The organism is Stenotrophomonas sp. AS1 (assembly GCF_048957655.1).
Classification (GTDB): Bacteria; Pseudomonadota; Gammaproteobacteria; order Xanthomonadales; family Xanthomonadaceae; genus Stenotrophomonas; species Stenotrophomonas bentonitica_A.
In genome coordinates this window covers 573,967-687,278 of sequence record NZ_JARVXM010000003.1, presented here as the reverse complement: position 1 = coordinate 687,278, position 113,312 = coordinate 573,967, and the positions used below count along the sequence as shown (strand labels likewise).

101 protein-coding genes, 1 tRNA gene and 1 other RNA gene (1 of these 103 running past the window's edge) are annotated in these 113,312 nt (G+C 67.4%); 60 read left to right on the top strand and 43 right to left on the bottom strand.

All coding sequences use genetic code 11. From position 1 onward, the window contains the following. From PV764_RS07270 to PV764_RS07235, 8 genes are all read right to left on the bottom strand, one after another. A protein-coding gene (locus PV764_RS07270; RefSeq protein ID WP_019183851.1) for a SirB1 family protein crosses the window boundary here: on the bottom strand, positions 1–530 show its 5' portion. It extends 316 nt beyond the left edge of the window; only the first 530 of its 846 coding nucleotides appear in the window; the start codon lies at positions 528–530; the stop codon falls past the left edge of the window. Between the two features lie 62 nt (positions 531–592). After that, on the bottom strand, positions 593–1,045 hold the full coding sequence (locus tag PV764_RS07265; RefSeq protein WP_019183852.1) for a DUF192 domain-containing protein: 453 nt from the start codon (positions 1,043–1,045) through the stop codon (positions 593–595). A 47-nt stretch (positions 1,046–1,092) separates the two neighbouring features. Beyond that, complete coding sequence (rpiA, locus tag PV764_RS07260; RefSeq protein ID WP_019183853.1) at positions 1,093–1,740, bottom strand: ribose-5-phosphate isomerase RpiA; 648 nt, start codon at positions 1,738–1,740, stop codon at positions 1,093–1,095. A 27-nt stretch (positions 1,741–1,767) separates the two neighbouring features. Continuing rightward, positions 1,768–2,244, bottom strand: coding sequence for an EVE domain-containing protein (locus PV764_RS07255; protein WP_019183854.1), 477 nt, complete (start codon positions 2,242–2,244; stop codon positions 1,768–1,770). A 13-nt stretch (positions 2,245–2,257) separates the two neighbouring features. Continuing rightward, on the bottom strand, positions 2,258–2,857 hold the full coding sequence (locus PV764_RS07250) for a 5-formyltetrahydrofolate cyclo-ligase (RefSeq protein ID WP_421116368.1): 600 nt from the start codon (positions 2,855–2,857) through the stop codon (positions 2,258–2,260). A gap of 79 nt (positions 2,858–2,936) precedes the next feature. Further along, positions 2,937–3,121: non-coding RNA, 6S RNA (ssrS, locus tag PV764_RS07245), on the bottom strand. Between the two features lie 130 nt (positions 3,122–3,251). Further along, positions 3,252–3,551, bottom strand: a complete 300-nt coding sequence (locus PV764_RS07240) for a cell division protein ZapA (RefSeq protein WP_019183856.1) — start codon at positions 3,549–3,551, stop codon at positions 3,252–3,254. Further along, positions 3,548–3,769: a TIGR02449 family protein gene (locus PV764_RS07235; protein WP_019183857.1), complete on the bottom strand. Its 222-nt coding sequence runs from the start codon at positions 3,767–3,769 to the stop codon at positions 3,548–3,550. Before PV764_RS07235 ends, PV764_RS07240 begins: the two co-directional genes overlap by 4 nt. A gap of 165 nt (positions 3,770–3,934) precedes the next feature. On the opposite strand from PV764_RS07235, the gene PV764_RS07230 reads away from it, so the two are divergent. Beyond that, positions 3,935–4,483, top strand: coding sequence for a UPF0149 family protein (locus PV764_RS07230; RefSeq protein WP_019183858.1), 549 nt, complete (start codon positions 3,935–3,937; stop codon positions 4,481–4,483). A 7-nt stretch (positions 4,484–4,490) separates the two neighbouring features. After that, positions 4,491–5,816: an aminopeptidase P N-terminal domain-containing protein gene (locus PV764_RS07225; protein WP_046274327.1), complete on the top strand. Its 1,326-nt coding sequence runs from the start codon at positions 4,491–4,493 to the stop codon at positions 5,814–5,816. A 217-nt stretch (positions 5,817–6,033) separates the two neighbouring features. Here the strand turns inward: PV764_RS07225 and pepQ are convergent, their stop codons facing one another. From pepQ to rph, 7 genes are all read right to left on the bottom strand, one after another. Continuing rightward, on the bottom strand, positions 6,034–7,362 hold the full coding sequence (gene pepQ, locus PV764_RS07220) for a Xaa-Pro dipeptidase (RefSeq protein ID WP_046274309.1): 1,329 nt from the start codon (positions 7,360–7,362) through the stop codon (positions 6,034–6,036). Between the two features lie 82 nt (positions 7,363–7,444). After that, positions 7,445–7,795: a PilZ domain-containing protein gene (locus PV764_RS07215; protein ID WP_046274308.1), complete on the bottom strand. Its 351-nt coding sequence runs from the start codon at positions 7,793–7,795 to the stop codon at positions 7,445–7,447. Further along, positions 7,792–10,263, bottom strand: coding sequence for a DUF1631 domain-containing protein (locus PV764_RS07210; RefSeq protein WP_421116367.1), 2,472 nt, complete (start codon positions 10,261–10,263; stop codon positions 7,792–7,794). Before PV764_RS07210 ends, PV764_RS07215 begins: the two co-directional genes overlap by 4 nt. A 252-nt stretch (positions 10,264–10,515) precedes the next feature. After that, positions 10,516–11,733 (bottom strand): radical SAM family heme chaperone HemW, encoded by a 1,218-nt coding sequence (hemW, locus tag PV764_RS07205; RefSeq protein WP_421116366.1) that lies wholly within the window; start codon positions 11,731–11,733, stop codon positions 10,516–10,518. Then, positions 11,733–12,326 (bottom strand): RdgB/HAM1 family non-canonical purine NTP pyrophosphatase, encoded by a 594-nt coding sequence (rdgB, locus tag PV764_RS07200; RefSeq protein ID WP_167390315.1) that lies wholly within the window; start codon positions 12,324–12,326, stop codon positions 11,733–11,735. Before rdgB ends, hemW begins: the two co-directional genes overlap by 1 nt. Beyond that, the gene (locus PV764_RS07195; RefSeq protein WP_019183865.1) at positions 12,323–12,712 is read right to left on the bottom strand and encodes a VOC family protein; all 390 of its coding nucleotides are present in this window, start codon (positions 12,710–12,712) and stop codon (positions 12,323–12,325) included. The genes rdgB and PV764_RS07195 overlap by 4 nt, the downstream gene beginning before the upstream one ends. After that, complete coding sequence (gene rph, locus PV764_RS07190) at positions 12,709–13,437, bottom strand: ribonuclease PH (protein WP_019183866.1); 729 nt, start codon at positions 13,435–13,437, stop codon at positions 12,709–12,711. The genes PV764_RS07195 and rph overlap by 4 nt, the downstream gene beginning before the upstream one ends. A 120-nt stretch (positions 13,438–13,557) precedes the next feature. On the opposite strand from rph, the gene PV764_RS07185 reads away from it, so the two are divergent. From PV764_RS07185 to PV764_RS07140, 10 genes are all read left to right on the top strand, one after another. Next, the gene (locus PV764_RS07185; protein ID WP_019183867.1) at positions 13,558–14,418 is read left to right on the top strand and encodes a YicC/YloC family endoribonuclease; all 861 of its coding nucleotides are present in this window, start codon (positions 13,558–13,560) and stop codon (positions 14,416–14,418) included. After that, on the top strand, positions 14,415–15,080 hold the full coding sequence (gmk, locus tag PV764_RS07180) for a guanylate kinase (RefSeq protein WP_421116365.1): 666 nt from the start codon (positions 14,415–14,417) through the stop codon (positions 15,078–15,080). The genes PV764_RS07185 and gmk overlap by 4 nt, the downstream gene beginning before the upstream one ends. A 112-nt stretch (positions 15,081–15,192) precedes the next feature. Further along, the gene (gene rpoZ / locus PV764_RS07175) at positions 15,193–15,492 is read left to right on the top strand and encodes a DNA-directed RNA polymerase subunit omega (RefSeq protein WP_005410877.1); all 300 of its coding nucleotides are present in this window, start codon (positions 15,193–15,195) and stop codon (positions 15,490–15,492) included. Between the two features lie 157 nt (positions 15,493–15,649). Beyond that, complete coding sequence (locus PV764_RS07170; RefSeq protein WP_019183869.1) at positions 15,650–17,809, top strand: RelA/SpoT family protein; 2,160 nt, start codon at positions 15,650–15,652, stop codon at positions 17,807–17,809. Between the two features lie 197 nt (positions 17,810–18,006). After that, positions 18,007–18,399, top strand: coding sequence for a RidA family protein (locus PV764_RS07165; protein WP_019183870.1), 393 nt, complete (start codon positions 18,007–18,009; stop codon positions 18,397–18,399). Position 18,400: 1 nt separating this feature from the next. Continuing rightward, positions 18,401–20,512: an ATP-dependent DNA helicase RecG gene (gene recG / locus PV764_RS07160; protein ID WP_399617145.1), complete on the top strand. Its 2,112-nt coding sequence runs from the start codon at positions 18,401–18,403 to the stop codon at positions 20,510–20,512. An 87-nt stretch (positions 20,513–20,599) separates the two neighbouring features. After that, positions 20,600–21,535 (top strand): nucleoside hydrolase, encoded by a 936-nt coding sequence (locus PV764_RS07155; protein WP_019183872.1) that lies wholly within the window; start codon positions 20,600–20,602, stop codon positions 21,533–21,535. 112 nt (positions 21,536–21,647) lie between these two features. Next, positions 21,648–21,908 carry a type B 50S ribosomal protein L31 gene (locus PV764_RS07150; RefSeq protein ID WP_019183873.1) on the top strand — a complete coding sequence of 87 codons (261 nt, stop codon included), beginning with the start codon at positions 21,648–21,650 and terminating at the stop codon, positions 21,906–21,908. Positions 21,909–22,133: 225 nt separating this feature from the next. Further along, positions 22,134–23,501 carry a citrate synthase gene (locus tag PV764_RS07145; RefSeq protein WP_399617150.1) on the top strand — a complete coding sequence of 456 codons (1,368 nt, stop codon included), beginning with the start codon at positions 22,134–22,136 and terminating at the stop codon, positions 23,499–23,501. A gap of 67 nt (positions 23,502–23,568) precedes the next feature. Then, positions 23,569–23,934: a NirD/YgiW/YdeI family stress tolerance protein gene (locus PV764_RS07140; RefSeq protein ID WP_019183875.1), complete on the top strand. Its 366-nt coding sequence runs from the start codon at positions 23,569–23,571 to the stop codon at positions 23,932–23,934. A gap of 65 nt (positions 23,935–23,999) precedes the next feature. Here PV764_RS07140 and PV764_RS07135 read toward each other — a convergent pair whose 3' ends face one another. After that, complete coding sequence (locus PV764_RS07135) at positions 24,000–24,776, bottom strand: AraC family transcriptional regulator (protein ID WP_421116364.1); 777 nt, start codon at positions 24,774–24,776, stop codon at positions 24,000–24,002. Between the two features lie 94 nt (positions 24,777–24,870). On the opposite strand from PV764_RS07135, the gene PV764_RS07130 reads away from it, so the two are divergent. Beyond that, the gene (locus PV764_RS07130) at positions 24,871–25,635 is read left to right on the top strand and encodes an alpha/beta fold hydrolase (RefSeq protein WP_046274010.1); all 765 of its coding nucleotides are present in this window, start codon (positions 24,871–24,873) and stop codon (positions 25,633–25,635) included. Between the two features lie 23 nt (positions 25,636–25,658). Here PV764_RS07130 and PV764_RS07125 read toward each other — a convergent pair whose 3' ends face one another. Continuing rightward, positions 25,659–26,306: a hypothetical protein gene (locus tag PV764_RS07125; RefSeq protein ID WP_019183878.1), complete on the bottom strand. Its 648-nt coding sequence runs from the start codon at positions 26,304–26,306 to the stop codon at positions 25,659–25,661. A gap of 186 nt (positions 26,307–26,492) precedes the next feature. Then, positions 26,493–28,922 (bottom strand): penicillin-binding protein 1A, encoded by a 2,430-nt coding sequence (locus tag PV764_RS07120; RefSeq protein WP_421116363.1) that lies wholly within the window; start codon positions 28,920–28,922, stop codon positions 26,493–26,495. 223 nt (positions 28,923–29,145) lie between these two features. On the opposite strand from PV764_RS07120, the gene PV764_RS07115 reads away from it, so the two are divergent. From PV764_RS07115 to tkt, 13 genes are all read left to right on the top strand, one after another. Further along, entirely contained in the window at positions 29,146–30,204 is a 1,059-nt protein-coding gene (locus PV764_RS07115) for a pilus assembly protein PilM (RefSeq protein ID WP_019183880.1), read from the top strand. After that, complete coding sequence (locus PV764_RS07110) at positions 30,204–31,031, top strand: PilN domain-containing protein (protein ID WP_046274007.1); 828 nt, start codon at positions 30,204–30,206, stop codon at positions 31,029–31,031. Before PV764_RS07115 ends, PV764_RS07110 begins: the two co-directional genes overlap by 1 nt. After that, positions 31,028–31,702: a type 4a pilus biogenesis protein PilO gene (locus PV764_RS07105; protein WP_019183882.1), complete on the top strand. Its 675-nt coding sequence runs from the start codon at positions 31,028–31,030 to the stop codon at positions 31,700–31,702. Before PV764_RS07110 ends, PV764_RS07105 begins: the two co-directional genes overlap by 4 nt. Further along, positions 31,699–32,235 carry a pilus assembly protein PilP gene (locus PV764_RS07100; RefSeq protein WP_019183883.1) on the top strand — a complete coding sequence of 179 codons (537 nt, stop codon included), beginning with the start codon at positions 31,699–31,701 and terminating at the stop codon, positions 32,233–32,235. The genes PV764_RS07105 and PV764_RS07100 overlap by 4 nt, the downstream gene beginning before the upstream one ends. Before the next feature lie 20 nt (positions 32,236–32,255). After that, entirely contained in the window at positions 32,256–34,244 is a 1,989-nt protein-coding gene (locus tag PV764_RS07095; RefSeq protein WP_026069885.1) for a type IV pilus secretin PilQ, read from the top strand. Between the two features lie 138 nt (positions 34,245–34,382). After that, positions 34,383–35,405, top strand: coding sequence for an AAA family ATPase (locus tag PV764_RS07090; RefSeq protein WP_070471396.1), 1,023 nt, complete (start codon positions 34,383–34,385; stop codon positions 35,403–35,405). Positions 35,406–35,410: 5 nt separating this feature from the next. Continuing rightward, on the top strand, positions 35,411–36,334 hold the full coding sequence (locus PV764_RS07085) for a DUF58 domain-containing protein (RefSeq protein WP_046274006.1): 924 nt from the start codon (positions 35,411–35,413) through the stop codon (positions 36,332–36,334). Continuing rightward, positions 36,331–36,792, top strand: coding sequence for a DUF4381 domain-containing protein (locus tag PV764_RS07080; RefSeq protein ID WP_019183887.1), 462 nt, complete (start codon positions 36,331–36,333; stop codon positions 36,790–36,792). Before PV764_RS07085 ends, PV764_RS07080 begins: the two co-directional genes overlap by 4 nt. Then, positions 36,789–37,796 carry a vWA domain-containing protein gene (locus PV764_RS07075; protein ID WP_019183888.1) on the top strand — a complete coding sequence of 336 codons (1,008 nt, stop codon included), beginning with the start codon at positions 36,789–36,791 and terminating at the stop codon, positions 37,794–37,796. The genes PV764_RS07080 and PV764_RS07075 overlap by 4 nt, the downstream gene beginning before the upstream one ends. Beyond that, positions 37,793–39,544, top strand: coding sequence for a VWA domain-containing protein (locus PV764_RS07070; RefSeq protein WP_421116362.1), 1,752 nt, complete (start codon positions 37,793–37,795; stop codon positions 39,542–39,544). Before PV764_RS07075 ends, PV764_RS07070 begins: the two co-directional genes overlap by 4 nt. Beyond that, positions 39,541–41,244: a BatD family protein gene (locus PV764_RS07065; protein WP_421116361.1), complete on the top strand. Its 1,704-nt coding sequence runs from the start codon at positions 39,541–39,543 to the stop codon at positions 41,242–41,244. The genes PV764_RS07070 and PV764_RS07065 overlap by 4 nt, the downstream gene beginning before the upstream one ends. Positions 41,245–41,311: 67 nt before the next feature. Further along, positions 41,312–42,655 carry a dicarboxylate/amino acid:cation symporter gene (locus PV764_RS07060; protein WP_019183891.1) on the top strand — a complete coding sequence of 448 codons (1,344 nt, stop codon included), beginning with the start codon at positions 41,312–41,314 and terminating at the stop codon, positions 42,653–42,655. Between the two features lie 151 nt (positions 42,656–42,806). Then, positions 42,807–44,816, top strand: coding sequence for a transketolase (tkt, locus tag PV764_RS07055; RefSeq protein ID WP_261997226.1), 2,010 nt, complete (start codon positions 42,807–42,809; stop codon positions 44,814–44,816). Between the two features lie 198 nt (positions 44,817–45,014). On the opposite strand, the gene PV764_RS07050 is transcribed toward tkt, so the two are convergent. Both PV764_RS07050 and PV764_RS07045 read right to left on the bottom strand, forming a co-directional pair. Next, positions 45,015–46,967 carry an acetyl-CoA hydrolase/transferase C-terminal domain-containing protein gene (locus PV764_RS07050; RefSeq protein WP_421116360.1) on the bottom strand — a complete coding sequence of 651 codons (1,953 nt, stop codon included), beginning with the start codon at positions 46,965–46,967 and terminating at the stop codon, positions 45,015–45,017. A gap of 31 nt (positions 46,968–46,998) precedes the next feature. Beyond that, positions 46,999–47,556, bottom strand: a complete 558-nt coding sequence (locus PV764_RS07045) for a flavin reductase family protein (RefSeq protein ID WP_046274000.1) — start codon at positions 47,554–47,556, stop codon at positions 46,999–47,001. A 117-nt stretch (positions 47,557–47,673) separates the two neighbouring features. On the opposite strand from PV764_RS07045, the gene PV764_RS07040 reads away from it, so the two are divergent. Genes PV764_RS07040 through PV764_RS07030 form a run of 3 tightly spaced genes read left to right on the top strand, consistent with a single transcriptional unit; the run spans position 47,674 to position 49,779 of the window. Beyond that, complete coding sequence (locus tag PV764_RS07040) at positions 47,674–48,039, top strand: BlaI/MecI/CopY family transcriptional regulator (RefSeq protein WP_026069888.1); 366 nt, start codon at positions 47,674–47,676, stop codon at positions 48,037–48,039. Beyond that, complete coding sequence (locus PV764_RS07035; RefSeq protein ID WP_046273999.1) at positions 48,032–49,210, top strand: TonB family protein; 1,179 nt, start codon at positions 48,032–48,034, stop codon at positions 49,208–49,210. The genes PV764_RS07040 and PV764_RS07035 overlap by 8 nt, the downstream gene beginning before the upstream one ends. Beyond that, positions 49,207–49,779, top strand: a complete 573-nt coding sequence (locus PV764_RS07030) for a hypothetical protein (RefSeq protein WP_046273998.1) — start codon at positions 49,207–49,209, stop codon at positions 49,777–49,779. The genes PV764_RS07035 and PV764_RS07030 overlap by 4 nt, the downstream gene beginning before the upstream one ends. A gap of 32 nt (positions 49,780–49,811) precedes the next feature. On the opposite strand, the gene PV764_RS07025 is transcribed toward PV764_RS07030, so the two are convergent. Both PV764_RS07025 and PV764_RS07020 read right to left on the bottom strand, forming a co-directional pair. Next, entirely contained in the window at positions 49,812–50,624 is an 813-nt protein-coding gene (locus PV764_RS07025; RefSeq protein ID WP_046273997.1) for an MBL fold metallo-hydrolase, read from the bottom strand. A gap of 10 nt (positions 50,625–50,634) precedes the next feature. Beyond that, a complete protein-coding gene (locus tag PV764_RS07020) occupies positions 50,635–51,459 on the bottom strand; it encodes a S1/P1 nuclease (protein WP_421116359.1) in 825 nt (274 codons plus the stop codon). A 112-nt stretch (positions 51,460–51,571) separates the two neighbouring features. On the opposite strand from PV764_RS07020, the gene PV764_RS07015 reads away from it, so the two are divergent. After that, positions 51,572–52,273, top strand: a complete 702-nt coding sequence (locus tag PV764_RS07015) for an aspartate/glutamate racemase family protein (protein ID WP_284128828.1) — start codon at positions 51,572–51,574, stop codon at positions 52,271–52,273. Between the two features lie 125 nt (positions 52,274–52,398). On the opposite strand, the gene PV764_RS07010 is transcribed toward PV764_RS07015, so the two are convergent. Beyond that, positions 52,399–53,028 (bottom strand): OmpW/AlkL family protein, encoded by a 630-nt coding sequence (locus tag PV764_RS07010; RefSeq protein WP_046273182.1) that lies wholly within the window; start codon positions 53,026–53,028, stop codon positions 52,399–52,401. A gap of 200 nt (positions 53,029–53,228) precedes the next feature. Here PV764_RS07010 and gap point away from each other — a divergent pair, with 200 nt between their 5' ends. From gap to PV764_RS06970, 8 genes are all read left to right on the top strand, one after another. Further along, positions 53,229–54,230 (top strand): type I glyceraldehyde-3-phosphate dehydrogenase, encoded by a 1,002-nt coding sequence (gene gap / locus PV764_RS07005; protein WP_421116358.1) that lies wholly within the window; start codon positions 53,229–53,231, stop codon positions 54,228–54,230. Positions 54,231–54,409: 179 nt separating this feature from the next. After that, positions 54,410–57,085, top strand: coding sequence for a DUF2339 domain-containing protein (locus PV764_RS07000; RefSeq protein ID WP_421116357.1), 2,676 nt, complete (start codon positions 54,410–54,412; stop codon positions 57,083–57,085). Continuing rightward, complete coding sequence (locus tag PV764_RS06995; RefSeq protein ID WP_046273179.1) at positions 57,082–58,437, top strand: DUF3999 domain-containing protein; 1,356 nt, start codon at positions 57,082–57,084, stop codon at positions 58,435–58,437. Before PV764_RS07000 ends, PV764_RS06995 begins: the two co-directional genes overlap by 4 nt. A 155-nt stretch (positions 58,438–58,592) precedes the next feature. After that, positions 58,593–59,768 carry a phosphoglycerate kinase gene (locus tag PV764_RS06990; RefSeq protein WP_019183905.1) on the top strand — a complete coding sequence of 392 codons (1,176 nt, stop codon included), beginning with the start codon at positions 58,593–58,595 and terminating at the stop codon, positions 59,766–59,768. Next, positions 59,765–60,406 carry an HAD-IA family hydrolase gene (locus PV764_RS06985; protein ID WP_019183906.1) on the top strand — a complete coding sequence of 214 codons (642 nt, stop codon included), beginning with the start codon at positions 59,765–59,767 and terminating at the stop codon, positions 60,404–60,406. The genes PV764_RS06990 and PV764_RS06985 overlap by 4 nt, the downstream gene beginning before the upstream one ends. 213 nt (positions 60,407–60,619) lie before the next feature. Then, positions 60,620–62,086, top strand: coding sequence for a pyruvate kinase (gene pyk / locus PV764_RS06980; RefSeq protein WP_019183907.1), 1,467 nt, complete (start codon positions 60,620–60,622; stop codon positions 62,084–62,086). A 152-nt stretch (positions 62,087–62,238) separates the two neighbouring features. Next, complete coding sequence (locus tag PV764_RS06975) at positions 62,239–63,243, top strand: class I fructose-bisphosphate aldolase (protein ID WP_019183908.1); 1,005 nt, start codon at positions 62,239–62,241, stop codon at positions 63,241–63,243. Positions 63,244–63,370: 127 nt separating this feature from the next. Beyond that, on the top strand, positions 63,371–64,801 hold the full coding sequence (locus PV764_RS06970) for a M1 family metallopeptidase (protein ID WP_421116356.1): 1,431 nt from the start codon (positions 63,371–63,373) through the stop codon (positions 64,799–64,801). Here PV764_RS06970 and PV764_RS06965 read toward each other — a convergent pair. Beyond that, complete coding sequence (locus PV764_RS06965) at positions 64,692–65,291, bottom strand: O-acetyl-ADP-ribose deacetylase (protein WP_019183910.1); 600 nt, start codon at positions 65,289–65,291, stop codon at positions 64,692–64,694. The two genes, PV764_RS06970 and PV764_RS06965, sit on opposite strands and share 110 nt — an antisense overlap. A gap of 238 nt (positions 65,292–65,529) precedes the next feature. Then, complete coding sequence (gene cysK / locus PV764_RS06960; protein ID WP_019183911.1) at positions 65,530–66,489, bottom strand: cysteine synthase A; 960 nt, start codon at positions 66,487–66,489, stop codon at positions 65,530–65,532. A gap of 239 nt (positions 66,490–66,728) precedes the next feature. Here cysK and PV764_RS06955 point away from each other — a divergent pair, with 239 nt between their 5' ends. From PV764_RS06955 to PV764_RS06925, 7 genes are all read left to right on the top strand, one after another. After that, the gene (locus PV764_RS06955) at positions 66,729–67,712 is read left to right on the top strand and encodes a LysR family transcriptional regulator (RefSeq protein ID WP_019183912.1); all 984 of its coding nucleotides are present in this window, start codon (positions 66,729–66,731) and stop codon (positions 67,710–67,712) included. Between the two features lie 248 nt (positions 67,713–67,960). After that, a complete protein-coding gene (locus PV764_RS06950) occupies positions 67,961–68,437 on the top strand; it encodes a hypothetical protein (RefSeq protein ID WP_421116377.1) in 477 nt (158 codons plus the stop codon). Between the two features lie 70 nt (positions 68,438–68,507). Continuing rightward, positions 68,508–70,565 (top strand): TonB-dependent copper receptor, encoded by a 2,058-nt coding sequence (locus PV764_RS06945; RefSeq protein ID WP_421116355.1) that lies wholly within the window; start codon positions 68,508–68,510, stop codon positions 70,563–70,565. Between the two features lie 248 nt (positions 70,566–70,813). Next, a complete protein-coding gene (locus tag PV764_RS06940) occupies positions 70,814–71,902 on the top strand; it encodes an efflux RND transporter periplasmic adaptor subunit (protein WP_421116354.1) in 1,089 nt (362 codons plus the stop codon). Continuing rightward, positions 71,899–75,024 (top strand): efflux RND transporter permease subunit, encoded by a 3,126-nt coding sequence (locus tag PV764_RS06935; protein WP_019183917.1) that lies wholly within the window; start codon positions 71,899–71,901, stop codon positions 75,022–75,024. The genes PV764_RS06940 and PV764_RS06935 overlap by 4 nt, the downstream gene beginning before the upstream one ends. A 129-nt stretch (positions 75,025–75,153) precedes the next feature. Next, a complete protein-coding gene (locus PV764_RS06930; protein WP_019183918.1) occupies positions 75,154–76,671 on the top strand; it encodes an alanine/glycine:cation symporter family protein in 1,518 nt (505 codons plus the stop codon). Continuing rightward, complete coding sequence (locus tag PV764_RS06925) at positions 76,664–77,503, top strand: TrmH family RNA methyltransferase (protein ID WP_421116353.1); 840 nt, start codon at positions 76,664–76,666, stop codon at positions 77,501–77,503. The genes PV764_RS06930 and PV764_RS06925 overlap by 8 nt, the downstream gene beginning before the upstream one ends. A 308-nt stretch (positions 77,504–77,811) precedes the next feature. Here PV764_RS06925 and PV764_RS06920 read toward each other — a convergent pair whose 3' ends face one another. The 4 genes from PV764_RS06920 to PV764_RS06905 all read right to left on the bottom strand — a co-directional run bounded on the left by PV764_RS06920 (position 77,812) and on the right by PV764_RS06905 (position 81,013). Next, positions 77,812–79,233, bottom strand: a complete 1,422-nt coding sequence (locus PV764_RS06920; RefSeq protein WP_399617208.1) for a M28 family peptidase — start codon at positions 79,231–79,233, stop codon at positions 77,812–77,814. A gap of 216 nt (positions 79,234–79,449) precedes the next feature. Continuing rightward, positions 79,450–79,863 (bottom strand): large-conductance mechanosensitive channel protein MscL, encoded by a 414-nt coding sequence (gene mscL / locus PV764_RS06915; protein WP_341986531.1) that lies wholly within the window; start codon positions 79,861–79,863, stop codon positions 79,450–79,452. A 58-nt stretch (positions 79,864–79,921) separates the two neighbouring features. After that, complete coding sequence (locus PV764_RS06910; protein WP_019183922.1) at positions 79,922–80,629, bottom strand: fumarylacetoacetate hydrolase family protein; 708 nt, start codon at positions 80,627–80,629, stop codon at positions 79,922–79,924. Positions 80,630–80,737: 108 nt separating this feature from the next. Beyond that, positions 80,738–81,013 (bottom strand): hypothetical protein, encoded by a 276-nt coding sequence (locus tag PV764_RS06905; RefSeq protein WP_019183923.1) that lies wholly within the window; start codon positions 81,011–81,013, stop codon positions 80,738–80,740. A 180-nt stretch (positions 81,014–81,193) separates the two neighbouring features. Between PV764_RS06905 and PV764_RS06900 the strand changes: the two genes are divergently transcribed. Further along, positions 81,194–81,541 (top strand): Rieske (2Fe-2S) protein, encoded by a 348-nt coding sequence (locus PV764_RS06900; protein WP_026069892.1) that lies wholly within the window; start codon positions 81,194–81,196, stop codon positions 81,539–81,541. 42 nt (positions 81,542–81,583) lie between these two features. On the opposite strand, the gene PV764_RS06895 is transcribed toward PV764_RS06900, so the two are convergent. The 4 genes from PV764_RS06895 to thiS are packed head-to-tail and all read right to left on the bottom strand — an operon-like array spanning position 81,584 to position 85,223. Beyond that, a complete protein-coding gene (locus tag PV764_RS06895) occupies positions 81,584–83,431 on the bottom strand; it encodes an SLC13 family permease (RefSeq protein ID WP_019183925.1) in 1,848 nt (615 codons plus the stop codon). 24 nt (positions 83,432–83,455) lie between these two features. Continuing rightward, positions 83,456–84,190, bottom strand: a complete 735-nt coding sequence (gene trmB, locus PV764_RS06890; RefSeq protein WP_019183926.1) for a tRNA (guanosine(46)-N7)-methyltransferase TrmB — start codon at positions 84,188–84,190, stop codon at positions 83,456–83,458. After that, positions 84,190–84,984: a thiazole synthase gene (locus PV764_RS06885; RefSeq protein ID WP_019183927.1), complete on the bottom strand. Its 795-nt coding sequence runs from the start codon at positions 84,982–84,984 to the stop codon at positions 84,190–84,192. Before PV764_RS06885 ends, trmB begins: the two co-directional genes overlap by 1 nt. A 38-nt stretch (positions 84,985–85,022) precedes the next feature. Further along, a complete protein-coding gene (thiS, locus tag PV764_RS06880; RefSeq protein ID WP_019183928.1) occupies positions 85,023–85,223 on the bottom strand; it encodes a sulfur carrier protein ThiS in 201 nt (66 codons plus the stop codon). Positions 85,224–85,429: 206 nt separating this feature from the next. Here thiS and PV764_RS06875 point away from each other — a divergent pair, with 206 nt between their 5' ends. The 7 genes from PV764_RS06875 (at position 85,430) to PV764_RS06845 (ending at position 92,053) form a co-directional block, all read left to right on the top strand. Further along, positions 85,430–87,259, top strand: coding sequence for an autotransporter domain-containing esterase (locus PV764_RS06875; protein WP_019183929.1), 1,830 nt, complete (start codon positions 85,430–85,432; stop codon positions 87,257–87,259). A gap of 124 nt (positions 87,260–87,383) precedes the next feature. Next, positions 87,384–87,457 (top strand) — tRNA-Gly (locus PV764_RS06870). A gap of 292 nt (positions 87,458–87,749) precedes the next feature. After that, positions 87,750–88,145 carry a YybH family protein gene (locus tag PV764_RS06865; RefSeq protein ID WP_284128836.1) on the top strand — a complete coding sequence of 132 codons (396 nt, stop codon included), beginning with the start codon at positions 87,750–87,752 and terminating at the stop codon, positions 88,143–88,145. A 146-nt stretch (positions 88,146–88,291) separates the two neighbouring features. After that, a complete protein-coding gene (gene rimK / locus PV764_RS06860) occupies positions 88,292–89,185 on the top strand; it encodes a 30S ribosomal protein S6--L-glutamate ligase (protein WP_019183931.1) in 894 nt (297 codons plus the stop codon). Between the two features lie 252 nt (positions 89,186–89,437). Beyond that, positions 89,438–89,905, top strand: coding sequence for a hypothetical protein (locus tag PV764_RS06855; RefSeq protein ID WP_026069893.1), 468 nt, complete (start codon positions 89,438–89,440; stop codon positions 89,903–89,905). A 143-nt stretch (positions 89,906–90,048) separates the two neighbouring features. After that, entirely contained in the window at positions 90,049–90,726 is a 678-nt protein-coding gene (locus tag PV764_RS06850) for a response regulator transcription factor (RefSeq protein ID WP_019183933.1), read from the top strand. Further along, complete coding sequence (locus tag PV764_RS06845) at positions 90,689–92,053, top strand: sensor histidine kinase (protein ID WP_070425794.1); 1,365 nt, start codon at positions 90,689–90,691, stop codon at positions 92,051–92,053. The genes PV764_RS06850 and PV764_RS06845 overlap by 38 nt, the downstream gene beginning before the upstream one ends. Positions 92,054–92,112: 59 nt before the next feature. Here the strand turns inward: PV764_RS06845 and coaE are convergent, their stop codons facing one another. From coaE to PV764_RS06830, 3 genes are read right to left on the bottom strand one after another with little or no spacing between them, the layout of a single operon-like run. Continuing rightward, positions 92,113–92,724, bottom strand: a complete 612-nt coding sequence (coaE, locus tag PV764_RS06840) for a dephospho-CoA kinase (RefSeq protein ID WP_421116352.1) — start codon at positions 92,722–92,724, stop codon at positions 92,113–92,115. Between the two features lie 10 nt (positions 92,725–92,734). Then, entirely contained in the window at positions 92,735–93,598 is an 864-nt protein-coding gene (locus PV764_RS06835) for a prepilin peptidase (RefSeq protein ID WP_046273837.1), read from the bottom strand. Positions 93,599–93,605: 7 nt separating this feature from the next. Further along, positions 93,606–94,865: a type II secretion system F family protein gene (locus tag PV764_RS06830; protein WP_421116351.1), complete on the bottom strand. Its 1,260-nt coding sequence runs from the start codon at positions 94,863–94,865 to the stop codon at positions 93,606–93,608. 360 nt (positions 94,866–95,225) lie between these two features. On the opposite strand from PV764_RS06830, the gene PV764_RS06825 reads away from it, so the two are divergent. Together PV764_RS06825 and pilB are read left to right on the top strand one after the other, a co-directional pair. Continuing rightward, the gene (locus tag PV764_RS06825) at positions 95,226–95,615 is read left to right on the top strand and encodes a pilin (protein WP_421116350.1); all 390 of its coding nucleotides are present in this window, start codon (positions 95,226–95,228) and stop codon (positions 95,613–95,615) included. Between the two features lie 131 nt (positions 95,616–95,746). Beyond that, a complete protein-coding gene (pilB, locus tag PV764_RS06820) occupies positions 95,747–97,477 on the top strand; it encodes a type IV-A pilus assembly ATPase PilB (protein WP_421116349.1) in 1,731 nt (576 codons plus the stop codon). A 92-nt stretch (positions 97,478–97,569) separates the two neighbouring features. On the opposite strand, the gene PV764_RS06815 is transcribed toward pilB, so the two are convergent. Further along, a complete protein-coding gene (locus PV764_RS06815) occupies positions 97,570–98,955 on the bottom strand; it encodes a sigma-54-dependent transcriptional regulator (RefSeq protein WP_046273839.1) in 1,386 nt (461 codons plus the stop codon). Between the two features lie 70 nt (positions 98,956–99,025). Continuing rightward, complete coding sequence (locus tag PV764_RS06810) at positions 99,026–100,639, bottom strand: sensor histidine kinase (protein WP_284128840.1); 1,614 nt, start codon at positions 100,637–100,639, stop codon at positions 99,026–99,028. A 333-nt stretch (positions 100,640–100,972) separates the two neighbouring features. On the opposite strand from PV764_RS06810, the gene sucC reads away from it, so the two are divergent. The 3 genes from sucC (at position 100,973) to PV764_RS06795 (ending at position 105,065) form a co-directional block, all read left to right on the top strand. Beyond that, positions 100,973–102,142, top strand: coding sequence for an ADP-forming succinate--CoA ligase subunit beta (gene sucC / locus PV764_RS06805; RefSeq protein ID WP_019183942.1), 1,170 nt, complete (start codon positions 100,973–100,975; stop codon positions 102,140–102,142). 21 nt (positions 102,143–102,163) lie between these two features. Then, positions 102,164–103,039 carry a succinate--CoA ligase subunit alpha gene (sucD, locus tag PV764_RS06800; RefSeq protein ID WP_019183943.1) on the top strand — a complete coding sequence of 292 codons (876 nt, stop codon included), beginning with the start codon at positions 102,164–102,166 and terminating at the stop codon, positions 103,037–103,039. 391 nt (positions 103,040–103,430) lie between these two features. Beyond that, positions 103,431–105,065, top strand: coding sequence for an NAD+ synthase (locus PV764_RS06795; RefSeq protein WP_019183944.1), 1,635 nt, complete (start codon positions 103,431–103,433; stop codon positions 105,063–105,065). A gap of 26 nt (positions 105,066–105,091) precedes the next feature. Here the strand turns inward: PV764_RS06795 and PV764_RS06790 are convergent, their stop codons facing one another. Beyond that, positions 105,092–106,303: a lipase family protein gene (locus PV764_RS06790; protein WP_421116348.1), complete on the bottom strand. Its 1,212-nt coding sequence runs from the start codon at positions 106,301–106,303 to the stop codon at positions 105,092–105,094. Positions 106,304–106,443: 140 nt separating this feature from the next. Then, positions 106,444–107,328, bottom strand: coding sequence for an outer membrane protein assembly factor BamD (locus PV764_RS06785; RefSeq protein ID WP_421116347.1), 885 nt, complete (start codon positions 107,326–107,328; stop codon positions 106,444–106,446). A gap of 116 nt (positions 107,329–107,444) precedes the next feature. Between PV764_RS06785 and rluD the strand changes: the two genes are divergently transcribed. Together rluD and pgeF are read left to right on the top strand one after the other, a co-directional pair. Then, positions 107,445–108,440, top strand: a complete 996-nt coding sequence (rluD, locus tag PV764_RS06780) for a 23S rRNA pseudouridine(1911/1915/1917) synthase RluD (protein WP_019183947.1) — start codon at positions 107,445–107,447, stop codon at positions 108,438–108,440. Beyond that, a complete protein-coding gene (pgeF, locus tag PV764_RS06775; protein ID WP_019183948.1) occupies positions 108,440–109,219 on the top strand; it encodes a peptidoglycan editing factor PgeF in 780 nt (259 codons plus the stop codon). Before rluD ends, pgeF begins: the two co-directional genes overlap by 1 nt. A 71-nt stretch (positions 109,220–109,290) precedes the next feature. Here pgeF and otsA read toward each other — a convergent pair whose 3' ends face one another. From otsA to otsB, 3 genes are all read right to left on the bottom strand, one after another. Further along, positions 109,291–110,655 (bottom strand): alpha,alpha-trehalose-phosphate synthase (UDP-forming), encoded by a 1,365-nt coding sequence (otsA, locus tag PV764_RS06770; RefSeq protein WP_019183949.1) that lies wholly within the window; start codon positions 110,653–110,655, stop codon positions 109,291–109,293. After that, on the bottom strand, positions 110,652–112,433 hold the full coding sequence (locus PV764_RS06765) for a glycoside hydrolase family 15 protein (RefSeq protein ID WP_019183950.1): 1,782 nt from the start codon (positions 112,431–112,433) through the stop codon (positions 110,652–110,654). The genes otsA and PV764_RS06765 overlap by 4 nt, the downstream gene beginning before the upstream one ends. A gap of 86 nt (positions 112,434–112,519) precedes the next feature. Beyond that, positions 112,520–113,278, bottom strand: a complete 759-nt coding sequence (gene otsB, locus PV764_RS06760) for a trehalose-phosphatase (protein ID WP_026069897.1) — start codon at positions 113,276–113,278, stop codon at positions 112,520–112,522. Positions 113,279–113,312 lie beyond the last annotated feature (34 nt).

The window sequence follows — 113,312 nt, the reverse complement described above, 5'->3', positions numbered from 1 at the left end:
TCGTCGTCGGGCACTTCACCGCCCAGGTGCGAGCGGGCGCGTTCGCGCAGTTCTTCCACGCCGAGCGGGCGGCCGCCGTTGAACGGGTCCATCACCAGCACGCCGTCGTTGAGCGGCAGGCGCACCAGGAAATGGCCGGGGAAGGAGACCCCGTCCAGCGGGATGCCGAGCCGGCGCGAGACTTCCATCTGCACCAGCGCCAGTGAAATCGGGTTGCCCAGGCGGCGCTCGAAGACCTGGTTCAGATAGCTGTTGCGCGGGTCGTAGTATTCGCCATGGTCGCCGCTGTAGCCCAGCTCGTCGAACAGATGGCGGTTGACCGCGGCGATCTTCAGCGGCCACATGTCGATCGTGGCGATCTCGGTGCGCAGGTGGTCGGCGTGGCTCTGCAGGACCGCGTCGTAGACGGCAGGGTCCAGGTCCGGGTATTCGTCCCGGGCGATCAGCAGCGCGGTCGGCAACAAAGGCAGCGCCTCGTCATCCAGCTCGGCCAGCGATTCCCACGTCGGCAATGTGATCTGCCCCTGCATGGGACAAGACTGGCGACAAACGCGCCGCGATTCAAGGGCGCGGCGCGTTTATCGGGTCCCTTTTATTTACCGTCGGCGATGCCGGGGCCGAACTTCAGTTCGGTGCCGTCCTTGAGCGCCATCTTTTCGGCCTGCCCGGCATTGAGTTCCAGCACGTAACGGGCCGGCTCGCTGCTGGGGTAGGGCGGGCAACGGTCACCGGCCGAGCACGGTGGCACGTCACGCTGCTGGCTGACCAGGCGGCGCTGTGCATCGAAGTACAGGATGTCCAAGGCGATCTTGGTGTTCTTCATCCAGTACGCCTGCAGCTCTTCGCGTTCATGGATGAACAGCATGCCGTGGTCCTCCGGCATCTGGTCGCGGAACATCAGCCCGCGGGCGCGGGTGTCGTCATTGGTGGCCAGTTCAACGTGGTAGCGGTTGCCGTCCAGCTCCACCCAGTGACGGGCATTGGTGCTGGCACAGCCGGCCAGGGTGAGCAGCAGAAGCAGGGGCAGCAGGCGCGACAGGGACATGGGATTGCCTCGTTGGGGGCAGCCGGCGCGGGCGCCGGCCACGGGGGTCAGATCACGACCGGCGGCTCGCCGCCGATGATCACCACATCGGCCGGGCGGCGCGCGAACAGGCCGACGCTGACCACGCCGGGCAGCTGGTTGAGCTCGCTCTCCAGCTTGACCGGATCGGTGATCTCCAGGTGGTGGATGTCCAGGATCACGTTGCCGTTGTCGGTGACCACGCCCTCACGCCAGGCCGGCTGGCCGCCGGTCATGTCCATGATGCGGCGGGCGACCAGGCTGCGCGCCATCGGGATCACTTCCACCGGCAGCGGGAACCTGCCCAGCACCTTGACCTGCTTGCTCGGGTCGATGATGCACACGAAGCGTTCGCTGGCCTCGGCGATGATCTTCTCGCGCGTCAGCGCGGCGCCGCCGCCCTTGATCAGGTTCTTGTTGCCATCGCATTCGTCGGCACCATCCACATACAGCGAGAGGTTGCCGGTGTGGTTGAGCTCGAGCACCTCGATGCCGTGCTGCTTCAGGCGCGCGGTGCTCTGGTCCGAGCTGGAGACAGCGCCCTTGATGCGGTGCTGGATCCTGGCCAGGGCGTCGATGAAGTAGGCAACGGTGGAGCCGGTGCCGACGCCGACGATCATGCCGTCTTCGACGTATTCGATGGCTTTTTCAGCGGCGAGGCGTTTGGCTTCGGACATGGCGGGCAACTCTTGGAGGAAAGGGAATCAGTGCGTTTCCAGCGACAGCAGCAGCTTCCACTGCGCGGCGGTCACCGGGAGGATGGAGAGGCGGTTGCCGCGCGCGGTCAGCGGGAAACCTTCGCCCAGCGCATCGGCGTGCAGCTTGATCTCGTCCAGCGAAATGGTGTCGCGCAGCTTGCGCTCGAACGCCACGTCCACCAGCATCCAGCGCGGTTCTTCGCGGGTCGCCTTGGGGTCGTAGTAATCGGATCCGGGATCGAACTGGGTGTCGTCCGGGTAGGCCTCGCTGGCTACCGTGGCCAGCCCGACAATGCCCGGCACCTTGGTGTTGGAGTGGTAGAACATCACCCCGTCGCCGACCTTCATGCCATCGCGCATGAAATTGCGCGCCTGGTAGTTGCGGACGCCGTTCCAGGGCTCGCGGCCCACGCGCTGCAGATCATCGATGGAAAAGGCGTCCGGTTCGGACTTCATCAGCCAGTAGCGCTTGCGTGCGGTCATGCGGAGTCTTTGATTACGGTAGGTGCCGACCGTTGGTCGGTACGCAGACAAGGGTGGAGACGTCGGTGCAGATCGCATCCACCGCGACGTCCCACGGTTGTACCGGCAGGTCATCGACCTGCTGGACCGAGAAGCCGACCCCGACCAGCCACGGCGGCGCCGGGCGCTGGTGGCGGAATGCGAAGCTGCGATCATACCAGCCGCCTCCCATCCCCAGCCGGCGGCCCTGCGCGTCGAAACCGACCAGCGGCGCGACGACCAGCGCCATCTGTTCCGGCGCGAGCGTGTCGTCCAGCGAAAGGTCGGGTTCGGGAATGCCGAAGCGGTTGGCGGTCAGCGCCTGCCCCGGGCGCCATGGCGCGAAGCGCAGCGTCTGCTCGTGCAGCACCGGCAGGCAGTAGGTCAGGCCGGCGGGCAACTGCATCTGCCAGCGGTGCAGTGCGATCTCGCCATCCATCGCCCAGTACCCGGCAACATGCCCCTGGGCAGGCGCAAACGGCAGGGCGAGCAGGGCATCGGCCAACTGTTCGGCGGCGGCCAGGCGCACGGCGGCGGGGAGATCACGGCGGCGTTGGCGCAGCTGCTGGCGCAGTGCGGAGCGCGGGTCGGTCATGCCTGGGTCCGGAGCGTGCGGGGGAAGCGGATAAAACAAGAGCGACGTCCCAGGGGAACGCCGCTCTTGCTGGAATATTGCATTCTCCGCCGTGACGATGCATGCGAAACGACCTTGAACCCGGGGTTCAAGTGGGTACGCTGGGGTTCCATCGGGCTTCCCGCTACAAGGCGGACTTGCACTCCCGGCGCCGTCGCGCACCCGTGGTCGTAATTAAGGGACAAGGCGAATGTTTGCACACGCCGTCGTTCACAGCAGAGAACGCGACGAGGATTATAGCCTTCTTGGGCAATTCGACCAGTCCGTTCGTCGGTCGAATTGCACATCAATTCAGATCGATGAAGGCCACGCGATGTACGTGTGCAATCGAATGGCGTGGAACCACGCCCGTGGATCACCCGGCGCTGTCGAACGCCCGGTCCAGGCGGCGGTTGAGATCGCTCAGCGTCTGCTGCAGCGCAATCGCCTGGCGGGCGTGCTCATCGCGCAGCTGCTGCAGCTCATGGGCCAGGTTCAGCGCGGCCAGCACCGCGACGCGGTCCACCGCGGCCATCCGGTTGCTGCCCCGGATCTCGCGCATCTTGGCGTCCAGCAGCCGGGCGGCGGCGGTCAGGCTCTCCCGTTCCTCCGCGCCCACGCCCACCGTGTATTCACGGTCCAGGATGCGGACACTGACCGGTTCGGTCTGGCTCATGTGTGCTGCTCCAGGGATTTGAGGCGGGTGATCATCGCTTCGACCCGGGAGCGGGCCTGCTCGTTCTTGGCCAGCAGCTGGGAGCGCTCGGCCACCAGTTGTTCCTGCTGATGGCGCAGGCTGCGGTTCTCGTCGGCCAGGCGCTGGTTGCGCTCAAGCAACGCCTCCACGCGGGCAGCGAAGGCCTGCAACTGGGCGATGGCGTCGGCGGGTTCCATGACCGGCACGATAGGCAAGGGCGGACGGGGCGGTCAAGCGAATAATGACGGGGCCTGGGGGCGGTCGCCCCCGGGGTGCCGGGGCCGGCCGCGGGGACGGCCATCGCAACCCGGCGGACACGGGTGGATTGGTACACTGTGGCGCTCACAAACCGTAGCCCCAAGATGACCGAACTCCCGAGTGTCGACGACGTAAACCAGGCCAGCCAGGCCCTGGGCCTGGGCGCCAGCGCCGCTGAACTGCACGGTGGCCTGTGCGGCTGGCTGTCTGCCGGCGGTGCGCCGGTGCGTGAATGGCCCGCCCGCGTGCTGGCCGATGACAACCTGCCGACCCCGGCCGAGGGCGATGCCTTGGCACGCCTGCTCGATGCCAGCGTGGCGCAGCTGGAAGACCGCGATTTCGCGTTCGAACTGCTGCTCAGCGATGCCAGCGACACCGCCACCCAGGCCGATGCCCTGTTCACCTGGGCACGTGCGTTCCTGGGCGGCTTCGGGTTGGGCTCGGGCCAGAACCGCCCGGCGTTGTCCGAAGAAGGGGATGAGGCCCTGACCGATCTGGCCAAACTGGCGCAGGCCTCCAGCGAAGACTTCGAAAGCGGCAACGACGATGACGAAGACGCGCTGGCCGAGATCGAGGAGTTCATCCGCGTGGCGGTGCTGCTCCTGCACGGCGACTGCGTCATGGCCGCGCGCCATCGGCAGCGCCTGAACTGAGATGGATATCCGGCAGCTGACCGGCATCTCCGCCGCCGAATACTCCCGTCGCCGCCAGCAGTTGATGGAGATGGCCGGCGACGACGCGATCCTGGTGCTGCCGGCCGCCGCCGAGCGGGTGCGCAGCCTGGATACGCATTACCCGTTCCGGCAGGACTCCGATTTCTGGTACCTGAGCGGCTTCCCGGAACCGGAGGCCGTGCTGGTGCTGATCCCGGGCCGTCGCCATGGCGAGGTGATCCTGTTCTGCCGCGAGCGCGACGCCGACCGTGAAGCCTGGGATGGCGCGCGCGCCGGCCAGGAAGGGGCGGTCTCGCAGTACGGCATGGACGATGCGTATCCGATCGACGATCTGGACGACATCCTGCCCGGCCTGCTGGAAGGGCGCTCGCGGGTGTACTACCACTTCGGCCGCGATGCCGAGTTCGATCTCAAGCTGATCGGCTGGGTCAACCGCGTGCGTTCGCAGGTGCGGCATGGCGCGCAGCCGCCGCATGAATTCCTGGAACTGGGCCACCTGCTGCACGAACAGCGGCTGTTCAAATCCACGGCGGAAATCGCCGTGATGCAGCGCGCTGCCGATATCAGCGTGCAGGCGCATCGCGCCGCGATGCACGCGGCGCGGCCGGGCATCCACGAGTACGAGCTGCAGGCCGACCTGGAGCGGGTGTTCCGTGCCAATGATGCGTGTGCGGCGTACAGCAGCATCGTCGGTGCCGGTGCCAACGGCTGCATCCTGCATTACCGCGACAACAACGCGCGCTCGCAGGACGGCGAGCTGGTCCTGATCGATGCCGGTGCCGAGTACCGTGGGTACGCCAGTGACATCACCCGCACCTTCCCGGTCAACGGCCGTTTCAGTGCCGAGCAGCGCGCGCTGCATGACCTGGTCGGCGCCGCGCAGGCCGCGGCACTGGCGCAGGCGCGCCCGGGCAATGCCTATGAGGCCGGTCATCTGGCTGCGGTGGAAACCCTGACCGAGGGGCTGCTGCGGCTGGGCCTGCTCAAGGGCACGCTGGAAGAGAACATCGCCGAAGCGCATTACCAGCGTTTCTATCGGCACAAGACCGGGCACTGGCTCGGCCTGGATGTGCATGACGTCGGCGATTACCGGTTGGCGGGCGATTCGCGGATGTTGGAGCCGGGCATGGTGTTCACCATCGAGCCGGGCCTGTATGTCTCACCGGACGACCGCAGCGTGGAAGCGCGCTGGCGCGGTATCGGCATTCGTACCGAAGATGATGTGCTGATCACCGAGGACGGCCATCAGGTGCTCACCGCTGCGTTGGCGCGCAGTGCCGATGAGATTGAAGACGAGATGGCCAAGCGCTGATCCGCGTCAGGGTGCGGCCACCGCATGGGTGGCTGCGCGGTGCAGCCCCCCGGTAGTGCCGGCCGCTGGCCGGCTCCTCATGAAATTCAGGCATCGTGTAGTGCCGGCCGCTGGCCGGCTCCTAATGAAATCCCGGCATCGTGGGGAGCCGGCCAGCGGCCGGCACTACCGCGATGTCGCGCAGGTGCCGACCGTGGGTCGGGACCTGCATGTCGGATCAGCTGGCGGCCGCGAACACCGGGCGGGTCAGGTTGTCGGCATCGCCTTCGGTGCACAGCACTTCATCCTCGATGCGCACGCCGCCATACGGGCGGAAGAAGTCCACGCGGTCCCAGTTGATGCTGGCCCCGTGGCCGGCCTGCTTCACTTCGTCCAGCAGCATGTCGATGAAGTACACGCCCGGTTCGATGGTGACCACCATGCCCGGCTCCAGCACGCGGGTCATGCGCAGGTACGGGTGACCCTGCGGGCGCTCGATGCGGCCACCGCGGTCGCTGGCCGCGAAACCCGCCACGTCGTGCACCTGCAGGCCGATCAGATGGCCCAGGCCGTGCGGGAAGAAGGCCGCGCTCACGCCGGTGGCCAACGCTGCTTCCGGCGAGACGTTGAGCACCCCGAAGTCCTTGAGGATGCCCATCAGCGACAGGTGCGCATCGATGTGCAGCTGCTTGTAATCCACCCCGGCACGCACGCCCGCGCCCATCGTCTGCTGGGCCGCGTCCACCGCGTCGATGAGGGCCTGGAATTCGTCGTGGCCGCTGGCCGCATAGGTGCGGGTGATGTCACTGGCGTACCCGTAGGCACTGGCGCCGGCGTCGATAAGGAAGCTGCGCAGCGGAGTCGGCGCGCTGCGGCCCAGGTCGGTGTAGTGCAGCACGGCGGCATGTTCGTTGAGGCCGATGATGTTGCCGTACGGCAGCTCATTGGCGTCCTGGCCGACCGCCCGGCAGTAGGCCATGTGGATCTCGAATTCGCTGGCGCCGGCGCGGAAGGCCGCCTCGGCGGCACGATGACCGCGCACGCCCAGTCGCTGCGCTTCGCGCATCAAGGCGATTTCATAGGGGGTCTTGTAGCCGCGCTGCCAGTCCAGGTAATCGATGACCGGCGTCGGGTTGTTCGGCACGAACGCGCCCAGCGCGCTCTGCGGCTCGCCGAGAATCGCGCAGCGGGCCGCGTCCTTGGGCAGCAGTGCCAGCGCATCGTCGGGTTTGCGGATGATCTCGATATCGACATGCTCGACCCACCAGCCGTTCGGCGCATCCGGCACTACGTGCCAGTAGTCGAACGGCTGGTAGAAGATCACTTTCGGGCGCTGGCCCGGGGTGTACACCAGCCAGCTGTTGGGCAGCTTGGTCAGCGGCAGCCACGCCTTGAAGTTCGGATTCACCGCGTACGGGTAGTCGCGATCATCGAAGGCCTGGTAATGCTGGGTGCCGCTGGGAATCACCAGATGATCGAAGCCGCCACGCGCGAGCGCTTCGTCGGCGCGCTGGCGCATGACGCTGGCGTGGTGGGAATACAGGGCGCCGAGGTCTGGCTGGTTCATGGCATGAAGCTCGCTGGCAGTGCGGAATGCAGCCTTGGATTCTGCCGCAATCCGCCCGCGGGCGCTGTGCCGGAACCGGCGCTCAGACTGCCGAAGTTTCCTCGGCGATCCATTGGCGCAGCTGTTCGCGTGCGTCGCGTGCCAGGGTCAGGAAGCGGAAACCCACCCAGGCCTGGCCCGGCGCATGGGTCTGCTCGCTCCACAGCAGGTGCACGCCCACGTCGATCCGCAGTGGCTCCCCCTGCGGGCCGGGAATGGCGAAGTGCAACTGGTACAGCGCGTCTTCGTGCATCGGCACCGAGGCCAGCATCAACATCCCGGTTTCGGAGACATTGCCGAGCCGGCCGATCACGGTCTCGGCCATCAGGTCGGTGACGGGCACCAGCTCGGTCACCTGGCGGCGCGGTGCGCGGCGGGTATCGGGCGTGGTCATCCAGCGTTCTCCACGGGGCTGCCGGCCAGCGAGCGCAACGTGCGCAGGGTGGCCTGCCAGGCGCGGTCGATCAGCCGGCCCTTGTCTTCGGTGACGATCCGCACCTGGCCGTGCGCCATCAGCCGGGCCAGTGCGTCCAGCGAATGCTCGCCAACCTTCTGCCCGCGCTGATTGACGAACAGGGCGTTGTCGGTGATCAGGCTGTACCACGAGAGCCGCTGGCGGCGGACGTCGCCCTGCTGGTTGGTGGTGAACTCGAACCAGGTACCGAACGGCAGTGTGCGCAACTGGCGGTAACAGTCGTCTTCCGCGGTGCTGCGCGCGAGCGGGGCGACCTTGCGCGGGTCGCTGGCGTCGGCCTGTTCGCCCAGCCGGGTGCGCGCGCGCAGGCGCGCGGTGAGTTCGGTGCGCGAGCTGCTGTCGTCCTCGCCGCCCGGCGTGGACAGGCGACGCGCGATCGCGGCTGCTTCATCCTGGTGATAGCCGACCTGCAGCAGGGCAGCCTCGACCTCGTTGCCCAGCGCGTCATCGCGCGCGCCTGCGCCCGGGGCCAGGCACGTGACCTCGGCGATCCGGGTGGTTTCCTGCTGGCGCTGCTGCCACTGCGGCGAGGTTTCGCCGTTGCGCAGCAGGGTCAAGGTCAGCACATCCGACCACGCCTGCTTGAGCAGCGCCTGCACGAAGCGCGGGGGCGCGGCCTGCGTGCACAGCTGCTCGATGCTGGCACTGGCCTGCTGTTTGGCCGCCTCCAGTCGCTCCTTGCCGCGGGCGGCCTCCACGTGCCGGCGCTCGGCGAGCTCGGCCTTGTGGGCCAGCGCGCGAAAGTGCTGCTGGATCTCTTCGTTGGCGGTGTCGAACACCGCCACATCGCCGTCGTAGTCGTTCACGACCTGGCCGACCGCGTGGCCGAGCTTCTGCACCAGCAGCGGGTCCACATCCTCCTCGCCCAGCCAGTTGGCACCGGCCTCGGCGACGGCGTTGAGCAGTTCCCGCGCCGGGTGCTGGTCGCGCACGAAGAAGGCCGGATCGGTCAGGGCAGCGCGGGCGACCGGTACCTGCAGGCGGGTCAGCAGGTCGGCGGCCACGGCCTCGGGCCGCACCTCGCGCTGGATCTGCCCGTACAGCATGTCGAGCAGGTCGAAGGTGTCGCTGTCCTTGACGGTCAGGGCCGCGTGCGCGCCATGGTCGGCGCGGACCTGGGCGAGCAGGGCGTTGTGCAGGTCGGCCATGCTGCGGCGGGCGCCGCCGGGGGGAATGGCCTGGCTCTGCAGGCGCGCCAGCGTGGCATGCACCGCTTCGGCGGGAACCGCCAATGCCGGGGGGGCGTCCGGGGCGAGAAACGCGTTGTCGGCGGCGGGCGTGGGCGCGCCGGTCGTCGCGGCGACAGCCTGTGCGGCCATGGCATCGCCGCCCGGCACGGTGCCGGCGGCGTGCGCCTGGCGGGCGGCACCGAGCATCTGGTGCAGGGCCGACATCGCCGGTGCACCGAGATCGGTTGCCGCAGGCGGGGCGCTGGTGGCTGGCGCCGATGCAGACGTGGCGGCGGCTGGACCTGGCACTGCTGCGTCGCCGTTGGACATGCCATGGGCCGGCCCAGCGGCCGGCGGCGCCATTGCCGCCTGGGTCATCGCGGCCCAGCCCGCGCTGGGGGCGCTGCCGTTCCAGGCGGTCAAAGGCCGCGCGGCGGCGCCGCCGCGCGCGCCGGGCAGGCCGCGCTCGGGCCCGGTGATGATCCGGCGGGTGGTGGCCGAGCGCGCCAGGTACGGGGTGTAGACCAGCCCGGGCAGCACGCCTTCGTGCGCGAGCAGGATGTTGGCGCGCTCCAGCAGTTCGCCCAGCCGCTCCAGCAGTTGGCGGTCGAATACGCGGTACAGCGCCAGCTGTGTTTCCAGCCCGAGCGCGAACTGCTCGCCCAGCTCGCGCACGATCCGGCACAACGCCTGCGGGCCGAACGGCAGGTCATCGACATCGAAGGCCGGGCCGGCGGCAAGCACGCCGAAGCGCTGGCCGAGCAGCTGCAGGGCGGTGGCCGAGCGCTGGGCCTCGCGGCGGATGATGTCCACCAGCACGATGTCGCGGTCCATGTCGGTGTCGTTGACCAGGGTCAGCGCGGTCGCCGACACGGCCACCTCGGTTGGCACGATGCGCTGGGTATGGCGCGGGCCGCGCAGGGTGGCCAGGCGGTCACCGAGGTCGTCCAGGAAGCGCGGGCCGAACTGCGCGTTGACCTCGTGCAGCTGGCGGGCCTGGGCGAAGATGTCGGCCTGGATCTGGCTGTTGCGCGCACGCTCGGCGTCGCGGAACAGCTCGCGCTCCAGTTCCACGATGGTCAGTCTGAGCGGCGTGGTGAGGGTCTGTACCGCCAGCCCGTGCAACGCGGCCAGCAGGCGGCGCACGCGCGATGGTGCGGCCACGTCCGTAAAGCGCGTCATGTCGGGCTGGGACGACGAAAGTGCGGGCGCAGACATCCGATGTGCTTCCAGCTCCCCTGAGAACACGGAATCTAACGGTTTCGCCGGATGCCTGCCATAACGGCCCGTCGGGAGCTCTGGCGCCGGCCAGCGGCCGGCACTACAGGGGTGTGTGGGGAGCCGGCCAGCGGCCGGCAGTAGCGGGGTGTGGGGGAGCCGGCCAGCGGCCGGCACTACCGGGGCGTGCGGGAGCCGGCCAGCGTGTGGGGAGCCGGCCAGCGGCCGGCACTACAGGGGGGCGTCGTGCCTTCAGGGCAGGAACAGCTCGACGACATCGTTGGTGAAGCGCCGGCCCAGTTCGGTCGGGGTGGCGCGATCGCCGCTGACGGTCATCCAGCCGTTGGCCACGGCCTCGCCCAGCGGCGCGGCGATCTGCGCGCGGTCCAGGCCGGTGCGCGATTCGAAATCCTTCAGCCCGAAACCCTCGTGCAGGCGCAGCAGGTTGAGCATGTACTCGAACGGCAGGCGTTCGGCGCTGATCACATCGTCGCCACCGATCGAGGTCAGGGTGCCGGCAGTGTCCATGAAGGTCTGCGGATGCTTGTGCTTCCAGCGGCGCAGTACGTGCTGTTCGGCACCGCTGCTGATCTTGCCGTGCGCACCGGCGCCGATGCCCAGGTAATCGCCGAAGCGCCAGTAATTGAGGTTGTGCTGGCTCTGCCGGCCCGGCTTGGCGTAGGCGCTGACTTCGTACTGTGCGTAGCCGGCCTCGGCCAGCAGGCGCTGGCAGTGCTCCTGGATGTCCCACGCTGAATCTTCGTCGGGAATCCCCTGCGGCGGCCGCGCGAAGAACACGGTGTTCGGCTCCAGCGTGAGCTGGTAATGCGACAGGTGCGTGGGCTGCAGCGCGAAGGCGCGCTCCAGATCATGCTCGGCCTGGGCCAGCGTCTGCTGCGGCAGCGCGTACATCAGGTCGATGTTGAAGTTGTCGTAGCCGGCGTCCTGCGCCAGTTTCACTGCGCGCTCGGCCTCGCCACTGTCGTGGATGCGGCCCAGGCGCTTGAGCGCCTCATCGTTGAACGTCTGGATCCCGAAGCTGATCCGGTTCACCCCGGCGGCGCGGTAACGATCGAAACGGCCATGCTCGGCGGTGCCCGGGTTGGTCTCCAGGGTCACTTCCAGGTTCGGCGCGAAGCGCAGCCGGGCCGAGGCTGCCTGCAGGAAGCGGTCGATCGCTTCGGGCGGGAACAGGCTCGGCGTCCCGCCACCGAAGAACACGCTGCTCACCACGCGTCCCCAGACCAGCGGCAGATCCTGGTCCAGGTCGCGGATCAGTGCGTCGATGTAGGCATCGAACGGCAGTTCGCCCTTGGCCGCGTGCGAGTTGAAATCGCAGTACGGGCATTTGCGCACGCACCACGGCAGATGCACGTACAGCGCCAGCGGCGGCGTCACCAGCCGCGGGGCGTGATCGTGATCGCCGGCGCAGGCTTCGCCGGGCAGGTGGGAGCAGTGGTCGTGTGACATCAGAGCAGGGCGGGCAGTTTCTGCTTGAGCAGCTGCAGGGCTTTGGCGCGGTGGCTCATCGCGTTCTTCAGGTCCGGCGCCATTTCGGCCGCGGTCTGGGCCAGCACCGGGTCCAGGAACAGCGGGTTGTAGCCGAAGCCGTGGCTGCCACGCAGTTCGTCGAGGATCACGCCTTCCCAGCTGCCTTCGCAGATCAGCGGCTGCGGATCATCGGCATGGCGCAGCAGCACGATCACCGCGTAGAAGCGGGCCGTGCGGCGTTCGGCCGGCACCTCGCGCATCGCCTCAAGCAGTTTGGCGTTGTTGGCCGCATCGTTGGTCGGGCTGCCGGCATAGCGCGCGCTGTACAGGCCGGGCGCGCCGTCGAGCGCGTCCACGATCAGGCCGGAGTCATCGGCCAGCGCCGGCAGGCCGGTGCTCTGGCAGGCGTGGCGTGCCTTGATCAGCGCGTTCTCGACGAACGTCAGGCCGGTTTCCGGCACGTCGCTGACGCCCAGCGCGCCCTGTGCCACGATCTCCAGCGGCAGGCCGCCGAGCATGGCCTGCAGTTCCTTCAGTTTGCCGGCGTTGCCGCTGGCCAGTACCAGTTTCATTGCTTGGGCTCCAGCAGGTCCCACGTGTTGCCGTACAGATCGCGGAACACCGCGACCGTCGCGTAGACCTCTTCGCGTGGGGTTTCGAGGAAGACCACGCCACGCGCGGTCATCGCCGCGTGGTCGCGCCAGAAATCATCGGTGTTCAGGAAGAAACCGACCCGGCCGCCGGTCTGGTTGCCGATCCGCGCGCGCTGTTCGTCGTTGCTGGCGCGTGCCAGCAGCAGGGCTGCTGCGTTGCCGTCGGCCGGCCCGACCACCACCCAGCGCTTGTCGCCCTGGTCGATGTCCTGGAGCAGGCTGAAGCCCAGCGCGCCGGTGTACCAGGCGATCGCCTCGTCGTAGTCGGCCACCACCAGGGTGGTCAGGGCGATGCGACGGTTCATGCCTGGGCCAGGGCCGCCTGCTGGGCGGCGAACAGATCCTTGATGCCCTTTTCGGCCAATGCCAGCAGCGCATCCAGTTCATCGCGGCGGAAGGCATGGCCTTCGGCGGTGCCCTGCAGTTCGATGAAGCCGCCGCCGTCGTTCATCACCACGTTCATGTCGGTATCGCAATCGCTGTCTTCGGCGTAGTCCAGGTCCAGCACCGGGGTGCCGCGGTACACGCCCACCGACACCGCCGCCACTGCGCCGAAGATCGGGTTGCGTTTGATGTCGCCGCGCTTGATCAGGAAGTTCACCGCATCCACCAGGGCCACGTAGGCACCGGTGATGGCCGCGGTGCGGGTGCCGCCATCGGCCTGCAGCACGTCGCAATCGAGCGTGATGGTGCGCTCGCCGAGCGCGCCGCGGTCGATGCAGGCACGCAGGGTGCGGCCGATCAGGCGCTGGATCTCCAGCGTGCGGCCGCCCTGCTTGCCGCGGGCGGCTTCGCGGTCGTTACGGGTGTGGGTCGAACGCGGCAGCATGCCGTACTCGGCGGTCACCCAGCCTTCGCCCTTGCCACGCAGGAAGCCCGGCACGCGGTTTTCCACGCTGGCCGTGCACAGCACGCGGGTCTCGCCGAAGCTGACCAGGACCGAGCCCTCGGCGTGACGGGTGAAGGCGCGCTCGATGCGCACTTCGCGCAGCTGGTCGGCCTGGCGGCCGCTGGGACGGGAATCAGTCATGCTCAAGTTCCGGTAAGACGGGGGATGCGGGGCCACGCCCGGGCCGGAGACCGGCGGGCGAGGAGGCTCTAAGGAGACCGCTAGGGTACCATTTGCACTTTGAGAGCACCGGAAACCCGCATGATTCGAAGCATGACCGCCTACGCCAACGGCGAGCGCGCCACCCGCTGGGGGACGCTGGCCTGTGAGCTGCGCTCGGTCAACCACCGGTTCCTGGAGGTCGGCGTGCGCCTGCCTGAAGAACTGCGTGCGTTGGAGCCGCAACTGCGCGAGCGCGTCGCTTCGCGCTGCAGCCGCGGCAAGATCGATCTGGTCATGCGCCTGCGTGCGCCGGACGTCACCGGTGCCCTGGTGGTCAACGATGCGCTGCTGGGCCAGCTCGGTGAGCTGGCCACCCGGTTGTCCTCCGGCTTCCCCAGCCTGCAGGTGAGCTTCACCGAACTGCTGCAGATGCCGGGCGTGATGCAGGGCGAGGCAGTGGATGCCGCCGCTCTGCATGCCGAGGCCCTGGCCCTGCTGGATACCGCGCTGGATGGCTTCGTGGCCGCGCGCGAGCGTGAAGGCGACAAGCTGGCCACCGCGATCCAGGAGCGCGTGGACAGCATCGAGCGCATCGCCGCGGAGGTCACCACCCTGATTCCGCTGATCCGTGAAGGCCAGCGCACCAAGCTGTCGGCCCGCCTGGCCGATCTGCCGCACCCGGTCGATCCCGGCCGTGCCGAGCAGGAGCTGGTGATGTGGCTGCAGAAGCTGGACGTGGATGAGGAACTGGACCGCCTGGGCAGCCACATCGCCGAGATCCGCCGGGTCTTCAAGCAGCGCGAGCCGGTCGGCCGCCGCCTGGATTTCCTGCTGCAGGAATTCAACCGCGAGGCCAACACGCTGGGCTCCAAATCGGTGGACAGCCGTACCTCCAATGCCGCCGTCGAGCTGAAGGTGCTGATCGACCAGATCCGCGAACAGGTGCAGAACATCGAATGAGCAGCCAGACCCCTCCGGCCGCCGAGCCCGCGCGCGGCACCCTGTACATCGTGGCCGCGCCCTCCGGGGCCGGCAAGAGCAGCATCGTCAACGCCACCCTGGCCCGTGACCCGCAGATCGCGCTGTCGATCTCGTTCACCTCGCGCGCCACCCGCCCGGGTGAGATCAACGGCGAGCACTACCACTTCGTCAGCGCCGCCGAGTTCGAAAAGATGATCGCCGCCGGTGACTTCTTCGAGCATGCCTGGGTACATGGCGACTGGAAGGGCACCGCGCGGCAGTCGGTCGAGCCGCAGCTGTCGGCCGGCCAGGACGTGCTGCTGGAGATCGACTGGCAGGGCGCCCAGCAGGTCCGCCAGCTGGTGCCGGGCACGGTCACCGTGTTCATCCTGCCGCCCTCCAGGCAGGCGCTGCAGGACCGGATGCGCAAGCGCGGGCAGGACAGCGAGGCGGTGATCGCCCAGCGCCTGGCCGCCGCACGTGAAGAGATGCTGCACTTCAACGACTTCGATTACGTGATCGTCAACGAGGTCTTTGAGACCGCGGTCGACGAGCTGTGCGCGATCTTCACGGCCAGCCGCCTGCGCCGGGAGGCCCAGAAGGTCCGCCACGCGGGCCTCATCCAGGCCCTGCTGACCCAGGACCCGGCCACAACTGACTGATTCTCAACGGGGTGCTAGCCGGTTGGCTTGATTTTGTCCAGCCCCGGCCGGTACAATCCGTCCCCTTTCCCTCATTCGATTGAGCAGCCCTCACCGGCTGCCGGGAGCCCGCATGGCCCGCATCACCGTAGAAGATTGTCTGGAAGTCGTGAACAACCGTTTCGAATTGGTCATGATGGCGTCCAAGCGCGCCCGTCAGCTGGCCAATGGCGTCCAGGCCACCCTGGACAACAGCGAAACCGAAGACAAGCCGACCGTGCTGGCGCTGCGCGAAATTGCCGCCCGCAAGATCGACAACGCCCTGATCGACGAAGTCGAGAAGGCCGAGCGCGAGCGTGCCGAGCGTGAAGCACTGGAATGGGCCGCTGCCGAAGTCGTCGCCGACGAAGACATGTCCAAGAACGACGACTGATCGCCCCGCGCGTTCGTTGTTGTTGCTGCGAACAGCCCGCCGTTTGGCGGGTTGTTTCGTTTGGGCCGCCGGTCGATCCGGTGCAGGCGTGTTGTTGCAGGTGAAACTCCCTGTTCAGGGGTTTGCCGATATCACGCCGCTGGCATAGTCTTTGAGCATGAACCCAGGCCCCACTGCCAAGGTCGCCACGCCCGCCGGCGCGGCCGTACCCGATTATGTCCTCCAGCTTGAGCGCGCAGCGCACTATCTGCCGCCCGACCAACTGCCGCTGCTGCGCCGCGCCTGGGAAGTAGGCGCCGCCGCGCATGCCGGCCAGACCCGCAAGTCGGGCGAGCCCTACATCACCCATCCGGTCGCCGTGGCCCAGGTCCTGGCCGAGCTCGGCCTGGACGTGGAGGCGCTGATCGCGGCGATCCTGCACGACACCATCGAAGACACCCCGCTGACCCGCGAAGAGCTGGCCGCCGAGTTCGGCGAGGCCGTGGCCGAGCTGGTCGACGGCGTCACCAAGCTGGACAAGCTGAAGTTCCGCGACCGGCAGGAAGCGGCGGCCGAGAGCTTCCGCAAGATGCTGCTGGCGATGTCGCGCGACCTGCGCGTGATCATGATCAAGCTCGCCGACCGCCTGCACAACATGCGTACCCTCGGCGCGCAGAGCCGCGAGGCGCGTGGCCGGATCGCGCGCGAGACGCTGGAAATCTACGCGCCCATCGCGCAGCGGCTGGGCATGAGCCTGGTCAAGAGCGAGCTGCAGAACCTGGGCTTCAAAGCGCTGTATCCGTGGCGCCACGCCATCCTGGAAAAGCACATCCGCAGCCAGCCGGTGGTCCGCCGCGAGGCGATGGCGCAGGTGGAGGTGCAGTTGAGCCAGCGCCTGGCCAAGGAAGGGCTGGAGCACCGCCTGGTCAGCCGCATCAAGACGCCGTGGAGCATCTACAACAAGATGCGCGACGAGAACAAATCCTTCGATCAGGTGATGGATGTGTTCGGGTTCCGGTTGGTGGTGCGCAACGTGCCCAACTGTTATCACGCGCTGGGCTCGGTGCATGCCACCTTCAAGCCGCTGGACGGTCGCTTCCGCGATTTCATCGCCATCCCCAAGGCCAACGGCTACCAGTCATTGCACACGGTGTTGTTCGGGCCGTATGGTTCGCCGATCGAGGTGCAGATCCGCACCGAAGAGATGGACCTGATCGCCGAGCGCGGTGTGGCGGCGCACTGGACGTACAAGTTCGGTGGCGATTCGCCCAACAGTGCGCAGAGCCGTGCGCATGCCTGGATCGTGGAACTGATCGATTCCCAGCGCGCCGCCGGTTCGTCGCTGGAGTTCCTGGACAACGTCAAGGTGGACCTGTTCCCGGACGAGGTCTACCTGTTCACCCCGAAGGGCAAGATCCTGGCCCTGCCGCGCAACTCCACCGCGCTCGATTTCGCCTATGCGGTGCACACCGATGTGGGCAACATGGCCGTGGCCTCGCGCGTGGACAAGAAGCTGGTGCCGCTGCGCACCAAGCTGGTCAGTGGCCAGACCGTGGAAGTGATCACCGCGCGCTCGGCCACGCCCAAGCCGCAGTGGCTGGAATTCGTGGTCAGTTCCAAGGCGCGCACCGCGATCCGCCACCAGCTTAAACAGCTGGAGCACGAAGACGCGGTCCAGCTGGGCCACCGCATGCTCGACCGCGCGCTGGAGGCGATGGACAGCTCGCTGGAGCGCCTGCCGAAGGGGCGCCTGGATGCGTTCCTGGCCGAACACCGTTACCCCCGCCTGGAGGCCCTGCTGGCCGAAGTGGCGCTGGGCAACTGGATGCCCAACCAGGCCGCGCAGGCGCTGATGGCCTACGCCGAGCTGCGCGGTGGGGCGCATTCGAAGCATTCGCAGGAGAAGATCCTGATCAATGGCAGCGAGCGCGGCGTGGTCAGCTTCGCCAACTGCTGCCAGCCGATTCCGGGCGACGACATCATGGGCTACCACACCGCCGGCAAGGGCATCGTGGTGCACCGTCTGGATTGCCCGAACCTGGCCGAGCTGCGCAAGTCGCCCGAGCGCTGGGTGCCGATCGGGTGGGATACGACGGTGTCGGGTGATTACGACACGTCCTTGATCGTGGAAGTGGAGAACGGGACCGGCGTGCTGGCCCAGTTGGCAGCGGCGATCGCGCAGAGCCATTCGAACATCGAACGGGTCGATTACCTGGACCGCGATTTCAATGCGGCGGTGCTGGCCTTCAACATCCAGGTCCGCGACCGCAACCACCTGGCCGAGGTCATGCGCAGGCTGCGGCGGTTGTCGGTCGTGCAATCGGTCCGCAGGCAATAAGCCGCGTTCCGTAGAGCCGACCGTTGGTCGGCTGCCTGCACGCCATGCGGCGATGATCGATATGGTCGGCCTGCCGACCGATCGTCTTCGTCATTCTCCGGCCAGCCGACCAACGGTCGGCTCTACCAGGGATTGCGGCTTCGGGCCTTGGCTTCGGCGGTACAATGGTGGGCCCACTTTTGTTCCCTGGAGCTTCCATGTCCCGCCAGATCATCACCAGCGCCAACGCCCCGGCCGCGATCGGTCCGTATTCGCAGGCCGTGCGCGCCGGCAATACCGTGTACTTCTCCGGCCAGATCCCGCTGGACCCGGCCACCGGTGACATCGTTGGTGCCGGCGACATCGAGGCGCAGGCCCGCCGTGCGTTCGACAATCTGAAGGCTGTGGCCGAAGAAGCCGGCGGTTCGCTGGACCAGATCGTCCGCCTGGGCCTGTACCTGACCGATCTGGGCGAGTTCGCCAAGGTCAATGCGGTGATGCAGGACTACTTCAAGGCGCCGTTCCCGGCGCGTTCGACCATCGAAGTGTCAGGTCTGCCGAAGGCGGCCAACTTCGAAGTCGATGCGGTGATGGTGCTCGACCAGGCCTGACGTGGCGCGGTCACGGGCTCCTGCACCGGCGCTGACCGCGGCCGGGGAGGCATCGTTGTCGATGCTCTCCGGCATCGGGCCGGCGGTGGCGACCAAGCTGGCTGCCCGTGGCCTGTCCTCGCTGCAGGATCTGTGGCTGCACCTGCCGCTGCGCTATGAAGATCGGACCCGGCTGACCACCATCGCCCGGTTGCAGCCGGGCGTGGCGGCACAGGTGGAAGGGCGGGTGAGTGCGGTCGAGCGCGGTTTCCGTGGTCGACCGGTGCTCAAGGTCGCCATCGAAGATGATTCCTACGGCACGCTGGTGCTGCGGTTCTTCCACTTCCGCGCCCAGCAGGTCTCGCAGTTCGCCGTGGGCACGCGCATCCGCTGCTACGGCACCGCCAAGCCCGGTCATCTCGGGCTGGAGATTGTCCACCCCAGCTACCGGGTGATGGGCAGCCATGACGATGACGAGCTCGGTGACAGCCTCGACCCGGTCTATCCGGCGGTCGAAGGGGTCGGGCCGGCGACGATGCGCCGGTTCATCGGGTTGGCGCTGGACCGGTTGCCGGAAGAATCCACGCTGGAACTGCTGCCGGCTGGCTGGTTGTCCGGGCTGGGCCTGCCCTCGCTGCGCAGTGCGTTGCTGACGGTGCACCGGCCACCGCCGGATGCGGATCTGGCGGCGCTGGCCGCGGGGCGGCATCCGGCGCAACGCCGGCTGGCGATGGAAGAACTGCTGGCACATCACCTCAGCCTGCGGCGTCAGCGCATGGCGCTGCAGGCCCATCACGCGCCGTCGCTGCGCGGGCAGGGCGCGTTGGTGGCCCAGCTGCGCGACAGCCTGCCGTTCCAGTTGACCGGTGCGCAGCAGCGCGTGTTCGAGCAGATCCGCAAGGACCTGGCCAAGGCGCATCCGATGCTGCGGCTGGTGCAGGGCGATGTCGGCTCGGGCAAGACCGTGGTCGCCGCCCTGGCGGCGATGCTGGCGGTGGAGCGGGGCAAGCAGGTCGCGCTGGCCGCGCCGACCGAACTGCTGGCCGAGCAGCACATGAACAATCTTCGCGCCTGGCTGGCACCGCTGGGCGTGCGCACCGCATGGCTGGCCGGCAAGGTCACCGGCAAGGCGCGCGCCAAGGTGCTGGCCGAGGTCGCCTCGGGCGAGGCGCAGGTGGTGGTCGGCACGCACGCGCTGATGCAGGAAAGCGTGGTGTTCAAGGACCTGGCGCTGGCGATCGTCGATGAGCAGCACCGCTTCGGCGTGCATCAACGCCTAGCCCTGCGCGACAAGGGCGCCGACGGACGCAGCGTGCCGCACCAGCTGGTGATGACGGCCACGCCGATTCCGCGCACGTTGGCGATGTCCGAGTACGCCGATCTGGACGTGTCGGCCATCGACGAACTGCCCCCCGGGCGCACGCCGGTGCAGACCGTGGCGCTCAACAACGACCGTCGCCCGGAGCTGATCGAACGCATCGCGGTGGCGTGCCGCGAAGGCCAGCAGGTGTACTGGGTCTGCACGCTGATCGAAGAAAGCGAAGAACTCGATGCTACGCCGGCCCAGGCCACGTTCGAATCGCTGCAGGCGTTGCTGCCCGGCGTGCGCGTCGGGCTCGTGCACGGGCGGCTGAAGGCGAGCGAGAAGCTGGCCACGATGGTTGCCTTCAAGGCCGGCGAGATCGATCTGCTGGTCGCCACCACCGTGATCGAAGTGGGCGTGGACGTGCCCAATGCGTCGTTGATGATCATCGAGAACGCCGAGCGCCTCGGGCTGGCCCAGCTGCACCAGCTGCGCGGCCGGGTAGGGCGCGGCTCGGCGGTGTCGCGCTGCGTGCTGCTGTACCAGGCGCCGCTGTCGAACATGGCGCGCGAGCGGCTGGAGACGATGCGGCAGACCAACGATGGTTTCCTGATCGCGGAGAAGGACTTGGAACTGCGTGGCCCCGGCGAACTGCTGGGGACGCGGCAGACCGGCCTGGCCGGGTTCCGCATGGCTGATCTGGCCCGCGATGCGGACCTGCTGCCGGGCGTGCACGATCTGGCCGAGCGGCTGCTGGCGGAGGCGCCTGACGTGGCCGACCAGGTGGTGCGGCGCTGGATCGGCACGGCCGTGCGCTACGCATCGGCATGACGCCTGGCCGCAGGCCGCCAAGGGCACCGCCTTGTATTTGTCATGGCGGGGTGCGAAAGTCCCTTGCCGATTATCAAGACGGCAACGATGAGCAAGAAGATTCCGCTGTTGATCGACACCGACCCGGGTGTCGATGATGCCCTGGCCCTGTTGATGGCCTTCGCCGATGAGCGCCACGATATCGTTGGCCTGACCATCGCCGCCGGCAACGTTGGCCTGGACCACACGGTCCGCAATGCCCTGAAACTGTGCGAAGTGGCTGGCCGCGACGATGTGCCGGTCTACGCCGGTACCGCCGATCCGCTGCTGCACCCCTCCGTTGATGCCGCCCATGTGCACGGCGCCGATGGCTTTGGCGATGTGAACCTGCCGGCCGCCAAGCGCCAGGCCGAGGCCGAGCATGCGGCGCTGGCGATCCTGCGCCTGTCGCACGAATACGCCGGTGAACTGTTCCTGGTCGCGCTCGGCCCGCTGACCAACCTGGCCCTGGCCCTCAAACTCGACCCGACCCTGCCGCAGCGCGTGAAGCGCTTCCTGGTGATGGGCGGGGCGGTAACCTGCCACGGCAACATCACCCCGGCGGCCGAGTTCAACATCGCCTTCGATCCCGAAGCGGCGCACGTGGTGTTCACCGGCTTCCCGCACATCGAAGTGGCCGATTGGGAAGCCACGGTCGCCCACGGCCTGCTGCATGCGGATGTCGAGAAGTGGCTGGCCGCCGATACCGACAAGGCCCGCTTCTACGAGTTGATCTCGCGCCAGACCCGCCTGTGGTCCGAAGACAGCCGTGGCGAGCGCTGGTTCGCCGCCGATGCCCTGGCCATGGCCTGGGCGCTGCAGCCCGAGGGTGCCCTGCGGGTCGAATCGCGTCCCCTGAACGTGGAACTGGCCGGCGTGCACAGCCGGGGTGCTACCATTGTCGACTGGAACCGCCAGACCGGGCAGCCTGACAACACCCAGCTGCTGATGGCCTACGACCAGGGTCGCTTCGAGGCCCAGGTGAGGGCGGCACTCGGCGTCTGACGACGCCGCTGCGGCGGACCTTTCGCACGGTTGATGGACCCGGCTTGCCCTTTGCGGCGGCCGGGACTATAATGCCGCTCTTGACCACCAGCCCTTATTACGGTGCGCGCCCATGAAGGCCGATATTCATCCTGCTTACCGCGACGTGGTTTTCCACGACGTTACCTCTGATTTCAAGATCCTGACCCGCTCGACCATGTCCACCAAGGACACGATCAAGTGGGAAGACGGCAACGAGTACCCGCTCGTCAAGGTTGAAATCTCCTCGGCTTCGCATCCGTTCTACACGGGCAAGCACAAGGTGATCGACACCAGCGGCCGTATCGACAAGTTCCAGAAGCGTTTCGGCAAGCCGGCGCCGACCGCGGCCTGAGCTGTCAACGCAGCTGCATGAAAACAACGGTCGCCTTGGCGGCCGTTGTTTTTTGTTGTTTCCGGATTGCTGAACGCCAGGTGAGGCCCGTGCGCCCCGCCGACGGAACGCTGTGTCCGTGATCGGGCGCCATGCCTTGGGACGGCTGCAACAGCGCCTTCGCCGCGCCCCGGACCTGCGTCTACGACTTCCGTCCTAGGGCGTCGAAAATGTTGCTGTGCGATAATGGCGGGATCCACGATAACGATCGTGGACTTCCTTCACGTGCCTGACCCATGCGCTTGGGCGGGCGCCTTCCCTCGAGGAGCGCACACAGTGTCCGATCTTGATCAGGTCACGCTCAACGCCGGCGACAAGTCGGTTGTTCTGCCAGTCATCAAACCCACGCTCGGCAACGATTGCGTCGATATCTCGAAGCTGACCAAGGAAACCGGTCTCTTCACGTACGACTCCGGCTTCACCGCCACCGCCAGCTGCAAGTCCGCCATCACCTACATCGACGGTGACAAGGGCGTGCTGCTGTATCGCGGCTATCCCATCGAGCAGCTCTCGGAAAAGTCGAGCTACGTCGAAGTGGCCTACCTGCTGATCAACGGCGAGCGTCCGAGCGCCGAGCAGCTGAAGGCCTTCACCGACGAGCTGGCCGCCGAGGCCGATGTGGATCCGTCGATCAACACGCTGATCGGCAGCTTCGCCAAGGATGCCCATCCGATGGCCATCCTGACCGCCGCCATCGCGCAGCTGTCGGGCATCTACCACGCCTCGCTGGATCTGTCCGACGCCGAACAGCGTCGCCACGCCGCCGTGCGCCTGATCGCCAAGGTGCCGACCCTGTCGGCCCTGATCTACCGCCACGGCAAGGGCCTGCCGGCCAACAAGCCGGACACCTCGCTGGATTACGTCAGCCGCTTCCTGAAGCAGACCTTCGAGTCGGCCGATGGCACGTACGAGCTGAACCAGGACGTGGTCAAGGCGCTGGATCTGCTGTTCATCCTGCACGCCGATCACGAGCAGAACGCCTCGACCTCGACCGTGCGCCTGGTCGGTTCGACCGGTGCCAACCCGTATGCGTCGGTCGCCGCTGGCGTCACCGCGCTGTGGGGTCCGGCCCACGGCGGTGCCAACGAAGCCGTGCTGAAGATGCTCGAAGAAATCGGCACCGCCGACAACGTCGAGTCCGCCGTGCTCAAGGCCAAGGACAAGACCTCCGGCTTCCGCCTGATGGGCTTTGGCCACCGCGTGTACAAGAACTTCGACCCGCGTGCCAAGGTCATCGGCGTGATGACCGGCAAGGTGCTGGAACAGCTGGGCGTGCAGGATCCGCTGCTGGACGTGGCCGTCAAGCTGGAGCAGGCCGCGCTGCAGGATGACTACTTCGTCGCCCGCAAGCTGTACCCGAACGTCGATTTCTACAGCGGCATCATCTACAAGGCGTTGCAGATCCCGACCGAAATGTTCACCGTCATGTTCGCCCTGGGCCGTACCTCCGGCTGGGTCGCCCATTGGCTGGAACAGCAGGTCGATCCGGAAATGAAGATCGGCCGTCCGCGCCAGGTCTACACCGGCAGCGACGTGCGTGACTACCAGGGCTGATCGCCCCGGCAGGTCGTGATGAAAACGCCCCGCATCGCGGGGCGTTTTCTTTTTCCATGGAGTCCAGATGAACCGTCTGATTGCCCTTTTTGCCTTCGCCGTACCGGTGAGCGTGTTCAGTCCCGGTGTGCATGCCCAGTACACCGGCCCGGGTGCCACCAGCGCCGTCACCACGGTGGCGGAAGCCCGCAGCCAGCGTGACGACCAGCCCGTCGTGCTGCGCGGCGCGCTGATCGCCAAGATCGGGCACGAGCGCTATCGCTTCAAGGACGCCACCGGCGAGATCGATGTCGAGATCGATGACAAGGATCTGCCCGCCCACCAGGCGGTGAGCGCGACGACGGTGGTGGAACTGCACGGCGAAGTGGATACGCATCGCTTCAAGCCCACCGATATCGATGTGGAGCACGTAAGCATCGTCGGCCCGCGCTGAGCCGCTGAACCGCCGGACTGCCTGGCGCCCGGCACCCCGGGGCGTTCTGCCTGCAGTGCCGCGTCTCAGCGCGTGTGGGCGTAGCGGCTGGGCGATGTCCCCAGCACTCGGCGGAACGCCGATGAAAACGCACTGGGGCTGGCGTAGCCCAGGTCCAGTGCGACCCGGGTGACCGGCTGGCCGTGACCCAGGCGTTCAATCGCGGCGAGCAGGCAGACCTGTTGGCGCCATTCGGCAAAGCTCACCCCGGTTTCCACGCGGAACTGGCGCGTGAAGGTACGCCGGCTCATGCCGGCGTCGCCGGCGATCTCGTCCAGGCCCGTCGTGATCGCAGGCCGGTCCAATACCTGCTGGCAGGCGCGGACAAGGCGCGGCTCGCAGGGCAGCGGTGCATGCAGGGACAGGCGCGGCATGGCGGCCATCTCTGCGACAAGCAGCTGCATCAGCCGGCCGGCGCGACCGCGCTGGTCGTACATCGCCGGCAGGTCGATTGCATCATCCAGCAGATGCCGCAGCAGCGGCGAGACGCCGTAGACGCCGCAGCGCGCAGGCAACTCGACCGCGGCGACTTCCTCGGCGGCCACGAACACATTGAGCATCGTGACCGGGCCGCGCATGGTCATCGCATGCGTGATGCCCGCGGGCACCCAGCATGCGCGCTGCGGCGGTACCAGCCAGTGCCCCTCGGACGTGCTCAGGCTGATGGTGCCGCGCGAGGCGAAAGCGAACTGGCCGCGCCGGTGCGTGTGCGCCGGAAAGACCGATCCGGCGGCATGGTCGTTCGCGGTAACGACCACGGCGCGCGGGAGGTCTTCGTAGGGATCGAGCAGGGTGTTGCGCATGGCCCGGATTCTATCGTCATTGACCTGGCATCGAAGGCGGGCCATGCGCGGCCGGCTTAGCATCACCCCCCGCTTCCTTCCTGATGCCGCAGCCATGGCCAATACCTTTCACCGCGTCGGCACCGGCGCGCACCCTGTCCTGGTGCTGCATGGCTGGTTCGGCGACGCGCATGCGTTCGCGCCGATCGAGCCGTGGCTGTCCGGCGAAGTGTTCAGCTACGTCTTCATGGATTGCCGCGGCTACGGTGGCATGCACGCTGCGCGCGGCGAATTCACGATCGAGGAGATCGCCACGGACGCGCTCACCCTGGCCGATGCGCTGGGCATCGACACCTTCAGCGTGGTCGGCCATTCCATGGGTGGCATGGCCATCGAGCGCATCGCGGTGCTCGCACCGGACCGTGTGCGTGCGCTGGTCGCGGTTGCACCGGTACCTTGTGGGGGCATCGCGCATGAGCCGCCGACGCGACGACTGCTGGAGGCGGCAGCGGGCAGTGCGGAGATCCGTCGCGGCATCATCGATCGCAGCACCGGCGGGCGGCTGCCCGGCACGTGGCTGGACTGGAAGGCGCAGTACTCGATGCAGCGCGCCTCAGCGGAGGCCTTCGCGGCCTATTTCCCGGCGTGGGCCGACACCGATTTCAGTGCCGGGATCGTGGGCCGACATCCGCTGAAGGTGCTGGTCGGCGAGCACGATCCGGTGTTCAACGCTGCGCTGATGGAGCGGACGTACCTGCGCCGCTATGCGCACGCGTCCCTCGAGGTGCTGGGCAACGCCGGGCATTACCCGATGAATGAAACCCCGCTGGCCCTGGTCACGGCCATCGAGCGGTTTCTCGCCCCGTTCGGCGATGCCTGACCTGGCCCACCGGAGCAGGGCGCTCAGCGGCTGCCGAGGTACCCCTCGATCTCACTGTCGGCCAGCAGCTCGCGCAGTTGCGCTGCCGAGGCACGCCGCATCGGCTTTTCATCGATGGCCGACAGCGGCGGCTGGCGCAGGCCATCGTAGGGCAGCACGGCGATGTCGAACGTCAGCGCTTCGGCACTGAAGATCCAGACCGGCGCATCCAGGCTGCGTTCGCGGTCCAGTCGCAGCCGGCGCGTACGCGATTCGGCCGGGATGCCGTGTTCGTCGAAGAAGCGCTGCACCGCATCGGCATCGTCGCTGTGCACCTGCAGCTGCACGGGACTGTTGGCATCGGCGGTGCCATCGAGCACCGGGCCGCACAGGCGCGGCGAGAACGCCTTGAGGAACTCCATCGCGCGCAGGGCGGCCTCGCGGCGCTGGCGCAGCTGCGCACCGTGGTCGGCACCGGCAAACAGGCGCTGGTACTCACGCAGGGCGTCTTCGATCTCGGTGTTGCGGGGCAGGGAGGCATCGTCATGGATGCCGAGCCGTGTCGCGGCCTTGAGCTTGGCCTGGTGGTAATCGCGGATGCCGCCCTCGGCCATCAGGCGGGCGGCCTCATGCGCCAACTGGTGGCGGCGCTCACGGGTCTGCGTGGCTGCATGCTGACGGGCTCGATGCATGACCGGTACTCCTTGGCGACCTGCACGGCAATGTACACCGGCGATGTGACAGGCGGGTAGAGCCACGCCATGCGTGGCTGTGCCTGCGATCAGGGATTGCGTGCAGCCACCCATGGGGTGGCTCTACCGGGCGATGGGGCGGACGATACGCAGGAGGGGGGCGCCGGGCGTACCCGGCGCACGCAGTCAGAAGATATCGAACGCGGCGTCGTCGGCCTGCGGGGTGTGGCTGTTGAAGTCGTACTCCTCCAGCTTCTCCATGTCTTCGACCTTGACCCACTCGGTGGCGCCGTTGAGCGTGGCCTGGACCATGCCCGACGGCGGCTCGTTCTGCGCGATCGGCGTGTCCTTGAGCGCCATGCGCATGTACTCGATCCAGATCGGCAGGGCGGCGCGGCCGCCGTATTCGCGGTAGCCGAGCGAGCGGAAGTCGTCGCGGCCGACCCACACGGTGGTCGCGTACGGGCCACCGAAACCGGAGAACCAGGCATCGCGGTGATCGTTGGTCGAGCCGGTCTTGCCGCCCACGTCCTCGCGGCCGAGCACCTTGGCCGCGGTGCCGGTGCCGCGCTGGACCACGTCGCGCATCATCGAGTTCAGCTGGTACGCGGTACGCGCATCGATCGCGCGCGGCGCGACCTTGGCATCCGGGTTGACCGGCACCGGGGCCGGTGCCTCGGCAGCGGCGGTCGCCTGCTGGGGCTTGGCCGGTGCGGTGTTTGCCGCCGGCGCGGAGCCGAAGTTGAAGCCGTCCACCACCTGGCTGACCGGCACGCCGCTGTTGCCGGCGCAATCGCGGCAGGCAACAGCCGGGTTTTCCTTGAACACTTCCACGCCATCACGGTCGGTGACCCGATCGATCAGCCAGGTATCGACCCGCGAGCCGCCGTTGGCGAACACCGCGTAACCGCGGGCCACGGAGAGCGGGGTCAGCGACGCGGTGCCCAGCGACATCGACAGGTTCGGCGGCAGCTCGGCCTCGGCGAAGCCGAATTCGCTGATGTACTTGCGCGCGTAATCCACGCCCATGCCGTCGAGCAGGCGCACCGAGACCAGGTTGCGCGACTGCACCAGCGCTTCACGCAGGCGCATCGGGCCACGGAAGCCGCCGCCATCGTTCTGCGGCGACCAGGTCTTGCCGCGGCGGTCGCGGAACACGACCGGGGCGTCGAGCACGATCGAGGCCGGGTTGAAGCCCTTGTCGAAGGCCGCCGCGTAGATGAAGGGCTTGAAGCTCGAGCCCGGCTGGCGGCGCGCCTGGGTGGCGCGGTTGAACTTGTTGCCCGAGAAGCTGAAGCCACCGACCAACGCTTTCAGTGCGCCGTTTTCGGCATCCAGCGAGACCAGCGCAGCCTGGCCGCGCGGGATCTGGTCGAGCAGCCACTCGCCTTCTTTCTCGCCGGCGCGCACGCGCACGATGTCGCCGCGGGTGACCAGTTTGGCCGGAGTCTTGTTGGTCCAGCGCGCGGCGTTGGCCGGCAGCACCACTTCGCTGCGGTTGCCCAGCACCACGGTGGCGCTGCCATCGGCGGCGGTGGTGGCGACGATCGCCGGCAGCAGGCCGGTCTGCGCCGGAATGCCGGACAGCTTGGTGGCCAGCGCGGCGGCGTCGGCGTCGGCCGGGACCTCCACGTGCTGCTCCACCCCGTGCCAACCGTGGCGGTGGTCGTAGGCCAGCAGGCCGTCGCGCACCGAGAGGTTGGCTGCGGTCTGCAGTTCGGCGTTGATCGTGGTGGTCACGTGGTAACCCTTGTTGACCACGTCGCCGCCGAAGCGGGCGATCATTTCCTGGCGGACCAGCTCGGCCACGTACGGGGCCTCCACCTGCAGCGGCGGCTCATGCGCGGTGGCGTGCATCGGCACGGCCTTGGCCGCGTCGGCCTCGGCCTGGGAGATGAAGCCCAGGCTGGCCATGCGCTGCAGCACATAGAAGTCGCGGCGCTCGCGGGCGCGCTCGGGGTTGCTGAGCGGGTTGCCGCTGGAGGGGAACTTGGGGATGCCGGCCAGCGAGGCCATTTCGTCCAGGTCCAGCTCGCCCAGCTTCTTGCCGTAGTAGAACTCGGCCGCGGCGGCCACGCCGTAGGCGCGGTTGCCGAAGAAGCTCTTGTTGAGATACAGCTCGAAGATCTCGTCCTTGCTCAGCTCGCTCTCGATCTTCCGCGCCAGCAGGATCTCGGCCAGCTTGCGGGTGTAGCTGTACTCCGAGCTCAGGAAGAACTGGCGGGCGACCTGCTGGGTGATGGTCGAACCACCGGGCACGCGCTTGTCGTTGGTGGTGGCCAGCAGCCACACCGCGCGGCCGATGCCCTTGTAGTCCACGCCGCCGTGCTCGTAGAAGCGGGCGTCCTCGGTGGCCAGGAAGGCCTGCTTGAGGCGCTCGGGGACGTCCTTCATGGTGATGGGGGTGCGCCGGGTCTCGCCGAACACCGCCATCAGCTTGCCATCGCTGGCATAGACGTACATGGGCTCCTGCATCTCGACGTCGCGCAGGGTCTGCACGTCCGGGAGCTTGGAGGAGACGGCGTAATAAAGGCCGCCGGCAACCGCGGCGCCGATCAATGCCAGGACCAGGAACGCGACCAGCATCCAGCGCAGCCAACGGCGAAGACGTGTCATCAGTGACAGATTCCGATTGCGAATTTCGTGGTCGCAGAGTATAGATTACGCAAGGGAACGGCTGGGGGTGTTCCCGGGGAGAGCAATCGATCACCGTCTGGGGACGCGTGAAACGAGCAGTGATGCCCGTTTTACAGCTTGACGGTTGCGATTTGCAAAAAAAACATTATTAATGCGCGGTCGCAGGTTCTGCGTCCAAGTGCCCATCGGCAGGGGAGAAACCGTGGGGCTTATCCCAAAAAGCCAGTCGCCTCTTATCGGCGTCGATATCAGCTCGACTGCAGTAAAGCTGTTGCAGTTATCCCGCAGCGGCAATCGTTTCCGCGTGGAACATTACGCCGTGGAACCACTCCCGCCGAATGCGGTCGTGGAAAAGAACATCGTGGAGGTCGAAGCGGTCGGGGAGGCCATTCGACGTGCCGTGAACCGCTCCGGAACCAAGGCACGCCATGCGGCGGCAGCCGTGGCCGGGTCGGCCGTGATCACCAAGCTGATCCCGATGCCCGCCGACCTGGATGAGAACGACATGGAAGCCCAGGTCGAGCTCGAGGCGGTCAACTACATTCCGTACCCGATCGAGGAAGTGAACCTCGACTTCGAAGTGCTGGGTGCGATTCCGAACAACCCGGAAATGGTCCAGGTGCTGCTGGCCGCCTCGCGTTCAGAGAACGTCGAGCTGCGCCAGTCGGCACTGGAGCTGGGCGGGCTGGTGGCGCGGGTCATGGACGTGGAGGCCTTCGCGGTCGAGAACGCCTTTGCCCTGGTCGCCAGCGAGCTGCCGGTGGCCAGTGATGGCGTGGTCGCGCTGGTGGACATCGGCGCCACCATGACCACTCTGAATGTCCTGCGCGGCGGCCGCAGCCTGTACAGCCGCGAACAGGTGTTCGGCGGCAAGCAGCTGACCGACGAAGTGATGCGCCGTTACGGGCTGACCTACGAAGAGGCCGGCCTGGCCAAGCGCCAGGGCGGGCTGCCGGAAAGCTACGAGATGGAAGTGCTCGAGCCGTTCAAGGAAGCCACGGTCCAGCAGATCAGTCGCCTGCTGCAGTTCTTCTATGCAGGCAGCGAGTTCAACCGGGTCGACCACATCGTGCTCGCCGGTGGCTGCGCGGCCCTGACCGGCCTGCCGGACATGGTGGAAGAGCAGCTGGGCGTGGCCACCGTGGTGGCCAACCCGCTGGCACAGATGACCCTGGGCCCGAAGGTGCAGGCACACGCCCTGGCCCAGGACGCCCCGGCGCTGATGATCGCCACCGGTCTGGCGCTGAGGAGCTTTGACTGATGGCGCGCATCAATTTATTGCCCTGGCGCGCCGAGCGGCGCAAGCAACGCCAGCGCGACTTCTACGCGATGCTCGGTGCCGCCGCCATCGGCGGTCTGCTGCTGTCGCTGTTGATCTGGTTCTATTACGACCGCCAGGTCAGCGGGCAGGTGGATCGCAACACCTTCCTGCAGGCCGAGATCGACAAGGTCAAGGAGCAGAACAAGGAAATCGAGCGCCTGGACCGCCAGAAGGACCGCCTGCTGGCACGCAAGGGCGTGATCGAGGAACTGCAGGCCAAGCGCTCGCAGATGGTGCATCTGTTCGATGCGCTGGTGCGGACCATTCCGGACGGGGTCGTGCTGACCACGCTCAAGCAGGAAGGCGACGTGCTGACCCTGGAAGGGCGCACGCAGTCCAATGCGCGCGTCAGTGCCTACATGCGCAACCTGGAAAGCTCGGGCTGGATGACCAACCCGGAGCTGTCGATCATCGAGGCCAAGGCGCCGGATAAGGAGAAGACCTCCACCGCCCCCGGGCAGCTGCTGGACATCAAGTCCCTGCCGTACATGTTCGTGGTCAAGGTGAACCTGCCCGCACAGAGCGATGCCGCCCTGTCCGCGGATGGTTCTGTGGTCGATACCACCGCCGCCGCCGCGCCGGTTGCCCCGGTCGCCCCGCTGTCCGCCGCCCCCGCGCCATCGCAGGATCCGGCCGCCGCACCGGCAGGGTCGGCCGCTTCGGACGCCGCCGCACCGGCCAAGCCGGCCGGTAGCCGCATTGTTCCGACCACGCCGCCCGCACCTCCGCCGGCGCCTGCCAATGCGCCGGAGGGGAGCCAGCAATGAGCCAGAAAATCAACCTCAAAGAGCTGGATTTCAACAACATCGGCAACTGGCCGCAGCAGGCCAAGGTTGTGTTCTGCGTCGTCCTCGCCCTGTTCATCGTGGTCATGGGCTGGTTCCTGCTGATCAGCGGCAAGCGTGACGAGCTCTCGGCCCTGGTCAACAAGGAAGCCGAGCTGCGCACCGAGTTCGAGAAAGAACAGGGCCGTGCCGTCAATCTGGAGCCGCTCAAGCAGCAGCTGACCCAGATGGAGCAGGTGCTGCAGCAGATGCTGCGCCAGTTGCCCAGCAAGACCGAAATGCCGGATCTGATCATCGACATCTCGCAGACGGCGCTCTCCAGCGGGCTGGCCAACGAGCTGTTCCAGCCCGGTGCCGAGCAGCCCAAGGAGTTCTACGCAGAAAAGCCGATCGCCCTGCGCATGGTGGGCAGTTACCACCAGTTCGGTGCCTTCGTCAGTGGCGTGGCCTCGCTGCCGCGCGTGGTCATCCTGACCATGCACGACATCAACCTGAAGCCCAAGGATCCCAAGACCGGCATCACCGCCCGCAGCGGTGCGCTGGAGTTGTCCGGAACGGTCAAGACCTACCGTTACCTGGATGACGTGGAGATGGAAGCCCAGGAGAAAGCCGCTGCCGAGCAGGAAAAGGCCGCCAAGGGAGGCCGGAAATGAGCCGCTTGAACCCGACCGCACGGGTATGCGGCCTGTTGGGCGTGGTGCTGCTGGCCGGCTGCGCGCGCGGCGTGACCAGCACGCCCGGCGATGCACCGAACCTGGAAAAGTGGGTGGCCGACGTGCGTGCACGCCCGGCACCGCCGCTTGAACCGTTGCCGGTGATGCAGCAGTTCGAGACGTTTGAGTATTCCGCGCAGGGGATGCGCGACCCGTTCACCGACGCCTGGACCAATCCGCAAGGGGGATCGGGGCTGCGTCCGGATCCGAACCGCCGCAAGGAGCCGCTGGAAGATTTCCCGCTGGACAGCCTGGACATGGTGGGTTCGATCGGCCGTGGGGGCGGACTCGTCGTGCTGGTGATGGCACCGGACAAGGTCACCTATCGGGTGCGTCCGGGCGTCTATCTGGGGCAGAGCGACGGGCGGGTGACCGGGGTCTTCGAGGACCGGATTGAGCTGATTGAACTGGTGCCGGATGGCGCGGGTGGCTGGCTGGAACGGCCGGCAACGCTCGCGCTTGAAGATCAATGAATGATTATGGGGATAGCACGATGACCTTTTCCAACGCCCTGCGGCTGCGTCCGGTCCGGCGGCAGAAGCTGATCCACCTGTGCGCGCTGGGAGTCGCGCTCATGGTGGCCAACGGCACGCTGATGGCGGCCACGCCCAGCGGCGCCGTGCCCAAACCGGCGGCCACCACCGCGCCGGCGACTGCGCCGGCCTCGCTGTCGGTGTCCAAGATCGACTTCAAGCGCGGCGACGATGGCGCCGGCCGGCTGATCCTGCAGTTTGACGGTCAGGGCGCCAGCCCGGATCTGCGCAGCCAGGGCAACAGCGTCGTCATCGACGTGGGTAATGCGCGCCTGCCGGAAAGCCTGCAGAAGCCGATCAACGTGACCGACTTCGCCACCCCGGTGCAGCGCATCGACGCCAAGCCGTATGGGGGCGGCACCCAGCTGGTGCTCAACACCAACACCGCGTTCGAATCGCTGGCCTACCAGAGCGGCAACGAGTACGTGGTGGAGATCAGCCCGCGCCAGGCGGCCCCGGCAACCGGTGCGGTCAATGCCGCCACGGTCAGCCAGGCGGCGGCGTCCGTCGCCCAGCGCGGCTACAGCGGCAAGCCGGTGACCTTCAACTTCCAGGACGTGCCGGTACGTACCGTGCTGCAGCTGGTGGCCGAGGAATCCAACCTCAACGTGGTCGCCTCCGACAGCGTGCAGGGCAACGTGACCCTGCGCCTGATCAACGTGCCGTGGGACCAGGCGCTGGACATCGTGCTGCGCGCCAAGGGCCTGGACAAGCGCCGCGATGGCGGCGTGATCTGGGTTGCACCGCAGCCGGAGCTGGCCAAGTTCGAGCAGGACAAGGAAGACGCGCGCATCGCGATCGAGAATCGCGAGGACCTGGTCACCGATTACATCCAGATCAACTACCACAACGCTGCGGTGATCTTCAAAGCGCTGACCGAGGCCAAGGGTATCGGCGGCGGCAACAGCGGCAGCGGCGGCAGTGGCAGTGGCAGCAATTCGCAGGAAGAAAGTGGCTTCCTGTCCTCGCGTGGCCGGATCGTGGCCGACGAGCGCACCAATACGCTGATGATCAGCGACATCCCGAAGAAGATCGCGCGGATGCGCGAGCTGATCAACGTGATCGACCGTCCGGTCGACCAGGTGCTGATCGAAAGCCGGATCGTGATCGCCACCGATACCTTCGCACGCGAGCTCGGCGCGAAGTTCGGCATCAGCGGCAGCCGCGACAACGTGTACTTCAGCGGCGACCTCGGGCAGAACGGCAAGAACATCAACGACCGTGCGGCCAAGGATTTCGAATACCAGAAGGCCATCAACGAGTGGGTGGCCGGAGGCCGCACCGGCGCGATCCCGGTCCGCGCGCCGTCCACCATCAACAGCGGGTTGAACTGGAACCTGCCGGTGGACGCGCTCAAGAGCCCCGGCTCGCTGGCGCTGTCGATCCTCAATGCCGGTTATCTGCTGGACGTCGAACTGTCGGCCATGCAGGAAGAATCCCGCGGCGAAGTGATCTCCAACCCGCGCGTGGTGACCACCAACCAGCGCGAAGCGGTGATCAAGCAGGGTAAGGAAATCGGCTACGTCACCATCAGCGGTGGCGGTGCCGGCGGTGTGGCCCAGGCCAACGTGCAGTTCAAGGAAGTGGTGCTGGAGTTGAAGGTCACCCCGACCATCACCAACGACAACCGCGTGTTCCTGAACATGGCGGTCAAGAAGGATGAAGTGGACAGCTACATCGTCCTGGATGGCTACGGCACCGTGCCGACCATCAACCGCCGGGAAGTGAACACCGCCGTGCTGGTCGATGATGGCCAGACCGTGGTGATCGGTGGCGTGTATGAGTTCACCGACCGCAACAGCGTCAACAAGGTACCGTTCCTGGGCGACGTGCCGTTCCTGGGCAATCTGTTCAAGAAGCGCAGCCGCAACAAGGACAAGGCCGAACTGCTGGTGTTCGTGACCCCCAAGGTGCTGCGCGTGTCCCGGACCACCCCGGCCGTGAATTGATACGCACCCTCATGCAGTGACGAAAGGGCCGCCGCGTGCGGCCCTTTCTGCGTTCAGCCAATCTTGATGTCGTAACCGGCGCTGTCCTGCCATCATGGCGATGGAACCTCTGCCCACCGTGGAGGTCACATGGATGCCATGAATCTGCCGCCCCCCATGCCCGATACCCCCACGCCCGCTCCGGTGGAGCACGACCGCCTGCACGATGCCTTCCGCGCGCTGCGCGATGGTCTGTCGTCCGAAATCGTCGGCCAGAGCGCGCTCGTCGAGCGCCTGCTGACCGCACTGCTGGCGGATGGCCACCTGCTGGTCGAAGGCGCCCCGGGCCTGGCCAAGACCACCGCGATCCGTGCCCTGGCCGCCCGGCTGGATGCGGATTTCTCGCGCGTGCAGTTCACCCCGGACCTGCTGCCGGCCGACCTGACCGGTACCGAGATCTGGCGCCCGCAGGAAGGGCGGTTCGAGTTCGTGCCCGGCCCGATCTTCCATCCCATCCTGCTTGCCGACGAAATCAACCGCGCCCCGGCCAAGGTGCAGTCCGCGCTGCTCGAAGCCATGGGCGAGCGCCAGGTCACCGTGGGCCGGCATACCTATCCGCTGCCCTCGCTGTTCCTGGTGATGGCCACGCAGAACCCGATCGAGCAGGAAGGCACCTTCCCGCTGCCCGAAGCCCAGCTGGACCGCTTCCTGATGCATGTGCGGATCGGCTATCCCGATTCGGATGCGGAGACCGAAATCCTGCGCCTGGCCCGCGAGCGCGCCCGCGAGGCGCTGTCCACGCCGGCCGCCGCGCCGGCCCGCATGCCGCTGAGCGATGTGTTCGCCGCGCGCAAGGCGGTGCTGTCGCTGCACGTGGCACCGGCGCTGGAGCGTTACCTGATCGAGATCGTGCTGGCCTCGCGCGATGCCGCCCGCTACGACCCGGCACTGGCCCGGCGCATCGCCTGGGGCGCCAGCCCGCGTGGCTCTATCGCGCTGGAACGCTGTGCGCGTGCGCGCGCCTGGCTGGCCGGGCGTGACTTCGTCACCCCGGAAGATGTGCGCAACGTGGCGCCGGACGTACTGCGCCACCGCGTGCTGCCCAGCTACGAGGCCACCGCCGAAGGCTGGGACGGTGAGCGCCTGGTCGCCGAGCTGCTGGCCCGCGTGCCGGCGCCCTGAGCGCGATGGAGACCCCCGTGCATACGGCCACGCCGCTGGAGGGTGATGGCCTGCGGCCGAGCCTGGCCGAGCTGGTGGCGCTGCGCCGCAGTGCGCATCGCGCACCGCCGGCACGCCGTGGCCGCCTCGGTCATGCCGGCAGTGCGCCGTCACCGGCGCGGGGCCGGGGCATGGAGTACGCCGAGTCCCGCGACTACGTGCCGGGGGATGATGCGCGGCATATCGACTGGCGGGTCACCGCGCGGACCGGGCGGGCCCACACCAAGCTGTTCCAGGCCGAGCGCGAACGTTTGACGCTGCTGGTCGCCGACACCGATCCGGTGCTGTATTTCGGCACCCGGGTCCGCTTCAAATCCGTACAGGCCGCACGCGTCGGCGCGGTCGCGGCATGGCTGGCGCAGCGCCAGGGCGATCGCCTCGCCGCCGTGCGGGGCAGTACCCAGGAGCCACCGATCGCACCGGCCGGTGGCACCCGCGGGGTGCTGCGCGTGCTGGATGCCTTGACCCGCTGGTATGCCGAACCGCCTGCCGAAGATGCCGGGCTGGATCGCGCGCTGGAGCAGGCGGCCCGGTTGCTGCGTCCGGGTGCACGCGTGGTCGTGCTGGCCGATCCGGCGCGCGCCTCCACCATCACCAGTGCCCGCTGGGCTGCGCTGGCCATGCACCACGAAGTGATGGTGATGCTGCTGGTCGATCCGCTGGAACGGGCACCTCCCGCCGATGCGCTGCCCTTCCTCTCGCAGGGACGTCGCGTCCTGCTTGATCTGGGCAATGCGGCGGTGCGCGAGCATTGGCGCGAACGATTCGTCGCGCCCCTGGATGCATTGCAGACCACCTTGTCCGCTCGCCGGATCCAAGTGCACGTGGTCTCTACCGATGACGCCAGCGACAGCTGGTTGAGCCCGCTGCCGACCGCGGTGGTGGCATGAGCGCGGCCGCGTCGCTGCCGCTGCGCGATGTGCAGCTGCCGCCGTCACCGCCATGGTGGCCGCCCGCACCGGGCTGGTGGCTGGTGTTCGCCGCGCTCGTGCTGGTGGTGGCCGCGATCTGGGTCTGGCAGTGGCGTGCGCGGCGCGCGCGCCAGCGGTGGCTGGAGCTGTTCGATGCCGAGGTCGACCAGGCCGGCTCGCCGGTACTGCAGGTTGCTGCGATCGCTTCCCTGCTGCGCCGTGCGGCGCGCCGGTACCAGCCAGGCGCGGAGCGTCTGCAGGGGCCGGCGTGGCTGGCGTTCCTGGATGAGAACAACAGCCGCGCCTTCTCCGACGGCGACGGCGCACTGCTGCTGGACGGTGGCTATCGGCCAAGCGTGGATGCCGAGGCGGTGCAGCGGCTGCGCGTGCTCGCGCGCCGCCGTTATCTGTCGCTGCTTACGGAGCGGCGCCGATGATCGCGATCACGCTGCCGACGTGGTTGAGCTGGGTCGACAGCCTGGCCTGGCCCTGGATGCTGCTGGCGCTGCCGTTGCCGATCCTCATGCGCTGGTGGCCGTCGCGTCCCGGCGCGGGTGCCGCGCTGCGGGTGCCCTATGCCGCCGACCAGCTGCAGTCGCTCGGTGCTGCCCCGGGCGGTGCGGGGCCACGGCTGGGGCGTGCATTGCTGTGGCTGGCCTGGGCCTGCCTGTGCGTGGCCGCCGCGCGGCCGCAGCAGCTCGGCGATGCAGTGACGCCGCCACAGCAGGGCCGACAGATGATGCTGGCAGTGGATGTGTCCGGCAGCATGAGCGAGGCGGACATGATGCTCGGCAACCAGGTGGTCGAGCGGCTGACCGCGGCCAAGGCGGTGCTCGCCGACTTCCTGGACCGCCGCGTCGGCGATCGTGTCGGCCTGCTGATCTTCGGCGAGCGCGCCTACACGCTCACGCCGTTGACCGCCGACCTCACCAGCGTGCGTGACCAGCTGCGCGACAGCGTGGTCGGCCTGGCCGGGCGCGAGACGGCGATCGGCGATGCGATCGCGCTGGCGGTCAAACGCCTGCGTGAACAACCCCAGGGCCAGCGCGTGCTGATCCTGCTCACCGACGGCGTCAGCAATGCCGGCGTCCTCGAACCGCTGCGCGCGGCCGAACTCGCCCAGGCCGAAGGCGTGCGCGTGTACACCGTGGCCTTCGGCGGCGATGGCGGCATCAGTCTGTTCGGCGTGCAGATCGCGCCGGGCGACGACCCGGTGGACGAGGCGACCTTGAACAGGATTGCCGAGCTCACCGGTGGCCGCTCGTTCCGCGCGCGCAATACCGATGAGCTGGCCGGCATCTATGCCGAGCTGGAGCGGCTGGAACCGGTCAAATCGACGGGCCCGGCGGTGCGGCCGCGGATCGAGCGCTATGCGCCGCCGCTGGCATTGGCGTTGCTGCTGGCCAGCCTGGCCTGGCTGCTGCCGAGGCGCTGGATATGAGCGCGAGCTGGAACGCCCTGCATTTCATGCGCCCCGAGGCCCTGTGGGCGCTGCTCGCGCTGCCGCTGCTGGTGGCGATCTGGTGGTTGCGCCGGCGCCGGGCCAACGTGTGGCGGCAGACCGTGGATGCGCATCTGCTGCGCCACCTGCTGGTCGGCCGCGACCGTCGCGCCTGGGGCGGGTTGGTGCTGTTGCTGTCCGGTACGGTGATCGCGATCGTGGCCCTGGCCGGTCCCTCGTGGCGGCAGGTCGCCCAACCGTTGTGGCAGACGCCGTCGCCGCTGGTGATTGCGCTGGATCTCTCTTCGCGGGTGACCGCGACCGATCTGCCACCGTCGCGCCTGCTCCAGGCACGTGCCAAACTGGCCACACTGCTGCGCGAACGCCAGGGCGGTGAAGTCGCCCTGCTGGTGTACGCCGATGACGCTTACACGGTGGCGCCGCTGACCGACGACATGGCCAATGTCGCCCTCTACCTGGATGCCTTGGCACCGGACGTGATGCCACGCGATGGCCAGCGCGCGGACCGTGCGCTGGAAACGGCGGTGAAGCTGCTGCAGCAATCCGGCGCACGCGGTGGCGACATTCTGCTGCTGACCGATCGCGCCGATGCCGATGCCGAACAGGCGGCGGCCTCGGCACGCGCGCAGGGTTTCGTGGTCTCCGTGCTCGGTCTGGGTACCCCGCAGGGCGCGGCCTACCGCAATGGCGAAGGCCAGATCGTGCCCGCGCGGCTGGAAGAGGGCACCCTGCGCGGCGTCGCCAGCCGCGGCGGCGGTCGTTATGCCCGCATCGCCTCCGACGACAAGGATCTGGCCGCGCTGGACGTGTTGATCCCGCGGGTCAGTGCCGATGACAGCCGCGAAGGGCAGGGCCGCACCTGGCGCGATGAAGGTTTCTGGCTGCTGCCGCCGCTGATGGTGCTGGCCCTGTTTGCGTTCCGGCGGCGCGGCGCACTGGCGGTGCTGGTGATGATGGCGGCAGTGCCGATGGCGCTGCCCACGACGGCGCACGCCGCCGAAGGAACGTGGTGGCAACGCGCCGACCAGGTCGATCAGCAACGCTTGTCCAGCGGCGTGGATGCGTACCGCAAGGGCGACTTCAAGGCCGCGCAGCAGCAGTTCGAGGGCATCGACACCGACGCCGGCTGGTACAACCTCGGCAACGCATTGGCGCGCCAGGGGCAGTACGACGCGGCGATCGAGGCCTATGACCGCGCGTTGAAGAAGCATCCCGGCATGGCTGATGCGGTGGCCAACCGCGCCGCGGTCGACGCCGCCCGGAAGCGCAAGCGGCCGCAGAACAACGACCAGAACAACGATCAGAAGGACGGAAAGACCCCGCCCGAAAAGCCCGACGCCGGCAGGAATCAGGGGCAGGGACAGGGCAAGGAGGGTGACGGTTCGCCGCCGCAGGACAAGGGCGAGCCGGGGCAGTCACCGCCGCCCTCGTCCGGTGATCCGAAGGATGGCCGCTCCCAGGGCGAGAAGTCACCGCAGGCCGCCGACAGCCAGGCGCAGGCCGAGGCCGACGCCGCCCAGCGCGAGCGCATGCAGCAGGCGATGCAGCGCCAAGGGAACAACGACGGCAACGACAAGGCCCAGGGCCAGGTCAGCGGCACCCCGCAGCAGCGTGAGCAGCAGCAGGCAGTCGAGGCCTGGATGCGGCGCGTACCGGATGATCCGGGCAGCCTGCTGCGGGCCAAGTTCCAGCTGGAAAACGAACGCAGGAAACGGGAAGGGCGATGACACACTCCACGATACAGCGCTGGTTGCGCGCCGGACTCGTCCTGCTGCTGTGCGCGAGCCTGGCCGCGCAGGCACAGACCCGGGCATGGCTTGATCGTGACCAGATCACCGACAGCGACACCGTCACGCTCAACATTGAATCCGATGCTGGTGGGGGTGCGCCGGACTATGCACCGCTGCGGACCGACTTCGATCTCAGCAGCCAGACCAGCAGCCGCCAGGTGCAGTGGAGCAATGGCGCGATGACCTCGCGCGCGTTGTACGCGGTGGCGCTCAGCCCGAAGCGGAGCGGCACGCTGCAGGTTCCCGCCCTGCAGGTTGGCAGCAGCCGTACGCAGCCGCTGACGCTGCAGGTCGGTGCCAGCAGCGCATCGGCCCCCGCCGCGGCCACGGGCGACGCCGCCGTGTTCCTGGAAACCGAGGTCGATGATCCGACGCCGTACGTGCAGCAGAGTGTCGGCGTGGTGGTGCGCCTGTTCTACGCCGCGCAACTGCTCAGTGGTGAACTGGTGCTCGATACGCCGGCCGGTGCATCGCTGCAGCGGGTGGGCGAAGACCGCACCCTCGTGCGCGAGGTCAATGGCCGCCGCTACAACGTGGTGGAACGTCGTTTCCTGCTGATCCCCGAGCGCAGCGGAGCGCTGGTGCTGCCGGCGGCCCAGTTCAACGGGCGCAGCGCGGGCGGCTTTTTCAACGACATGTTCGGTGGCGATGGCCGCCTGCGCGCCGCATCGGCCGAGCGCACGCTGCAGGTCCAGGCGCAGCCCGCGTCTGCCCCGCAGCCGTGGCTGCCGCTGCATGGGCTGCGCCTGCGCTACACCGCCGGGCCCACCACCGGCCGTGCCGGAGAAGCGGCCACCATCGTGGTCGAAGCCGTGGCCGAGGGCGCGACCAAGGCGCAGTTCCCGGAGCTGCCGGTGCCCGATGTCGGGCCAGGTGCGCAGGTCTTCGCCGAGCCGCCGCAATTCGATGAAACCTTCAACGGCAGCACGCCGCAGCTCACGCTGACCCGGCGCTTCGCGATCGTGCCGCGCCAGGCCGGGGCGCTGACGGTGCCGGGGCTGCGCATGGCGTGGTGGGACGTGGCGGCCGGTCAGCCGCGCACCGCCAGCCTGCCGGACCTGCAGCTGGATATCGCCGCCGGCGTGGGCGGGAGTGCCACAGCGCCCCTGCCGGTGGACACCACCTCGGCCCTGCCGGGTGAGCCGGCCACGGCGTCCACCGATCTGCAGTTGGCGCCTGCGCAGGCCGCGCCACGTCCCTGGGGCTGGATCGCCCTGTCGGCCGGCCTGGCCGTGCTGTGGCTGTTGACCCTGGCCTGGGGCTGGCGCCGACGGCGGCGCCCGGCGGTCGTGCGGGGCACCGAGGGGGGCGTATCCATCACCGCGTCGGGGAGTCCGTACACCCGCGCCGACCTGCGCCGGGCGATGGAAGCCGGCGGATTGGACGAGATCATCGCGGTGCTGGCGGGAATGGGCGGTGTGCAGACGTTCGAGCAGGTGCTCGAACGCCTCGACGACGCACAGCAGCGGGCGGCGCTGGTCCAGATGCAGCAGGTCCGCTGGGGCGGGCAGGGCGGCGATGTCGGCCAGGCCCGACAGGATCTGCGCCGCGCCTTCCATGACGGACCGCACTGGCGGCCCCCTGCGGCCACGCAGAACAATGGCCTGGCACCGCTGTACCCATCTGCGCATTCATAAAAAGGCGTGTCGGTCAGGGCGGCCGCCTTTGCTAAGCTGATTTCATTTTTTCGAGGAACGCCGCTCCATGACTGAGGCCGCAACGACCCGGCAGAAACTGCCTTTGCACTGGAAAATGGGCATTGGCTTCATCATCGGCCTGGTCCTCGGGCTGACCGTCCATGCCCTCGGTGGCAGCATCGACGGACTGCAGGCCGCAGCCAAATGGGTGATGGACTACGTCACCACGCCGGCCTCGGGCCTGTTCCTCAATCTGATCTTCATGCTGATCGTGCCGCTGATCTTCTCGGCGCTGATCATGGGCGTGTCGGAGATGGGCGACATCCGCGCCCTCGGCCGCATCGGCTGGAAGACGCTGGCCTACACCATCCTGCTCTCCGGCATCGCCGTGGGCATCGGCCTGGTGCTGGTCAACGTGCTCAAGCCCGGCGCGGGCGTGGACCCGGTCGTGGCCGCGCAGATGCTCACCGAGAATGCCGAGCGCAGCAAGGAAATCGTCGCTGGCATCCATGGCACGCCCAAGGGCATGGACATGCTGCTGTCGATCGTGCCGAGCAACGTGGTCGAGGCGGCCTCCAGCAATGGCGCCATCCTCTCGCTGATGTTCTTCGCGCTGATGTTCGGCATCGGCATGGTGCTGACCGACGAGGCAAAGGTCGCCCCGCTGCGTCGCGCCATCGAAGGCATCTTCGAAATCTCGATGACCCTGATCAACCTGGTCATCCGCCTGGCCCCGTACGCGGTGGCCTGCTTCATGTTCAACCTGGCCGCGCTGTTCGGCTTCGAGCTCATCATCCGCCTGGGCGCCTACGTCGGCGTGGTGGTGCTGGCGCTGGGCCTGCACATGGTGGTGACCTACGGCGTCGCGGTATGGCTGTCCGGCCGCTCGCCGCTGGCGTTCTTCCGCGACACCCAGGAGGCCACCGTGATGGCCTTCTCGACCGCGTCCAGCAATGCCACCCTGCCGACCGCGCTGCGCGTGGCCGACCAGATGGGCCTGCCGCAGAAGGTCTCGCGCTTCGTGCTGACCGTGGGCGCCACCGCCAACCAGAACGGCACTGCGCTGTTCGAGGGCGTGACGGTGATCTTCCTGGCGCAGTTCTTCGGCGTGGACCTGAGCATCGGCCAGCAGTTCATGGTGATGGCGGTCTGCATCCTGGGCGGCATCGGTACCGCCGGCGTGCCCTCCGGCTCGCTGCCGGTGGTGGCCATGATCTGCGCCATGGTCGGCGTGAACCCGCTGGGCATCGGCCTGATCCTGGGCGTGAACCACTTCCTGGACATGTGCCGTACCGCGCTGAACGTCACCGGCGATCTGGCCCTGACCACCCTGGTGGCCAAGGGCGAGGTGGACGATGGCCCGGTCGTGGCCACGGTGGCCCCGGCCCCCGCGCCGGCCCCGCGCGACTGAGCCTGCACAGGCCCGAGCTGCCCTGACGCCCCGCCCTGTGCGGGGCGTCGTCGTTAAGGGCCTGGCCTGTCTTCGGCCTGACCCCGCCGATCACCTGTGGGACAATGGGCTGCCCGCAGCTCCGCGGGAGCCTCCCGACTCCGACAGAACCATGACGCAGCCTACCCGCCGCCAGTTGGCCAACGCCATCCGCTTCCTTGCCGCTGATGCGGTCGAAACCGCCAAGTCCGGTCATCCCGGCATGCCGATGGGCATGGCCGACATCGCCGAAGTGCTCTGGAACGACTATCTCCGTCACAACCCGAAGAATCCCAAGTGGTTCAACCGCGACCGCTTCGTGCTGTCCAACGGCCACGGCTCGATGCTGCAGTACGCGCTGCTGCACCTGAGCGGCTACGACCTGCCGATCGAGCAGCTCAAGCAGTTCCGCCAGCTGGGCAGCAAGACCGCCGGCCACCCCGAGCACCATGAAACCCCCGGCGTGGAGACGACCACCGGTCCGCTGGGTCAGGGTCTGGCCAACGCCGTGGGCTTCGCCCTGGCCGAGAAGCTGCTGGCGCAGCGCTACAACCGCCCGGAACACGAGATCGTCGACCACCGCACCTGGGTGTTCCTGGGCGACGGCTGCCTGATGGAAGGCATCTCGCATGAAGCCGCCTCGCTGGCCGGCACCTGGGGCCTGTCCAAGCTGGTCTGCTTCTGGGACGACAACCACATCTCCATCGACGGCAACACCGATGGCTGGTTCACCGACAACACCCCCGAGCGTTTCGAGGCCTATGGCTGGAACGTGGTGCGCGGCGTCGATGGCCACGACCCGGAGAGCATCAAGTCCGCCATCGACAGCGCGCTGTCGCAGTTCGACAAGCCGACCCTGATCTGCTGCCGCACCACGATTGGTTTTGGTTCGCCGGGCAAGGCCGGCAAGGAATCCAGCCACGGCGCCCCGCTCGGCAAGGATGAGCTGGAAGCGACCCGCAAGCAGCTGGGCTGGCCGTACGGCCCGTTCGAGATTCCCGAAGAGATCTACGCCGGCTGGCGTGCCGGCGGTACCGGCACCCTGCGCCAGGCCGAGTGGGAGCAGCAGTTCGACAAGTACGCCGCGCAGTACCCGGCCGAAGCCGATGAGCTGATCCGTCGTTCGCACGGCGAGCTGCCGGCCGATTTCATCGCCAAGGCCGATGCCTACATCGCCCAGGTCCAGGCCGACGGCCAGACCATCGCCTCGCGCAAGGCCTCGCAGCTGGCGATCGAAGCGTTCGCGCCGCTGCTGCCGGAACTGGTGGGGGGGTCGGCCGATCTGGCGCACTCCAACCTGACCCTGTGGAAGGCCAGCAAGTCGGTCGCCACCGATGACCCGAACGCCAACTACGTCTATTACGGCGTGCGCGAGTTCGGCATGACCGCGATCGCCAACGGCCTGGCCCTGCATGGCGGGTTCATTCCGTTCGACGCCACCTTCCTGGTGTTCAGCGATTACGCCCGCAACGGCGTGCGCATGAGTGCGCTGATCCCGGCCCACGCGATCCACGTGTACACGCACGATTCGATCGGCCTCGGCGAAGACGGCCCGACCCACCAGCCGGTGGAGCACCTGGCCTCGCTGCGCTACATCCCCAACAACGATGTGTGGCGCCCGTGCGATGCGGTCGAGTCGGCGGTCAGCTGGAAGTCGGCGATCACCCGCAAGGATGGTCCGAGCTGCCTGGTCTTCAGCCGCCAGAATCTGCCGCACCAGCCGCGCAGCACCGAACAGGTCGCCCAGATCGCGCGCGGTGGCTACGTCCTGGCTGACGCCGAAGGCGGCGTGCCGGACGTGATCCTGATCGGCACCGGTTCGGAAGTGGGCCTGGCCGTGACCGCCAAGGCGGAACTGGATGCCGCCGGCATCAAGACCCGCGTGGTGTCGATGCCGTCCACCGACGTGTTCGAGCGCCAGGACGCCGCCTACCGCGAGTCCGTGCTGCCCAATGCCGTGCGCAACCGCGTGGCCGTGGAAGCCGGCGTCACCGGTTTCTGGCGCCAGTACGTGGGCCTGGACGGTGCGGTGGTGGGTATCGACACCTTCGGTGCCTCGGCCCCGGCCGAAGCGCTGTACAAGCACTTTGGGATCACCGCCGAGCACGTCGTGGCCGCGGCCAAGGCGCAGCTGGCGAACTGATCGTGGCGCCGGGCGATGCCCGGTAGCTGCAACGCGAAAGGCCGGGGAGATTCCCCGGCCTTTTCGTTTGTTGAAGGGCAAACACCACGCCATCCTTGATCCAGGGTAGATCCCCGCCATGCGTGGATGCTGTTGGCGCAACCCTCGACCATTGCTGACGCGTGATCACCACGCATCCATGCATAGCGTGGATCTCCATCACCTGGCTGCGGTGCGCGCCAAGCCCAAGCGCACCAACCGCGCTTCGATGCATTCGCCGAACGACTTCGGCGCTTCCAGCCCCATCCGCTGCAGATAGGCCTGGTCGCCATCGCCGGCCGGTTGCGTCAGCGCAGCCAGCACCGTGCGCAGCTTGGCCATCGGTGTCTGCGTGTTCTGCTTGAGCCAGCCCAGCGCCTTGACCAGATGCTGCTCCACTTCGGTGAAATCACTGCCCAGCGGATAGTCCGGCAGCAGGCCGGACTGGCGGAATGGCGCCAGTGCCGCGCTGACCTCGGCCGCGGTGTTGCGCCGTCCATCGTCGGGCGCAGTGAACCCGGCGGCCAGCTTTTTCGAGGCTTTCGCTTTGTCCAGCAAGGCGGCCTGGAACTGCGCATCGGTGATCGTGGCCATCGCGATCACGCAGTCTTCGTCGGTCATGTTGCGCAGGTCGGCGATGCCGTACTCATTGATGTAGAGGTCGCGCAGATGCCGCGGAATCGTGGTGTGCCCGTAGTTCCAGCGCACGTTGGAGTGCAGCACGCCCTTGTCCTCGCGGGTGGCGCGGAAGATGAGCGCACTGCGTGCGCCGGGCAGGGCATGCGCCATCGCCACGAAGTTGTACTGGCCGCCCACGCCGGAGACCACACGGCCGTCTTCCAGCGCATCGGAAACGGCCGCGCCGAGCGCGGTGGCCATCATGCAGGAGTTGAAGAAGCGCGCATCGCGGCGTTGCATCCGCTCCAGCGTTTCATCGCCGCCGTAGAGCTGGTTGATCTCACTGATGCGGCGCATGCCGATCGCGCTGCGCTCCTCCTCGGGCAGGTCGCGCAGCCACTGGTAGAACTCCGGCGAGCCCAGGTAGAACGCGCCGTGCAGATACTCGCCCTCGGCCTCGAGCGTGGCGTAGTCGGTGGTCCAGGCGGTGCCGTTCTCGATCCGCTGCAGCATCGCCAGATCGTCGTGCACCTTGCGCCGGATCACCCCGGTCTGGACCAGCCGGCGGAAGCCCTCGTTGAGCATCTCACTGCAACCGTACAGACCGATCTCGAACGGCTCCAGGCCACCGCACTCAAGGACGGTGGGGTTGCTGGCCAGGCCGGGATCGAGCGCCTGCAGGATCTGCCGGTAGCGGGCGTTGTCGGTATGCCGCAGCACCAGCGCATGGCTGAGCGCATCGGCCAGCGTACCGATGCCGATCTGCAGCGTGCCGCCATCGCGCACCAGCGTGCTGGCGTACAGGCCGATCGCATAGTCGGCATCGCTCACCGGTTGCCGCGGCAGGCCGAACAGGTCCGGGTAGGGCCCCGGTGGCGTGATCACCAGATCGAAGAACGACACATCCACCGTGGCCGAACCGGCCAGGTAGGGCAGCTGTGGATCGATCTCGGCGATCATCAACGGGCGTGGCAGCCCGCGCGCGACCATCGCATCCAGCGTGTCCTGGGTGATGTCGTTGTTGCACGACAGCGACAGGCGCCGGTCGTTCGCGCGCATCGCCACTTTCTGCACGATCGCATGCGGCGCGCGCTGCGCCACCGCATCGGCGGCATGGGTGTAGTTGAGGCTGGTGTAGCTGCGCTGCGCCTGCGAAGAATTGAGCAGCGCACCGGACTGCATGTAGAACTCTTCCACCTGCACATGCGCCGGCAGCTGGTCGCGCATCATGGCATCGGCGTAGGCCAGGCGCGGGAACTCCGCACCGAAATGACGCTCGGCGAAGGGCGTCATGAAGCGCGCTTCCAGCCCGGCACCGCCACGCGGCGGATTCAGCGACAGCGCGGTATACAGCTGCAGCGGCCGCGAGGCATCGTGTTCAACACGGGCATACAGCGCGTTGAGCAGCCGGTGCGGCTTGCCCAGTGCGAGCGGGGCGCCGATGCGCAGGGGGCCATCGACCCGCTGCAGCAGCCACTCGACGGCGGCGTCCAGGTCGGTCAGGTGTTCGGTCATGCGGCGCTATCCTGCGAAATCATGCGGGTCATTACAGCATTTCCGGTTTGAACAGACGGCGACGCGAGACTTCATCGCCGGAAAGCATGAACTGGCCATCGCCGCGGTAATGCACCGTGCGCGGCACTTTCGGGGAGCGCGCGACGTGCGCTTTGACGACCTCCCAGATGAACAGGCCATGCCGTTTGATCTGGCTGCGGTCTGCCAGCCGGCACTCGAAGCTGGCGTGGCACTGGGCGATCAAGGGGGCGGCGACCTCCGTGGCGGCCACCGCCTCCAGGCCGAAGTGGTCGAACTTGTCGATCTCCGCGCCGCTGCTGTTGCCGATGCCCACCACCGTATCGAGCATCTCGGCGGTGGGCACATTGATGACGCATTCGCCACTGCGGCGGATCAGCTCGAAGCTGTGGTTGCCGCTGGAGATCATCGTTGCCAGCCGTGAGGGCGTGAACTCCAGCACCATGTGCCAGCCCAGGGTCATGATGTTGCGCTGGCCTTTCCAGGCCGAGCTGATCAGTACGATCGGGCCCGGCTCCAGGAAGCGGCGCACATCGTCGACCGGGTAGTCGAATTTTCGGTAGCGTCTCATCGAGGGCTCCGTGGGGCGTGCGCAGATGCTGGCAGCGGCTGCATGAACCGGCTGTCGAAGGGTTGACACCCAGGTTGATTACGGGCGTAATCGATCTGTCGATTACGGGTGTAAATGATGAGCCAGATCAGTGAAGCCGAAGCGGTGGTGATGGAGGTGTTGTGGCGCAGCCATCCGCTGGGCGCTGACGAGGTGGTGACCGCGCTGGCCAGCCGCGACTGGGCCGAGCCCACCATCAAGACCCTGCTCAACCGGCTGCTGACCAAGGGCGCGATCAGCGCCAGCCGCGATGGGCGTCGCTATCTGTACTCGCCGGTGCTGCAGCGCCAGGCCTGGGTGGCCGAGCAGAGCGAGGGCTTCCTGGACCGGGTCTTCGACGGTCGCGTCGCGCCGCTGGTGGCGCACTTCAGCCAGCGCGGGGAGCTGAGCGCGCAGGACATCGCCGAGCTGAAGCAGCTGATCCGGGAGCTGGGCCATGACTGAGCTGCTTGATGGACTGCTGCAGGCCAGCGTGTGGCTGTCGCTGGCGACGCTGGTGCTGGCCGCGGCCAGGCCGCTGCTGCTGCGCCTCGGAGGCGCAGCGCTGGCCTACCGCAGCTGGTGGTTGCTGCCGTTGATGCTGGTCGCGCCATACCTGCCACTGCCACGGCTGCCGATGACTGAAACGGACCCGGTCATGGTCATGGCTTCGGCCCTGCGCGCGCCGGCCGTTCCCACCGACGCCTCGCAGTGGCCGCTACTGCTGTTGACGGTGTGGTTGGTGGGCGCGGTAGCGGTGGCCTGCGTCAGCTGGCGCGCGCAGCGCCGCTTCGAGCACGCACTGGGCGTGCTCCAGCCGCGCATGGATGGCAGCTGGCAGGCCAGTGGCGATCCCGGCCTGCCGGCGCTGGTCGGCCTGTGGCAGCCGCGCATCGTGGTGAGCCCGGACTTCGAGCAGCGATTCAGCCCGGCCGAGCAGGAGCTGATCCTGCGCCATGAGCACAGCCATCGCCGCCATGGCGATCCCTGGGCAAACGCCACGCTGGCCGCGCTGCGGTGCGTGTTCTGGTTCCACCCGTTGCTGCCGTGGGCGGCGCGCCGGTTCCTGCGTGACCAGGAACTGGCCTGCGACGCCCGCACGGTCGATCCGCATCCGGCACTGCGCCGGCTCTACGCCAACGCGCTGCTCAAGGCGCAGTTGGTCCACCCGGTTGCACCGATGGCCTGCCACTGGCGCAGCCAACCGATGTTGAAGGAGCGGATTGCCATGTTGAAGGAACACAAGCGGAAGACATTGCCGTGGTTGACCGGGCAGGTGCTGGTGGTCGGGATGTGCGTGGGTCTGGGCACGGTGGCCTGGGCGGGCCAGGGCACCGCGGTCGCCGCTGATCGCGATGCGATCGCGCACAAGATGCCGCCGCCGTCCTACCCGAAAACGGCGGCCGAGCAGCGCATCGTCGGCAAGGTTGTGGTCAGGGTGGACGTGAATACCGAAGGCAGGGCGACCAATGTGCGCGTGCTTCAGGCGAGCCCGGCGGGTGTATTCGACGACGCGACGGTCGCTGCCGCGAAACAGTGGACGTTCGAACCGGCGATCCGGAATGGCAAGGCGGTGGCCTCGGCGCTGAAGATTCCGGTCACCTACGCCATGGATGATGAGGTGCCAACGCCATGAGGCAGTCATCCGTCCTGGCAGTGGCGGCGCTGTTGATGGCTGGCTGTGCCACCCATGAGACGCTTACGTCAGTGGACACGCGGGCGGAGAACGTGGGTCACCAGCGCTTGGATCCGACCACCGGCACGGGGGCTGCGCAGGTGGCGAGCTACCAGCTGAAGGCTGCGGAGGGTTACCGGATGCCGCAACTGAATGCAGGTCCGGACCCCGTGCTGGGCGATCGCGATCCGCGCAGTGAGCTTGCGCCCACGACGGTGTGCCTGCAGTTGGTCATCGATGCGCAGGGTCGCGTGGAGCGAAGTTTGCCGGTGCAGGACCGCGACGAATGCACCGCTGGCAATGCCCCTGAGAATGCGCCGTTGCTGCAGTCCGCGCAGGATGCGGTGGCGGCCTGGCAGTACGTGCCCGCAGCGGTGTGTCACTTCGCGGAGGGGAAGGTTCCAGCGGATCGGGGCGATTGCAAGGGTGCCGCGCGCATCGAACCCGTGCCGGTGAGCCTGCTGTATGCCTTCACCTTCGAAATCGTGAAAGGCAAGGCGACCGTGCGCAGCGGGACGCCGGCGAAGTAGCGAAGCAGTGCGCCCACGACGCGGTGAGATACCTATCCGCCGCGAACGGCACCGCCCTGGATGTTCGCTTTCACCGAGGGTTCCATCAATTTGGGCTCGGCCAGCGTGGCATCGCGTGCCTGGCGCGTGGCGACGAACTCGGCTTCGCTGACGCCGTCATGCAGGTGGATGTTGTGTGCGCGCTGCGCGCCGATGGTGGTTTCGTTGGCGACCTCGCGGCCACCGGGGCCGTAGTCGTGACAGATGAACACACGGGTTGCGTCCGGCAATGCCAGCAAGCGCTGGATCGAGCGGTACAGCTGCGCCGCGTCACCGCCCGGGAAGTCGCAGCGGGCGGTGCCGCCGTCAGGCATGAACAGCGAATCACCGGTGAACAGCGCATCGCCGATCCGATACGCCACGCTGTCACTGGTATGGCCGGGCACCGCGATCACCTCGGCGTCGATATCACCGAGCGTGAAGCGTTCGCCATCGGCGAACAGATGATCGAACTGCGAGCCGTCGGTCGGCACCTCCAGCGCGTAACGGGGTGCGAAGGTGCGCTGCACCTGCACGATGCCCGCGCCCATGGCCAGAGTCGCGTCCGGCCACTGGCGCTTCAGCCAGCGCCCGGCGCTGACGTGGTCGGCGTGGGCATGGGTGTCCAGCAGCCAGCGCACCTGCAGGCCGTGCCCGCTTACGTGGGCCAGCAGCGGCTGAAGCGGCCCGGCACCGAATGCATCGGTCTCCGGGTCGTAATCCAGCACGGGATCGATCACCGCCGCCTGCAACGTCGCCGGGTCATGCACCACGTAGCTGAAGGTGTGGCTGTCCGGATGGAAGAAACTGGCGACGTGCAGTGACATGGCGATGGCCTCAGCGATTGCCCAAGGTGTCGTTGAGCAGCACCGCCAGGCGTTCACCGGCCAGGCGCAGCTCGCGCTCGGCGACCGGGCGATAGGTCGCCGCATAGCTCGGGGCCAGCGTACGCTTGTCCGGGTAAACGCCAGGTGCAATCGCGATCCGGCAACTGGCCTCGGCCCACTGCACGGCATCGGCATCGATGTTGGAGCGCGTTGCGAACACCGGCTTGGGCAGGGCCAGCAGGCGCTTGAGGTACTGGTCGTCGTCCAGCGTCTGCTCATTCAGCATGCCGCTGTCCCACAGTGAATGCAGGTTGGTACCGCGGTTGTTGAACTGCACCTGGAAATCGTTGCCGCCCTTGTCATGGCCGTAGCCGGCATGCATCGGCTGGTGGATGTCACCGGCGAAGTGCACCACGAACTTCAGCGCCTGCGCGCGTTCGGCATCGGACTTGCTGCGGTCGCCGAGGATCGCGGTCTGTGCTTTCAGCGCCTCGACCACGCAATTGCCGTTCCTGCAGTGCTTCTGCACTTCGTAGTGGCAATCGTCTTCGCCGATGTTGACGTAGTGCCAGCCGGCCGAGCGCTTGCCCAGGCCGGGGTCCTTGGCGCGCAGCTGATCGGCCCACGGGGCGATGCCATGCAGTGTCGGATCCGGCTCGGCGGCAAGCAGACGGTCCACCTCGGCCTGGGCCTGCGGGGTCAGCCGGGTCTCGGCGATCCGCGCCACCAGGCGGTGGCCTTGCGCGCCCCAGGCCAGGGCATCGGTGGAAACAAGGGTGAGGGCCAGCGCGAGCGCGGTGGCCGGGAGCAGGGAAGACATTTTCATCCGCGGCATTCTAGCGGGCTGGCCACGCGCGGGCTTGCCGCGATCTGGCCGGCTGCAGTGCCGCTCGGGTTCGGCTAGGCTCGGCGGGTGCCCGGCATCGGGCGGACGCAGGAGCGACCCCATGGCCCACATCGTTGGCCTGATCGGCGGCATGAGCTGGGAAAGCTCGGCCCACTATTACCGCCTGATCAACGAGCAGGTGCGCGACACGCTGGGCCGGCTGCATTCCGGGCGGATCCTGCTGTGGTCGTTCGATTTCGCCGAGATCGAGGCGCTGCAGCATGCCGGCGACTGGGACAGTGCCACGCAGCGGATGATCGATGCGGCCCAACGCCTGCAGGGCGCCGGAGCCACCGCCATCGTGATCTGCACCAACACCATGCACCGCATGGCGGATGCGGTGCAGGCGGCGATCGCGATTCCGCTGCTGCACATCGCCGACCCGACGGCCGAAGCGATCAAGGGCGCCGGGTTGCGGCGCATTGGCCTGCTCGGCACCGCGTTCACGATGGAACACGATTTCTACAAGGGTCGGCTCACGCACGCGCATGGCCTGGAGGTACTGGTCCCGGAGCCCGACGACCGCGCGGCGGTGCACCGGATCATCTATGAGGAGCTGGTGCAGGGGCAGGTGCTGCCGGCATCGCGCGAGAGGTATCGCGCGGTCATGCAGCGGCTGGTGGATCGCGGCGCGCAGGGCATCATCCTGGGCTGCACGGAGATCATGCTGCTGGTCGGCGCGCAGGATGCAACGGTGCCGGTGTTCGATACGACCACGCTGCATGCGCAGGCCGCGGCCCGGCATCTGCTTTCCGCAGCGTAACCGCGAGGGTCACGCCCCGCAGTGCCCCCCCTGACCGCCGCGCCTGTCCAAAAAAAAACCCCGGCCGAAGCCGGGGAAACTGTCTTGCTGCGAGGGTGTTGCCTGGTTGGGTTCTGATCCGCCGATCAGAACTTGAACACGTACGACACGCCGTAGGCGAGCGGGTCGATGTTGACGGTGCCGATCTTTTCGCCATCGAGCTTGACCTTGCTGTCGATGTCCATCCAGCGCACATCGACGCGCAGCGAGCCCTTGTCATTGATCGCGAAATCCACGCCGGCATGGGCGGCCAGGCCCCAGGAGTCCTCCATCTTCAGCTTGCTGCCGGCCAGCGCGCCGCCGGTCTTCTCGCTGAAGAAGGTGGTGTAGTTGATGCCGGCGCCCAGGAACGGGGACACCTTGCCCTTGCTGTTGAAGTGATACTGCAGCGACACCACCGGCGGCAGGTGCTTGGTGCTGCCCACGTTGCCCAGGCCGGCGATGTTGATGTCGTGCTTGAACGGCAGCGCGGCCAGCAGCTCGATGCCGAGGTTGTCGGCAATGAAGTACTCACCGGTGATGGTCGGCTTGATGTCGTTGTCGACATCGACCTTCAGCGTGCCGCCGGCCAGCGAACCGTTGTTGGACTTCGGGGCGACCTGGTGCACGCCGGCACCGATCGTCCAGTCGCCCTTGGACTGGGCCATGGCCGGGGCGGCGGCCAGCGCCAGGGCGGCGGCCAGGCTGGTGAGCAGGAGGGGGGAGGTCTTGCGCATGAGACGGTCTCGTGGCGGGTTGGAATGGCGCCAGTTTTGCCGCCCGCGCGGTTGCGCGCCTTGATCCGGATCAATCCGGGTATTTGCCGTTGTAACCGGTTCCCATTCGGCTTGCGCGGGCCTGCCCGGGTCTGGCCCTGCTAGAATGAACACCCCTTTCCATCGGCGCCGCACCGTCGCGGCTGCAGGAGCTTGTGAACATGGCAATCAAGGTTGGCATCAACGGTTTCGGTCGCATCGGGCGCAACGTGCTGCGTTCGGCCGTGCTGAACTTCGGCAATGACATCGAAATCGTCGCCATCAACGATCTGCTGGAGCCGGATTACCTGGCGTACATGCTGAAGTACGACTCCGTGCATGGCCGCTTCAAGGCTGACGTGGCAGTCTCCGGCAACGACCTGCTGGTCAACGGCAAGAAGATCCGCCTGACCCAGGAGCGCGATCCGGCCAACCTGAAGTGGGACGAGGTCGGCGCGGACGTCGTCATCGAATCCACCGGCCTGTTCCTGACCAAGGAAACCGCGCAGAAGCACATCGACGCGGGTGCCAAGAAGGTGATCCTGTCGGCACCGTCGAAGGACGACACCCCGATGTTCGTGTTCGGTGTGAACGACAAGACCTACGCCGGCCAGGCGATCGTCTCCAACGCCTCGTGCACCACCAACTGCCTGGCCCCGCTGGCCAAGGTCATCAACGACAAGTGGGGCATCAAGCGTGGCCTGATGACCACCGTGCACGCCGCGACCGCCACCCAGAAGACCGTCGATGGCCCGTCCAACAAGGACTGGCGCGGTGGCCGTGGCATCCTGGAAAACATCATTCCGTCCTCCACCGGTGCGGCCAAGGCCGTCGGCGTGGTGATCCCGGAATTGAACAAGAAGCTGACCGGCATGAGCTTCCGCGTGCCGACCTCGGACGTGTCGGTGGTCGATCTGACCGTCGAGCTGGAGAAGGAAGCCACCTACGCCGAGATCTGCGCTGAAGTGAAGGCACAGAGCGAAGGCGCGTTGAAGGGCATCCTGGGCTACACCGAAGACAAGGTCGTGGCGACCGACTTCCGCGGTGAGACCCACACCTCGGTGTTCGATGCCGATGCCGGTATCGCGCTGGACGGCACCTTCGTCAAGCTGGTGTCCTGGTACGACAACGAGTGGGGCTACTCCAACAAGTGCCTGGAAATGGTCAAGGTCGTCGCGGCGTAAGCCAGCGCGTCCCCTGCGTCATTCCACAGACCCCGGCCCCGTGCCGGGGTCTGTCGTTTCAGGCAGGCGCTGCGGGGCGTTGATCCCGCGCCTGCCGCCGATCCATTAGCATGGCCCGCGTGCCGCCGGCACTGTACCTACCGGGTACAGCCGTGGCGACCTCTTGAGGATGGCCTGGAATGGAAGCTCTGATTGTCCTGCTGGTGCTGGTACTGCTGGCGATCCCGCTGCTGCTGATCGTGGCGCTGGTGATGATCGCCGGGCTGCGCCGACGCGTCGCCGCGCTGGAGCAGCGCGCCGCCGGGGCCGCCTGGGAGGCTGCGCCGGCGCCGGCGCCGGCGCCGGCGGAGCGGGAAACGTCGCTGCACTGGACCGACCTGGCATCGGTCGACACCGTCGGCGCCGCGAGGGCCACCTCTGCACCTGACTCCACGACGGCCGCCGAGGCGCTGGAGCCGAGGATCGAACCGGTGATCGACGTGGCGCAACCACCGCCATTGCCGCCTCCCCCCGCGCAGCCGGTCGCCCCGCCCGAACCGCAAGGCCCCGGCATCGGCGAGCGGCTCGTCGGCACCCTCAAACAGTGGTTCACCGAAGGCAATGTGCCGGTCAAGATCGGCATGCTGGTGCTGCTGGCCGGCGTGGCCGCACTACTCAAGTACGCCAGCGACCAGGGCTGGTTGAATGCACCGATCGAGCTGCGCCTGGCCGCCATCGCCGTGGCGGCGCTGGCCGGGCTGGTGTTCGGCTGGGTGCAGCGCGATACCCGGCGCATGTTCGCGCTGGCATTGCAGGGCGGGGCGATCGGCATCCTGTTGCTGACCATTTTCGCCGCGTTCAAACGCTATGACCTGATGCCTGCCGCGCCCGCTTTCGTGCTCAGCGTGTTGCTGATCGCCGGCATGGGCGTGCTGGCGGTGGTGCAGAACTCGCGCACGCTGGCCGTGCTCGGCATCCTGGCCGGCTTCATGGCGCCGATCTGGCTGTCCACCGGCAGCGGCAACCATGTCGCGCTGTTCTCGTATTACGCCGTGCTCAATGCAGCGATCCTGGCGATTGCCTGGTGGCGCCCGTGGCGCGCCCTGAACCTGCTCGGTTTCGCCTTCACCTTCGGCATCGGGACGGCCTGGGGCGTGCTCCAGTACAGCGCCGACAAGTTCGCCAGCACCGAGCCGTTCCTGCTGCTGTTCTTCGCCTTCTATCTGCTGATCCCGATCCTCTATGCGCGCCGGCAGAGTGCGGAAAAGCGCGACCTGATCGATGGCAGCCTGGTGTTCGGCACGCCGCTGATCGCCTTCTCGCTACAGGCCGGCCTGCTGCATGACGACCGCCTGCTGCTGGCGTTGTGTTCGCTGGCACTGGCTGCGTTGTATGCAGGCCTGGCGTGGGCGTTGATCAAGCGTGAGCGCTACGCTGCGCTCGGCCAGTCACACGCGGTACTCGCGGTCGGCTTCGCCACGTTGGCGGTGCCGCTGGCGCTGTCTGCACGCGCCACCGCCAGTGTGTTCGCACTGGAAGGTGCCGCGCTGGCCTGGCTGGGCCTGCGCCAGCAACGCTGGCTGCCACAGGTCACCGGGGCAGTGCTGACCCTGGGGGCCGCGTTCGGCTTCGTCGTGGGCGCGGACTACTGGCACCTGGATGCCACCGCCATCGCCAACCCGACCTTCATGAGTGGCTTGCTGCTGGCGCTGGCCGGTTTTGCGGCGGCCTTCAGCTACCGCCGCGCGCAGCGCGAAGCGCCGGCCATCGTGTACTACCTGTGGGGCCTGCTGTGGTGGCTGGGCAGCCTCAGTCACGAGATCCTGCGCTTCGTCACCCACCGCACCGAGCCCGATGCGCTGCTGATCGCCGCAGCCGTGACCGGTTGGCTGGCCGCCGAGATGCATCGCCGCTGGCCGGCGCGTGCGCTGGTGCTGACCACGCTGGCGATGGTGCTGGCCGCCTTCCCGTTGGCGCTGTGGCAGGCCGATGTACATGACCAACCGTTCGCTGGCTATGGCGCGCTGGCCTGGGCGGTGTTCGCGCTGCTGGGCGTGCGCAGCCTGTGGTGCCTGCGCGGGGGCGACGACCGCACCTCGCTGGCGGCGCAGTTCCTGTGGTGGCTGCTGTGGCCGTCGGTCGTGTCGCTGGCCAGCCTGTGGCTGGCCGATCGCTTCGCGCTGGCGCAGGGCTGGGGCCTGGCCCTGATGCTGCTGCCGTGGCTGCTGGTCACGGCGGTCGCGTTGTTGCGCTGGCGCTGGCTGACGGTGCCGCTGGGCGAGCGCTTCGACCCGATGCGTACGCCGCTGCAGATCACCTTGTTCGCCGTGCTGGGCGTGAGCTGGGCCGGCCTGTTGCTGGTTCCGGCCGGCGCCGCGCCGTTGCCGTGGCTGCCACTGCTCAACCCGGTGGAGCTGGCGCAGCTGGCGGTGCTGGTGCTGGCCGCGCGCTGGCTGTGGTCCGCGCACGCGCCCGACGGCCTGCGCGCCCTCCGCATTCCGCTGCTGGCCATTGCCGGCTTCGTCGCGCTGACCAGCATCACCCTGCATGCCGTGCATCACTGGGGCGGGGTGCCGTGGAACGAACGCCTGTGGTCCTCCACCCTGGCCCAGACCAGCCTGACCGTGGTGTGGAGCGTGCTCGGCGTGATCAGCTGGGTATGGGGCTCGCGCCGCGGGCAGCGCGCGCTGTGGCTGGTCGGTGCGGTGCTGATGGGCGTGGTGCTGGCCAAGCTGGTGCTGATCGACCGGCAGCACCTGGGCAACCTGCTCGGCATTTCTTCCTTCATCGCCTACGGCCTGCTGTGCACGGTCGTGGGCTATCTGGCACCGGCGCCGCCCCGCGCGGCGGACCCTGCCGTGGAGTCGCACCCTTGAAGACCTTCCGCCCGCTGATCCTCCTTGCCGCATTCGCACTGCCGGCGCTGGCGCAGACGGCCGATGACCGCCAGGCGTACCGCCAGCAATGGCCGCTGCAGCTCGCGCAACCCCAGGCCGGTGCATATCGGTTGACGCTGGACGACGGGGTGTACCGCACCGCGGTGTCGCCACGCCTGGCCGATGTGCAGGTGTTCAATGCACAAGGTCAGGCACTGCCCTCGGCCCTGCTGGCGGCCGACCAGCCGCTGGCCCAGGCACCGCAATGGCAGACGCTGTCCTGGTTCCCGCTGCCCCCCATGGCGGGCACCTCCGGCGATGACCTGCAGTTGCTCACCGAGCGCAACACCGATGGCAGCGTGCGCCGGGTGGAAGCGCGCCTGGGGCGGGGTGGGGCGGCCGGGCAACCGGCGGGCTGGCTGATCGATGCCAGTGCGCTCAAGACCGGGGTGCAGGCACTGCGCCTGGATTGGCAGGCCCAGGCGCCCCTGCAGGCGCGCGTGCGGGTGGAAATGAGCAACGACCTGCGCGACTGGCTGCGCATCGCCGACGATGTGCCGCTGGTCGACCTGCAGCACGAAGGCCGCCGCCTGCAGCAGCGCCGCATCGAGATCGCGCGCCAGGCCAGGTATTTCCGGATCCTGCCGATCGGCGCGGATGCGTTGCCGGCGCTGTCCACCGTGCAGGCCGAGCTGGTGCCGACCGCGCAGGCGATCGCATGGCGCTGGCAATCGTTGAGCGGTACCGCCGGCAAGCCGGGCGAGTTTGAATATCAACTCGATGGGCGCTTCCCGATCGCGCAGGCCGACATCGCCACCGCCGACAACAGCGTGGTGCAGTGGACGCTGTTGAGCCGCGATGACGCCGACCAGCCATGGCAGGTGCGCGCAGGCCCGTGGGTGGCCTATCAGCTGCAGGACGCCGCCGACCGCCGCCAATCCCAGACCCAGCCGCTGACGCGCAGCACGCGCGATCGTTACTGGAAACTGATCGCGGGCCAGCCGCAGTCGATGCCGGCGCCAACGCTCAAGCTCGGTTACCAGCCTGAAACGCTGGTGTTCCTCAGCCAGGGCGAGCCGCCGTATACGGTGGCCGCCGGCAGCGTGCGCGCCGAGCGCCAGGATGCGCCGGTCGCCACCGTGATCGCCCAACTGCGCCAACAGCATGGCGCGCAGTGGCAGCCGGCACAGGCCACCGTGCACGGCGCACCGGAAGTGCTCGCCGGCGATGCTGCGCTGGCACCGCAGCGCGACTGGAAGCAGTGGCTGCTGTGGGCCCTGCTGGTGATCGGCGTGCTGATCGTCGGCGGGTTCGCGCTCAGCCTGCTGCGCCAGCCACACCGGAACGGGTAGGTACCGATCGTTGGTCGGTACGGCCTGTCCGCGCGCGACGACCAACACTCGCCACTGCGCCTTTCTCACTGGATTTGCGATGCACCGCGCCAGCCGGGACAATGACGGTCTGCGCCGCGCGGCGCCTTTCCTTCTTCAGAGCCAAAGAGTTGCTTATGTCCATTGTTCGCATGACCGACCTCGATCTCTCCGGCAAGCGCGTGCTGATCCGCCAGGATCTGAACGTGCCGATCGACAACGGCCAGATCACCTCCGAGCAGCGCATCACCGCCTCGCTGCCGACGCTGAAGCTGGCCCTGGAGAAGGGCGCTGCCGTGATGGTGACCTCGCACCTGGGGCGTCCCAAGGAAGGCGTGTGGAGCGAGGCCGAATCCCTGGCGCCGGTGGCGCTGCGCCTGTCGCAGCTGCTGGGTGTCGAGGTACCGCTGGTGCGCGATTGGGTGGACGGCGTGCAGGTCGCGCCGGGCTCGATCGTGCTGCTGGAAAACTGCCGCATGAATGTGGGCGAGGGCAAGGACGATGAAGCGCTGGCGAAGAAGTACGCCGCGCTCTGCGATGTGTTCGTGATGGATGCCTTCGGCACCGCGCACCGTGCACAGGCCTCCACCCATGGCGTGATCCGCTTCGCTCCGGTCGCTGCCGGCGGCCCGCTGCTGATGGCCGAACTGGACGCGCTGGCCAAGGCGCTGCTTGCCCCGGCCCAGCCGCTGCTGGCGATCGTGGCCGGCAGCAAGGTCAGCACCAAGCTGGAGCTGCTCTCCAGCCTGGTCGGCAAGGTCGACCAGCTGATCGTCGGCGGCGGCATCGCCAACACCTTCATCGCGGCCGCCGGTCATTCGGTCGGCAAGTCGCTGTATGAGCCGGACCTGCTGGACACCGCAAAGAAGATCGTGGCCGATGCCAAGGCGCGTGGCGCCGACATCCCGCTGCCGACCGACGTGGTCGTGGCCAAGCAGTTCCTGCCTGACGCCGAAGCCACGGTGAAGGCCGTCGCCGACGTGGCCGAGGATGACCTGATCCTGGATATCGGCCCGGATACCGCCCAGCACTATGCGGGCCTGATCGCCAAGGCCGGCACCGTGGTCTGGAACGGCCCGGTCGGCGTGTTCGAGTTCGAGGCCTTCAGCCATGGCACCGAAGCGCTGGCCCGTGCCATCGCCGCCTCGCCGGCGTTCTCGATCGCGGGCGGTGGCGACACCCTGGCCGCAGTGGACAAGTACGACATCGCGGGCGAGGTGAGCTACATCTCCACTGGTGGCGGCGCCTTCCTGGAGTTCCTGGAAGGCAAGACCCTGCCGGCCGTCGCCGCGCTGGAGGCCCGCGGCTCGTGAGCCGCGATGTGCTGTTCTTCGACCTCGACGGCACGCTGATCGATTCGGCCGTCGGGATCACCCAGTGCGTGGCGCATGCGCTCACGCAGATGGGCCAGCCGGTCCCGCCGCAGGCCGAGCTGCGGCGCTGGATCGGGCCGTCGCTGCGGACCAGCTTCGCGCCGTTGTTCACTGACCCGGCCCAGGTCGAGCAGGCGGTGACGTACTACCGCGAGCGCTTCGACGTGGTCGGCTGGCGCGAGCATGAGGTCTACCCGCGGATCGGCCAGGTCGTGCAGGCGTTGAAGGATCGCGGCCACCGGCTGGCGATCGTCACCGCCAAGAACGAGCCGCACGCGCGGCGCATCGTCGAGCACCTGCCGTTCGGCGACTGCTTCGAGGACGTGATCGGGGCCACCCCGGACGGCAGCCGCAGCGAGAAGCCGCAGCTGGTCGCCGAGGCCCTGCACCGGCTGTCGTTGACCCCGGCCCAGTGCTGGATGATCGGCGACCGGCGCATGGATATCGAAGGCGCGCGTCATCACGGCTTGCGCAATATCGGTGTGTTGTGGGGCTTTGGCGGTGCCGAAGAACTCACGGCGGCCGGTGCGGCGCACCTGGCGCAGGCCCCCGATGAGCTGCTCACGCTGATCGATTGAGGCACCCGGCGGCGTCCCGTACGCCGCCGCATGTCCTGCGCAAAGCCCCGCCGGGGCTGGCGCTGGCCGGCGGGCAGCCAATGCGCTGTCCGCCCGGTCGTCTCGCGCTGTCTGCAGGACAACAGCGAAACCCAACTGCGCCAATGCTGTAAACGTATTCATGGGACGTGAAGGGTGTGCTAATTTCGCTCCTTTAACGGGAGCCCATTAACCATGATTGAGCGTCAGCGTCGCACCAAGATCCTCGCCACCCTCGGACCGGCCACCGACCCGCCGGGCGTGCTGGAGGATCTCTTCCGCGCCGGCGTGAACGTGGTTCGCCTCAACTTCAGCCACGGTGACCCGTCCGGCCAGGCCAAGCGCGCCGCCGATGTGCGTGCCGCGGCCGCCCGCGTGGGCGTGGAAGTGGGCATCCTGGCCGACCTGCCGGGCCCGAAGATCCGCATCGAGCGTTTCGCCGAAGGCAAGATCAAGCTCAAGGCCGGTGACCGCTTCGACCTGGTCGCCTCGCCGAATGCGCCGGCCGGCGACACCACCCAGGTCGGCGTGAGCTACCTGGGCCTGCCGCAGGACGTGACCGCCGGTGACATCCTGCTGCTCGACGATGGCCTGATGCAGCTGCAGGTCACCGAAGTGCAGGGCGAGCGCATCATCAACACCGTGCTCAACGATGGCGTGCTGTCCGACCGCAAGGGCCTGAACAAGCAGGGCGGTGGCCTGTCGCTGGGCGCGCTGACCGAGCGTGACAAAGAACTGATCGGCATCGTGGCCAAGATCGGCGTGGACTTCATCGCCGTCTCGTTCTGCCGCAACGCGCAGGACATGAACGATGCGCGCGAGATCGCCGAGTCGCACGGCTGCTACGCCGCGCTGGTCTCCAAGATCGAGCGCACCGAAGCGATCGACAACCTGGAAGAGATCGTCGACGCCAGTGACGTGGTGATGGTGGCGCGTGGTGATCTGGGCGTGGAAATCGGCGATGCCGAACTCCCGGGCCTGCAGAAGAAGATCATCAAGGCCTCGCTGGCGCAGAACAAGGTGGTGATCACCGCCACCCAGATGCTGCAGTCGATGGTGGAAAGCCCGATCCCGACCCGCGCCGAAGTGCTGGACGTGGCCAACTCGGTCATCGACGGTACCGATGCGGTGATGCTGTCGGCCGAAACCGCCGCCGGCATGTATCCGGTCAAGGCGGTCGAAGCGATGGCCCGCATCTGCCTGGGTGCCGAACGCCAGTTCCAGACCGAGACGGACTTCGGCGCCTCGCCGCGCAACCTGGAACGCGCCGACCAGGCGATCGCCATGGCCACCATGTTCCTGTCCCAGCACGTGGGCGTGCGCGCGATCGTGGCGATGACCGAATCCGGTGGCACCGCGCGTTACCTGTCGCGCTTCCGTGCCTCGGCCCCGGTGTTCGCGGTGACCCGCCATGATGGCGCGCGCCGCCAGATGGCGCTGATGCGCGATGTGTTCCCGATCAACTTCGACAGCCGCGGCCTGACCCCGCGCGAAGCCGCACGCGGCAGCATCCGCCTGCTGTTCGAAGCGAACCAGCTGCAGGGCGGCGACCGCGTGGTCTTCACCAGTGGCGAACACATGGAAACCCATGGCGCCACCAACACGCTGCGCCTGCTGGAAGTGGGCGAAGACGGCCGTGCCAGCGGCCTGGGCGAGCTTTAACCGACCCCCCGCGCAACACCCGGACCCGCGTGGCTTTACGGCCGCGCGGGTTCGTCGTTTCAGATGGAATCGTTTCCAGATTCCGTGGACGGTCAGTTCACGGGAGGCGGGGTCTATAATTGGCGTTTTCCCGCACCCGCCACAGGAAGTACATGAGCATCGAACAGCTGGCTGAAACCGCACAGGCCATGGTCGCCCCGGGCAAGGGCATCATCGCGATCGACGAATCCACCGGCACCATCGGCAAGCGCTTCGCCAGCGTCGGCCTGGAGAACACCGAGGAGAACCGTCGCGCCTACCGCGAACTGCTGCTCACCACGCCCAAGCTGAACGAGCACATCTCCGGCGCGATCCTGTACGACGAGACCATCCGTCAGTCCACCAAGGACGGCGTCCCGTTCGCCAAGTACATGGCCGCCCAGGGCATCATCCCGGGCATCAAGGTCGACAAGGGCGCCCATGCCCTGGCCGGTTGCCCGGGCGAGCTGGTCACCGAAGGCCTGGACGGCCTGCGCGAGCGCCTGCAGGAGTACTACAAGCTGGGTGCGCGCTTCGCCAAGTGGCGTGCGGTCATCAACATCGGTGAGAGCATCCCCTCGGGCACCTGCATCGAGTCCAACGCCCACGCGCTGGCCCGTTACGCCGCGCTGTGCCAGGAATGTGGCCTGGTGCCGATGGTCGAGCCGGAAGTGATCATGGACGGCGACCACGACATCGAGACCTGCTACGAAGTCACCGAAGCCACCCTGCGTTCGCTGTTCGACGCGCTGTACCAGCAGAACGTGCTGCTGGAAGGCACCATCCTGAAGGCCTCGATGGTCATCTCCGGCAAGGGCTGCGAAGAGCAGGCCGACGTCGAGGAAGTGGCCGAGTCGACCGTGATGTGCCTCAAGAGCACCGTGCCGGCGATCCTGCCGGGCGTGGTGTTCCTGTCTGGTGGCCAGAGCGATGAGCAGTCCACCGCGCATCTGAACGCCATGAACCAGATGGGCAACCTGCCGTGGCCGCTGAGCTTCTCCTACGGCCGCGCGATGCAGCAGGCCGCGCTGAAGCTGTGGGCCAAGGACACCAAGGCCAACGTCGCCAAGGCGCAGCAGACGATCTACGATCGCGCCAAGGAAAACGGCCAGGCCGCCCTGGGCAAGTGGAACGGCTGATTCACGCCTGACCACCGTCAACGAAAACGCCGGCCTTGTGCCGGCGTTTTTGTTTGGGCGGGCCAGTGGTGCGCACATGCACGCGTGGTCTGGCACGATGCGATCCATCTTCGCGTGGATGGATCCCATGGTCGTACGTCTCTGTGTCTCGCTGTGCGTAGTGCCATGGCTGCTGGGGAGCGCACCAGCGTACGCAGTGGCGCCGCGCGGCTTTGATGTACTGCATTACGACGTCGCGCTGGTGCCCGACATCGCCAACAAGCGCGTCACCGGGCAGCAGACGCTGCGGTTCAGAGCCGAGCAGGAACTGCGCGCAGTGACCCTGGACAGCGGTTCGCTCAAAGTGACGGCCGTGATGCAGGGGGATCGCGCGCTGGACTTCGAGCAGCACGCGGCAAAGGTGCGGATCACGCTGGCCGAACCACTCGCACGGGAAGCCACCGCCAGCGTGACGATCCACTATCACGGCGAACCGCCGTATGGCCTGGAATTCGCGCCCGAGCGCGATGAGGTCTACACGATTTTCTCGACCAGCCAGTGGATGCCCTCGGTGGATGCCCCCGACGAGCGCGCCACGCTGGACCTGTCCGTGACCCTGCCGGCGGGCCTGTTGGCCGCCGGCACCGGTCGCGCGCTGCCGGTACGCACGCTTCCCGATGGGCGCATCGAACATCGCTGGCAGCTCAAGACGCCGATGCCGGGGTATGTCTATGGCTTCACGGCCGGCCGCTATCAGGAAGCGACGCAGCGCCATGGCGCGACCGGCTTGCGGTTCCTGTCCATGCAGCGGTCGCCCGAGCAGCTGCAGCGCGTGTTCACCGCTACGGGCGAGATGCTCGACTTCTTCGCCGACCGCGCCGGCCTGCCGTATCGCGGCGACTACCAGCAGGCGCTGGTGGCCCGCACGATCGGACAGGAGATGGCCGGGTTGTCGCTGATGTCCGAGCGCTATGGCCAGCAACTGCTGGAGGATCCCACCCAGACCGCCTTGATGGCACACGAAGCCGCGCATCAGTGGTGGGGCAACCGGGTGACCTGCGCCGGCTGGGAGCATTTCTGGCTCAACGAGGGCATGGCCAACTTCATGACCGCCGCCTACCTCCAGCACGCGCAGGGAGAGGCGGCCTACCAGGCGCAGGTGACGATCTGGCGCACGCGGCTGGAGGCGCTGCGTGCCAAGGGGGCGGATCACGCGCTGGTGTATGCCGACTGGAGCGCGCCGAGCGGCGATGACCGCGCGGTCGTGTACCAGAAGGGCGCCTACGTCCTGCACCTGCTGCGCGTGGAAATGGGCGAGGCCGCGTTCTGGCGCGGCATCCATGACTACACGCAGGCCAACGATGGACGCTCGGTGGTGACCGTCGATTTCCAGCGGGCGATGGAAGCAGCGGCCGGCCGCTCATTGCAGCCGTTCTTCGCCCAGTGGGTCTATGGCGTGGGCGAAGGTGTCAGTGCGCCGCCGCCGGCGGCAGCCCCAACGCCAGCGGCGCGAAGATCGCCGAGGTCGAGGGTTCCACCGGCTGCCCCAGTGCAGCCAGCGCCGACTGGTACGCCTTGAACGTCGCCGCGTTGTAGGCCACCAGGATGATCCGGCGCGGCTGGCGGTGCGAGCGCTGCCAGGTCAGGGTCTCGGTGGCGGCGATGTGCGCAGCCTGGTGCAGTGGATAGCCGAACACCCCGCAGCTGATGGCCGGGAACGCGATCGATTCCACGTCCAGCTTCTCGGCCAGCTGCAGCGACTTCCAATAACAGTTGGCCAGCAGCGCCGGCTCATCGCGTAGGCCGTCCTGCCAGACCGGGCCGACGGTGTGGAACACATGCTTTGCCGGCAGATTGAAGGCCGGTGTCTGGCGGACCTCGCCGGTCGGGCAGCGCATGCCCGGGCGGATCTCCGGCAGGGCACGGCAGGCGTCGAGCAGCTGCGGGCCGGCCGCGCGATGGATCGCGCCGTCCACGCCGCCGCCGCCCAGCAGGGATTCGTTGGCCGCATTGACGATCGCATCCACCGCCAGGGTCGTGATGTCGCCCTGCCACACTTCGATCTTCATGCGTACCGCTCCTTACTCACTGTTACCGGGTCCATACAACGGAATGACGTGCCTGACCTGCACGGTACCCGGCAGGACATCTAGGCTGCGTCATCATCGTCTCAGGCAGTGCGACCCGCCCGAGCGCTGGCTGACCTTCACACGATGCCGCCGGATCGCTTCACCGCAGATGAAGCGCCGCATGCAAAACGCCCGCCGGTCAGGGCGGGCGTTGCGTTCTTCCGGACCAACGGCGGGATCAGGGCAGACCGGCCAGCCAGTCGTCGTCGGAGCCTTCATTGATATCGGCAAACAGCGGGGTGGAGAAGTAGCGCTCGCCGGTGTCGGGCAGCATCGCCAGGATCACCGACCCCGGCGCGGCCTTGGCCGCGATGTCCAGCGCGCTGGCAACGGTGGCGCCGGCCGAGATGCCGACGAAAATGCCTTCCTCGGCCGCCAGCCGGCGCGAGGTCTCGATCGCCCGTGCATCGTCGATGGTCAGCAGTTCGTCGTAGACGCCGCGGTTGAGCACCTCCGGCACGAAGTCCGGGGTCCAGCCCTGGATCTTGTGCGGCTTCCACTCATCGCCCTTGAGCAGGGCGGCGCCTTCGGGCTCGGTGGCGACGATGCGGGTTTCCGGGCGGGCGACCTTGAGCACCTCGCCGACCCCGGTCAGGGTGCCACCGGTGCCCCAGCCGGTCACGAAGTAATCCAGCCGCTTGCCGGCGAAATCGCGCAGGATTTCCGGGGCGGTCGTGTTGCGGTGATAGGCCGGGTTGGCCGGGTTGGCGAACTGGCTGGCCAGGAACCAGCCATGTTCCTCGGCCAGTTCCTTCGCCCGGCGCACCATGCCCGAGCCGCGCTCGGCGGCCGGGGTCAGGATCACCTTGGCGCCATAGGCGCGCATCAGCTTGCGGCGCTCGATGGAGAAGGTCTCCACCATGGTGGCCACGAACTTGTAGCCGCGCGCGGCGGCCACCATGGCCAGGGCCACGCCGGTGTTGCCCGAGGTCGCCTCCACGATGGTGTCGCCCGGCTTGAGCAGGCCCTTGGCCTCGGCGTCGAGAATGATCGCCAGCGCCAGCCGGTCCTTGACCGAGCCGCCGGGGTTGAACGACTCGACCTTGGCATACAGGGTGACGTGCTCGGGGGCGAGACGGTGCAGGCGCACCACCGGGGTGTTGCCGATGGTGTCCAGGATGGAGTCGTACAGGGCCATGGGGATGCTCCGGAAAAGTCGTTGCCGCCCGGGAGGCCGAGCGGCAGGGGGAGGCTCGGGCCAGTGGCGGCGCAGGGCGCCCGCTCGCGGCCGGGCCGGGGTCGGTCAGACCGTACCGCCGGCATATGACCGCGCGAAATGACCTGATTACCTTCTTAAACAACGTTTGGTTATAAGCTGGTGACGGCATTTGCCCTACAGTCGGATGGCCCCCTCTCCATGCGCCGTATCGCCCGCCCATGACGCTGACCCAACTTCGCTATCTGGTCGCCATCGCCGACGCCGAGCTGAACATCACGCTGGCGGCGTCCCGTGTGCACGCCACCCAGCCCGGCCTGTCCAAGCAGCTCAAGCAGCTGGAGGATGAACTGGGCTTTCTGCTGTTCGTACGCAAGGGCCGCAGCCTGGAAGCGGTGACCCCGGCCGGGGTGGAAGTGATCGGCCGCGCCCGCGCCGTCCTCGGCGAAGCGAACAATATCCGGACCTATGCGGCCAACCAGCGCCGCGAGAGCCAGGGCCAGCTGGTGCTCACCACCACCCATACCCAGGCGCGCTTCGTGCTGCCGCCGGCGGTGGCGCGGATCAAGCAGGCCTACCCGCAGGTCAGCGTGCACCTGCAGCAGGCCGCCGAAAGCGATGCGCTGGACCTGCTCAGCCAGGGCGATGCGGACATCGCCATCATCAGCACCGCCGGTGGTGAGCCCACTGCCGGCCTGGCCATTCCGCTGTACCGCTGGCGCCGGCTGGTGCTGGTGCCACGTGGGCACGCGCTGGACCGCCCAGGTGCCGCGCCGGATCTGCAGGCGCTCGCCAGCCATCCGCTGATCAGCTACGAATCCTCCACCCGCGGGAGCTCCTCGCTCCAGCGCGCCTTCGCCAGCGCCGGGCTGACCCCGGATATCGCGCTGACCGCGCTCGATGCGGACCTGATCAAGACCTATGTGCGTACCGGGCTGGGCGTGGGCCTGCTCGCGGAAATGGCGGTCAACGCCAGCGATGAAGACCTGCGCGCCTGGCCGGCCCCGGCCCCGATCGACGAGTGCATCGCCTGGGCAGTGCTGCCGCGCGACCGCGTACTGCGCGACTACGCGCTGGAGCTGGTGCACGTGCTGGCCCCGCAGATCGACACCCGCGACCTGCGCCGGGTGATCGACGGCAACCAGGAGGCCAACTGGCCGCTGCCGCCCACCTGGGAATCGCTGACGCAGACCATCACCGTCTGACGACGGTGATGGTCCGCCCGCGCATTCCCCCTTTACCGCGCGCCGTTGGCGCGCCCCCTTCAACAGAAGGGGGCTTTTCTCCAGAGGGTTGAGGGGTTCGGTGGGGTGCTTCGAAAAGGCCACTGCGACGGTTGGTCGCAGGGTTTCGGGCTGCCCGGCCCACGGTCGGGCGCTACCATGACGGGGTGAACGTCCGCCGTCGCCCGTATGCCGTTTTTCTGCAGCTTGCCTTCGTGGCGACGCTGCTGATGGCGCTGGCGCCGCTGCTCAGCCGCTGGCAGCAGGCGCACGCTGAGGCGCCGGTGATGCTGATGCCGACCGGCATGACCCACGCGCTGCCTGCGCCGCCGGATGCGCACGCGGGGCACGGCATGCAGCACGACATCGCGCAGCGCGACGTGCACCACCACGACATGCACCACCACGACATGCAGCAGCACGAGATGGCGCGCCATGACATGGCGATGCAGCCCATGCCGACGCACGCCCTGCCAAGCGCCCACGACACCCCCGCATCGTCGCCACCGATGAGCGAGCATGCCGGGCATGGCGACGCCTGCGAGTACTGCATGATGGCCTCGCGGCTGATGCCGTGGCTGGCGGTGCTGATCCTGCTGTTGCCGGCGATGCCGGTGATCGCACCGCGCGTGCTGCGCGCGGTCCCCACGCCTCGCAGCCTGCGCTGGCCGGCCCACGCCGCGCGCGGCCCGCCCGCACTCTCCTGAAACCACCGCCCTTCCTGCCCGTGTCGCCGTGATGGCGGCGCGTGCCTGCGTGTTTTTCTGGAGTTCCACCATGACGGTTTCTTCCCGCAGCGCGGGCGCACTGACGCGCCTGTCTGTTTCCCTGTCGCTGGCCCTGGTCGCGCTGCCGCTGCATGCGGCCAATGACGATGCCCGCACCCTCGATACGCTGGTGGTCACCGCCACCGCACCGTCCTCACCGCTGCACTGGGTCACCGATCCGCGCCTGCCGCGGCAGCCGGTGCCGGCCAGCGATGGCGCCGATTACCTGAAGACGGTTCCCGGCTTCGCCGCGGTCCGCAACGGCGGCACCAACGGCGATCCGGTGTTGCGCGGCATGTTCGGCTCGCGCCTGAACATCGTCAGCAACGAGGGCAACCTGATCGGCGCGTGTCCCTCGCGGATGGACAACCCGCTGTCCTACATCGCCCCGGAAACCTTCGACCGGCTGACCATCATCAAGGGGCCGCAGAGCGTGCGCTGGGGCGCCGGTGCCTCGGCCGGGACAGTGCGCTTCGAACGCGACACGCCACGTTTCGATCAACCGGGCATGGACATCAACGCCAGTGCGCTGGTCGGCTCGCGCAACCGCAACGACCAGGTGCTCGATCTCACCGCCGGCGCATCGCCGGGCTATGTGCGCGTCAACGGCAACCGCTCCGAATCGGATGACTACAAGGACGGCAACGGCGATGTGGTGCCCTCCAGGTGGCGCAAGTGGAACAGCGATGTCGCGGTCGGCTGGACGCCCGATGCCGATACCGTGCTGGAGCTGTCGGCCGGCACCGGCGATGCGATCGCGCGCTACGCCGGCCGCGGCATGGACGGTGCCGCGTTCAAGCGCACCAGCTACGCCGCCCGCTTCGAGAAGGACAACCTGCCCGGTGCGTGGGACAAGCTGCAGGCCAACCTGTACTACAACGACGCCGACCACGTGATGGACAACTACACGCTGCGCACGCCGAACCCGGCCAGCAGCATGCCGATGCCGATGGCCTCCAACGTTGATCGCCGCACCGCCGGTGGCCGTATCGCTTCGGAATGGCGCTGGCAGGACATCGCCATCGTGGCCGGCGTGGATGCGCAGGACAGCCGTCATCGCAGCCGCAACGCGATGGGTCGCAACGTGTACCGCCAGCAGCCGTGGCGTACCGACGCACGCTTGGAGAACCTCGGGGCGTTCACCGAGATCACCCTGGGCGAGGGCACCGCGCAACGCTGGGTTGGTGGCCTGCGCATCGACCGCGCCGAAGTGAAGGACGAGCGCGCCACCGCCGGCATGATGGCGATGCCCAATCCGACCGCCGGGCAGACCCGTCGCGAGAACCTGGGCAGCGGCTTCGTCCGGTTCGAGCGCGACATCGCGCCCGCGTTGACCTGGTACGCCGGGATCGGCCATAGCGAGCGCATGCCCGACTACTGGGAACTGTTCTCGCCGGATCTCGGCCCGGTGGGCGCGATCAATGCCTTCACCGGTGTGCAGCCGGAGAAGACCACCCAGCTCGATGTGGGCCTGCAGTACCGCACCGATCGCCTCAACGCCTGGGTCTCGGCGTATGCCGGGCGCCTCCAGGACTACATCCTGTTCACCTACCGCGACGGCGGCATGATGGGCAGCACCAGCCAGGCCACCAACGTCGACGCGCGCATCGCCGGTGCTGAGGCGGGTGCGGAATGGCAGCTGGCCCGGCAGTGGAAGCTCGGCGGCACACTGGCCTACGCCTGGGGCGAGAACCGCAGCGACGGCGGCGCGCTGCCGCAGATGCCGCCGCTGGAAGCCCGGTTCAGCACGGCCTGGGAAGGCGAGCGCTGGAGCGTGGGGGCGCTGGCGCGTGCCGTGTCCCGCCAGGGGCGTGTGGCAGCCGGGCAGGGCAACGTGGTCGCCCGCGATCTGGGCCCCAGCGCCGGCTTCGCCACCCTGGCCTTGAACGCCAGCTACCGGGTCAACGCGGCGCTGCTGGTCAGTGCCGGCGTGGACAACCTGTTCGACCGCACCTACAGCGAGCACCTGAACCTGGCCGGCAGCGCCGATTTCGGCTTCCCGGCCGATCCGGTGCGCATCAACGAGCCCGGCCGCACCGCCTGGCTGAAAGTGAACTATCGTTACTGAGCCTCACGGCCGGGCGGGGGCCAAGCCTCCCGCCCGGCCTCTGCCGCTGCCGGGCGCGACCACCCGGCGCCGCCCGCGCATTTCGACATGCGTCGATACATGGCGATACATCCGGTGCAGGCCCCAGCACGGAAAGGCTTTCGCCCGTCACCAGCGGATGTGAAGAGGCCGGTAAACGCTTGGCACATATGCCCCGGCTCGACCCCTCTATACACTCGGCGGTCGAGAAACAACCGGGAATGGATTACATGTTGGGACGCATCGCAGCGCGCTTCGCCGCTGGCATCACTCTGGTCGCGTTGGCTGGGTGTGGCAGCAAAGACGAGGCCGCTCGCCGGCAGGCAGACGCCGTACCGGTCACCACCCAGGTGGTGCAGACCTCGGCATGGAGCGACACCCTGCAGGCACTGGGCACGGCCAAGGCGCGCGAATCGGTCACGGTCACCGCCAAGGTGAGCGAAATCATCGAGACGGTGCACTTCGAAAGCGGGCAGCAGGTCAGTGCCGGTACGCCGCTGGTGACCCTGCGCGGGCAGGCCCAGGAAGCCGCGCTGCTGCAGGCCCAGGCCACCTTCCTGGAAGCGGACCAGCTGTACAAGCGCCAGCGCGAACTCGCCGCCCAGCAGCTGGTGGCCAGCTCCACCCTGGATACGCAGCGCGCCATCCGCGATGCCGCCGATGCACGTGTGCGTGAGATGCAGTCGGATATCGGTGATCGCCGCGTGCGCGCGCCCTTCGCCGGCGTGCTGGGCATCCGCCAGGTCAGCGCCGGTTCGCTGGTCACGCCCAGCACCGCGATCACCACGCTGGACGACATCGAGCGCATGCACGTGGACTTCCAGGTGCCCGAAGCCGAGCTGGCCTCGCTGAGCACCGGCGACAAGGTCAACGCGACCAGCGTGGCCTACCCGGGCCGCAACTTTGAAGGCCAGGTCGCCACCATCGATACCCGCGTGGATCCGGGCACGCGTGCGGTGACCGTGCGCGCCGATTTCATCAACGCCGACCACGCCCTGCGCCCGGGCATGCTGCTGGATGTGCGCATGTTCCGCCCCGAGCGCCAGGCGCTGGTGATTCCTGAAATCGCCGTGGTGCAGGTCGGGCGCGATTCGTATGTGTTCCGGGTCAAACCGGACCAGGTGGTGGAGCGCGTGGACATCACCGCCGGCGCGCGCCGCAGCGGCGTGGTCGAAATCCGCGATGGTCTCGCCGCCGGTGACCGCATCGTCGTGGACGGCACCGGCAAGCTGCGCCCGGGCCTGAAGATCCAGGCCGAAGAGGCGGCACCGGCCGCGCCGGCCGCCGCTGCCACCGCTGAACCGGACACCGCCGGATGAAGCTTTCCGATATTTCCATCCAGCGGCCGGTCTTCGCCGTGGTGATGAGCCTGCTGCTGGTGGTGCTGGGCTTCATGTCGTTCACCCGCCTGACCCTGCGCGAACTGCCGGCGATCGATCCGCCGATCGTCTCGGTCTCGGTCGATTACACCGGTGCCTCGGCGGCCGTCATCGAAAGCCGCATCACCCAGGTGCTGGAAGATGCCCTGGCCGGCATCGAAGGCATCGATACCATCAACGCGCGCAGCTCCAACGGGCGCTCGCAGGTCAGCATCGAATTCACCTCCAACCGCGATATCGAAGCGGCCGCCAACGACGTGCGCGATGCGGTCAGCCGCGTGGCCGACCGCATGCCCGAAGAGGCCCGGCCGCCGGAAATCGCCAAGGTCGAGAGCGACGCCGATCCCATCATCTGGCTCAACATGAGCTCGACCTCGATGGATACGCTGGAGCTGAGCGATTACGCCGACCGCTACATCGTCGATCGCTTCTCCAGCCTGGATGGCGTGGCCCAGGTGCGCATCGGTGGCCGCCAGCGCTATGCGATGCGGATCTGGCTGGACCGCGACCAGCTCGCCGCGCGTGGCTTGACCGTGGGCGATGTGGAAACCGCGCTGCGCAACGAGAACGTCGAGCTGCCCGCCGGCCGCATCGAATCCACCGACCGCGATTTCACCCTGCGCGTGGAGCGCAACTACGTCAAACCCGAAGACTTCGCCGGTATCCCGCTCGGCAAGGGCGCCGACGGCTACGTGGTGCGCATGGGCGATGTGGCCAAGATCGAACTGGCCTCCTCCGAGCGCCGCGCCTACTACCGAAGCAACGGCGAGCCCAACATCGGCCTGGGCATCGTCAAGACCTCCACCGCCAACGCGCTGGATGTCGCCCGCGAAGCGCGCGCCGAAGCCGACCGGATCAGCAGCACGCTGCCGGAAGGTACGCGCATCTTCGTCGCCTTCGACAACACCACCTTCATCGAGGCGGCTGTCGATCGCGTGTATGCGACGCTGGTCGAAGCGATGCTGCTGGTGCTGGCGGTGATCTGGCTGTTCCTGGGCAGTTTCCGTGCCGCCTTGATTCCCGCAGTCACGGTGCCGGTCTGTCTGATCGCCGCCTTCATCGCCCTGTATGCCTTCGGTTTCTCGATCAACCTGCTGACCCTGCTCGCGCTGGTGCTGTGTATCGGCCTGGTGGTGGATGACGCCATCGTGGTCGTGGAAAACGTCCAGCGCCGCATCGATCTGGGCGAGCCGCCGCTGGTCGCCTCCAAACGCGGTACCACCCAGGTGGCGTTCGCGGTGATCGCCACCACCGCCGTGCTGGTCGCGGTGTTCCTGCCGGTCGGCTTCCTGGAAGGCAACACCGGCCGCCTGTTCCGTGAGCTGGCCGTCGCGCTGGCCGCGGCGGTGGCGTTGTCCGCGTTCGTCTCGCTGACGCTCACCCCGATGATGGCCTCCAAGCTGCTCAAGCCGCACACCGGCCAGGCGCCGAAGGGCCTGCACGGTGTCATCAACCGCAACCTGGATCGCCTGTCGGGCGCGTACGGCCGCTTCCTGGAAGCGCACGTGACCCGCACCTGGGTCTACATCGTGGTGATGATCCTCTCGTTGCTGGCCAGCGCGCTGCTGCTCAAGGTGCTGCCCTCCGAACTGGCCCCGGCCGAAGACCGCGGCTCGTTCCAGATCATGATCGACGGCCCGGAAGGCGCCGGCTTCGACTACACCGTCGGCCAGGTCCAGCAGGTCGAGAAGATCGTCTCCGGTTTCGTCGGCGAGGACGAGCCGATCGTGCGTGCCAACCCGCGCGTTCCCGGTGGCTGGGGCTCCAGCGAAGAAATGCATACCGGCCGCATCAGCGTGTTCCTGCAGCCGTGGCGGCAGCGCGATGTCTCCACCCCGGACGTGGCCGCCGAACTGCAGACCCACCTCAATGATCTGCGTGGCGTGCGCGTGCGCACCCAGGTCGGTGGCGGCCTGGTCCGCAGCCAGGGGCAGCCGTTCCAGATCGTGCTCGGTGGCCCGGAATACGCGGAAATCGCGCAGTGGCGTGATCGCATGCTGCTGCGCATGGCCGACAACCCCGGCCTGGTCGGCACGGATTCGGACTACAAGGAAACCCGCCCGCAGATGCGCGTGAACATCGACCGCCAGCGTGCGGCCGATCTGGGCGTGTCGGTCACCGCGATCGGCAGCGCGCTGGAAACCATGATGGGCTCGCGCCGCGTCACCACCTTCGTCGACAACGGCGAGGAGTACGACGTGCTGGTCCAGGCCGGTCGCGAAGGCCGCGCCTCGCCGTCGGATCTGGCCGCGATCCGCGTGCGCGCCAGTGGCGGCGAACTGGTGCCACTGTCCAACCTGGTCACGCTCAGCGAAGTGGCCGAGGCCGGCAGCCTCAACCGCTTCAACCGGCTGCGCTCGATCACCATCAATGCCGGCCTGGCCCCGGGTTATCCGCTGGGTGAAGCCATTGCCTGGGCCCAGCAGGTGGCCAGCGAAGAGCTGCCGCAGCACGCGCAGATCAGCTGGAAGGGCGAATCACGCGAGTACCAGAACGCCGGCAGCGCCGTGCTGCTGACCTTCGCCATGGCCCTGCTGGTGGTGTTCCTGGTGCTGGCCGCGCAGTTCGAGAGCTTCATCCATCCGCTGGTGATCATGTTGACCGTGCCGCTGGGCGTGCTCGGCGCGCTGCTGGGGCTGTATGTCAGCGGCGGCACGATCAATCTGTTCAGCCAGATCGGCATCGTGATGCTGGTCGGCCTGGCGGCCAAGAACGGCATCCTGATCGTGGAGTTCGCCAACCAGCTGCGCGATGAAGGCCGCAACGTCCACCAGGCCATCGTCGAATCGGCCATGGTCCGCCTGCGTCCGATCCTGATGACCTCCATCGCCACCGTGGTCGGTGCGATCCCGCTGGTGGTGGCCGGTGGCCCCGGTTCGGCCAGCCGCGGCACGATCGGCGTGGTGGTGATCTTCGGCGTGACCGTGTCCACGTTCCTGTCGCTGTTCGTGGTGCCGGCGTTCTATTCGCTGCTGGCCCCGTACACGCGTTCGCCGGAAGCCGTGGCGCGCGAACTGGCCCGCCAGGAAGCGGAAACACCCTCCGTGGGCGGCCATGCCTGACCGGAATGGGCGGCATTGCCGCCCATTCATCGAAATTGCCACTACGCAGCCCGGCGCGGATCGTGGAGAATCGACCGGGTCCCAGCCGACGGGGACGTTCCTTTTGTTTCCGCCGACTGGAGAGAGCGCGTGGAAGAAGTAGTCCATTTCATCAATGGGATCATCTGGAGCAAGGCTCTGATTTTCCTGTGTCTTGCCGCAGGCCTGTATTTCAGTGCCCGCACCCGTTTCATGCAGATCCGCGGGTTCGTGGAGATGTGCCGCCTGACCGTACAGGGTGAAAAATCCGAGGCGGGTGTGTCCTCGTTCCAGGCACTGGCCATGTCCATGGCCGGCCGCATGGGTATCGGCAACATCGCCGGCGTGGCCACCGCGATCGCGTTCGGCGGCCCCGGCGCGATCTTCTGGATGTGGGTGATGGGCTTCCTCGGCGCCTCGACGTCGTATGTGGAGTGCACCCTGGCGCAGATCTACAAGACCAAGGATGCCGAAGGCCGCTACCGTGGCGGTCCGGCGTACTACATCGAAAAGGCCATGGGCCTGAAGTGGTACGCGCTGGCCTTCGCCGTGGCGACCATCATCGCCGCCGGCTTCCTGATGCCGGGCGTGCAGGCCAATGCCATCGCCGACAGCATCATCAACGCCTGCCGTGGTGGTGCCCTGTGCGGGCCGCTGGATGGCCAGGTCATGGGCCTGGAATCGGTGCAGGCACTCAAGCTGGGCATCGGCATCGTGGTCGCGCTGCTGTTGGGCGTGGTCATCTTCGGCGGGGTCAAGCGCATCGCCAGCTTTGCCGAAGTGGTGGTGCCGTTCATGGCCGCCGGCTTCATCCTGATGGCCATCGTCATCATGATCCTCAACTACGAGCGCGTGCCGGAGATGTTCAACATCATCTTCAGCAGCGCCTTCGGCGCGCACGCCGCGTTCGGCGCCATGATGGGCCTGGCGGTGGAGTGGGGCGTCAAGCGCGGCATCTATGCCAACGAGGCCGGCCAGGGTACCGGCCCCCACGCGGCAGCCGCCTCGGAGGTCTCGCACCCGGCCAAGCAGGGTTACGTGCAGGCCTTCGCGATCTATTTCGACACCATGATGGTGTGCACCGCCACCGCCTTCCTGATCCTGGCCGCAGGCACCTACAACGTGTACTCGCCGGTGGCCGGCGGCGCGCCGGTGTTCGCCGGCCTGGCCGGCGTGGCCGAAGGTGCCGGCTACGCGCAGGCCGCGGTGGAAACCGTGCTGCCGGGCTGGGGCGCAGGCTTCGTGGCAATCGCGATCTTCTTCTTCGCCTTCACCACGATCATGGCCTATTACTACATGGCCGAAACCAACCTGAGCTACATCAACCACAACGCCAAGCGCCCGCTGACCGTGCTGCTGCTGCGCCTGGGCATCATCGGCATGGTGATCTTCGGTGCCTTCCACAATGCCGGCCTGGCCTGGGCGCTGGGCGACATCGGCGTGGGCCTGATGGCGTGGTTGAACATCATCGCGATCCTGATCGTGCAGAAGCCGGCGATGCTGGCGCTGCGCGACTATGAGCGTCAGAAGAAACTCGGCCTGGATCCGATTTTCGACCCCGATGCCCTGGGCATCAAGAACGCCGATTTCTGGCGTACCCGCAAGCTGGAGCTGTCCCGTAGTGAATGATCCCTGGAAGAATGCGCGCCGTCCGTCCTCGCGGCCGCCGCGCGCCACGCCGCTGCCGCCCCGCGAAGGTGGCACCCCGCCGCCGCCCGGCCGTGGCAGCGACGAGCTGCGCCTGTATGGCTGGAACGCCGTGCAGGCGTTGTTCGAGCATCGCCCGCAGGCGCTGCGCAAGCTGTACCTGACCGAGGCGCTGATTCCGCGCATGCAGCCGGTGCTGAAGTGGTGCGTGGCCAACCGCGTCGGCTACCGCGTGGTGGAAGACGGCGATCTGAACAAGCTCGCCGCCACCACGCATCACGAAGGCCTGGTGGCCGACGTGCTGCGCGCGCCGCTGCTGGCGCTGGATGAATGGCTGGCCACGCTGCCGGCCGGGAAGCCGGTGCTGGCCTTGTGGCTGGATGGCGTGGGCAACCCGCACAACTTCGGCGCGATCCTGCGCTCGGCGGCGCACTTCGGTGTGGCCGGGCTGCTGTTGCCGCCGGACTCGACGCTGGCGCTGTCCGGTGCGGCCGCGCGCGTGGCCGAAGGCGGTGCCGAGGCCGTGCCGCTGGTGCGCCTGCCGGCGCTGCCCGAGGCGATGGCCCAATTGCGTGCCGCCGGTTTGAGCCTGGCGGCCACGCTGGTGGAGGGCGGCGATGATCTGTTCGCCACGGCGCTGCCATCGCGGCTGGTGTATGTGATGGGCGCCGAAGGCGAAGGCATGGACCGCGCGCTGGCCCAGGACTGTGACCATCAGGTCTCGATCCCGGGTACCGGTGTCGTGGAAAGCCTCAACGTCGCTTCGGCGACGGCAGTCCTGTTGGCCCAGTGGTACGGACGCAGTCGCGTCTGACCACTGCGTGCAATTTCGGGGGGAGCGCGGCGTCATTCGCGCCACCCACGGTGTGATCGGTTTCACCGAAATCGTCGTGACTACATCGCTTTCGGATTAATCGCATAGTGCATGCAGTGAAAACTGCGCACAGTGCGGAGTGGACGCTGTGCTGCGTGGATGAGGAGAGACACCCCCGCAGTGCGGCGATCCGCTTGTCCGGACCGCGAAGGTCTAGCGGCGCTCACCGCGTGGGGTGTGACGTTATCCCGGTAGCCCGGTCGCATTGCGACCGGGCTTTTTTTGTACCTGCCGCGTGTGTGTGGGGATTACTCGCTCGGCGGCGTGGTCGGCTTGGCTTCGCTGCCGAAGCTGCCATCGGCCTCGGCCGCCAGGTAAGCGAACACGGTGTAAGCGGCCACGTTCTGCGCCAGGGCGGCGGGGTCGATCTTGTCCAGGGTGTCGTCGGCGGTGTGGTGCAGGTGGAAGTAGTCACTGCCGTCCTGCGCCAACCACGCCCACGCGCCGCCCTTGGCGGCCAGCGGGCCCACGTCCGGGCCCGGGCCGCCCTTGTCGGCGGCGTACTCGATGCCGAGCGGCTTGAGCACCTCGGCGATCTGGCGGGTCGCCTCGCGCGAATTGGCTGGATTCGGCGAGCCGGTATTGAAGGCGTAGATGCGGCCGGCGCCGAAATCGCTCTCGGCCGCGAGCTGGTGCAGCACCACGTCCTTGGCGTGCGCCTCGGCATATGCCTTGCCGCCATACAGGCCCTGCTCTTCATTGGCGAAGGCGACCACGCGGATGGTGCGCTTGGGCGCCTGCTTGAGCTGGCCGATCAGGTGGCCGGCGGCCATGGTGATGCCAACGCCGGCCCCATCATCCACCGCGCCGGTGCCCAGGTCCCAGGAGTCCAGGTGACCGCCGATCACCACCACTTCCTTGGGCAGGCTGCGCCCGGTGATCTCGCCGATCACGTTGTACGAGGTTGCCTTGCCGTCCCAGCCGCAATCCAGGCTGAGCTTGAGCGTGGTGCTGCCCAGCGCAACCAGGCGCGCCAACTGGTTGGCATCGGGCACCGACAGCGCCGCAGCGGGTACCGGGGTCAGGCCGTCATCGAAGCGGGTGATGCCGGTATGCGGCACGCGGTGCGAGTCGGTGCCGGCCGAGCGCATCACGAAGCCGATCGCGCCCTTGCGGATCGCCTCGGAGGGGCCCTTGCTGCGCACCGCGCCGCCGTTGCCGTAGTCGCGGCCATCGCGGTAGGCGGTCATCTGGTAATCGACGAAGGCGATCTTGCCCTTCAGCGATCCCTCGGGCGCGGCCTGCAGCGCGGCCAGGTCGGCGAAGCGCACCACTTCCGCCTCCACCGTGCCACCCGGGCTGCCGCCGAGCGCGGTGATGGTCAGCGGCTGGGCATGCTTGCCGATCACCTCGGCGTGCTCACTGCGGCGCTCCCACTTGGGGAAGGTGACCGGCTCGGTCCAGACCTTGTCGAAGCCCAGCGATTTGAACTTGGCCACCGCCCACGCGACGGCGCGCGCGTCGGCTTCACTGCCGGCGATGCGCGGGCCAATCTCGGTGGTCAGCGACTCGACGACCTTCCAGCCGGTGTCATCCTTCAGGGCCTGCTCGCGCAGCTCGGCGGCGGTGGCCAGCGACTTGGGGGGCAGCGTGGTGATACCGGTCGCCGCGAACGCGGGCGCGGCCAGCAGGGCGAGGGAAGATGCGATGGCAAGGACGCGGCGACGCATGGGACGAACTCCGGGAAACGGGGCGGAAGCGTCCGAGCTTACCAGTCTGTCCGGCGCGTACATGGGCGGGAGGTCATGCTCCGGCGAATGCTGTTTTCCAAACGCGAAAACCCCGCCGGAGCGGGGTTTTCAGGTAGTGCCGGCCGCTGGCCGGCTCCGCGCGATGCAGGGTGTCGGGTGAGCCGGCCAGCGGCCGGCACTACTGGGGGTGGGGTCTTACTGCTTGAGGTTGTCGCGGATCTCGCGCAGCAGCAGCACTTCTTCGCTCGGTGCCGCCGGGGCGGCCGGCTCGGCCTGCTTCTTGCGGGCCAGGCGGTTGATGAACTTCACGACCATGAAGATCGCAAAGGCCACGATCACGAACTGCACCACGGTATTGAGGAAGTCGCCGTAGCCGATCACCACCGCCGGGATCTCCTTGCCATCGGGCGCTACGCGCGCCGGGGCCAGGGTCCACGCCAGTTCGGAGAAGTCCACGCGGCCGATCACCCAGCCCAGCGGCGGCATGATGATCTTGTCCACCAGCGCGGTGACGATCTTGCCGAACGCCGCACCGATGACCACACCGACCGCCAGGTCGATGACGTTGCCACGCATGGCGAATTCTTTGAACTCAGTCAGTACACCCATCGGGCTCTCCTGTCGTAGTGGGGGAATCAAATGACGCCGCAGCGTAACGCAGCCATTGTCATCCGGCGATGATGCCGTGGCGCTCGGCCACGTTTTCCAGACGTGCGCTGAAACGGTCGCCGGGCTTCAACGCGGCCACGCCGGAAGGCGTCCCCATGAAGACCAGATCGCCCGCGCGCAGCGCCCATAGTTTGGAGAGTTCGTGCAGGATCTCCGGCACGTTCCAGATCATCTGATCCAGCAGCGACTGCTGGCGCACTTCGCCATTGATCTCCAGCGAGAGGTTGAGCGCGGCCAGATCGCCGACTTCGCCAGCCGGCACCAGCTCGCTCACCGGGGCGGACTGATCGAAGCCCTTGGCCGGGTCCCACGGGTGGCCCTTGGCTTTGGCCTGCGCCTGCAGATCGCGGCGGGTCAGGTCCAGGCCGACGCCGTACCCGAACACCAGCGCTTCGGCCTGGTCGACCGGCAGTTCACCGGCAGGCGCGTCCTTGCCGATCGCCACCACCAGCTCCACTTCGTGGTGCAGGTCCTGGGTGGCGAGCGGGTAGGGGATCACATCGTCATGCCCGACCACGATCGCATCGGCCGGCTTGCTGAAGAACATCGGGCGGCCGCGATCATCGGCGGCGGGCACGGCCGCGCCCATTTCGCGCGCGTGATCGGCGAAGTTGCGGCCCACACAGTAGATCCGGCGCACCGGGAAAGTACCGCCACCGGCGACCGGAATGCGGGGCTGCTCGGGCGTGGGGATTACATCGGTCATGCGCGCGTCCTGTGGAGAGGTTTCGCCGCAGTCTAGAGCGTTTTTCCGCTCCCACAAACAGAAACGGCCGCGCAGGGCGCGGCCGTCATCAGGAGGGAAGCGCGTCGATCAACGCGACATCGGCAAGGCCTGCTTGCGGACCACGCGGTATTCACCGTCCACGACCTGCGACGGAGCGGTGCGCGCATTCTTGCGCTGGGCGAGCAGCTTCCATGCCAGGCCGGCGATGATCATCGCCGCGCCCACGAATACACCAACGAACACCAGCGCGGCCAGGATCGCCAGGCCCAACAGACCGACCGCGACGCGCACCAGCGGGTGGCGCGGCTTGCGCGGCGCGAACAGGGTGCGGAACTGGTTGAACTGGAAGATGCGGCTGTACATGGCACTCTTTTTTGGCTGAGGTCAGCAGTGGATGAGTATCCGTGCTGGCCTTTGTGACTGAGTGAAAAAAGCGTTAAACGTACCCCGCACACATTGCAAATCAATGACTTGTATTCATCCGGGAGCCAGTGACATGAGCGCGTGAGACACTACGGTTTCCGTTGCCTGCTGCTGGATGCCATGTCCCCGCCCGAGACCACCGCCACCGCCCTGATCACCCTGCAGGCCATTGCCGACGGGGGTTTTGCCGAGGTCGACGCCAGCATCGAGGGCGACAGCGAATCGGTGGTGCTGTACCGCCAGGGCGATCAGGTGCGCGCGTGGCTGAACATCTGCCCGCACGCCGGCCGCCGGCTGGACTGGGCCCCGGGTCAGTTCCTGAAAAGCAAGGAAGGCCACCTCGTCTGCGCGGCACACGGGGCCTCGTTCTCCCTGGACAACGGCGACTGCGTGGCCGGACCGTGCCGCGGTGATCGCCTGCGCGCGGTGCCCGTGCAGGTGCGCGATGGGCAGGTCTGGTTGGGATGACGACGAACGGCCGGCCACTCATTATCTGACGGCCGGCACTCCCTAGAACATCAGGTTGATCATCAGCACCACCACCACCGTATAGATCAACGACAGCGGGGCGCCGACGCGCCACAGCTCGCGCGGGGTGTAATTGGCCGGGCCGGTGATCATCGAAATCACCGGGTTGGAGGCCGTCATCAGATTGTTGGAGGCCGACAACGCCACGATCAGCGCGAACGCGGTCGGGCTGCCCCCGGCCGCCAGTGCCAGGTTCACCGCAATGGGCACCATCACGATCGTCGCGCCTACATGGCTGATCACCAGCGAGAACATCGTGGTCAACAACGCCAGCGCGATTTCCAGCACCCAGACCGGGATGCCGGTCGGCAGGCGGTCGATGGTGTGGCCGGCGATCCACGCCGCCGCGCCACTGCTGTCCATCGCCCAGCCGAGCGGAATCAGCCCGGCCATCATGAACACCGTCTTCCAGTTGATCGAGGCATAGGCCTCGTCCATGCGCAGCACGCCGGTCAGCAGCATGCCGGCCACGCCGGTCATCAGGGTCAGCGCCACCGGCAGCTTGGAGGTCAGCGCGATCAGGATGGTGATGGCGAAAATGCTCATCGCGATCTTGAACTTGTGCGGGCGCTGTTCGCCCTTGGGGTAGTCGGTGACCACCACGAAGTCGCGGCTCTTGGCCGCCTGCGCCAGGTCGGTCCAGATGCTGTGGAAGACCAGCATGTCACCGGCGCGCAGCGCCACGTTGCGCACGTCCTCGCGGATCACCTGCTTGTCGCGGTTGATCGCCAGCAGGCTGATGCCGCGCTGCTTGCGCAGGCGCAGGTCCGAGGCGCTCTTGCCGATCACATCGGAGGTCGGCGGCACCACCGCTTCGGAAATGCCGGCGCGGCTCGGGTTGAACAGATCGCCCAGGTGCTTCAGCCGTGAGGACATCCGCAGGAACTGGTTCTGCGCGAAATCGCTGACCTGCTGGCGCGCGCCCATCACGCCGAGCACGCTGCCCACCCAGATGCGCATCTCCGCCGGTGGCGCCAGGCGGGTGTCATTGCCGGTCTTGAGTGCCAGCAGCAGCGGCGCGTCGTGCACGTTCTCCGCTTCGCCCAGGGTCATGCCGACCAGCGGGCTTTCGGCAGTGACCACCAGCTCGAACACATCACCTTCGATGCCGTAGGTCTTGGCGAAGTAGCTTTCCGTGCGGGAGGGGGTAACGCCATCGTTGGCCAGCGTCTCTTCCTCGACCAGCTTGCGGTCGCCAAAGTAGCGGAAGTACAGCAGCGAGGCGATCAGCAGCGCCACGCCGATCGGCAGCGGCGCGAACATGCGCAGCGGTTCGATGGTGGCCAGGCCGGAGGGCAGGTTGTTGTTGGCCGAGGCCAGCAGATCGTTGAGCAGGATCAGCGGCGAGTTGCCGACCATGGTCAGTGCGCCGCCCATCACGATGGCCGCGGCGATCGGCAGCAGCAGGCGCTGCAGGGTCAGCCCGGTGCGCGCGGCCAGGCGCGAGGCGACCGGCAGGTACAGCGCCATCACCGAGGGGTTCTGCATGAACGAGGAGTTCAAGCCGGCGATCGCGGTGGTCATCATCAGCAGGCGCGTCTCCACGCCATGCCCGCGCCGCAGCAGCCACGCCGCCAACCGGTTCAACGCCCCGGTGCGGTCCAGGCCCGCGCCGAGGATGGTGGTGGCGATGATGCTCATCACCGCGTTACCGGAGAAGCCCCCGAAGATTTCTTCCGGGGCGATCAAGCCGGTGACGCCGAGCACCACCAGCACCACCAGCGCCACCACATCGGCGCGGATGCGCTCGAACAGGAACATCGCCATCGTGAAGCCGACCAGCCCGAGGACGAGCTTCATGTCGGTAGTCAGCGTCAGCGCGGTATCCATGGGGTGGCGCGGTTCCTAGTCGGATCAGGTGCGGTCGTACAACAGGTCCCACACACCATGGCCGAGCTTCTGGCCACGGGTTTCGAAATGGGTCTGCGGGCGCCATTCCGGCCGCTCCACCTGCCCACGCGGACCGGCCCGGTTGGTCAGCCCGGCGGTGGCGTCGAGCACCTCCCACATCTGCTCGGCATAGTCTTCCCAGTCGGTGGCGCAGTGCAGGCGGCCACCGACGCGCAGCTTGCGTACCAGCAGCGCGGCAAAGCCGGGCTGGATCAGGCGGCGCTTGTTGTGGCGCTTCTTGTGCCACGGGTCCGGGAAATAGATGCGCACTTCATCCAGCGCGCCATCGGCGATTTCCTTCTCCAGTACTTCCACGGCATCGTGGTGGTACAGGCGCACGTGGTCGGCGTTGTCGTCGGCCAGCGCGTTGAGCAGGCGGCCGACGCCGGGCGCGTGCACCTCCAGGCCGATGTAATCGCGGCTCGGGTCCTGCTGGGCGGCGAAGCGCAGCGCCGCGCCGTTGCCGAAACCGATCTCCAGCACCTTGTGCGCATCGCGCCCGAAGGTGGCATCCAGATCGCGCGGCTCACCGGTGAAGTCCAGCCCGAAACGCGGCCAGCGGTCGTCGAACGCACGCTGCTGGGCGGGGGTGAAGCGGCCCTGGCGCAGCACGAAACTGCGGACCTCGCGGCGGCCTTCGGTGATGGTGAAGGGCTTGGGCGGTGCCTTGGCACCGGCGCTGTCGAAAGGATTGGTCATCAGCCGATCAACCCGTCGATCGGTGAGGACGCACTGGCGTAGCGCTTGCGCGGAATGCGGCCGGCCAGGAAAGCCTCGCGGCCCGCTTCCACGGCCTTGCGCATCGCGCTGGCCATCAGCACCGGGTTGCGTGCACCGGCGATGGCGGTGTTCATCAGCACGCCATCGCAGCCCAGCTCCATCGCGATCGCCGCATCGGAGGCCGTGCCCACGCCGGCATCGACGATGATCGGCACCTTGGCGTCTTCGATGATCTGCAGCAGGTTGTACTTGTTCTGGATGCCCAGGCCCGAGCCGATCGGCGCGGCCAGCGGCATCACCGCGGCGCAGCCGATCTCTTCCAGGCGCTTGGCCAGGATCGGATCATCGGAGGTATAGACCATCACCTCGAAGCCATCCTTGACCAGCTGCTCGGCCGCCTTGAGCGTCTGCACCACATCCGGGTACAGGCTCTTCTGGTCGCCCAGCACTTCCAGCTTGGTCAGGTTGTGGCCGTCCAGCAGCTCGCGGGCCAGCCGGCAGGTGCGCACGGCGTCCTCGGCGGTGTAGCAGCCGGCGGTGTTGGGCAGGATGGTGTAACGGTCCGGCGGCAGCACGTCGAGCAGGTTCGGCTCGCCCGGGTTCTGCCCGATGTTGGTGCGGCGGATCGCCACGGTGACGATCCGGGCGCCCGCGGCCTCGGTGGCCAGGCGGGTTTCTTCCAGATCCTTGAACTTGCCGGTGCCGGTGAGCAGGCGGGAAGCATAGGTCTTGCCGGCGATCACCAGCGAATCAGTGGGGACAGGTGCGTTCATGCCCCGAATTATCGCCTATCGCGCGTCACGATGCTGCCTCAACCACCGCCCAGCGCATGCACGATCTCCACCACGTCGCCATCGCACAGCCCATGGCTGGCGTGCTGGCTGCGGGTCACGATCTCACCGTTGACCTCGACCGCCACGCGGCGCTCGAGCAGCTGCTCGCTGAGCAGCAGGTCATGGACGGTCGCGGTGTGCGGAAGCTGGCGGTTTTCGCCGTTGAGCTGGATGTTCATGACGCTATTGTCCTTCAATCACCCGTCAGTGCGTACCCTGTGCGCCGCGCGGCAACAGTGCCGCGAGCGCCAGGCCAACGATGGCCGGGCGGCGGGGCTGGGGCGTTCATGCCGCAGCGCAGCGTGATGCGGGCCGGGTGCAGTGGAAACATGGCACCGTGCGCCGGCGTACGTCCCGCCGTCTTCCCCACCTGCAAGGAGTTTCCATGTTGCTCAGCAAACGCCCGATCCGTTCCCTCATGGCCGTGGCCATCGCCCTGGCGGCAGCGCCGGCCATGGCGCAGTCGCCGTATACCAAGACCGTCTTCATCGGCGACAGCCTGACCGACTCCGGTTACTTCCGCCCGCTGCTGCCGGCGGCGGTGCAGGCGGTGACCGGCAAGTCCACCACCAACCCCGGCTGGACCTGGGCCGAGCATGTCGCCAACTACTACGGCACCAACGCCGGTGCCCACGGCAACGGCCAGAACGGTGACAACTACGCCATCGGCGGCGCCCGTGTCGGCGTGGACACCAGCCAGGTGCTCATCCCGGGTACCCCGGCCGTGCCGGTGTACTCGCTCAAGACCCAGACCGCGCAGTACCTGGCGGCCAACGGCGGCAAGGCCGACCCGAAGGCGCTGTACACCGTGTGGGGCGGCGCCAACGACCTGTTCGCGATCCAGGCCGGCGCACCGCTGGTCCCGACCCTGACCGGTGCCGTCACCGACCAGGTCGGCATCGTCGGCACGCTGAAGGCGGCCGGCGCCGAGTACATCGTGGTGCCGACCATCCCCGACGTCGGCCTGACCCCGGGCGCCCGCGCTGGTGGCCCGGCGGGCATGGCGGCCGGCACCGCGCTGGCCAAGGCGTACAACGACGCCCTGTTCGGTGGCCTGAAGGCCGCCGGCCTGCAGGTGATCCCGGTCGATACCTTCCACATCCTGCAGGAAATCGTCGCCAACCCGGGCCAGTACGGCTTCGTCAACGCGACCAGCCCGGCCTGCACCACGGCCGCCTCGCTGACCTGCAACCCGACCAGCTACGTCACCCCGAACGCGGCCAACAGCTATGTGTTCGCCGACGGCGTGCACCCGACCACCGCCACCCACGAGATGCTGGGCCAGTACACCCTGTCGATCCTGGAGGCCCCGCGCAACCAGCAGGTCCTGACCCACTCGGCGCAGACCATCGGTCGCTCGCGCGCCGACCAGGTCAGCTGGCACGTCGATGGCCGTCCGGCCGACGGCCTGAGCTGGTGGGGCAACCTGCGCGGCGACATGCAGCGCTATGCCCACGCCGATCTGTACGACGGCATGGCCCCGGCCGGCCTGTTCGGCGTGGATTGGGCGCGTGACGGCATGGTGGTCGGCGGCTTTGCCGGCTATGGCCGCATGGACGCCGATTTCGGCAACAACAAGGGTGACTTCACCCAGTCCGACACCACCCTGGGCCTGTTCGCCGGCTGGTACGGCGACCGCGCCTGGGTCAACGGCCAGCTCAGCTACAGCTGGCTGGATTACGACGTGACCCGCAAGCTCCAGCTCGGCCCGGCCACGCGCATCCACAAGGGCTCGCCGGAAGGCAGCAACCTGACCGCTGCGTTGAACGCCGGCTACGAGTTCGGTACCGAGGGCGGCTTCCGCCACGGTCCGGTCGCCGCCGTGATCTGGCAGAAGGTCAAGCTGGACGGCTACACCGAGTCCAACCCGAGCGCCTCGGCGCTGGGCTATGGCGACCAGGACACGGATTCCACCGTCGGCCGCGTCGGCTGGCAGGCCCGCTTCGACGGCGGCAACGTCAAGCCGTATGTGCAGGTCACCTACGACCATGAGTTCGAGGACACCAAGCAGGCCAGCGCCTGGCTGCAGTCCATGCCGGACGTGGGCATGTACAAGGTGCCGGGCCTGGAGTTCGACAAGAACTACGCCACCGCCGTGCTGGGTGCGCGCCTGAACCTGTGGGGCCTGAGCAGCAACATCGGCATGAGCACCACCACAATGCAGAAGCGTGCACGTGACGTGTCGCTGTTCGCCAGCTTCGGCGGCAGCTTCTGATCCAACGTGCGCAGTGCCCGTTCGCGGGCGCCGCGCACGGCGCCGGAAAGCGTGAAACAACGGGCGGCCCAGTGCCGCCCGTTGCGTTTGAGGGCCCCGCCCGAATAGACTTACGCCGCGCCTTGCGGGTGTAGCTCAATGGTAGAGCTGTAGCTTCCCAAGCTACTGACGAGGGTTCGATTCCCTTCACCCGCTCCATGTCCTCCAGTGCTTTTGGGGATGCCGGCCGCTCCGCACCCTCCGATCCCCTCCGCAATTTTTGTGCTCAGGTCAGGCCTGTGTCTCGATCGAGCCTCCAGCTGGGGCTTGCTGGCGGGTGTGCCAGTTTTCGACGCCAGTGATACGGTCACTGCATGCCACTTGTACGCGCCCGCACGTTGATTATTGCCACCCTCCATAAGGGTGGGTAGAGCGCGTCTTGTGATCAGACAACGCAACCCGCCGCGAGGCGGGTTTTGTTTTTCCGCCGCGGCCATTTTTGGAGTCAAGAATGTCCGATCATCCCCTGAAGACCCTTATCGAAGCCGCAGACCGATCCATATCGGCGAAGGACTTCGATGGCCTGATGCGGTTCTACACAGATGACGCCACCCTGGTGGTGAAGCCGGGCATGTACGCCAGGGGCAAGGACCAGATCAAAAGCGCATTCGAGGCAATCTCTTCTTACTTCGACGGCAAACTGAAGGTCCGCCAAGGCAAGATGGAAGTGATTGAGGGCGGGGAAACGGCGCTGGTTGTCATGGAAACCTGGCTGGATACCACCGATGAAGAGGGCGCTCCGATCTCGACGGTTCGCCGGGCCACCTACGTGTTTCGTCGGGAACCGGACGGCAACTGGCTTTGCGCTGTAGACAACTCGTACGGCACTGCTCTGCTTGATAGTTGAAGACGGCGCCCCGGTCTCGCGGCGTGCACCCAGCCCATTAACAGCGGGAAAGTGCCGGATGCGGGCAGCTGGATCGCGAGCGCCGTCCGTCATCGCGGCCTACACGCCACGCGCTATGCTTCGCGCTTTCCAGCCCCTGCGCCGCGATGAAACTCGCCATCCTGTCCCGCAACAGCAAGCTGTACTCCACGCGTCGCCTGGTGGAGGCCGCGCGTGCGCGGGGCCATACCGTGCGCATCCTCGATCCGTTGCGCTGTTACATGCGCATCGCCGCGGATGGCTTCACCATGCATTACAAGGGCCGGCCGATCACCGGGGTGGACGCGGTGATCCCGCGCATCGGTGCTTCGGTCACCCGCTACGGGACGGCCGTGCTGCGCCAGTTCGAGATGATGGGCGCCCGCACGCCCAACCCCTCCGACGCGATCCTGCGCGCGCGGGACAAGCTGCGCGCGCACCAGATCCTGGCCTCCAAGGGCATCGACATGCCGGTCACGGTGTTCGGCGACAACCCGGACGACACCGTCGATCTGCTCTCGATGCTCGGCCCGCCGCCACACGTGGTGAAGCTCAACGAGGGCACCCAGGGCCGCGGCGTGATCCTGACCGAGAAGGCCAGCGCCTCACGCGGCATCGTGGAGGCGCTGCGCGGGCTCTATGCCAACTTCCTGATGCAGGAGTTCATCGGCGAGGCGCAGGGCGCCGACCTGCGCTGCCTGGTGGTGGGCGACCAGGTGGTCGGGGCGATGCAACGGCAGGCGCCGGAGGGAGACTTCCGCTCCAACCTGCATGCCGGCGGCAGCGCCCGCGCCGCCAAGGCCAGCCGGGCCGAGCAGCTGGTGGCGGTGCGCTCGGCCAAGGCGCTCGGGCTGGGCGTGGCTGGCGTGGATCTGATCCGCTCCAGCCGCGGCCCGCTGGTGCTGGAGGTCAACTCCACCCCCGGCCTGGAGGGGATCGAGGCGATCTGCCAGGCCGACCTGGCCGGGCGCATCATCGACCACGTCGCTTCTTTGAAAAAACCTTCAAATACAAAGGGTTGATCGGGTATTTCAATGCCGCTCGAGGTCTTAACATCGGTTTAATCGACCCCGGCGTAGGCTCTGTCGAACCGCAGCTCTGCCCTCCTCAGCAGGATCGGTAATCGGGAAACACCTTCAGGCCCGGCCAGCTTCGTCTGTCCGGGCCTTTTTCTGCCCGCGCAGGGCCTGCGGCCCCTGCCATGAGTAACTTGTCGGCCGATGCTCATCCTCGTAGAGTTGGCTCTCATTCATTTTTGGATAAGGAAGTCAGGGATGTCTCGATTGACCGTTATTGCATTGTTGTCCTGTCTGGCGATCTCCGCCCATGCCAAGCCGGCATCGGAGCCGGTGGTCGCGATCACTTCCGACGCGCCCGTCGCCGAGCAGCTGGCGAACGTCGAACGTGCGCTGCGCACCGAGGCCTACAGCGAAATGAGCGTGGAAGATAAAAGCCGCGTCCAGGGCGCTCTGAACCGTATCAGGGTCAAGATGGGCAGCAATGAGCGGGTCGAGCAGCTTTCGCCGCTTCTCCGCACGGATGTGTTCAACGATCAAGAATTGATCAACACGATGATGACCAACGCGAGGGAAGACAGCCGCATGATCTGCCGCAGCGAACGCCCCACGGGAAGCAACCGGCCGCAGCGGGTGTGCATGACGGTGGCACAGCGGCGCGAGGCTGCCGAGGATGCCCGCAAGATGATGCGGGATTTCACGCCATCCCAGTCCAATCAGCGCTGATTCTTGACGCCGCGCCAGCATTCGACGGTGTCTAATGTTAAGAATCGACGCTGTATGGTCAGCGTGAGGTCGCGCAGTCCCGTTCCCATCGCTGCCCTGCGGCTCCGTTCTTTCCGTTGAACCCCCACGAATCAGAGGTCCCAGTGCGAATTCTCGTCATCGAAGACAACAGCGACATTGCCGCCAACCTCGGCGATTACCTCGAAGACCGCGGTCACACCGTCGACTTCGCCGCCGATGGCGTCACCGGCCTGCACCTGGCGGTCGTCCATGAGTTCGACGCGATCGTGCTGGACCTCAACCTGCCCGGCATGGATGGGATCGAGGTCTGTCGCAAGCTCCGCAACGAGGCGCGCAAGCAGACCCCGGTGCTGATGCTGACGGCCCGCGATTCGCTGGACAACAAGCTGGCCGGCTTCGACTCCGGCGCCGACGACTACCTGATCAAGCCGTTCGCGCTGCAGGAAGTCGAGGTGCGTCTGAACGCCCTGTCGCGTCGCGGCAAGGGCGTGCAGACCCGCGTGCTGGAAACCGGCGATCTGGAATACAACCTGGACACGCTGGAAGTGCGCCGCCAGGGCAAGCTGCTGCAGCTCAACCCGACCGCGCTGAAGATCCTGCAGGCGCTGATGGAGGCCTCCCCGGCCGTCGTCACCCGCCAGGAACTGGAAACCCGGGTCTGGGGCGAAGAGCTGCCGGATTCGGATTCCCTGCGCGTGCACATCCACGGCCTGCGCGCCGTGGTCGACAAGCCCTTCGAAGTCCCGATGATCCAGACCCGCCATGGCATCGGATACCGCATCGCCGCGCCGGAAGCCTGATCCGGTGACGGGGAAGGGGGAGCGTCGCCGCGCGCCATACCGGCGGCGGCTGCGCAGCCGCATCATCGTCTCGTTCGTGCTGTTGGGCTTCTGCCTGACCACGCTGTTTGCGTTTGCCACCAACTGGGCGCGGGCCCGGGTGGAGAATCAGCTCGTCGAAGACGTGATGAACCGCAACATCGATGAGTTCGCGCGCCGGTTCTACGAGAGCCCGGGGCGCAATCCCGCCGTCCCCGTGCAGCAGATCCGTGCTTTCGCCTATCCCAGCGACAAGTTCGACCGCGTGCGCGAAGAGCGTCCGGAGTGGGCGGCGTTTGCCACAGGCAACTACAAGCTCAGCGGCGTGGACGAGCACAACGAACCGTTCTCCTACAAGCTGGCCGTCCGCAAAGCGCCGGATGCATGGTTCTTCCTCGCCTATGACATGACCGAGAGCATCCGCGGCGAGGAGCAGCTCAAGCGCGCGCTGTTCTTCTCCGTGCTGGTGTTCAGCGCCCTGTCCCTGGTGCTGGGCTGGTGGTCCGCCTCCAAGGTGATGAAGCCGGTCTCCGATCTGGCCGCCCGCCTGCGTGCGTATCGCGGTGGCACCAGTGAGCCCGAACCGCTGGCACCGCGCTTCCCGGACGATGAAGTGGGCCAGCTGGCCCAAGCGCTGGATGACTACTCCGCGCGGCTGACCGAAGTAGTGCAGCGCGACCGCGAGTTCAACGCCGACGTCAGCCATGAGCTGCGCACGCCGCTGGCCGTGATCCGCGGTGCTACGGAGCTGCTGCTGACCCGGCCGGATCTCGATCCCAAGGTGTTGCAGCGCCTGCAGCGCATCCAGCGTGCCGAGCAGCAATGTACCGATCTGATTGGCGCGCTGCTGCTGCTCTCGCGCAACGAGCGCGGGCAGGGCAGCAGCAATGTCGCGCGGGTCTCCGAGCAGTTGCTGGATTCGCACCGTGCCCAGCTCGGCGGCAAGCCGCTCGAACTGATCCTGGAAGGCAACCACGACCTGGTGATCGATGCACCGGAATCGGCGCTCTCGGTCGCGTTGGGCAACCTGATCGGCAATGCCGTGAAGTATTCGAAGGAAGGCGCGGTGCGCGTGCGGGTGGGCAACAACGCGGTCGAGGTGATCGACAGCGGCCCCGGCCTGAGCGAGGAAGATGCCGCCAAGCTGTTCCAGCGCGGCTACCGCGGCACGCATGCGGGTCATTCGCAGGGTGGGGGTATCGGCCTGTCCATCGTCAGCCGCCTGTGCGATCTCTACGGCTGGCAGGTCAACGTGCGGCCAGGGGCCGGGCGCGGCGTCATCGCCACGCTGACCTTCTCCCCCGCCTGAAACGGTAGAGCCGACCGTTGGTCGGCTCCCCCCATCGACGTTGGTAGGCTCCCCCGGATCTACCGCGCCGCCAACTCCCGATAGGCCCGATCCAGCCGCTCCACATGTGCCTGCAGGTGGTCCGGGTGCCCATCATTGACCACCACGTCGTCGGCCAGCGCCAGGCGCGCCTCGCGGCTGGCCTGGGCGGCAATCATCCGATCGGCCAGCGCGGCATCGATGCCGTCGCGTTGCATCAGCCGCGCGTGCTGCACGGCCACCGGCACGTCCACCACCAGGATGCGGTCCAGCCAGGGGTACTGCTGGCGGCCGCCGGCCTCGGTGAGCAGGGGAATGGCGGCAATCGCGTACGGTCCCTTGGCCTGCTCGCAGCTCTCGCGCAGCAGCTGGCGGATCGCCGGGTGGGTGATCGCCTCCAGCGCCTGGCGCGCCTGCGCCGAATCGAAGATACGGGCCCGCAGCGCGGCACGGTCCAGCTGGCCGTCGGCCTGCAGGATGGTGTCTCCGAAGTGGGCGGCGATCCGCGCCAACCCCTCGCTGCCCGGCGCCACCACCGCGCGTGCGGCCAGGTCGGCGTCGGCCACGGTGATGCCCAGCGCCTCGAAGCGGCGGCTGACCTCGCTCTTGCCGGCGGCAATGCCGCCGGTCAGCCCGATCACGAAGCGGCTCATCGCGCGGCCCTCAACGCAGGCCGGCGTAGCTCAGGTAGCCATTGATCAACGGCTCGCCCCACATGAAGACGATCCAGCCGGCAATGGCCAGGTAGGGCCCGAACGGAATCGGCGTGGCCCGGTCGCGGCCGCGCGAGTACAGCCAGATCGAGCCGACGATGGCGCCCACGATGGACGACAGCAGGATGATCGGCAGGATGCCCTTGAGCCCACACCAGGCGCCCAGCGCGGCCAGCAGCTTGAAATCGCCGTGGCCCATGCCTTCCTTGCCGGTGAGCTGCTTGAACAGCCACCATACCGACCACAGCGACAGATACCCCGCCAAGGCGCCCAGCAGGGCCGGTTTGGCGGGCATGTACAGGTTGTCGCTGGCCGCGATCAGGCCCAGCCACATCAGGGGCAGGGTCAATTGATCCGGTAACAGCTGGGTGCGCAGGTCGATACCCGACAGCGCCACCAGGAAGCAGCTCAGCACGATCGCGCCGAAGCCCTGCCAACCGAACCCGAACTGCCAGACGCTGGCGGCCACCAGCACGGCGGTCAGCAGCTCCACCAGCGGGTACTGGATCGAGATCGGGGCATGGCAATGGCGACACTTGCCGCGCAGGACCAGCCAGCTGAACAGCGGGATGTTCTCGTACCAGGACAGCTTGTGCTTGCAGTGCGGGCAGTGCGAGGGCTCCACCACGATGCCCGGTGGTGGTGGCTCGTAGATGTCCGGCTCCTCCAGCACTTCGCGCGCATCGCGCTTCCACTCCCACTCCAGCCGCTTGGGCAGGCGCAGGATGACGACGTTGAGGAAGCTGCCAAGGAGCAGCCCCAGCCCGACCGCGGCGGGGTAGCCGAGGCCGGGATGCTGGTCGAGAAATGCCATTTATTGATTATCCAACCACGGAGGCGAGTTTGAAGATGGGCAGGTACATGCCGACCACCATACCGCCGACGACCACACCGATGAAGACCATGATCATCGGTTCGAGCAGGCTGCTCAAGGCATCGACCGCATTGTTGACCTCCTGCTCGAAGTACTCGGCCACCTTGAACAGCATGGTGTCCAGGGCGCCGGCCTCTTCGCCGATGGCGGTCATCTGCACCACCATGTGCGGGAAGATATTGACCTGCTTCATGGCCATGTTGACCGGGTAGCCGACCGAGACATCGTCACGCATGCGCAGCACGGCCTCCTCGTAGACCTTGTTGCCGGTGGCGCCGGCCACGATGCCCAGCGCCTCCACCAGCGGCACGCCGGCCTTGAAGGTCACCGCCGTGGTCCGTGCGAAACGGGCGATCGAGCTGTTGTGCATGATCTGGCCGATCACCGGCACCTTCAGGATGAAGCGGTCCATGGCGTGCTGCATCGAGGGGGAGCGCCGGTAGGCGAAGATGAACCCCACGATGCCACCAATGACAACGAACAGGATCACCCACCACCACGCAACCATGAACCGCGACGCGGCCACGATCAGCTGGGTGAAGGCGGGCAGGTCCGCGCCGAAGCTCTTGAACACGTCCTCGAACTGCGGCACCACGAAGATCAGCAGGATGGCGCTGACGAGAAGTGCAACTGCGATGACCATGGTTGGATAGAACAGAGCCTTCTTGATCTTGCCCTTGAGGGCCTCGATGTTCTCTTTGTAGTTGGCCACCGTGTCGAGCACGGTCTCCAGCACGCCGGCACCTTCACCGGCCCGGACCAGGTTGCGGTAGAGCTCATCAAACTGCACCGGGTGCTTGCTGATTGCTTCATACAGCGAGGAACCGCCCTCGATGTCGGTGCGGATGCTCTCCACCATCTTGCGCATCCGCGGGTTTTTGTGTCCTGTGCCGATGATCTCCAGCGAGCTGACGATCGGCACCCCGGACTTCATCATGATCGCCATCTGGCGGCTGAAGAAGGCGATGTCCTTGGTGCTGATCGCACTGCCGGCCGCCCCGAACAGGGGCTTGGGCTTGGGCTTGACCACGTTGGGCGTGATGCCCTGGCGGCGCAGCTCGGCGCGAAGCAGATTGGCATTCTTGGCCGGCGTCTCGCCTTTCATCTTGACGCCGCGTTTGTCGGTCCCCACCCAGACAAACGGTTGCAGCTCCATGGTGTTGCGGACCACGGGCTCTTTCTTGATCGCACTACGGCTGACAGACATTTTCTGGCTCCCCAGCCACACCATCCCCAGGCGGGCTATCTCGCGGCATGGTAGCCGGTTCCTTGGGCGCTGGGCAGTCCTGCCGGGTGCCCCGAAGCGATCGGCCTGCCGGACCGGGTGTGTCAAAAGGTGACGCAGCCGGTCACATTGCCGGGTCCATCGCAAATTGTGGTGCGGGGGGTTCCAATCCGGAAGATTGCTGCCATCATTGCGCCGGGGAATGCTGGGGAGCATTGCCGATCCACTTGGCATGCAACCTGCTTCGATCCACCCGCACAGGGCGCCCGCCCCGCTCAACCGGCTAGCCGGTCTGGCGGCGGCCCAGTGCCCTACTATTTTCCATCTCTAGGGGACGTACACATGAAGAACCAGAAGGGCTTTACGCTGATCGAACTGATGATCGTTGTGGCGATCATCGCGATCCTGGCCGCCATCGCGCTGCCGCAGTACCGCAACTACACCGCGCGCGCCAAGATCACCCAGGCCATCGGCTCGGTCGCTGGTGAGAAGATCAAGGTCGGTGAAAACCACGCGTCTGAAGAGCCGCTTTGCACCGGCATCAAGGCCGGCCTGTGCACGAATGGCACCCTCACCGGCACCTCGAATGATACGAAAACCACTGTCTCGCTCGTTCCCACGATCGATGCCACTGGCGTGAACCCGATCACTTGGGCATGCACCGTGACCGCGTCGACCGTTGCTTCCTACAAAGACAAGCCCTGCGATAACCTCAACGCTGCTGCGCCGTAAGTGGTTGCACCGCTAGGCGGAATGAGAGCTGCGTCTTAGGGAATGCCCGCGAGGAATCGCGGGCATTTCTGTTTATGCACGGTATTGCCGCCGTGTTGCTACCCTTGCTACGACCTGATCGAGCCAATCCCATGAATACAGTCGCGGCCACCGCCAACCTCGTCGGCATCACCGGCATTGCCCGCCGCCTGGTCCAGGATGGCGCGCTCGACGAAGCCGCCGCCCGCACCGCCATGGCCGACGCCACCGCCGCCCGGCAGCCGCTGCCGCAGTGGTTCGCGGAGAAGAAGCTCGTCACCGCCGCGCAGCTGGCTGCCGCCAATGCGCTGGAGTTCGGCATGCCGCTGCTGGACGTGTCCGCGTTCGACAGCAGCCACAACGCCATGAAGCTGGTGAGCGAGGAGTTGCTGCGCAAGCACCACGTGCTGCCGCTGTTCAAGCGCGGTGGCAGGCTGTTCGTGGGCACCAGCAACCCGACCCATTCGCTGGATGAGATCAAGTTCCACACCAACCTGGTGGTCGAGCCGATCCTGGTGGACGAGGAACAGATCCGCCGCACGCTGGAGCAGTGGCAGACCACCCAGGACACCCTGGGCTCGGCGCTGGGCGGCGGCGACGATGACATGGGCGATCTGGATGTCTCGGCCGGCGACGAGGAAAGCGGTACCACCGATGCGGGGATCGATGCCAAGGGCGATGACACCCCGGTCGTCAAATTCATCAACAAGGTCCTGATCGACGCCATCCGCAAGGGCGCCTCGGACATCCATTTCGAACCCTACGAAGACGACTATCGCGTGCGCCTGCGCATCGATGGTCTGCTCAAGAACGTGGCCAAGGCCCCGGTCAAGCTCAACCAGCGCATCGCCGCGCGCCTGAAGGTGATGGCGCAGCTGGATATCGCCGAGAAGCGCGTGCCGCAGGATGGGCGCATCAAGCTCAACCTCTCCAAGACCCGCCAGATCGACTTTCGCGTCAGTACGTTGCCGACCCTGTTCGGGGAGAAGGTGGTGCTGCGTATCCTCGATGGCAGCGCTGCCAAACTGGGCATCGACAAGCTCGGCTATGAGCCGGCGCAGCAGAAGCTGTTCCTGGATGCGATCCACAAGCCCTACGGCATGGTGCTGGTCACCGGCCCGACCGGCTCGGGCAAGACCGTTTCGCTATATACCGCGCTGGGCATCCTCAACGATGAGACGCGCAACATTTCCACCGCCGAAGACCCGGTGGAAATCCGCCTGCCCGGGGTCAACCAGGTGCAGCAGAACGTCAAGCGCGGCATGACGTTCGCCGCGGCGCTGCGCTCGTTCCTGCGCCAGGATCCGGACATCATCATGGTTGGCGAAATCCGCGACCTGGAAACCGCCGAAATCGCGATCAAGGCGGCGCAGACGGGCCACATGGTGCTCTCCACGCTGCATACCAACGATGCCCCGCAGACCATCGCGCGCCTGATGAACATGGGCATCGCGCCGTACAACATCACCAGTTCGGTGACCCTGGTGATCGCTCAGCGCCTGGCGCGCCGGCTGTGCAACCACTGCAAGCGCCCGGTGGAGCTGCCGGCCAACGCGCTGCTGGCCGAAGGCTTCACCCAGGCCCAGCTGGACGCGGGCATCAAGCTGTTCGAGCCGGTCGGCTGCGATGAGTGCACCGAAGGCTACAAGGGCCGTACCGGTATCTACCAGGTGATGCCGATGACCGACGAGATCTCCACGATCGTGCTGGCCGGTGGCAATGCGCTGCAGATCGCCGAGGCCGCGCAGCAGGCCGGGGTGAACGATCTGCGCCAGTCCGCGTTGGCCAAGGCCGCCGCCGGGGTGACGGGTCTGGCGGAGATCAACCGGGTCACCAAGGATTGATCAGCGCGGTTGGCTGATACGGAAAGGCCCGCGCAAGCGGGCCTTTCTGGTTCTGGGCTGGCGGATGCTGGGTCGCCACCCATGGGGTGGCGCTACTCCATGCCGAGCTTTTTCAGTTTGTAGCGCAGCGCGCGGAAGGTGATGCCCAGCTGGGCTGCGGTACGCGTCTTGTTCCAGCGGTTTTCTTCCAGCGCCTTCTGGATCGCGGTGCGCTCCATCTGTTCGATATAGGAGGGCAGGGCGCCGTTGCCGGCCGGCAGGTCGACCACGGCTTCTTCCTGGGTAGCGGGCGCGCTGCCGGCGCCGAAGCGCGGCGCGTGCTGGGGCAGGCGCAGGTCGCTGGCACCGATGCGGTCTTCCTCGGCAAGCGCCAGGGCACGCTCGAGGATGTTCTCCAGTTCGCGCACGTTGCCGGGGAAGTGGTACTGGGCCAGGGCGTCCAGCGCCGAGGGCGCCAGCAGCGGGGTCGGCCGCCCATGGGTCCGCGCCAGCCGGGCCAGGATCGAGGCGGCGAGTGCGGGCAGGTCGCTGCGGCGTTCGCGCAGTGGCGGCACGCGCAGTTCGATCACGTTGATGCGGTAGTACAGGTCGTGGCGGAAGCGCCCATCTTCGACCAGTTCGCCCAGGTCCTTGTGCGTGGCCGAGAGGATGCGCACGTCCACCGGTACCTCGGTGGCGGCGCCGACCGGACGGATCGATTTCTCCTGGATCGCGCGCAGCAGCTTGACCTGCATCTGCAGCGGCAGTTCGGCCACTTCATCCAGGAACAGGGTGCCGCCATGCGCCGCCTGGAACAGGCCGGGTTTGTCGGCATGCGCGCCACTGAAGCTGCCCTTCTTGTGGCCGAAGAACTCGCTCTCCATCAGTTCCGACGGAATGGCGCCGCAGTTGACCGGCACGAAGGCGCCGGGCGCGCGGGCGCTCTGCGCGTGGATCGTGCGTGCGACCAGTTCCTTGCCGACGCCGGATTCGCCAAGGATGTAGACCGGCGCCTGGCTGCGCGCGACCTTGCCGATGGTGGCGCGCAGCACATCCATCGAAGGTGAATCGCCGAGCAGGCGTGCGGCCTGTTCCGGCGCGAGCGGTGCAGGGGCGGGGCGCTCGGTGTTGTTGAGTTCCAGCGCGTGCTTGACCAGGCCGCGCAGCACCGAGATGTCGACCGGCTTGCTGACGAAATCGAAGGCGCCGGCCTTCAGGGCTTCCACCGCCAGGTCCATGCTGCCGAAGGCGGTGATCATCGCCACCGGCGTGCGCGGGTAGTGCTGCGCGATCTCGGTGACCAGCTCGATGCCGTTGCCGTCGGGCAGGCGCATGTCGGTGATGCACAGGTCGTACGGGTTGCTGGCCAGCAGTTCACGGGCTTCGGCGAGGTTGGCCGCGGTGCTGATGCGCAGGCCCATGCGGCCCAGGGTCAGTACCAGCAGTTCGCGGATGTCACGCTCGTCATCGACGACGAGGGCGCTGCGGGTGTCATTCATAAGGAAGGAAGATAGCCGAGGGCGGTCATTGGCGACAAATGTTTGACGGAGGCGACCAGGTATGCGCCGCTCATCCGGCCATCATCGTGTGCGGGCCGGCCAGCACGAGCCGGAAACAGGCGCCACCGGCAGGCACCGAGACGTACTCCAGCCGTGCCTGGTTGGCGCGGCACAGCTCGCGGGCGATATACAGGCCCAGCCCGGTGCCGTGCTCGGAGGTGGTGAAGAAGGGACGGAACAACTGGCTGGCGACCGTCTCGGGAATGCCCGGGCCACGGTCCATCACATCGATGATGGCGGTGCGTTCCTGGCGCGCCACGCGCAGCCGCACGCGGGCCGGCTCATCGGCCACGCGGCCGTACTTGAGCGCGTTGTGGACCAGCACGGTGAGGATCTGGTGCAGGTGGCGCGGGTCGACCAGCGCGTGCACCGAGGTCTCGCTGATGATCGGTTCCACGCTGTCGGTTTCCAGCGACAGGCCCTGCTTGTACTCCAGTACGAAGCGGCGCACGAACGCGGCCAGGTCCACGTTCTCCGGGTTGGCGCGTTCGCGCCGCGCCAGCCCGAGCACGCTTTCGACGATGCCGTTGGTGCGCTGGCATTGCTGGTTGATGATCTGCAGCAGGCGGCGGTCGGTGTCGCCGATATCGGTGGATTCTTCCAGCAGCTGCGCGGCGTAGTTGATCGCTGCCAGCGGGTTGCGGATCTCATGGGCCAGGCTGGCCGAGAAGCGTCCCATCGCCGAGAGCGTCAAGGACTCGGCACGCCGCGAGACCACGGTCGAGTCATCCAGGAACACCAGGGTGAGGTCGCTGCCGGCCAGCAGGCGGGCGAAGCGTGGCTGCACTTCGGGTTGGTCCGGCGAGAGCTGCAGGGGCATCTCTTCATTGGTCCAGCCATTGCGCCAGCGCAGCAGCCGGCGGCTCAGCTCGGGCGCGGCGCTGCCCAGTTCCAGCCGGCCGCTGCCACTGTTGCCGTCGGCATCGCCAAGCAGGGTGGAGGCCGCTTCGTTGGCCAGCGTGATGCGGTTGGCCCCGTCCACCACGATCACGCCGGTGCGCATGCGGCGGATGATCAGTTCGTTGATCTGGAACAGGTTGGCCACTTCATCGCCGCGCTGGTTGGCCAGTTGCTGGTTCATGCGGGCGCGGTTGCCGACCTGGTAACTGATGAAGGCGATGGCCAGGTAGCTGGTGACGAACATGGCCAGTTCGGCCAGCGTGCGGGTCGGGTCGCCGCCTTCGATCTGTTTCCAGAGATACTCGCCGGCGGTGGCGGCACTGGCGGCCGCGGCCAGGCCCAGCCCCATGCTCAATGGGAGCAGCGTCGCGGCGGCGGCGACGTTGAACAGCAACGACATCGAGATGCCCGCGCTGGCCCCGGGCAGGGCATGGGCGAGCAGGGTGGCGGCGATGATGTCGGCGGCCACGCTCCACACCACGATGGTGCGCAGCCAGCGCTCGTTGCGGCCGAACAGCAGCACCAGCACGGCCACCGCCAGATAGCCGCTGGCCACGAAGGTCGCCAGCCGGGGGTGGTCGGCGGTTCCCACCAGTCCGCTCAGCGGGCTGAACAGCAGCGCGCCGATGACGGTGGCCATCAGCAGGCGGTACAGCGCGAAGAAATACAGCTCGCGCCGCGGAATCGATTCGATGCGGTCGATCAATGAAGCACTGGGTGACACGCCGGAACTCCCCTTCTGGCATGGGGGCAGTGTAGGGGGTCCGGCCGGGTTTGGGGGCCGGTGGCCGGGGCGGGGTGTGTGAATGCCGGACCGCGTGCGGGTGCCTGCAGGCTGCGCGGGCGTGCCGCGGGCGACCCGGGTGGCTGTTTCCGGCACCTGCCGCAACTGTCTGAAATTGCGCCGGAAACGGTGCCTGGCCGGTGTCTTGCCACTGACTTCTTTGCGCCTGCGCGCCGGGTCGTCCACAATAGTGGGCCCGCCGCGGTCCTTACCGGCGCCCCCGTGAGGGAGCCTTGGAGATGCGTGCGGTCGTTCCTATTCCCACGGTGACGCATGAATTTCCACGAATACCAGTCAAAACAGCTGCTTGCCGAGTACGGCATTCCCGTTCCGGCCGGCAAGGTCGCGGCTACCCCGGACGAAGCGGTTGACGCTGCCAACGCCCTGGGCCAGGGCCCCTGGATGGTCAAGGCGCAGATCCACGCTGGCGGCCGCGGCAAGGCTGGCGGCGTCAAGTTCTGCAAGACCACCGACGACGTGAAGGCCGCTGCGGCCAAGATGCTCGGCACCAAGATGGCCACCTACCAGACCGCCGGCGTTGAACTGCCGGTCAACCTGGTGCTGGTGACCACCGCTGGCGAGATCGTCAAGGAACTGTACCTGTCGGTGCTGGTTGACCGTGGCACCAAGACCATCACCTACATCGCCTCTTCGGAAGGCGGCGTGGAGATCGAGCAGGTCGCCGCTGAAACCCCCGAGCTGATCCACTCGCTCAACGTTGATTTCGTTGAAGGCGTGCAGGGTTACCACGGCCGTGATTTCGGCTTCAAGCTGGGCCTGACCGCCAAGCAGGCCGGCCAGTTCGCCAACATCATGGTGAACCTGTACCGCCTGTTCAACGAAAAGGACCTGGCCCTGGTTGAAATCAACCCGCTGGCCATCCTGGACGACGGCAACCTGTACGCGCTGGACGGCAAGTTCGACAGCGACGACAACGCCGCGTTCCGCCAGAAGGCCCTGGTCGCCATGCGCGACAAGACCCAGGAAGATCCGACCGAAGTGATCGCTTCGGAGCTGGACATCAACTACGTCACCATGGACGGCAACATCGGCTGCATGGTCAACGGCGCCGGCCTGGCCATGGCCACCATGGACGTCATCAAGCTCAACGGCGGCGAGCCGGCGAACTTCCTGGACGTGGGCGGCGGTGCGAACAAGCAGCGTGTCATTGAAGCCTTCAAGCTGATCCTGTCCTCGGACAAGGTCGAAGGCATCTTCGTCAACATCTTCGGCGGCATCGTCCGCTGCGACATGATTGCCGAAGGCATCATCGCCGCCGTGAAGGAAGTGGGCGTCAAGGTTCCGGTCGTGGTGCGCCTGGAAGGCACCAACGTGGAAGAAGGCAAGCAGCTGCTGCGCGACAGCGGCATGGCCATCATCCCGGCTGACAACATCAACGATGGCGCCAAGAAGATCGTTGAAGCTGTCAAGAACGCCGCCTGATCCCGACACCAAGGAATTCCCATGTCTGTTTTGATTAACAAGAACACCAAGGTGATCGTGCAGGGCTTCACCGGCCAGCAGGGCACCTTCCACGCCACTCAGATGATCGAGTACGGCACCCAGGTTGTTGGCGGCGTGACCCCCGGCAAGGGCGGCACCACCCACATCGACCTGCCGGTCTTCAACACCGTTGCCGACGCCGTGCAGAGCACCGGCGCCAACGCCTCGGTCATCTACGTGCCGCCGCCGTACGCGGCTGATGCGATCCTGGAAGCGGCGGCTGCCGGCATCCAGGTCATCGTGTGCATCACCGAAGGCATCCCGGTGCTGGACATGCTGCGCGTCAAGAACGTGCTGACCCGTTCGCATCCGGACACCGTGCTGATCGGGCCGAACTGCCCGGGCGTCATCACCCCGGGTGAGTGCAAGATCGGCATCATGCCGGGCCATATCCACCAGCCGGGCAAGATCGGCATCGTGTCGCGTTCGGGCACCCTGACCTATGAAGCGGTCAAGCAGACCACCGAAGTCGGCCTGGGCCAGTCCACCTGCATCGGCATCGGTGGTGACCCGATCAACGGCCTGAACTTCGTCGACTGCCTGAAGCTGTTCAACGAAGATCCGCAGACCGAAGGCATCATCATGGTCGGCGAAATCGGCGGTGACGCTGAAGAAGCCGGTGCCGAGTACATCAAGAACCACGTGAAGAAGCCGGTCGTCGGTTTCATCGCGGGCGCCTCGGCTCCGGCCGGCAAGCGCATGGGCCACGCCGGTGCGATCGCATCGGGCGGCAAGGGCACTGCCGAAGGCAAGTTTGCTGCCATGGAAGCTGCTGGCGTCGTGACCGTCCGTTCGCCGGGCGATCTGGGCGCTGCCATCGCCAAGCTGGTGAAATAAACCGCCGGCCGCACCGCGGCCGACGCGTAGGTAGAGCTGACCGTTGGTCAGCTGCCGGTAGAGCCGACCGTTGGTCAGCTGCCGGTAGAGCCGACCGTTGGTCAGCTGCCGGTAGAGCCGACCGTTGGTCAGCTACCGGTAGAGCCGACCGTTGGTCAGCTGCCGGTAGAGCCGACCGTTGGTCGGCTGCATTAAACAGAAAGGCCGCCTCCGGGCGGCCTTTCTGCGTTCAAGGCAACACCGGGACCGGTAGGTCCCCACGGTTGTCCGGTACGCACACCACGTAGTCCCGGCCGCTGGCCGGCGCCGCATCGTGCTGCCGCCGAATGCGTGGTTGCCGGCCAGCGGCCGGCACTACAATGAGCGCAGTACACCTACAGGCTGGAACCCCATGACGTCGCTCCGCATTGCCCTGGCGCAGTTCGATTTCCCGGTTGGCGCGGTGGCGCAGAACACCGACAACATCATCGCGATGATCGCCGAGGCGCGCGATGAGTATGGTGCCGAGCTGGTGGTGTTCCCCGAGCTGGCGATCAGCGGCTACCCGCCGGAGGATCTGCTGCTGCGCCCGGGCTTCCTGTACGACTGCCAGCAGGCGCTGGAGCGCATCGCGGCGGCCACCACGGGGATCGCGGCCGTGGTCGGTTGGCCCCAGGCAGCCGGCGCGGTGGTCTACAACGCGGCCAGCGTGCTGCGCGATGGCAAGGTCGAGCACACCTACCGCAAGCGCGAGCTGCCCAACTACGCGGTGTTCGATGAGCGCCGTTATTTCGATGTCGATCCGGACGGCGGCAGCTGCGTGTTCGAACTGAAGGGCGTGCCGGTCGGTGTACTGGTCTGCGAGGACCTGTGGTTCGCCGAACCGCTGGCCGATACCGTCCGCGCCGGCGCGCAGCTGGTGGTCGTGCCCAATGCCTCCCCGTATGAGCGCGGCAAGCACGCCCAGCGCGACGCGCTGCTGGCCGAGCGTACCCGTGAGAGCGGGGCCGCGATCGCCTACCTCAACGTGGTGGGCGGCCAGGACGCGCTGGTGTTCGATGGCGCCTCGGTGGTCGCCGATGGGGATGGCACGGTGCACCCGGCCGCCGCGGCCTTCACCGACCAGTGGCTGGTCGTGGATTACGACGCGGGTGCGCGCCGCTTCCTGCCGCGCGAGTGGATCGACGACGGCGACGAAAGCATGGATGCGCTGGCCTGGCGCGCGGTGACCCGCGGTATCCAGGATTACTGCCGCAAGAACGGTTTCAAGAAGGTCTGGCTCGGCCTGTCCGGCGGCATCGATTCGGCGCTGGTGCTGGCGATGGCGGTGGACGCGCTGGGCGCCGCCAACGTCACCGCAGTGCGGCTGCCGTCGCGCTACACGGCGGACATGTCCAACGACCTGGCGGCCGAACAGTGCCGCGCGCTGGGCGTGACGCTGGAAGCGGTCTCGATCGAGCCGGTGTTCGAAGGCCTGATGGCCGCGCTGGGCCCGATGTTCGAGGGGCAGGCGGCGGATGTGACCGAAGAGAACCTGCAGTCGCGCAGCCGCGGCGTGATCCTGATGGCGCTGTCCAACAAGTTCGGCGGGCTGCTGCTGACCACCGGCAACAAGAGCGAGTATGCGGTCGGCTACGCCACCATCTACGGCGACATGTGCGGTGGCTATGCGCCGCTGAAGGACCTGTACAAGACCGAGGTGTTCGGCCTGTCCAAGTGGCGCAACACCGTAGGCGGTGCGCCGGTGATCCCACCGGCGGTGATTTCCCGCCCGCCCTCGGCCGAGCTGCGCGCCAACCAGACCGACCAGGATTCGCTGCCGGCCTATGACGTGCTGGACGGCATCCTGTACCGCTACGTGGACCAGGAGCAGTCACGCGAGGAGATCGTGGCCGCCGGCTACGCCGCCGAGGTGGTGGACCGTGTGCTGCGCCTGGTGCGCACCAGCGAGTGGAAGCGCCACCAGGCAGCCCCAGGGCCGAAGGTCTCGCGCCGGGCATTCGGGCGTGAGCGGCGGTACCCGATCAGTAACGGGTACAAGGGCTGAGCTGCCTGGCGAGGAGCGATTGCCGGCTACGGTGACGTATCCAGCAACGCTTCCAGTGCGGTGATTTCTTCCAACGCGTTGTAGGCCGGCGCGCCGGCGTCCAGGCGCGCGCGCACGAAGGCGAGGCCATCGGCTGCCGCTGCGTCCAGCGTGCCGCGGTGATCGACCGGGTAGGCGCGGAACGCGACCGGTTCGCCGCGCAGCGCCAGGCCAGCGGCGTACAGAAGCGTGGTGACGTAGGGCACATCGCGGTCCTGGCGCCCGTAGCCGAGCATCAATGGCTGGCTGAAGCCGCGCCGTGGCACGCCCAGATAATCGTGCAGCAGCGTCCAGATGCCAGGCACGGTGTACAGCGGCGCGCTGAACATGTCACCGGTATTGGCGCCTTCCAACAACGTGCTCAGGTCACCCAGGCAGTGCTGGCGGGCCAGCGCGACGCGCGCGCGCCCGTGTTCGGACAGTACCTGGTCGATGTGTGGCGCAAGCTGCAGCAGACCGTCCAGCAGGTAGGCGTGGTACGCATTGAGCGCGCCGGGATTGGCTGTGAGGTTGTCGGGTTTCATCACCAGTGCGGTCAGTTCCACGGCGGTGGGCGTGCCGGTGGTGAAACTGCCCCGGTATTCCAGCGACGGGCCGCCGTAGCCAGGCCCGATATGGCCGGCGGCGAGCGCGGCCGCCCCTCCCTGGGAGTGGCCCACCGAGACCCAGCGCGGGGCGAGGGTCGCCGGGCCGAGGTACTGACGGCTGGCCTTGATCATGTCGATGGTGTTGCGCGCAGCGGTCCCGACGTGGAGATAAGCATGCTCGCCGGGGCTGCCCAGCCCCTGGTAGTCCGCGGCTGCCACGGCGTAGCCCCGGGCCAGGAACTGGTCGAGGAAGCGGCCATCGCGCTCGGGCTGGAAGGGACCGGAAACCGATGGCGCACAGTGATCGGCAACGCCCTGGGTGCCATGCGCCCAGGAGACAACCGGCCAGCCACCGGGGGGGGCAGTGCCCGCTGGCAGGTACAGAAGCCCCGTGCCTTGGGCTAGGTGGCCGTGGTGGTCGGGCGTGCGATAGCTCAGTTTGTAGGCACGGGCGGCCCGGGAAGGCACCCAACTGGCCTGATAGGACTCGGCCGAGATGAGATCGCCTGCCTGCGACGGCGCAGTGGAACCGGCTGCACCGGCGGCGAGGCCGAGGGTGGCGGAGACGAACACGAGGGATGCGGCGCGCAGATGGACGATCTTGAACAGCATGCAGACTCCTTGCGGGCGGGTGTGGCCGTGAGGTGTCAGTCTGAATAGCGCGGATCGTTGGCGTTGAGATGCCAGTCCCAAAAGGAGCGGCTTGGGAAACGTCCCTTGACGGAAAAGGCCCCTTTCGGGGCCTTTTTTTCTTACTTGCGATTCATCGTGGCGTTGCGTTCACCGGTACTGGCGGACTTCTCGCCGGCAAACGGGTTCAGCTTGCGGACCATCCACGGATACTTCGGCCAGTTGCCCTGCAGCCACGGGTGGTCGGGCTGGTTCAGCTCGAGGACGCGGCGGGCATCGTCGGCCAGGGTCTTGTTGCCCAGGCGGGTGTAGGCCTCGCCCAGCGCGGCCACGGCGTCGTACTGGAACGCGCTCTGCGGGTAGTTCTCCAGCAGGAAGTTGGCGCGGCCAGCGGCCGAGACGTACGCCTCGCGGCGCAGGTAGTACAGGGCGTTGTCCAGCTCGTACTGGGCGAACACGTCGCGCAGGGCGATCATCCGCTGGCGCGCATCTGCGGCGTAGCGGCTGTTGGGGTAGCGCTCGGTGACGATGGTGAAATCGGCATAGGCCTGGCGCGGGCTCGACAGGTCGCGGCGGCTCGGGTCCAGCGACCAGACGCGGCGCAGGAAGACCGTGTCGCGGTTGCCATTGGCCAGGCCGCGCAGGTAGTACATGTAGGCGATGTTGCGGTGGGTCGGGTAGGTACGGATGAAGCGGTCCACGCTGGACACCGCGTCATCGTGCTTGCCGGCCTTGTACTGCGCGTAGGCGCTCTCGATCATGGCCTGCTCGGTGTACGGGCCATACGGGTACTGGGCTACCAGGCGGCGGAAGCTGGCTTCGGCACCGCTCCAGTTCCCCCCTTCCATGAGCTTGTGGCTCTTCTCATAGAGCGTTTCGACCGGCAGGCCTTCATCCGGATTATTGCCCTTGGTGCCGCGGTGACAGCCGGTGGCGACGAAGAGCAGCACCAGCATCAGGGCGGCGAGGCGGACGGGCGCGGACAGCATAACGGAGCGTCGGATCATGGGGTCAGGGCGGGACGCGGCTGGAATACGAAGGGTCGATGATAGCCTAGTGGCCTGTCCCGCGACTGAAACTGGTCGGCCGGACCCCAAAATTGTCCCTATTGCGGTGTTCCCCCATGTCCGATACCCCTGCTGATTCCGATTCCCCCCGCCAGGCCATCGTGCCCGATACCGCCGCCGGCCGGCGTTTCGACGCGGTCCTGGCCGAGCTGTTCCCCGAATTCTCCCGGTCCAAGCTGACCGAGTGGATCAAGTCCGGGGACGTCCTGCTGGACGGCGACACCGTGCGCGGGCGCGACCCGGTGCGCGGCGGCGAGGTGGCCAGCCTGCATGTCGTGCTCGACACCCAGACCCATGCCGAGCCGGAGGACATCCCGCTGGAGGTCCTGTACGAGGACGAGCACGTGTTCGTGATCAACAAGCCGGTCGGCCTGGTGGTCCATCCCGGCGCGGGCAACCCGACCGGTACCCTGGTCAATGCGCTTCTGTTCCGCGACCCCTCGCTGTCGGTGCTGCCGCGCGCGGGCATCGTGCACCGCCTGGACAAGGACACCAGCGGCGTGATGGTGATCGCCCGCACGATCCAGGCGCAGACCGCACTGGTGGAGCAGCTCTCCGCGCGCGAAGTGCACCGCCAGTACCTGGCCGTGGTGGTGGGTGCGCTGGTCTCCGGCGGCACCGCGACCGCCGGCATCGACCGCCACCCGCGCGACCGCATCCGCATGGCCGTGCGCGAAGACGGCAAGGAAGCGATCACGCATTACCGCCTGCGCGAGCGTTTCCGTGCGCACACCGCGCTGGAGTGCCGCCTGGAAACCGGCCGTACCCACCAGATCCGCGTGCACATGGCGCACCTGCGTCACCCGATCATCGGCGATCAGCTGTATGGCGGTGCGCTGAAGCTGCCCAAGGGCGCCAGCGATGAACTGGTCGCCGAGCTGCGCGGCTTCAAGCGCCAGGCGCTGCACGCTGAAACGCTGGAATTCGTGCACCCGATCACCGGTGAGAAGATCACCAACAGCGCGCCGCCGCCGGCTGACATGCAGGCCCTGCTGCACGCCCTGCGCGAAGACAGCAAGCGCTTCGCCGAGCAGGAACGCAACCGCCGCTGATGGACGCCACCGTGCCCGTGCTGCGCGCCGACTGGCAGGCCCCGAGCGGGGTCCATGCGCTGACCACCCTGCGTTTCGGCGCGGGCGGTTCGGTGGCGCCGTTCGACCAGTTCAACATGGGCAACCGGTACTCGGCCGATGGTGACGACCCGGCGCAGGTGCAGCGCAACCGTGACCTGCTGGTGCCCGGGCTGGGCCTGCCCTCGGCGCCGCATTGGCTGCGCCAGGTGCATGGCACCGGCGTGCGCCGCTTCACCGCGCCGCCGACCGCCACGGGTGTGGAGGCTGAACCGACTGCCGATGCCGCCGTGACCTCGGTGCCGGGCGTGGTGCTGGCGATTCTCACCGCCGACTGCCTGCCGGTGGTGTTCGCCGCGCGCGATGGCGGTGAGATCGGCGCCGCCCATGCCGGGTGGCGCGGGCTGGCCGATGGGATGCTGGAGGCCACCGTGGCCGCCCTGCAGACCCCGCCCGCGCAGCTGCAGGCGTGGCTGGGGCCGGCCGCCGGGCCGGCGCTGTACGAGATCGGCGAGGACGTGTTCGAGGCCTTCGTGGAGCGCGACGAGGGCGCTGCGGCGGCATTCGTGGCAACACGGCCGGGGCACTGGAAGGTCGACCTGTACGCGTTGGCCCGCCGGCGCCTGCAGGCCGCCGGGCTGGACCCGGCCAGCATCAGTGGCGGGCAGTACTGCACGCTGGCCGATCCGCAGCGGTTCTACTCGCACCGGCGCGACCGCCGCACCGGGCGCATGGCGACCCTGGCGTGGATCGCGCCGTGACCGTCTGAACGATCGTGACGAGCCGGCCAGCGGCCGGCACTACCGTACGCGCTTCCCGTAGCCCGGCGGCATCACCCTTCCAGGGCCTGAAGATACGTCTGCCGCCAATGATTGATGTCGTAGGTGCGCAGGTGGTCCATCATCGCCTGCCAGCGCTCCACGCGCTTCTTCAGCGGCATCGTCGCGGCCGTGGCGATCGCATCGGCCACGCCATCGAGGTCATGTGGATTGACCAGCAGTGCCTGCTTGAGTTCATCGGCAGCGCCGGCCAGCAGTGACAGCACCAGTACGCCCGGATTCTCCGGATCCTGCGAGGCGACGTATTCCTTGGCAACCAGGTTCATGCCGTCGCGCAACGGGGTCACCAGGCCCACCGCCGCCGCCCGGTAGAAGCCGGTCAGGGTGGCATGGGTGAAGTTCTGGTTGACGTAGCGCAACGGGGTCCAGTCCGGCGCGGCATGCCCGCCGTTGATGTGCCCGGCGATCTGTTCCAGTTGGCCGCGCAGCTGCCGGTACTCGGTGACATCGCCACGGGATACCGGGGCGATCTGCAGATACGTGAGCGAGCCATGCTGGTCCGGGTGGCGTTCCAGATACCGCTCGAAACCCTGGAAGCGTTCGGGCAGGCCCTTGGAGTAGTCCAGCCGGTCCACGCCGATCGCCAGCTGGCGATTGCGCAGGCTGCCGCGCAGGTCCTTGACCGCTGGCTTGTTCGCCCCGGCCTTGGCCTGCCGCGCAATGAACTCGGTATCGATGCCGATCGGGAAGGCCGCGGCGCGGAAGCGTCGGCCGCCGGGCGCTTCCAGCTCGCCATCGGGCAGCACCCGGCCGCCACCGAACAGGCGCACGTAGGACTGGAAACGGTCCGCATCGCGCTGGGTCTGGAAGCCGACCAGGTCATAGGCGTACAGGCTGGAGAACAACCGCAGGTGGTCGGGCATGGCCTGCAGCAGGTCCGCCGAGGGCATCGGCACGTGCAGGAAGAAGCCGATCCGGCAGCCGATGCCACGTTCGCGCAGCAGCGAGGCGAGCGGGATCAGGTGGTAATCGTGGATCCAGACGATGTCGTCTTCGCGCAGCAGCGGGGCGAGCTTCTCGGCGAACAGCGCGTTGACCCGGCGGTACGTTTCGCGCGTCCCGCGGTCGTAGTCGACCAGGTCCAGCCGGAAGTGCAGCAATGGCCACAGCGTGCGATTGGCGAAGCCGTTGTAGTAGCCGTCCACATCGCGCTTGTTGAGGTCCATGGTGACGTAGCGGATGTCACCGTCCACCTGCTCGTGCAGCGTGCCGCTGTTGTCGCGTACCGACTTGCCGCTCCAGCCGAACCACAGGCCGCCACGCTCTTTGAGCGCGGCGAGCAGGCCGACCGCCAGACCGCCGGCGCGGGATTCACCGGGAACGGCGACCCGGTTGGACACGACGACCAGGCGGCTCATGATGCCTCCTGCCAGCTGCGCGACAGGCGCATGGCGGCGGTGATCAGGCCCACGTGCGAATAGGTCTGCGGGAAGTTGCCCCAGGCCTCGCCATTGTCAAAGGCCAGGTCTTCGGAGAGCAGGCCCAGGTGATTGCGGCGCTCCAGCAGCATCTCGAACATCTCGCGCGCTTCATCCAGGCGACCGATCGCGGCAAGCGCATCGATGTACCAGAAGGTGCAGATGGTGAAGCTGGTTTCCGGTTCGCCGAAGTCATCCGGCGCCACGTAACGGTACAGCGCGTTGCCATGTTTGAGATCGCGGCCGATCGCCTCGACGGTCGCGACAAAGCGTGCGTCGGTGGCGTCGATGAACCCGATGTCGGCCAGCAGCAGCAACGAGGCATCCAGGCGGTGGCCACCGAAGGTATCGGTGAAGTGCCCGAGCGCTTCGCTCCACGAGTCGCGCATGATCCGCGCATGGATGATGTCGGCACGCTCGCGCCAGTAGGTGGCGCGGTCATCCAGCTTCAGCCGCACCGCGATCTTGCACAGGCGGTCGCAGGCGGCCCAGCACATCGCGCTGGTGTAGGTATGCACTTCGGTGCGGCCGCGGAACTCCCACAGCCCGGCATCGGGCACGTCATGCAGGGTGAAGGCCTGCTCGCCGAGCGGCTCCAGCCGCGCGAAGGTGTGTGCATCGCCCGGGTCCTGCAGGCGGCGATCGAAGAACAGCTGCGTGGAGGCGAGCACCACGCTGCCGTAGACATCGTGCTGGCGCTGCACCCAGGCCAGGTTGCCGCGGCGCACCGGCCCCATGCCGCGGTAGCCGGACAGCGAGGGGACTTCGCTTTCTTCCAGCTTGGCCTCGAAGCTGATGCCGTACAGCGGCTGCAGGCTGCCATCGGCGGTGGCCAGGTTGAAGATGTAGCCCAGGAACTGCTCCATCGTGCGCGTGGCGCCGAGGCGGTTGAGCGTACGCACCACGAAGGCGGCATCGCGCAGCCAGCAATAGCGGTAATCCCAGTTGCGGATGCTGCCGGGCGCTTCGGGAATGGAGGTCGTCATCGCGGCGATGATCGCGCCGCTGTCTTCGTACTGGCACAGTTTCAGCGTGATCGCGCTGCGGATCACCGCGTCCTGCCATTCCAGCGGGATGGACAGATAGCGCACCCATTCGCGCCAGTAGTCGCGCGTGCGCTGGAAGGATTCCTGTACGTAGCCGCTGAGCGAACGGTTGAGCGATTCGTCCACGCCCAGTACCAGGTGCACCGGGTGGTTGAGCACGAACGGCAGGCCGTCGCGCACGAAGCGCAGCGGCACATCCGTGGTCAGGCGCAGCACATGGTCGGGCAGCACCCAGCGGATGTGGTTGCTGCCCCAGGTGGAATCGGGAACACGCGCGCCCCAGTCGGCCAGTGGCCGGGCGCGCACGATGATGCGCGGGTTGCCGGACAGCGGGCGGACCTGGCGGATCAGGCTGACCGGCCGGTAGAAGCGGTCGTTCTGGCGCCAGCGCGGCGCGAAATCGATGATTTCCAGCGCGCCGCCATGCTTGTCGCGCAGCACGGTGCGCAGGATGGCGGTGTTGGTCAGGTAGCTCTGTTCGCTCTCGACCATGTCCTCCAGCTCGATGCCGAAGTCACCGCCCTGTTGTTGATTGGGGCCAAGCAGGGCGCAGAAGGTGGGGTCGCCGTCGAAGGTCGGCAGGCAGCTCCAGACGACGCGCGCGTGCTTGTCGATCAGCGCGCCGAAGCTGCCATTGCCGACCACGCCCAGATTCAGATCGGGTTCGCTCATGATGCAGGAAGTCTCGTGTCATGCCGCGGCGGCACACCGGTGGGGGAGACCTGCGCGCGGCGTCAGGGGGCCTTGGGGTCAAGGCATCAGTAGGCATTCTCGCGAAGCCAGGCGTGGACGCTGCGTATCGTCGGCAGCGAGAACACCGCATCGCTCGGCTCGCGCGCACCGACCAGCACGCTCCAGCCATGCAGATCATTGGCCGCGCCGAAGCCGAATTCATCGGTGAGGTCATCGCCGACGAACACCGGCATGCGATCACGGAACGGCGGGTGCAGCATCAGCTGCCGCATCGCACGCCCCTTGTCGCTGCCTTCAGGCAGGAATTCGATCACATGGTCGCCCGGCTGCAGCCGGTAGCCGCCATGCCCACGGATATGCCGTTCGGCAAACGCACGCACGTCATTGGCGGCATGCGGAGCACCACGCCAATGCAGGGCCAGGCTGCGGCCCTTGTCTTCAACGAGCACGCCGGGATAGCCATGCGCGAACCGCATCGCCTGCTGGTGCAGGGCGTGCAGCCACTCACTGGTATCGGCGGAGGGATCGCTGCTCTGCGCGCGCTGCTCGTGGTTGCGCAGCTCGTGGCCATGCAGGCCGGCGGCGGGCAGGCTCAGGGGAGCGAAGAGTTTGTCCAGCTGGGCCAGCGGCCGGCCGCTGATCAGCGCGACCGCGCCATCCAGGCGGTCGCTGATGCGTCCGATCGCCTCACGCACATCAGGCAGGAGCGCGACCGACTCGGGGTCGTCCGCGAATTCGATAAGGGTGCCATCCACGTCCAGGAACAGCGCACAGGCATCGTCCAGCAGCGGCGGCGGCGGACGTTGGGGGAAGTCGTTGGCCATGGTGACCAACATGCCAGCGTGGATGTGATCGCCA

Excerpts from the sequence above, each read along its gene's own strand:
- PV764_RS07265 (WP_019183852.1), bottom strand. The coding sequence starts at position 1,045 with ATGTCCCTGTCGCGCCTGCTGCCCCTGCTTCTGCTGCTCACCCTGGCC.
- rpiA (WP_019183853.1), bottom strand. The coding sequence starts at position 1,740 with ATGTCCGAAGCCAAACGCCTCGCCGCTGAAAAAGCCATCGAATACGTC.
- PV764_RS07255 (WP_019183854.1), bottom strand. The coding sequence starts at position 2,244 with ATGACCGCACGCAAGCGCTACTGGCTGATGAAGTCCGAACCGGACGCC.
- PV764_RS07250 (WP_421116368.1), bottom strand. The coding sequence starts at position 2,857 with ATGACCGACCCGCGCTCCGCACTGCGCCAGCAGCTGCGCCAACGCCGC.
- PV764_RS07240 (WP_019183856.1), bottom strand. The coding sequence starts at position 3,551 with ATGAGCCAGACCGAACCGGTCAGTGTCCGCATCCTGGACCGTGAATAC.
- PV764_RS07235 (WP_019183857.1), bottom strand. The coding sequence starts at position 3,769 with ATGGAACCCGCCGACGCCATCGCCCAGTTGCAGGCCTTCGCTGCCCGC.
- PV764_RS07230 (WP_019183858.1), top strand. The coding sequence starts at position 3,935 with ATGACCGAACTCCCGAGTGTCGACGACGTAAACCAGGCCAGCCAGGCC.
- pepQ (WP_046274309.1), bottom strand. The coding sequence starts at position 7,362 with ATGAACCAGCCAGACCTCGGCGCCCTGTATTCCCACCACGCCAGCGTC.
- PV764_RS07215 (WP_046274308.1), bottom strand. The coding sequence starts at position 7,795 with ATGACCACGCCCGATACCCGCCGCGCACCGCGCCGCCAGGTGACCGAG.
- PV764_RS07210 (WP_421116367.1), bottom strand. The coding sequence starts at position 10,263 with ATGTCTGCGCCCGCACTTTCGTCGTCCCAGCCCGACATGACGCGCTTT.
- hemW (WP_421116366.1), bottom strand. The coding sequence starts at position 11,733 with ATGTCACACGACCACTGCTCCCACCTGCCCGGCGAAGCCTGCGCCGGC.
- rdgB (WP_167390315.1), bottom strand. The coding sequence starts at position 12,326 with ATGAAACTGGTACTGGCCAGCGGCAACGCCGGCAAACTGAAGGAACTG.
- PV764_RS07195 (WP_019183865.1), bottom strand. The coding sequence starts at position 12,712 with ATGAACCGTCGCATCGCCCTGACCACCCTGGTGGTGGCCGACTACGAC.
- rph (WP_019183866.1), bottom strand. The coding sequence starts at position 13,437 with ATGACTGATTCCCGTCCCAGCGGCCGCCAGGCCGACCAGCTGCGCGAA.
- PV764_RS07185 (WP_019183867.1), top strand. The coding sequence starts at position 13,558 with ATGATTCGAAGCATGACCGCCTACGCCAACGGCGAGCGCGCCACCCGC.
- gmk (WP_421116365.1), top strand. The coding sequence starts at position 14,415 with ATGAGCAGCCAGACCCCTCCGGCCGCCGAGCCCGCGCGCGGCACCCTG.
- rpoZ (WP_005410877.1), top strand. The coding sequence starts at position 15,193 with ATGGCCCGCATCACCGTAGAAGATTGTCTGGAAGTCGTGAACAACCGT.
- PV764_RS07170 (WP_019183869.1), top strand. The coding sequence starts at position 15,650 with ATGAACCCAGGCCCCACTGCCAAGGTCGCCACGCCCGCCGGCGCGGCC.
- PV764_RS07165 (WP_019183870.1), top strand. The coding sequence starts at position 18,007 with ATGTCCCGCCAGATCATCACCAGCGCCAACGCCCCGGCCGCGATCGGT.
- PV764_RS07155 (WP_019183872.1), top strand. The coding sequence starts at position 20,600 with ATGAGCAAGAAGATTCCGCTGTTGATCGACACCGACCCGGGTGTCGAT.
- PV764_RS07150 (WP_019183873.1), top strand. The coding sequence starts at position 21,648 with ATGAAGGCCGATATTCATCCTGCTTACCGCGACGTGGTTTTCCACGAC.
- PV764_RS07145 (WP_399617150.1), top strand. The coding sequence starts at position 22,134 with ATGGCGGGATCCACGATAACGATCGTGGACTTCCTTCACGTGCCTGAC.
- PV764_RS07140 (WP_019183875.1), top strand. The coding sequence starts at position 23,569 with ATGAACCGTCTGATTGCCCTTTTTGCCTTCGCCGTACCGGTGAGCGTG.
- PV764_RS07135 (WP_421116364.1), bottom strand. The coding sequence starts at position 24,776 with ATGCGCAACACCCTGCTCGATCCCTACGAAGACCTCCCGCGCGCCGTG.
- PV764_RS07130 (WP_046274010.1), top strand. The coding sequence starts at position 24,871 with ATGGCCAATACCTTTCACCGCGTCGGCACCGGCGCGCACCCTGTCCTG.
- PV764_RS07125 (WP_019183878.1), bottom strand. The coding sequence starts at position 26,306 with ATGCATCGAGCCCGTCAGCATGCAGCCACGCAGACCCGTGAGCGCCGC.
- PV764_RS07120 (WP_421116363.1), bottom strand. The coding sequence starts at position 28,922 with ATGACACGTCTTCGCCGTTGGCTGCGCTGGATGCTGGTCGCGTTCCTG.
- PV764_RS07110 (WP_046274007.1), top strand. The coding sequence starts at position 30,204 with ATGGCGCGCATCAATTTATTGCCCTGGCGCGCCGAGCGGCGCAAGCAA.
- PV764_RS07105 (WP_019183882.1), top strand. The coding sequence starts at position 31,028 with ATGAGCCAGAAAATCAACCTCAAAGAGCTGGATTTCAACAACATCGGC.
- PV764_RS07100 (WP_019183883.1), top strand. The coding sequence starts at position 31,699 with ATGAGCCGCTTGAACCCGACCGCACGGGTATGCGGCCTGTTGGGCGTG.
- PV764_RS07095 (WP_026069885.1), top strand. The coding sequence starts at position 32,256 with ATGACCTTTTCCAACGCCCTGCGGCTGCGTCCGGTCCGGCGGCAGAAG.
- PV764_RS07090 (WP_070471396.1), top strand. The coding sequence starts at position 34,383 with ATGAATCTGCCGCCCCCCATGCCCGATACCCCCACGCCCGCTCCGGTG.
- PV764_RS07085 (WP_046274006.1), top strand. The coding sequence starts at position 35,411 with ATGGAGACCCCCGTGCATACGGCCACGCCGCTGGAGGGTGATGGCCTG.
- PV764_RS07080 (WP_019183887.1), top strand. The coding sequence starts at position 36,331 with ATGAGCGCGGCCGCGTCGCTGCCGCTGCGCGATGTGCAGCTGCCGCCG.
- PV764_RS07075 (WP_019183888.1), top strand. The coding sequence starts at position 36,789 with ATGATCGCGATCACGCTGCCGACGTGGTTGAGCTGGGTCGACAGCCTG.
- PV764_RS07070 (WP_421116362.1), top strand. The coding sequence starts at position 37,793 with ATGAGCGCGAGCTGGAACGCCCTGCATTTCATGCGCCCCGAGGCCCTG.
- PV764_RS07065 (WP_421116361.1), top strand. The coding sequence starts at position 39,541 with ATGACACACTCCACGATACAGCGCTGGTTGCGCGCCGGACTCGTCCTG.
- PV764_RS07060 (WP_019183891.1), top strand. The coding sequence starts at position 41,312 with ATGACTGAGGCCGCAACGACCCGGCAGAAACTGCCTTTGCACTGGAAA.
- tkt (WP_261997226.1), top strand. The coding sequence starts at position 42,807 with ATGACGCAGCCTACCCGCCGCCAGTTGGCCAACGCCATCCGCTTCCTT.
- PV764_RS07050 (WP_421116360.1), bottom strand. The coding sequence starts at position 46,967 with ATGACCGAACACCTGACCGACCTGGACGCCGCCGTCGAGTGGCTGCTG.
- PV764_RS07045 (WP_046274000.1), bottom strand. The coding sequence starts at position 47,556 with ATGAGACGCTACCGAAAATTCGACTACCCGGTCGACGATGTGCGCCGC.
- PV764_RS07040 (WP_026069888.1), top strand. The coding sequence starts at position 47,674 with ATGAGCCAGATCAGTGAAGCCGAAGCGGTGGTGATGGAGGTGTTGTGG.
- PV764_RS07035 (WP_046273999.1), top strand. The coding sequence starts at position 48,032 with ATGACTGAGCTGCTTGATGGACTGCTGCAGGCCAGCGTGTGGCTGTCG.
- PV764_RS07030 (WP_046273998.1), top strand. The coding sequence starts at position 49,207 with ATGAGGCAGTCATCCGTCCTGGCAGTGGCGGCGCTGTTGATGGCTGGC.
- PV764_RS07025 (WP_046273997.1), bottom strand. The coding sequence starts at position 50,624 with ATGTCACTGCACGTCGCCAGTTTCTTCCATCCGGACAGCCACACCTTC.
- PV764_RS07020 (WP_421116359.1), bottom strand. The coding sequence starts at position 51,459 with ATGCCGCGGATGAAAATGTCTTCCCTGCTCCCGGCCACCGCGCTCGCG.
- PV764_RS07015 (WP_284128828.1), top strand. The coding sequence starts at position 51,572 with ATGGCCCACATCGTTGGCCTGATCGGCGGCATGAGCTGGGAAAGCTCG.
- PV764_RS07010 (WP_046273182.1), bottom strand. The coding sequence starts at position 53,028 with ATGCGCAAGACCTCCCCCCTCCTGCTCACCAGCCTGGCCGCCGCCCTG.
- gap (WP_421116358.1), top strand. The coding sequence starts at position 53,229 with ATGGCAATCAAGGTTGGCATCAACGGTTTCGGTCGCATCGGGCGCAAC.
- PV764_RS07000 (WP_421116357.1), top strand. The coding sequence starts at position 54,410 with ATGGAAGCTCTGATTGTCCTGCTGGTGCTGGTACTGCTGGCGATCCCG.
- PV764_RS06990 (WP_019183905.1), top strand. The coding sequence starts at position 58,593 with ATGTCCATTGTTCGCATGACCGACCTCGATCTCTCCGGCAAGCGCGTG.
- pyk (WP_019183907.1), top strand. The coding sequence starts at position 60,620 with ATGATTGAGCGTCAGCGTCGCACCAAGATCCTCGCCACCCTCGGACCG.
- PV764_RS06975 (WP_019183908.1), top strand. The coding sequence starts at position 62,239 with ATGAGCATCGAACAGCTGGCTGAAACCGCACAGGCCATGGTCGCCCCG.
- PV764_RS06970 (WP_421116356.1), top strand. The coding sequence starts at position 63,371 with ATGGTCGTACGTCTCTGTGTCTCGCTGTGCGTAGTGCCATGGCTGCTG.
- PV764_RS06965 (WP_019183910.1), bottom strand. The coding sequence starts at position 65,291 with ATGAAGATCGAAGTGTGGCAGGGCGACATCACGACCCTGGCGGTGGAT.
- cysK (WP_019183911.1), bottom strand. The coding sequence starts at position 66,489 with ATGGCCCTGTACGACTCCATCCTGGACACCATCGGCAACACCCCGGTG.
- PV764_RS06955 (WP_019183912.1), top strand. The coding sequence starts at position 66,729 with ATGACGCTGACCCAACTTCGCTATCTGGTCGCCATCGCCGACGCCGAG.
- PV764_RS06950 (WP_421116377.1), top strand. The coding sequence starts at position 67,961 with ATGGCGCTGGCGCCGCTGCTCAGCCGCTGGCAGCAGGCGCACGCTGAG.
- PV764_RS06945 (WP_421116355.1), top strand. The coding sequence starts at position 68,508 with ATGACGGTTTCTTCCCGCAGCGCGGGCGCACTGACGCGCCTGTCTGTT.
- PV764_RS06940 (WP_421116354.1), top strand. The coding sequence starts at position 70,814 with ATGTTGGGACGCATCGCAGCGCGCTTCGCCGCTGGCATCACTCTGGTC.
- PV764_RS06935 (WP_019183917.1), top strand. The coding sequence starts at position 71,899 with ATGAAGCTTTCCGATATTTCCATCCAGCGGCCGGTCTTCGCCGTGGTG.
- PV764_RS06920 (WP_399617208.1), bottom strand. The coding sequence starts at position 79,233 with ATGCGTCGCCGCGTCCTTGCCATCGCATCTTCCCTCGCCCTGCTGGCC.
- mscL (WP_341986531.1), bottom strand. The coding sequence starts at position 79,863 with ATGGGTGTACTGACTGAGTTCAAAGAATTCGCCATGCGTGGCAACGTC.
- PV764_RS06910 (WP_019183922.1), bottom strand. The coding sequence starts at position 80,629 with ATGACCGATGTAATCCCCACGCCCGAGCAGCCCCGCATTCCGGTCGCC.
- PV764_RS06905 (WP_019183923.1), bottom strand. The coding sequence starts at position 81,013 with ATGTACAGCCGCATCTTCCAGTTCAACCAGTTCCGCACCCTGTTCGCG.
- PV764_RS06900 (WP_026069892.1), top strand. The coding sequence starts at position 81,194 with ATGTCCCCGCCCGAGACCACCGCCACCGCCCTGATCACCCTGCAGGCC.
- PV764_RS06895 (WP_019183925.1), bottom strand. The coding sequence starts at position 83,431 with ATGGATACCGCGCTGACGCTGACTACCGACATGAAGCTCGTCCTCGGG.
- trmB (WP_019183926.1), bottom strand. The coding sequence starts at position 84,190 with ATGACCAATCCTTTCGACAGCGCCGGTGCCAAGGCACCGCCCAAGCCC.
- PV764_RS06885 (WP_019183927.1), bottom strand. The coding sequence starts at position 84,984 with ATGAACGCACCTGTCCCCACTGATTCGCTGGTGATCGCCGGCAAGACC.
- thiS (WP_019183928.1), bottom strand. The coding sequence starts at position 85,223 with ATGAACATCCAGCTCAACGGCGAAAACCGCCAGCTTCCGCACACCGCG.
- PV764_RS06875 (WP_019183929.1), top strand. The coding sequence starts at position 85,430 with ATGTTGCTCAGCAAACGCCCGATCCGTTCCCTCATGGCCGTGGCCATC.
- PV764_RS06865 (WP_284128836.1), top strand. The coding sequence starts at position 87,750 with ATGTCCGATCATCCCCTGAAGACCCTTATCGAAGCCGCAGACCGATCC.
- rimK (WP_019183931.1), top strand. The coding sequence starts at position 88,292 with ATGAAACTCGCCATCCTGTCCCGCAACAGCAAGCTGTACTCCACGCGT.
- PV764_RS06855 (WP_026069893.1), top strand. The coding sequence starts at position 89,438 with ATGTCTCGATTGACCGTTATTGCATTGTTGTCCTGTCTGGCGATCTCC.
- PV764_RS06845 (WP_070425794.1), top strand. The coding sequence starts at position 90,689 with ATGGCATCGGATACCGCATCGCCGCGCCGGAAGCCTGATCCGGTGACG.
- coaE (WP_421116352.1), bottom strand. The coding sequence starts at position 92,724 with ATGAGCCGCTTCGTGATCGGGCTGACCGGCGGCATTGCCGCCGGCAAG.
- PV764_RS06835 (WP_046273837.1), bottom strand. The coding sequence starts at position 93,598 with ATGGCATTTCTCGACCAGCATCCCGGCCTCGGCTACCCCGCCGCGGTC.
- PV764_RS06830 (WP_421116351.1), bottom strand. The coding sequence starts at position 94,865 with ATGTCTGTCAGCCGTAGTGCGATCAAGAAAGAGCCCGTGGTCCGCAAC.
- PV764_RS06825 (WP_421116350.1), top strand. The coding sequence starts at position 95,226 with ATGAAGAACCAGAAGGGCTTTACGCTGATCGAACTGATGATCGTTGTG.
- pilB (WP_421116349.1), top strand. The coding sequence starts at position 95,747 with ATGAATACAGTCGCGGCCACCGCCAACCTCGTCGGCATCACCGGCATT.
- PV764_RS06815 (WP_046273839.1), bottom strand. The coding sequence starts at position 98,955 with ATGAATGACACCCGCAGCGCCCTCGTCGTCGATGACGAGCGTGACATC.
- sucC (WP_019183942.1), top strand. The coding sequence starts at position 100,973 with ATGAATTTCCACGAATACCAGTCAAAACAGCTGCTTGCCGAGTACGGC.
- sucD (WP_019183943.1), top strand. The coding sequence starts at position 102,164 with ATGTCTGTTTTGATTAACAAGAACACCAAGGTGATCGTGCAGGGCTTC.
- PV764_RS06795 (WP_019183944.1), top strand. The coding sequence starts at position 103,431 with ATGACGTCGCTCCGCATTGCCCTGGCGCAGTTCGATTTCCCGGTTGGC.
- PV764_RS06790 (WP_421116348.1), bottom strand. The coding sequence starts at position 106,303 with ATGCTGTTCAAGATCGTCCATCTGCGCGCCGCATCCCTCGTGTTCGTC.
- PV764_RS06785 (WP_421116347.1), bottom strand. The coding sequence starts at position 107,328 with ATGATCCGACGCTCCGTTATGCTGTCCGCGCCCGTCCGCCTCGCCGCC.
- rluD (WP_019183947.1), top strand. The coding sequence starts at position 107,445 with ATGTCCGATACCCCTGCTGATTCCGATTCCCCCCGCCAGGCCATCGTG.
- pgeF (WP_019183948.1), top strand. The coding sequence starts at position 108,440 with ATGGACGCCACCGTGCCCGTGCTGCGCGCCGACTGGCAGGCCCCGAGC.
- otsA (WP_019183949.1), bottom strand. The coding sequence starts at position 110,655 with ATGAGCCGCCTGGTCGTCGTGTCCAACCGGGTCGCCGTTCCCGGTGAA.
- PV764_RS06765 (WP_019183950.1), bottom strand. The coding sequence starts at position 112,433 with ATGAGCGAACCCGATCTGAATCTGGGCGTGGTCGGCAATGGCAGCTTC.
- otsB (WP_026069897.1), bottom strand. The coding sequence starts at position 113,278 with ATGGCCAACGACTTCCCCCAACGTCCGCCGCCGCCGCTGCTGGACGAT.